General features: G+C 66.9%; 82 protein-coding genes and 5 pseudogenes (1 of these 87 running past the window's edge). 36 read left to right on the top strand and 51 right to left on the bottom strand.

Going from position 1 to position 115,343, the window contains the following annotated elements; all coding sequences use genetic code 11:
- From AB0H84_RS15985 to AB0H84_RS15970, 4 genes are all read right to left on the bottom strand, one after another.
- Positions 1–407: the start of an HAD-IC family P-type ATPase gene (locus tag AB0H84_RS15985; protein WP_357603891.1), read on the bottom strand. Its footprint begins 3,886 nt before the window's first position; only the first 407 of its 4,293 coding nucleotides appear in the window; its start codon is at positions 405–407; the stop codon falls past the left edge of the window.
- Positions 408–435: 28 nt separating this feature from the next.
- Positions 436–1,029 (bottom strand): hypothetical protein, encoded by a 594-nt coding sequence (locus AB0H84_RS15980; protein ID WP_357603889.1) that lies wholly within the window; start codon positions 1,027–1,029, stop codon positions 436–438.
- A gap of 127 nt (positions 1,030–1,156) precedes the next feature.
- Positions 1,157–2,017 (bottom strand): alpha/beta hydrolase, encoded by an 861-nt coding sequence (locus AB0H84_RS15975; protein WP_357603887.1) that lies wholly within the window; start codon positions 2,015–2,017, stop codon positions 1,157–1,159.
- A 60-nt stretch (positions 2,018–2,077) separates the two neighbouring features.
- Positions 2,078–2,548: a PPOX class F420-dependent oxidoreductase gene (locus AB0H84_RS15970; RefSeq protein WP_357603885.1), complete on the bottom strand. Its 471-nt coding sequence runs from the start codon at positions 2,546–2,548 to the stop codon at positions 2,078–2,080.
- 71 nt (positions 2,549–2,619) lie between these two features.
- Here AB0H84_RS15970 and AB0H84_RS15965 point away from each other — a divergent pair, with 71 nt between their 5' ends.
- Positions 2,620–3,252 carry a nucleoside/nucleotide kinase family protein gene (locus AB0H84_RS15965; RefSeq protein WP_357603884.1) on the top strand — a complete coding sequence of 211 codons (633 nt, stop codon included), beginning with the start codon at positions 2,620–2,622 and terminating at the stop codon, positions 3,250–3,252.
- Between the two features lie 10 nt (positions 3,253–3,262).
- On the opposite strand, the gene AB0H84_RS15960 is transcribed toward AB0H84_RS15965, so the two are convergent.
- Positions 3,263–3,610, bottom strand: coding sequence for a luciferase family protein (locus tag AB0H84_RS15960; RefSeq protein ID WP_357603882.1), 348 nt, complete (start codon positions 3,608–3,610; stop codon positions 3,263–3,265).
- Positions 3,611–3,805: 195 nt separating this feature from the next.
- On the opposite strand from AB0H84_RS15960, the gene asnB reads away from it, so the two are divergent.
- From asnB to AB0H84_RS15940, 4 genes are all read left to right on the top strand, one after another.
- Positions 3,806–5,647, top strand: coding sequence for an asparagine synthase (glutamine-hydrolyzing) (asnB, locus tag AB0H84_RS15955; protein ID WP_357603880.1), 1,842 nt, complete (start codon positions 3,806–3,808; stop codon positions 5,645–5,647).
- A gap of 183 nt (positions 5,648–5,830) precedes the next feature.
- A complete protein-coding gene (locus AB0H84_RS15950; protein ID WP_357603878.1) occupies positions 5,831–6,661 on the top strand; it encodes a glycerophosphodiester phosphodiesterase family protein in 831 nt (276 codons plus the stop codon).
- A gap of 92 nt (positions 6,662–6,753) precedes the next feature.
- On the top strand, positions 6,754–7,458 hold the full coding sequence (locus AB0H84_RS15945; RefSeq protein ID WP_357603876.1) for a ThuA domain-containing protein: 705 nt from the start codon (positions 6,754–6,756) through the stop codon (positions 7,456–7,458).
- Entirely contained in the window at positions 7,443–8,543 is a 1,101-nt protein-coding gene (locus AB0H84_RS15940; protein ID WP_357603874.1) for a Gfo/Idh/MocA family oxidoreductase, read from the top strand. Before AB0H84_RS15945 ends, AB0H84_RS15940 begins: the two co-directional genes overlap by 16 nt.
- A gap of 60 nt (positions 8,544–8,603) precedes the next feature.
- Here AB0H84_RS15940 and AB0H84_RS15935 read toward each other — a convergent pair whose 3' ends face one another.
- The 4 genes from AB0H84_RS15935 to AB0H84_RS15920 form a co-directional block, all read right to left on the bottom strand.
- A complete protein-coding gene (locus AB0H84_RS15935; RefSeq protein WP_357603872.1) occupies positions 8,604–9,713 on the bottom strand; it encodes a virginiamycin B lyase in 1,110 nt (369 codons plus the stop codon).
- Between the two features lie 287 nt (positions 9,714–10,000).
- Entirely contained in the window at positions 10,001–10,732 is a 732-nt protein-coding gene (locus AB0H84_RS15930) for a class I SAM-dependent methyltransferase (protein ID WP_357603870.1), read from the bottom strand.
- Between the two features lie 54 nt (positions 10,733–10,786).
- Positions 10,787–11,287, bottom strand: coding sequence for a MarR family transcriptional regulator (locus AB0H84_RS15925; RefSeq protein WP_357603869.1), 501 nt, complete (start codon positions 11,285–11,287; stop codon positions 10,787–10,789).
- 33 nt (positions 11,288–11,320) lie between these two features.
- Entirely contained in the window at positions 11,321–12,619 is a 1,299-nt protein-coding gene (locus tag AB0H84_RS15920) for a hypothetical protein (RefSeq protein ID WP_357603868.1), read from the bottom strand.
- Positions 12,620–12,722: 103 nt separating this feature from the next.
- Here AB0H84_RS15920 and AB0H84_RS15915 point away from each other — a divergent pair, with 103 nt between their 5' ends.
- A complete protein-coding gene (locus tag AB0H84_RS15915; RefSeq protein WP_357603866.1) occupies positions 12,723–12,869 on the top strand; it encodes a hypothetical protein in 147 nt (48 codons plus the stop codon).
- A gap of 9 nt (positions 12,870–12,878) precedes the next feature.
- On the opposite strand, the gene AB0H84_RS15910 is transcribed toward AB0H84_RS15915, so the two are convergent.
- Positions 12,879–13,439, bottom strand: a complete 561-nt coding sequence (locus AB0H84_RS15910; RefSeq protein ID WP_357603864.1) for a hypothetical protein — start codon at positions 13,437–13,439, stop codon at positions 12,879–12,881.
- A 130-nt stretch (positions 13,440–13,569) separates the two neighbouring features.
- Here AB0H84_RS15910 and AB0H84_RS15905 point away from each other — a divergent pair, with 130 nt between their 5' ends.
- Positions 13,570–14,244 (top strand): alpha/beta hydrolase, encoded by a 675-nt coding sequence (locus tag AB0H84_RS15905; RefSeq protein WP_357603862.1) that lies wholly within the window; start codon positions 13,570–13,572, stop codon positions 14,242–14,244.
- On the opposite strand, the gene AB0H84_RS15900 is transcribed toward AB0H84_RS15905, so the two are convergent.
- Positions 14,238–15,125 (bottom strand): LysR family transcriptional regulator, encoded by an 888-nt coding sequence (locus AB0H84_RS15900; protein WP_357603861.1) that lies wholly within the window; start codon positions 15,123–15,125, stop codon positions 14,238–14,240. The genes AB0H84_RS15905 and AB0H84_RS15900 overlap by 7 nt on opposite strands.
- Positions 15,126–15,207: 82 nt before the next feature.
- On the opposite strand from AB0H84_RS15900, the gene AB0H84_RS15895 reads away from it, so the two are divergent.
- Both AB0H84_RS15895 and AB0H84_RS15890 read left to right on the top strand, forming a co-directional pair.
- Positions 15,208–16,164, top strand: coding sequence for a Gfo/Idh/MocA family oxidoreductase (locus tag AB0H84_RS15895; protein ID WP_357603860.1), 957 nt, complete (start codon positions 15,208–15,210; stop codon positions 16,162–16,164).
- Positions 16,165–16,209: 45 nt separating this feature from the next.
- Complete coding sequence (locus AB0H84_RS15890; RefSeq protein ID WP_357604279.1) at positions 16,210–16,782, top strand: GNAT family protein; 573 nt, start codon at positions 16,210–16,212, stop codon at positions 16,780–16,782.
- A gap of 40 nt (positions 16,783–16,822) precedes the next feature.
- On the opposite strand, the gene AB0H84_RS15885 is transcribed toward AB0H84_RS15890, so the two are convergent.
- Complete coding sequence (locus AB0H84_RS15885; protein ID WP_357603858.1) at positions 16,823–18,163, bottom strand: MFS transporter; 1,341 nt, start codon at positions 18,161–18,163, stop codon at positions 16,823–16,825.
- A 112-nt stretch (positions 18,164–18,275) separates the two neighbouring features.
- Between AB0H84_RS15885 and AB0H84_RS15880 the strand changes: the two genes are divergently transcribed.
- The gene (locus tag AB0H84_RS15880; RefSeq protein WP_357603857.1) at positions 18,276–19,181 is read left to right on the top strand and encodes a LysR family transcriptional regulator; all 906 of its coding nucleotides are present in this window, start codon (positions 18,276–18,278) and stop codon (positions 19,179–19,181) included.
- Positions 19,182–19,188: 7 nt separating this feature from the next.
- Here AB0H84_RS15880 and AB0H84_RS15875 read toward each other — a convergent pair whose 3' ends face one another.
- From AB0H84_RS15875 to AB0H84_RS15860, 4 genes are all read right to left on the bottom strand, one after another.
- Entirely contained in the window at positions 19,189–19,758 is a 570-nt protein-coding gene (locus AB0H84_RS15875; RefSeq protein ID WP_357603855.1) for a TIGR03086 family metal-binding protein, read from the bottom strand.
- A 28-nt stretch (positions 19,759–19,786) separates the two neighbouring features.
- The gene (locus tag AB0H84_RS15870; protein WP_357603853.1) at positions 19,787–21,007 is read right to left on the bottom strand and encodes an alpha/beta fold hydrolase; all 1,221 of its coding nucleotides are present in this window, start codon (positions 21,005–21,007) and stop codon (positions 19,787–19,789) included.
- A 126-nt stretch (positions 21,008–21,133) separates the two neighbouring features.
- Complete coding sequence (locus AB0H84_RS15865; RefSeq protein ID WP_357603850.1) at positions 21,134–22,186, bottom strand: helix-turn-helix transcriptional regulator; 1,053 nt, start codon at positions 22,184–22,186, stop codon at positions 21,134–21,136.
- Between the two features lie 229 nt (positions 22,187–22,415).
- Positions 22,416–22,799: a DoxX family protein gene (locus AB0H84_RS15860; protein ID WP_357603849.1), complete on the bottom strand. Its 384-nt coding sequence runs from the start codon at positions 22,797–22,799 to the stop codon at positions 22,416–22,418.
- A 189-nt stretch (positions 22,800–22,988) separates the two neighbouring features.
- Between AB0H84_RS15860 and AB0H84_RS15855 the strand changes: the two genes are divergently transcribed.
- Both AB0H84_RS15855 and AB0H84_RS15850 read left to right on the top strand, forming a co-directional pair.
- The gene (locus AB0H84_RS15855) at positions 22,989–24,149 is read left to right on the top strand and encodes a serine hydrolase domain-containing protein (RefSeq protein ID WP_357603847.1); all 1,161 of its coding nucleotides are present in this window, start codon (positions 22,989–22,991) and stop codon (positions 24,147–24,149) included.
- Positions 24,150–24,252: 103 nt separating this feature from the next.
- Positions 24,253–25,353, top strand: coding sequence for a methyltransferase (locus AB0H84_RS15850; RefSeq protein WP_357603845.1), 1,101 nt, complete (start codon positions 24,253–24,255; stop codon positions 25,351–25,353).
- Here the strand turns inward: AB0H84_RS15850 and AB0H84_RS15845 are convergent.
- From AB0H84_RS15845 to AB0H84_RS15820, 6 genes are all read right to left on the bottom strand, one after another.
- Entirely contained in the window at positions 25,299–25,556 is a 258-nt protein-coding gene (locus tag AB0H84_RS15845) for a hypothetical protein (protein WP_357603844.1), read from the bottom strand. The genes AB0H84_RS15850 and AB0H84_RS15845 overlap by 55 nt on opposite strands.
- On the bottom strand, positions 25,553–26,599 hold the full coding sequence (locus tag AB0H84_RS15840) for an ABC transporter ATP-binding protein (RefSeq protein ID WP_357603842.1): 1,047 nt from the start codon (positions 26,597–26,599) through the stop codon (positions 25,553–25,555). Before AB0H84_RS15840 ends, AB0H84_RS15845 begins: the two co-directional genes overlap by 4 nt.
- Complete coding sequence (locus AB0H84_RS15835) at positions 26,581–27,402, bottom strand: ABC transporter permease (protein ID WP_357603840.1); 822 nt, start codon at positions 27,400–27,402, stop codon at positions 26,581–26,583. The genes AB0H84_RS15840 and AB0H84_RS15835 overlap by 19 nt, the downstream gene beginning before the upstream one ends.
- A gap of 5 nt (positions 27,403–27,407) precedes the next feature.
- The gene (gene modA, locus AB0H84_RS15830; protein WP_357603838.1) at positions 27,408–28,199 is read right to left on the bottom strand and encodes a molybdate ABC transporter substrate-binding protein; all 792 of its coding nucleotides are present in this window, start codon (positions 28,197–28,199) and stop codon (positions 27,408–27,410) included.
- 11 nt (positions 28,200–28,210) lie between these two features.
- Complete coding sequence (locus AB0H84_RS15825; protein ID WP_357603836.1) at positions 28,211–28,621, bottom strand: helix-turn-helix transcriptional regulator; 411 nt, start codon at positions 28,619–28,621, stop codon at positions 28,211–28,213.
- 108 nt (positions 28,622–28,729) lie between these two features.
- Positions 28,730–29,332 carry a hypothetical protein gene (locus AB0H84_RS15820; protein ID WP_357603834.1) on the bottom strand — a complete coding sequence of 201 codons (603 nt, stop codon included), beginning with the start codon at positions 29,330–29,332 and terminating at the stop codon, positions 28,730–28,732.
- A gap of 327 nt (positions 29,333–29,659) precedes the next feature.
- Between AB0H84_RS15820 and AB0H84_RS15815 the strand changes: the two genes are divergently transcribed.
- Both AB0H84_RS15815 and AB0H84_RS15810 read left to right on the top strand, forming a co-directional pair.
- Positions 29,660–30,970, top strand: a complete 1,311-nt coding sequence (locus AB0H84_RS15815; RefSeq protein WP_357603832.1) for an ornithine decarboxylase — start codon at positions 29,660–29,662, stop codon at positions 30,968–30,970.
- Between the two features lie 45 nt (positions 30,971–31,015).
- Positions 31,016–31,213, top strand: a pseudogene (locus AB0H84_RS15810) (FRG domain-containing protein); the annotation flags it as partial.
- Between the two features lie 347 nt (positions 31,214–31,560).
- Here AB0H84_RS15810 and AB0H84_RS15805 read toward each other — a convergent pair.
- On the bottom strand, positions 31,561–32,145 hold the full coding sequence (locus tag AB0H84_RS15805; protein WP_357603830.1) for a hemerythrin domain-containing protein: 585 nt from the start codon (positions 32,143–32,145) through the stop codon (positions 31,561–31,563).
- 814 nt (positions 32,146–32,959) lie between these two features.
- Between AB0H84_RS15805 and AB0H84_RS15800 the strand changes: the two genes are divergently transcribed.
- The 4 genes from AB0H84_RS15800 to AB0H84_RS15785 all read left to right on the top strand — a co-directional run bounded on the left by AB0H84_RS15800 (position 32,960) and on the right by AB0H84_RS15785 (position 35,229).
- Positions 32,960–33,478, top strand: a complete 519-nt coding sequence (locus tag AB0H84_RS15800; protein WP_357603828.1) for a DUF4142 domain-containing protein — start codon at positions 32,960–32,962, stop codon at positions 33,476–33,478.
- A 59-nt stretch (positions 33,479–33,537) separates the two neighbouring features.
- Positions 33,538–34,401: an SDR family oxidoreductase gene (locus AB0H84_RS15795; protein ID WP_357603826.1), complete on the top strand. Its 864-nt coding sequence runs from the start codon at positions 33,538–33,540 to the stop codon at positions 34,399–34,401.
- Positions 34,402–34,498: 97 nt separating this feature from the next.
- The gene (locus tag AB0H84_RS15790) at positions 34,499–34,840 is read left to right on the top strand and encodes a hypothetical protein (protein WP_357603824.1); all 342 of its coding nucleotides are present in this window, start codon (positions 34,499–34,501) and stop codon (positions 34,838–34,840) included.
- Entirely contained in the window at positions 34,837–35,229 is a 393-nt protein-coding gene (locus AB0H84_RS15785; protein WP_357603822.1) for a DUF3147 family protein, read from the top strand. The genes AB0H84_RS15790 and AB0H84_RS15785 overlap by 4 nt, the downstream gene beginning before the upstream one ends.
- A 148-nt stretch (positions 35,230–35,377) precedes the next feature.
- Here the strand turns inward: AB0H84_RS15785 and AB0H84_RS15780 are convergent, their stop codons facing one another.
- Together AB0H84_RS15780 and AB0H84_RS15775 are read right to left on the bottom strand one after the other, a co-directional pair.
- A complete protein-coding gene (locus AB0H84_RS15780) occupies positions 35,378–35,941 on the bottom strand; it encodes a hemerythrin domain-containing protein (RefSeq protein ID WP_357603820.1) in 564 nt (187 codons plus the stop codon).
- Positions 35,942–36,103: 162 nt separating this feature from the next.
- Positions 36,104–37,078 (bottom strand): helix-turn-helix transcriptional regulator, encoded by a 975-nt coding sequence (locus tag AB0H84_RS15775; protein WP_357603818.1) that lies wholly within the window; start codon positions 37,076–37,078, stop codon positions 36,104–36,106.
- 1 nt (position 37,079) lies between these two features.
- Between AB0H84_RS15775 and AB0H84_RS15770 the strand changes: the two genes are divergently transcribed.
- Together AB0H84_RS15770 and AB0H84_RS15765 are read left to right on the top strand one after the other, a co-directional pair.
- Positions 37,080–38,075 (top strand): aldo/keto reductase, encoded by a 996-nt coding sequence (locus AB0H84_RS15770; protein WP_357603816.1) that lies wholly within the window; start codon positions 37,080–37,082, stop codon positions 38,073–38,075.
- A gap of 212 nt (positions 38,076–38,287) precedes the next feature.
- Positions 38,288–39,517 (top strand): serine hydrolase domain-containing protein, encoded by a 1,230-nt coding sequence (locus AB0H84_RS15765; RefSeq protein ID WP_357604277.1) that lies wholly within the window; start codon positions 38,288–38,290, stop codon positions 39,515–39,517.
- A 110-nt stretch (positions 39,518–39,627) separates the two neighbouring features.
- Here AB0H84_RS15765 and AB0H84_RS15760 read toward each other — a convergent pair whose 3' ends face one another.
- Entirely contained in the window at positions 39,628–40,170 is a 543-nt protein-coding gene (locus tag AB0H84_RS15760) for an XRE family transcriptional regulator (protein ID WP_357603814.1), read from the bottom strand.
- 90 nt (positions 40,171–40,260) lie between these two features.
- Between AB0H84_RS15760 and AB0H84_RS15755 the strand changes: the two genes are divergently transcribed.
- The 3 genes from AB0H84_RS15755 (at position 40,261) to AB0H84_RS15745 (ending at position 45,518) form a co-directional block, all read left to right on the top strand.
- Positions 40,261–41,475: a benzoate/H(+) symporter BenE family transporter gene (locus AB0H84_RS15755; RefSeq protein ID WP_357603812.1), complete on the top strand. Its 1,215-nt coding sequence runs from the start codon at positions 40,261–40,263 to the stop codon at positions 41,473–41,475.
- A gap of 89 nt (positions 41,476–41,564) precedes the next feature.
- Positions 41,565–42,401, top strand: coding sequence for an aminoglycoside phosphotransferase family protein (locus tag AB0H84_RS15750; RefSeq protein WP_357603811.1), 837 nt, complete (start codon positions 41,565–41,567; stop codon positions 42,399–42,401).
- 36 nt (positions 42,402–42,437) lie between these two features.
- A complete protein-coding gene (locus tag AB0H84_RS15745) occupies positions 42,438–45,518 on the top strand; it encodes a DUF3427 domain-containing protein (RefSeq protein ID WP_357603809.1) in 3,081 nt (1,026 codons plus the stop codon).
- A gap of 157 nt (positions 45,519–45,675) precedes the next feature.
- Here AB0H84_RS15745 and prfH read toward each other — a convergent pair whose 3' ends face one another.
- The 6 genes and pseudogenes from prfH to AB0H84_RS15715 form a co-directional block, all read right to left on the bottom strand.
- Positions 45,676–46,302 carry a peptide chain release factor H gene (prfH, locus tag AB0H84_RS15740; RefSeq protein WP_357603807.1) on the bottom strand — a complete coding sequence of 209 codons (627 nt, stop codon included), beginning with the start codon at positions 46,300–46,302 and terminating at the stop codon, positions 45,676–45,678.
- A complete protein-coding gene (locus tag AB0H84_RS15735; protein ID WP_357603806.1) occupies positions 46,299–47,471 on the bottom strand; it encodes an RNA ligase RtcB family protein in 1,173 nt (390 codons plus the stop codon). The genes prfH and AB0H84_RS15735 overlap by 4 nt, the downstream gene beginning before the upstream one ends.
- Positions 47,472–47,934: 463 nt before the next feature.
- Positions 47,935–48,540: a DUF6461 domain-containing protein gene (locus AB0H84_RS15730; RefSeq protein WP_357603804.1), complete on the bottom strand. Its 606-nt coding sequence runs from the start codon at positions 48,538–48,540 to the stop codon at positions 47,935–47,937.
- A gap of 467 nt (positions 48,541–49,007) precedes the next feature.
- Positions 49,008–50,357, bottom strand: a pseudogene (locus AB0H84_RS15725) (DUF6596 domain-containing protein).
- A 46-nt stretch (positions 50,358–50,403) separates the two neighbouring features.
- Positions 50,404–50,774: pseudogene (locus AB0H84_RS15720) on the bottom strand (YciI family protein).
- Positions 50,775–51,432: 658 nt separating this feature from the next.
- Positions 51,433–51,690 carry a hypothetical protein gene (locus AB0H84_RS15715; protein WP_357603802.1) on the bottom strand — a complete coding sequence of 86 codons (258 nt, stop codon included), beginning with the start codon at positions 51,688–51,690 and terminating at the stop codon, positions 51,433–51,435.
- A gap of 830 nt (positions 51,691–52,520) precedes the next feature.
- Here AB0H84_RS15715 and AB0H84_RS15710 point away from each other — a divergent pair.
- From AB0H84_RS15710 to AB0H84_RS15700, 3 genes are all read left to right on the top strand, one after another.
- The gene (locus tag AB0H84_RS15710) at positions 52,521–56,327 is read left to right on the top strand and encodes a hypothetical protein (protein WP_357603800.1); all 3,807 of its coding nucleotides are present in this window, start codon (positions 52,521–52,523) and stop codon (positions 56,325–56,327) included.
- A gap of 773 nt (positions 56,328–57,100) precedes the next feature.
- Positions 57,101–59,287, top strand: a complete 2,187-nt coding sequence (locus AB0H84_RS15705) for an AAA family ATPase (protein WP_357603798.1) — start codon at positions 57,101–57,103, stop codon at positions 59,285–59,287.
- Positions 59,284–60,522: a hypothetical protein gene (locus AB0H84_RS15700; protein WP_357603796.1), complete on the top strand. Its 1,239-nt coding sequence runs from the start codon at positions 59,284–59,286 to the stop codon at positions 60,520–60,522. The genes AB0H84_RS15705 and AB0H84_RS15700 overlap by 4 nt, the downstream gene beginning before the upstream one ends.
- Positions 60,523–60,837: 315 nt before the next feature.
- Here AB0H84_RS15700 and AB0H84_RS15695 read toward each other — a convergent pair whose 3' ends face one another.
- Positions 60,838–66,237, bottom strand: a complete 5,400-nt coding sequence (locus AB0H84_RS15695; protein WP_357603794.1) for a DUF3883 domain-containing protein — start codon at positions 66,235–66,237, stop codon at positions 60,838–60,840.
- Between the two features lie 467 nt (positions 66,238–66,704).
- Here AB0H84_RS15695 and AB0H84_RS15690 point away from each other — a divergent pair, with 467 nt between their 5' ends.
- The gene (locus tag AB0H84_RS15690) at positions 66,705–68,621 is read left to right on the top strand and encodes an MGMT family protein (RefSeq protein ID WP_357603792.1); all 1,917 of its coding nucleotides are present in this window, start codon (positions 66,705–66,707) and stop codon (positions 68,619–68,621) included.
- 154 nt (positions 68,622–68,775) lie between these two features.
- Positions 68,776–69,144 (top strand): transposase, encoded by a 369-nt coding sequence (locus tag AB0H84_RS15685; RefSeq protein ID WP_357603790.1) that lies wholly within the window; start codon positions 68,776–68,778, stop codon positions 69,142–69,144.
- Here the strand turns inward: AB0H84_RS15685 and AB0H84_RS15680 are convergent.
- From AB0H84_RS15680 to AB0H84_RS15645, 8 genes are all read right to left on the bottom strand, one after another.
- Complete coding sequence (locus AB0H84_RS15680; protein ID WP_357603789.1) at positions 69,048–70,523, bottom strand: hypothetical protein; 1,476 nt, start codon at positions 70,521–70,523, stop codon at positions 69,048–69,050. The genes AB0H84_RS15685 and AB0H84_RS15680 overlap by 97 nt on opposite strands.
- Positions 70,524–71,114: 591 nt before the next feature.
- The gene (locus tag AB0H84_RS15675) at positions 71,115–72,056 is read right to left on the bottom strand and encodes a hypothetical protein (protein ID WP_357603788.1); all 942 of its coding nucleotides are present in this window, start codon (positions 72,054–72,056) and stop codon (positions 71,115–71,117) included.
- A 77-nt stretch (positions 72,057–72,133) separates the two neighbouring features.
- Positions 72,134–72,454 (bottom strand): hypothetical protein, encoded by a 321-nt coding sequence (locus AB0H84_RS15670; protein WP_357603786.1) that lies wholly within the window; start codon positions 72,452–72,454, stop codon positions 72,134–72,136.
- Between the two features lie 658 nt (positions 72,455–73,112).
- Positions 73,113–74,441, bottom strand: coding sequence for a DUF4407 domain-containing protein (locus tag AB0H84_RS15665; RefSeq protein ID WP_357603784.1), 1,329 nt, complete (start codon positions 74,439–74,441; stop codon positions 73,113–73,115).
- Positions 74,434–75,558, bottom strand: coding sequence for a hypothetical protein (locus tag AB0H84_RS15660; protein WP_357603782.1), 1,125 nt, complete (start codon positions 75,556–75,558; stop codon positions 74,434–74,436). Before AB0H84_RS15660 ends, AB0H84_RS15665 begins: the two co-directional genes overlap by 8 nt.
- Positions 75,555–77,588 carry a hypothetical protein gene (locus AB0H84_RS15655; RefSeq protein ID WP_357603780.1) on the bottom strand — a complete coding sequence of 678 codons (2,034 nt, stop codon included), beginning with the start codon at positions 77,586–77,588 and terminating at the stop codon, positions 75,555–75,557. Before AB0H84_RS15655 ends, AB0H84_RS15660 begins: the two co-directional genes overlap by 4 nt.
- On the bottom strand, positions 77,572–78,498 hold the full coding sequence (locus AB0H84_RS15650; RefSeq protein ID WP_357603778.1) for a hypothetical protein: 927 nt from the start codon (positions 78,496–78,498) through the stop codon (positions 77,572–77,574). The genes AB0H84_RS15655 and AB0H84_RS15650 overlap by 17 nt, the downstream gene beginning before the upstream one ends.
- 103 nt (positions 78,499–78,601) lie before the next feature.
- Positions 78,602–79,270 (bottom strand): Crp/Fnr family transcriptional regulator, encoded by a 669-nt coding sequence (locus AB0H84_RS15645; RefSeq protein WP_357603777.1) that lies wholly within the window; start codon positions 79,268–79,270, stop codon positions 78,602–78,604.
- A 1,247-nt stretch (positions 79,271–80,517) separates the two neighbouring features.
- Here AB0H84_RS15645 and AB0H84_RS15640 point away from each other — a divergent pair.
- The 7 genes from AB0H84_RS15640 to AB0H84_RS15610 are packed head-to-tail and all read left to right on the top strand — an operon-like array spanning position 80,518 to position 101,022.
- On the top strand, positions 80,518–81,537 hold the full coding sequence (locus AB0H84_RS15640) for a serine/threonine-protein kinase (protein ID WP_357603776.1): 1,020 nt from the start codon (positions 80,518–80,520) through the stop codon (positions 81,535–81,537).
- 8 nt (positions 81,538–81,545) lie between these two features.
- Complete coding sequence (locus AB0H84_RS15635) at positions 81,546–84,419, top strand: DEAD/DEAH box helicase (protein ID WP_357603775.1); 2,874 nt, start codon at positions 81,546–81,548, stop codon at positions 84,417–84,419.
- Entirely contained in the window at positions 84,416–89,590 is a 5,175-nt protein-coding gene (locus tag AB0H84_RS15630) for a class I SAM-dependent DNA methyltransferase (RefSeq protein ID WP_357603774.1), read from the top strand. Before AB0H84_RS15635 ends, AB0H84_RS15630 begins: the two co-directional genes overlap by 4 nt.
- Positions 89,587–96,051 carry a DEAD/DEAH box helicase gene (locus AB0H84_RS15625; protein ID WP_357603772.1) on the top strand — a complete coding sequence of 2,155 codons (6,465 nt, stop codon included), beginning with the start codon at positions 89,587–89,589 and terminating at the stop codon, positions 96,049–96,051. Before AB0H84_RS15630 ends, AB0H84_RS15625 begins: the two co-directional genes overlap by 4 nt.
- A gap of 2 nt (positions 96,052–96,053) precedes the next feature.
- On the top strand, positions 96,054–98,201 hold the full coding sequence (locus AB0H84_RS15620) for a UvrD-helicase domain-containing protein (protein WP_357603770.1): 2,148 nt from the start codon (positions 96,054–96,056) through the stop codon (positions 98,199–98,201).
- On the top strand, positions 98,198–99,103 hold the full coding sequence (locus AB0H84_RS15615; RefSeq protein WP_357603768.1) for a serine/threonine-protein kinase: 906 nt from the start codon (positions 98,198–98,200) through the stop codon (positions 99,101–99,103). The genes AB0H84_RS15620 and AB0H84_RS15615 overlap by 4 nt, the downstream gene beginning before the upstream one ends.
- 14 nt (positions 99,104–99,117) lie before the next feature.
- Complete coding sequence (locus AB0H84_RS15610; protein ID WP_357603766.1) at positions 99,118–101,022, top strand: N-6 DNA methylase; 1,905 nt, start codon at positions 99,118–99,120, stop codon at positions 101,020–101,022.
- A gap of 493 nt (positions 101,023–101,515) precedes the next feature.
- On the opposite strand, the gene AB0H84_RS15605 is transcribed toward AB0H84_RS15610, so the two are convergent.
- The 6 genes and pseudogenes from AB0H84_RS15605 to AB0H84_RS15580 all read right to left on the bottom strand — a co-directional run bounded on the left by AB0H84_RS15605 (position 101,516) and on the right by AB0H84_RS15580 (position 108,772).
- Positions 101,516–101,908 carry an NUDIX domain-containing protein gene (locus AB0H84_RS15605; RefSeq protein ID WP_357604275.1) on the bottom strand — a complete coding sequence of 131 codons (393 nt, stop codon included), beginning with the start codon at positions 101,906–101,908 and terminating at the stop codon, positions 101,516–101,518.
- 36 nt (positions 101,909–101,944) lie between these two features.
- Complete coding sequence (istB, locus tag AB0H84_RS15600; RefSeq protein ID WP_357603764.1) at positions 101,945–102,715, bottom strand: IS21-like element helper ATPase IstB; 771 nt, start codon at positions 102,713–102,715, stop codon at positions 101,945–101,947.
- Positions 102,712–104,079, bottom strand: a complete 1,368-nt coding sequence (istA, locus tag AB0H84_RS15595) for an IS21 family transposase (protein ID WP_357603762.1) — start codon at positions 104,077–104,079, stop codon at positions 102,712–102,714. Before istA ends, istB begins: the two co-directional genes overlap by 4 nt.
- 189 nt (positions 104,080–104,268) lie before the next feature.
- Positions 104,269–104,373, bottom strand: a pseudogene (locus tag AB0H84_RS15590) (NUDIX hydrolase); the annotation flags it as partial.
- Between the two features lie 1,512 nt (positions 104,374–105,885).
- A complete protein-coding gene (locus tag AB0H84_RS15585) occupies positions 105,886–107,748 on the bottom strand; it encodes a S9 family peptidase (RefSeq protein WP_357603761.1) in 1,863 nt (620 codons plus the stop codon).
- Positions 107,749–107,764: 16 nt separating this feature from the next.
- Entirely contained in the window at positions 107,765–108,772 is a 1,008-nt protein-coding gene (locus AB0H84_RS15580; RefSeq protein WP_357603759.1) for a LuxR C-terminal-related transcriptional regulator, read from the bottom strand.
- A gap of 1,142 nt (positions 108,773–109,914) precedes the next feature.
- Here AB0H84_RS15580 and AB0H84_RS15575 point away from each other — a divergent pair.
- Positions 109,915–110,778, top strand: a complete 864-nt coding sequence (locus tag AB0H84_RS15575; protein ID WP_357603757.1) for a bacterial transcriptional activator domain-containing protein — start codon at positions 109,915–109,917, stop codon at positions 110,776–110,778.
- A 373-nt stretch (positions 110,779–111,151) separates the two neighbouring features.
- On the opposite strand, the gene AB0H84_RS15570 is transcribed toward AB0H84_RS15575, so the two are convergent.
- From AB0H84_RS15570 to AB0H84_RS15555, 4 genes and pseudogenes are all read right to left on the bottom strand, one after another.
- A complete protein-coding gene (locus AB0H84_RS15570) occupies positions 111,152–111,754 on the bottom strand; it encodes a YdcF family protein (RefSeq protein ID WP_357603755.1) in 603 nt (200 codons plus the stop codon).
- Positions 111,751–112,911 (bottom strand): hypothetical protein, encoded by a 1,161-nt coding sequence (locus AB0H84_RS15565; protein ID WP_357604291.1) that lies wholly within the window; start codon positions 112,909–112,911, stop codon positions 111,751–111,753. Before AB0H84_RS15565 ends, AB0H84_RS15570 begins: the two co-directional genes overlap by 4 nt.
- Positions 112,912–113,109 (bottom strand): annotated as a pseudogene (locus AB0H84_RS15560) (helix-turn-helix transcriptional regulator); the annotation flags it as partial. It abuts the gene before it with no gap.
- A gap of 731 nt (positions 113,110–113,840) precedes the next feature.
- On the bottom strand, positions 113,841–114,197 hold the full coding sequence (locus AB0H84_RS15555) for a hypothetical protein (RefSeq protein WP_357603753.1): 357 nt from the start codon (positions 114,195–114,197) through the stop codon (positions 113,841–113,843).
- Positions 114,198–115,343: the final 1,146 nt, after the last annotated feature.

Here is a 115,343-nt window from a genome sequence, read left to right as displayed (position 1 = left end):
GCCAGGGCCAGCCCGGTGCCGGCCAGGTGGAGGCCGAGACTGACGGCGGCGCGGGCCTGCTGCTCCGCGCCGCTCAGCACACGGGCAGGGGCGGGTTCCCCGTCGGGTTCGTCGAGCTCCTCCACGACGGTCACGAACTTGTCCACGTCGTCCGCCGCGGCGTCGCAGGCCACGAAGACGGAGCCGAGCGCCCCGTTCACCTCGGCGCGCGCCGCCCCCAGCGCGCGCAGCCGCCCCTCCAACAGGCGGGCGGGCCGCTCGCTCCCCGGTCCGCCGATGTTCCGCAACTCGATGCGGACCCCGCCAGGGCACGGCTGTACCCGGCGGGAGCGCGGGAGGATGCTCCTTATCGGCTGGGGGAGCAGGTCGAGCAGCGTGTCAGCACAGAGCAGGCCGAACAACGCCATGTGGCCTCCCGTCTACGGCGTCGCGGCTTCACTTGCTCGGCGAGGTGCTCTTTCGCCTGCTGGTCGACGTTGACGTGGTCTTACCGGCGGTGGTCTTGCCGGCGGCGGTCTTCCCGGCAGTCGTCTTTCCGGCGGTGGTCTTGCGCCCGCCGGCCCCGGCTGTGGCCGTGGCGGTCTTGCGCCGGGTGGTCGCGGCCCGGCCGCTCGACGGCGTGGGCTCCGGCTCCTTGGCCGCCGCGGCGGTCTCCTGCGGCCGGCTCGGCTGCCGGCCCGCCTGCCCGCCGAACATCGGTGCCTGCCGCGGCCGCCGCTGCGCGATGACCGTTCCGGCGCCGATGGCGGCCGCCACGGGCCACTCGAGCACGCCGAAGGCCGCGAGCGCGCCGAGCGCGCCGTAGTAGGCCATGCGCTCCGGCGCCGGGAGGAACGTCCGGGCGACGTCCATGTAGTGGCCGAGCTCCTGCCTGTTGATGCGTGGCATCTCCATGTGCGGCATCTCGATGTGCGGCAACCGGACGTCCGGCTGCCGGACCTGAATGCTCAGCATCGGCAGGTCCAGCGTGTACTGCCTTTTACCGTCGGACGTGGCAGCGGTGCGCCCTCGCGGCTGGGCAACAGCCATGACCCCTCCTCCAGGACGAGGAAACTCGTAGGTCTCCCTATCCACCCCCAGGCCCGCTATTCCGGGCAGGGGAGATTTGAAGGTTTTTGCCGACCTAAATTTGGGGCTATTGGGACGGACCCGCCGTTCAGCGCAGGAGCGTGCGGAGGATGTCCTCGGCATGCGTCCACAGGACCGCGCCCCCGATGCCGGGCACGAGGTGCCGGACGGCCCCGGGAATGCGCGCGGTCAGGCCGGCTCCCTGGTCGGGCGAGTGGCTCGCGTCCTCCTCCCCGTACCACACGTGCACAGGAACGGTGATCGACGGGAGATCGACGTCCCAGTGGCCCATGGCCAGCACGGTGTCCCGCGCGTAGCCCTCCGGCCCCTGCGCGAACGCCTCCGTCAGCGCCTGCCGGTAGGCGGCGGCGAACGAGGGCTCCTGGTAGACGGCCAGATCGCACTCCGGGCTGCCGGCCATCACCATGTCCCACATGGCCTGGGGCGTGAACCCGGCGAAGACCTTCTCCGCGCTGTCCGGGTCGGTCACGGCCAGGTCGACCAGCCGGCCCAGGTCGTCCGGCAGGACCCCGGCGAACCTCACGGCGGCGACCTCGTCGGCCCCCGACACCACGGCGAGCGCACGGGTCACACCACGGGCGGCGCAGGCCAGCGCGAACGGAGCGCCCTGCGAGTTACCCACCATCGCGGGCCGGTCCAGGCCGCGCCGCACGGCGAACGCGCGTACGTCGTCGGCGAAGTCGCCGAAGGTGCGGCGGGGCGCCGGTGTGGAGGCGCCGAGCCCTGGCCGGTCCACCGAGATCAGCCTGACCCGGAGCCCGTCGACCACGTCCGCGCCGAACCCGAGGCTCCGGCTCGTGGCGGCGCCGGGGGAGAGGAGCACCGGGGTGCCGTCGGCCGGCCCCCACTCGGCCCAGCCCATGAGCCTTCCGTCGGGGAGCCGTTCGGTGCCGGCGCGCGCCGGGGGAGAGATACGGGTGGTCGCCACGCTCCTATTGTGGCGACCGGAAACTCCCGGCGCCGCCCATTAAGCGCCGCTGGGGCGAGGTCAGTCCCCGGACACCAGGCGGGCGGGGAAGCCGCCGGTCGCGATGGGCCCCCAGCTGTCGATGTGGATGCGGATCAGCGACTTGTCCTGGCGGCGCATGGCGGCGCGGTACTCGTCCCAGTCGGGGTGCTCGCCGGCGATGCACCGGTAGTACTCGACCAGCCCTTCGAGGGCGTTGGGCATGTCGAGGACCTCCGCGCGGCCGTCGACCTGGACGTACGGGCCGTTCCAGTCGTCGGACACCACGCAGATCGACACGCGCTCGTCCCGGCGGGCGTTGCGCGCCTTGGCGCGGTCGGGGTACGTGGAGACCACGATCCGGCCGCCCTCGTCCACCCCGCAGGTCACGGGCGAGAGCTGCGGCCGCCCGTTCTTGCGGGTGGTGGAGAGCAGGCCGTGGTGCCTGGGGCGGAGGAACTCGAGCAGTTCGGGCAGGTCCACCTGGCGGGCGGTGGCGATGTTCGGAGCCATCTCATGTGCCTTTCGGGTCATACTCAGTGCTCCGATCCTTTCATCCCTCATCGGCCTCTATCCTTCGTGCGGTGAACGATGAGCAGCTCCTCCAGCGCGTCCACGGGCTGGCCGCGAGCGGTGAGCGGGTCGTGGTGGGCATCGCGGGATGCCCGGGAGCGGGCAAGTCGACGCTGGCGGGCCGGCTGGCCGAGCGCCTCACGGCGTCGGGGCTGCCGGCGGTGTGGGTGCCGATGGACGGCTTCCACCTGGCCGACGTCGAGCTCGAACGCCTGGGCCGGCTGCGGCGCAAGGGCGCCATGGACACCTTCGACGCCCACGGCTACCTGGCGCTGCTGCGCCGCGTCCGCGCCGAGACCGCCGCGGTCGTGTACGCGCCGTCGTTCGACCGCGAGATCGAGCAGCCGATCGCGGGCGCCATCCCGGTGCCGCCGGCCGCGCGGGTCGTGGTCAGCGAGGGCAACTACCTCCTGGCCGACGCCGACCCGTGGCGGCAGGTGCGGGCGGCCATGACCGAGGTCTGGTACGTCGAGATCGACGACCGCGTCCGCCTGGACCGCCTCACCCAGCGGCACATCAGGTTCGGCAAGTCCCCCGATCAGGCCGTCCGCTGGGTCGCCGAGGTGGACGAGCCCAACGCCGTCGCCATCCGCGCGACCCGCGAGAGCGCCGACCTGCTGGTGGACCTCGACGCGCTCTCCTGAACCGCGCCTGTCACGCGGCGTGCGCCTTGATCGCCACGCTGGTCAGGGCGAGGAGCAGGTCGAGGTCGGGCTCGGCTTCGACCTTCAGGGCCACCCACGCGTGGTCGGCGCAGAGCTGGACCTGGTCGCAGCCGCCCAGCTCGGGCTCCAGCCGTTCGATCGCGGGCGCCGTCAGATGCAGGCGCACCTCGTCCGTGCCGGTCAGGCGCAGAATCTCGACGCCCTGGACGGTGAATGCCACGCCGCGCCGGGTGTCGCGCACCTCCAGCGCCGGCCAGGACAGCAGCTGAACCACCGCTCGCGCCAGGTACGGCCCGCGGCGCAAGGTCGATCTCCGCCTGGCGGAAATGACTGCCACGTAACCATGCTGCTGCATACGGCCACCCTCCCGCTATCGCCCGTTCTTCAACTGTTATCGGCGGGAAAAGGCCGGCCGTGCGCCGGTGCACCGCGTACCAGCCGTTCTTGCTGGTCAAGAGGGGTTTGTCCGGGTGATATGCCGCCCAGGCAGGGCAGCTGACGGGTCCTGCGGAGAAATCGGGGGGAAAGCGATATGTGCGGCATCTGCGGATGGGTGGATTTCGAGCGGGACCTGCGGGAAGCCGGCGACGTCGCCCGGGCCATGACGGAGACGATGGCCTGCCGTGGCCCCGACGACGAGGGGCTCTGGACGGCGCCGCACGCCGCCATCGGCCATCGCAGGCTCGCCATCATCGACCTGCCGGGCGGCCGGCAGCCGATGGTCGCCGACGACGGCGGCCGGGCGCCGGCCGTGCTGACGTACAGCGGAGAGGTGTACAACTACCGCGAGCTGCGCGCGGAGCTGACCGCCCGCGGGCACGGCTTCCGCACCCAGAGCGACACCGAGGTCGTCCTGCGCGCCTACCTCGAGTGGGGCGAGGAGCTGCCCGGCCACCTGAACGGCATGTACGCCTTCGCGGTCTGGGACGCCGCCCGCGAGGAGCTGCTCCTCGTACGCGACCGCATGGGCATCAAACCGCTGTACTACTACCCGACGCCGCACGGCGTGCTGTTCGGGTCGGAGCCCAAGGCGATCCTGGCCAACCCGCTCGCGCAGCGGGTGCTGGACGCCGACGGGCTGCGCGAGCTGATGTCGTTCGTGAAGACGCCGGAGCACGCGATCTTCAAGGGCATGTACGAGGTGCGTCCGGGCCAGCTCGTCAAGGTGGGTCGCGAGGGGATCGGCAAGCGCCGCTACTGGCGGCTGGAGTCCCGCGAGCACCCGGACGACGTCGACTTCACGGTCAAGACGGTGCGCGGCCTGCTGGACGACATCGTCACCCGCCAGCTCATCAGCGACGTGCCGCTGTGCACGCTGCTGTCGGGCGGCCTCGACTCCAGCGCCATCACCGCGATCGCCGCCAAGGGCCTGCGGGACCAGGGGCTGGGTCCGGTCCGCTCGTTCGCCGTCGACTTCGCCGGCTACACCGAGCACTTCAAGCCCGATCTCACCCGCTCGACGCCTGACGCGCCGTACGTGCACGAGCTCGCCGAGCACGTCGGCGCCGAGCACACCGACATCGTGCTCGACTCGGCCGAGCTGATGAACCCGGCCGTGCGCGCCGCCGTGCTGCGCGCCCGCGACCTGCCGGTCGGCATCGGCGACATGGACAGCTCGCTGCACCTGCTGTTCAAGGCGATCAGGGGGCACTCCACGGTGGCGCTCTCCGGGGAGTCGGCCGACGAGATCTTCGGCGGCTACCGGTGGTTCCACGATCCCGAGGCGGTCGGGGCGGACACCTTCCCGTGGTTGGTCGGCGGGCTCTCCCCGCTGACCGGGTCGGACCACCTGCTCAGCGAGGACGTGCGGCGCCTCCTCGACCTCCCCGGCTACCAGGACGAGAGCTACCGGCGGGCGCTCGCCGAGGTGCCGGAGCTGCCCGGCGAGGCGGGGCACGAGCGGCGCATGCGGCAGATCAGCTACCTGCACCTGACCCGGTTCGTGCAGATCCTGCTCGACCGCAAGGACCGGATGAGCATGGCGGTCGGGCTGGAGGTGCGCGTGCCGTTCTGCGACCACCGGCTGGTGGAGTACGTCTTCAACGTCCCCTGGGCGCTGAAGACCTTCGACGGGCGCGAGAAGAGCCTGCTCCGTGCGGCCACCGCCGACCTGCTGCCCGACTCGATCCTCCAGCGCGTCAAGAGCCCGTACCCCGCCACCCAGGACCCGGGCTACGACCGGGCGCTGCGTGACGAGGCCCGCGCGCTGATCGAGCGCGGCGACCCGCCCTGCGGGCAGGTGATCGACCTGGACCGGGCGCGGGCGCTGATCGACAGGCCGGTCGGCGAGGACGCCGGCGACCGCGCCGCACTGGAGCGCATGCTGCAGCTCGACGCGTGGCTCAGGGAGTACGGGGTCCGGCTCGCCCTCTGATCGACGAATCCTTGGCCGGCGGCGCGCTCTCGCCAACCGCGCTTCCAGCCGGGCAAAGAGTTCGTGCCGATATGAGCGACACGCCGGGTAAACAGATCGCTGCTGGCATCTAGTGGGAACTTTCCTCGCATTCGACATAAGAGACGCTTTGTCGGGTTCGGGTTACTAGCCCGAGGAGGAAGTATGTATCGACCGCTTGGTGCCACCTTCGCTGCGGCCCTGGCCACCATGGTCTACCTGCCGGGTGCGGCCCACGCCTCGCCGTCGGTCGACAACATCGCGCATCGGGGCGGCGCCGCGTACGCGCCGGAGAACACCATCGCGGCCTGCACCATGGCGTGGATGCAGCGGGCCGACGCGTGCGAGTTCGACATCCAGCAGACCAAGGACCAGCAGCTCGTCCTGATCCACGACCAGACGCTGTCCCGCACCACCAACGTCGAGCAGGTCTTCCCCGACCGGTCCCCGTGGCGGGTCGCCGACTTCACGCTCGAGGAGATCCGGCGGCTGGACGCCGGTTCGTGGTTCTCCTCGGGGTTCCGCGGCGAGAAGGTGCCCACTCTCGGCGAGGCGCTTCAGGCCATGAGGCGGTACGGCATCGGGCTGCTGCTGGAGATCAAGCACTCGCCGGGCAATGGCGGGATCGACCAGCGGGTGGCCAACGTCCTGCGACAGAACCGTTCGTTGTGGAGCGGCCGTGGGCTGGTCGTGCAGGCGTTCGACTGGAACGCGATGCGCTCCTTCCACCGCATGGTCCCCGAGGTCCCCATCACCCTGCTCGGCAAGCCGGACCTGAGCAAGCTCTCCGACCTGGGCACCTTCGCCAAGGGGATCAGCGTGCCGCGCTCCAGCCTCACCCCGGAGCTCGTCAGGACGGTGCACGGCAAGGGCATGCGGGTCTACACCGGGCCGACAGACCGGCCTGTCGTCATGCGCCGCTTGGTCTCGTACGGCGTCGACGCCATCATGACGAACCGGCCTGGCCAGCTCGACAGCATCAAGCGGTACTGGTAAGTCGCCAAAAATGTCGGTACCAGCCCCTTCAGATAGTTAGTTCGTAAATGCGACGATTGGAGTCGTTTGTCCCCTGAGCGATAGGCGAATGAATGACAGACGAACACGGGCGAAGGGCTCTCGTGGTGAGGGGCGGCTGGGAAGGGCACGCCCCGGTCGCGGCCACCGAGTTCTTCGTCCCCTTCCTGGAGAAGCACGGGTTCGAGGTGCACCGGGCGGACTCTCCGGCCCCGTACGCGGATCCTGCGTTCATGTCCGGCGTCGATCTCATCGTGCAGTGCTACACGATGGGCACGATCGAGCCGGCCGAACTGCGGGGCCTGGAGGCCGCGATCCAGGCGGGCACCGGAATGGCGGGCTGGCACGGCGGCATCGCCGACTCCTTCCGCAACTCCTCCGACTACCTGCACCTCATCGGCGGGCAGTTCGCCTGCCATCCGGGCAAGGACCCGGCGGAGCGCGAGGGCTCGCAGGCCGACAACTTCGTGCCGTACACGGTGAACATGCTGCCCGAGGCGGCCACCCACCCCATCACCGAGGGCATCGCGGACTTCGACCTCGTCACCGAGCAGTACTGGGTCCTGACCGACGACTACATCGACGTGCTGGCGACGACGACGCAGAAGGTGCGCCCGTGGGACCCCTGGCATCGGGAGGTCACCTCGCCGGCGATCTGGACCCGGCAGTGGGGGAGCGGGCGGATCTTCGTCGCGACCCCCGGGCACAGCCTCGACGTCCTGGAGAACGAGAGCGTGCGCACCGTCATCGAGAGGGGCATGTTGTGGGCCAGCAGGTGAACGTCGGCGTGGTCGGATGCGGCGCCATCTCGGCCCAGTATTTCCAGACCCTCGACCGGCTGCCGGACGTGCGGCTGGTGGCCGTCGCCGACCTCGACCTCGACCGGGCGAGGGAGGCGGTGCGGCCCTACGCGGGGGTCGACGTGGTGAGCGTGGCGGAGCTGATGGCGGATCCGCGCGTGGACGTCGTGCTGAACCTCACCGTTCCGGCCGCGCACGCCGAGATCGCGCTGCAGGCCATAGCGGCGGGCAAGGACGTCTATTGCGAGAAGCCCCTTGCCGCGACCGTGGCGGATGCCGGGCGGATGCTGCGGGCGGCCGAGGCCGCCGGGGTGCGGGTGGGCTGCGCGCCCGACACGGTGTTAGGGACGGGTACGCAGACGGCCCGCAAGGCGATCGACGACGGACTGATCGGCAGGCCGATCGCGGCGACCGCGACGATGATGACGCCCGGCCACGAGCGCTGGCACCCCAACCCCGACTTCTACTACGTCCCCGGCGGCGGCCCCCTCCTCGACATGGGCCCCTACTACATCACCAGCCTGGTGACCCTGCTCGGGCCCGTGACGACGGTCATCGGCGCGGGCAGCCGTACGCGTGCCAAGCGCACGATCGGGTCAGGCCCCCGCCGCGGTGAGGAGATCCCTGTCACCGTCGACACCCACGTCACCGGGGTGCTCGTGCACGAGTCGGGCGTGCTGACCACGCTGGTGATGAGCTTCGACGGGGTGGCGACCAAGTCGCCCAACATAGAGGTGCACGGGGAGAAGGGCTCGCTCGTCGTGCCCGATCCCAACCGCTTCGACGGGTCCGTCCTGGTGTCGGGGATGGGCGAGGAGGGCTGGCGTGCCCTTCCCGAGGCGGCCGGATATGTCGAGGCGGGGCGCGGCGTGGGTCTGGCGGACTTCGCCTCGACCCCGGCGGGCGAGGTCCCTCGTGCGGGCGGAGCGCTGGCCTTCCACGTGCTCGACGTCATGGAGTCGCTGCTGGCCTCGGCCGACTCCGGCGCGGCGGTGACCATCACGAGCACCTGCGCACGGCCCCGTCCCGTGGGCCTGCTTCCGGCCGGGGGCACGCAGGGTTAGGCGACCGGCTCGGCCGGCGGCACGCTCCAGTCCTGCGGGGCGCGCCGCCGGCCGGTTCGGTCAAGGAGTGACGATCGCCAGCTGGTCGACGTAGTCCTCGGTGACCCAGAGGTTGCTGTCGGAACCCTCGGCGATGTCGAACGCCCCCGAGAAGGACGTGGGCAGCGCGTACTCGGTGATGTCCCCGGACGTGGTGATGGTGCCGACCTTGTCGCCGAGCTGCTCGGGGAACCAGAGGTTGTCGTCCGGTCCCGTGGTGATGCCCCACGGGAAGGCGTTGACGTCCTCCAGCTCGTACTCGGTGAAGGTGCCCGAGGTGGTGACGTTGCTCACCTTCGCGTTGGCGTCGGTGTACCAGAGGTTGCCGTCAGGGCCCGAGGTGATCCCGACAGGGAGGGCGCCGGACGACGGGATGCTGTACTCGGTGATCGTGCCGCTGGTGGTGATCTTTCCGATCTTGCCCGTCAGCGACTCCGTGAACCAGAGGTTGTCGTCCGGTCCCGCCGTGATGCGCATCGGGTAGGCGTCGCTGGTCGGCAGGCTGTACTCGGTGATGGTGCCGCTGGTGGTGATCTTTCCGATCTTGTTGCCCAGCTGCTCGACGAACCAGAGGTTGTCGTCCGGTCCCGCGGTGATGCCCCACGGGTAGGCGTCGCTGGTGGGCAGGGTGTACTCGGTGATGGTGCCGCTGGTGGTGATCCGGCCGATCTTGTTGCCGACCGCCTCCGTGAACCACACGGCGCCGTCCGAGCCGACGGCGAGGTGGGCGGGCTGGGAATCGGTGGTGGGAATGGAGTACTCGGTGAACGTTCCCCCGGTGGTGACCTTCCCGATCTTGTTCGCGGTGTTCTCGGTGAACCAGAGGTTGTCGTCCGGCCCGCTGATGATGCCGACGGCAGTGGCGGGGCCGGTCGGAATCTCGATCTCGTCGATCGAGGCCCGCTGGGCCTGCGCGGCGAGCCTGGCCGCCGAGTGGTGCCTGGGCGGAGGCGGGAACTTGCAGCGTATGTGCCGGTGCTCGGGCATCCGTTTGAGTTTGAGACAGAGCTTCACCCACGGGCGTGGCGGTGACGAGTCGGGATCCGCGGCGGCGGACGCGGTCGAGAGCGTGCCGGCCGCCAGGGCCATCGCCATGGCCACGAGCGGATACTTCAGACGTCGAGCGCGCATGACATCCTTTCCGGACGAAGAGCGAAAGGCCGCCGGACCCGCCTGGCGCATAGGAATCCTCGGCTGTCAGGCCGCCACCAGCCGAGCCCTGCGGCGCCGGTGCGACCCTTGAAGACCGATCTGACCGTGATCGCTCCGGCGCTCCCAATATCACTTACGGTCACCGCCCGCTCCGGGCCATCCGTGTTCGTGGCTGGTCATGGAAACGTCAACTCATCGGCGGCCTGTTCGCTGCTCGGCGCTTGCCACGGGACGTGTGGTTCTCCCGGGGCTGACAGCGCGCGCGGCTAGGCTCTGCGCGCGATCGTGACGATCGCGCGGGCGGCATCGGTGACAGGCCCGCGGTGCCAGTCGCCGTACTGCGCCTCGATCTCGAAGCCCGCCTCGCCGAGGAACGTCCCGAGTTCCGGCACGTCGAGGAAGCGCAGGCTCGCACGGTCGACGCGCAGGACGGCGCCGTCCTGGTCGGCGGTCGTCTCGGTGAACGTCACCACGTCGCGGACGACCGACTCGACATGGTGCGACACGCGGAGCCGACGGCCGTGCGCGTCCACGACGTCGGTGGCGTTCGACGGGTTCCACTCTTCCCACGCGCGCGCCCGGGGGTTGCGCGTCTCGAAGACGAACCGCCCGCCGTCACGTAGCGTCCTGCGGATGGCGGCCAGCGACTCCGACAGCTCTTCGTCGGTGACCAAGCACTGGAAGGCGTTGCCGGCCATGACCGCCAGGTCGAACTCGCGATCCCAGGCCGCGTCCGCCGCCACGCCGGCGACCCACTCGATGTCCGTGCGCCGCCGGGCCCGTTCGAGCGCGGCCAGGTCGGGGTCGAGCCCGACGAGCCGCCCGCGGTGACCGAGCTCGCGGGCTTGGTGGAGCATGCTTCCGGTGCCGCACCCCACGTCCAGCACGGCGTCCGCGGCCATCACGAACCCGTCGTAGAACGCGTCGCCGGGATGCCGGACGGGATCCCACGGGTTGAGCACGTCGTACAGGGCGGCGGCGTCGGCATCGGTGAACATCCCCCGAAGTATCACGACGCCGTCAGCTGCTGCCAACCGAATATCCAGGTCCACTCAGTCCCACGCGGGGTCCTGGGCCAGCTTCTCGGCGATCCGGTCGTGAAAGCTCTTGCGCTCGAGAGCCCGCTCGATGTCGGTGACGGCCCGGGAGAGCGGATAAGGGATCTCCGCCTCCAGGTCGGCGAGGGCGGCCTCCGTGGCCCGCCACTCCGCCGCCAGGCGACCGACGACGGCGCGGGCGTTCTCCGTGAGCGTCACCTTCTTGCTGCGCGCGTCGTCGCCCGTGACCGTCTCCACCCAACCGGCCGTACGCATCGCGGCCACCTTCTGGCTGAGCGCCGAATGCGTCCGGCCGACCGACTCGGCCAGCTCGGTGATGGTCATCGGCCCGCGGGCGTGCAGGCGGAGCAGCTCCATCACGAAGCTGGGCTTGAGTCCGTCGATCTGTCCCTCGGTGTAGAGCCGGGCGATGTCCGCGTCCATCGACTCCTGGAGCAGCCGCAGCGGCCGCCAGAGGCTCTGCCCGGTGGGATCGAGTGTCGGGTCTTCCGCCATGCCCGCACGGTAACAGGACTTGTATAAGTGCTGTCATGCAGGACCGGCGTCGGCGATTCTGACGGAGAAGACCACCCGTTCCTCCTCGCCCTCGGTTTGCCCCCACAGCTCGCCGGTGCCGTACCAGAGTGACAGGTCCTCCGGCCGGTAGGCCCAGCTGGTGTGGGCGTGGATCGTCCAGGTGGAGGCGGCGCCGCCGACGTTCACCGTGGCGAAGCGCCTGCTCGGGTTCGGGCCGGGGTGAGAGCCGGCCGACATGTTGAGGTAGAGCACGTCGCCGTCGGCCTGAACGCCCTGCACGTCGCTGATGGCGTCGGCCGGGTTCGCCGGAACGGTGGAGACCCAGGCCTGCACGGGGGAGGTGATGAGCCGGTAGTCGCCGTCGGGCGGCGGCTGGAAGCGGTAGCGGACCAGCTTGGTGCCTGCCAGGGAGGCGGAGGTGCCGCTGGAGCGCTTGTACATGCCCGCGACCAGGCTCGCGCCGCCGGAGCTGTTGCGGTCGAGGGACATGTAGTCGAGGAGGATCGGCGTGATGTAGTGGCGTACCTCCGGAATGACGTAACGGTAGTCACCGCCCCCGCCGTCCCTCTTGCGGTAGATCTTGCGGGTGTCGAACACCCGGATCGTGTGCTTGGTGGAGTCGGGGCCCGAGTAGCCGTTCCAGTTGGAGCTGGAGGTCATGAACAGGTAGGGGCCGTACCACGCCAGCCCGCCGCCGTGTCCGTAGACGCGGCGCAGCTTGCCCTGGCCGTCCACCCACACGGGCAGGACGTTGCGGTAGCGGCGATCGTCGAGGTCGACGACCTTGAGGATCACGGAGTTGGTGCGGTAGTCGGGGGCGTTCGGGTCGGGCGAGTTCAGCCAGGCCCAGCTGGTGATGAGCGCCCTGTGCTCACTGCCGACCGGGGTGCCGTCGAGCTGGGCCTCGCCGGAGGTGGCCAGCCCCTGCGGCACCCATGGAGAGTGCGGGAGGTCGTCCTTGTCGCCCTGGGCGGCGGCGTCCCAGCAGAACCAGGTGCTGACCGGCACCAGCGGCCGGTACGCCGCCCGAGCCGCGCAGCCGGCGTCCTCGCTGCCCGGTAAGGCCGTACGGTCGCTGCCGCTGAGCACCCCGCCCATGCCCACCTGCTCGTACTCCGCTGAGAGCGGCACCGTGTACGGGTCGGATCCGGCGCGCAGAGCGAGCCCCGTCAGGCTCAGCGGTTGGAGTGGCGCCGTGGTGGTCGTCAGGGCCGCCGCGCCGGTGGGTGACACCACGGGAGCGGCCAGGGCGCATGCGGCTGCCATCCGTACGAACCAGGTCAGAGCGGACGTCATCCACTGCTCGGCCACGAAGGTCTCCCTTGTTCACCCGTTAAGATCGACTCATACACCATGCAAGCGGACGCGGCCATAGGCCGGCTCCAGACCGCCCACAGAACACAGGTGATCGGCGATGCTCAACGTGGTGGCCTGGACCAGGATCGAGCCGTGGCGGGTCGCCCGCGCCCGCACCGACCGCGATGAGACGGTGATCGTCAAATGGCTGGACGCCGACGTGGACCTCGCCGCGCTCGCCCCGTACACGCCGCGCCGTCCTTGAACGGCACTGTCAGGGGAGGCGGCGGTCGTCTATCTCGACCGACAGCGCGTCCCACGTGGAGACCAAGCGTGCCAGATCCCCGTCCGCCGCGCCTGGGAGTCCGTCCGGGCGGAAGTGGACGACCGTGCCCGTCGTGCCGTCGTCGGCGATCGGCACCAGATCGGTCACGGGGACGCCGTGTTCGTAACGCTGCGTCCATGCCCCGCCCCGGCGGCGGTTGGTGTGGACGAGCCACTCGCTGAGCGCCGCGACGACGGACATGCCCTGGCGCGGATGGCCGTCGGGAAGCACCTGCGTGCCGGGGTGGTCGAAGAAGCGCAGGTCCTTGGAGGCCATGATCGGCTTCTTCACGGCGCGGCCGTGCTCGTCGAGGCGGGTGTCGGTGCCTCGCCCGCCATCCGCCACGGAGACCGAGCCGTCGGCATGGAGGGTGACGGTGCAGCGCCCGCCGCCGTCGCTCTCGGCCTCGTCGGCCGCGTACGCGACCACCTCGAGGACCAGGTGGCGAAGACCGCCAGGAGCGAACGCGAGCGGGTCCTGCCGGATATGGGCGAGGTGCTCGACATCCACGCCACTCGCCCAGTCATGTGTCGTGTTACGCCACGAAGCCCGTGATGTGCCCACCGGAGGAGCTTATGCCAGGTCCACAAGGTCGCCGCGGCTCCGATGAGTTTCCGCCGCGCCGCCGGTCAGCACAGTCATGACAACCTTCGCTCTGATCCACGGCGGCGGTGGCAGCGCCTTCGACTGGCACCTGGTCGAAGCCGAGGTACGTGCCCAGGGGCACGACACGGTCGCGGTGGACCTCCCGATGTCTGACCCGCAGGCGGAGCTCTGGGACTACGCGGACGCCGTCGTCCAGGCGGTCGGCGGGCGCCGGGACCTGGTCGTGGTGGCCCACTCCTGGGGCGGCTTCGTGGCCCCGCTGGTCTGCGCGCGCGCCAAGGCCGACGCGCTGGTGCTGGTCACCGCCATGATCCCAAGTCCGGGGGAGGCGCCGGACGACTGGTGGGAGCACAGCGGCCGGCCCTCGTCGGACATCAGGGACGAGTACCAGCTCTTCCTGCACGACGTCCCGCGCGAGCTGGGCGAGCGGGTGCTGGCCCACGATCGCGTGCTCGCCGAGAAGATCAGCATGGACCGGGCGCTTCACGAGCCCTGGCCGCTGGCGGTCTGGCCGGACGTGCCGACGAGGTACGTGCTCTGCCGCGACGACCGCTTCTTCACCCCGGACTTCGTCCGCCGCCATGTGAAGGAGCGCCTCGGCATCGTCCCGGACGAGCTGCCCGGCAGTCACATGGCGATGCTGTCGCACCCGCGCGAGCTGGCCGACTACCTGGTCGGCGTGGCCGGCGGGCCACGACAGGGTCAATGATGCGCGGCGGCGGCCTCGCGGAGCAGGTCCAGGAACGCCGACAGCGGCGGATGATCCGCGGTCGTCTCCTTCACGATGACGAAGATGGAGCGGACCGGCGCGGGCCGGGTGACCGGCACGCAGGTGAACGAGGTGGCCGGCATGGTGCTGAGCGCGAGCCGGGGGACCATGGTCACCCCCAGTCCGGTCGCGACGAAGGCGACGGCGGTGGCGTAGTCGTGGGCCTCCACCACGAAGTTGGGGCTGAAGCCGGCCGCGCCGCACGCGTCGAGCATGGTCTGCCGGCAGATGCTGGTGGGCCACTCGTTGTCGATCCACGGTTCGCCGCGTAGCCTGCCCAGCTCGATGACCTCTTCGGCGGCAAGCGGGTGCCCCGGCGGCAGGATCGCCAGGAAGGGGTCGTCGAGCAGGTGCACGGCCCGCAGCCCGGCCGGCACCTGAACGGTGTCGTCCAGCACCATGATCTCGGCGTCGGCGGCCTCGCCGGTCAGTCCCTTGCCGAGCCGCAGCTCCACCCTGATCTCCGGGAAGCGGCGGTTGAACTCCGCGATGACGGGCGGGATCAGGACGGCTCCGGCGGTGGCGAAGTAGCGGACGGTCAGCCGGCGCGTCCTGCCCGCGCGCAGGTCGGCGAGGGCGGTCTCGGCGCGGGCGATCTGGGTCTGGATCTGCCCGGCGTGGCTCGCCAGGAGCCGGCCCGCCTCGGTGGGCCGGATGCCGCGGCCGTTGCGCTCCATGAGCACCGTGCCCGTCTCCCGCTGCAGGGCGGCGACGTGCTGGCTGATCGCGGAGGGCGTGTAGCCCAGGTTGGCGGCGGCGGCCTGGATCGAGCCGGTCTCCACGACGGCCCGCAGCACGGCCAGGCGGTGAACGTCCAACATGGGCCGATCATACAGTCACACTTCACAATGATTAAGAAATCATCGCTTGTGCTGAAATTTCCTTATGGTCGAGGATTCGTACATGGAAATGGGGAGCAAGATCCGTCTCGGCGTCATCGGCCTGGGCGTGATGGGCGCTGAAATGCTCGACGTCGCGCAGCGGCACCCGGGGTTCGAGGTGGTCGTGGCCGCGGATCCCAGCCAGCAGGCGGTCGAACGGGCTCGGGCCGCCCACCCCGGGCCGGCCTATGTCCGGGACCCGGACGAACTGCTCGGCCGCCACGCGCTCGACGCCGTCTACATCGCCTCGCCGCCGGCCACGCACGCCGACTACGCGGTACGCGCCATGAAGGCGGGGCTGGCGGTCTTCGCCGAGAAGCCGCTCGCCGTGGACCTGGCCGAGGGCGAGGAGATGGCGACCGTGGCCGCGGCGACGGGCGCGGTGAACGCGCTGAACTTCGTCATGTCCGACCGCGGCGCCGCCCTGGCCGTCGCGGAGGCGCTGCGCACCGGCCAGGCCGGCACCGTGCGCGGGGTCGAGCTGCGGTTCACCTTCCCCGAGTGGCCCCGGGCGTTCCAGGAGAGCGCCGGGTGGGTGGCCGGGCGGGCGCAGGGCGGGTTCCTGCGCGAGGTGGCCTCGCACTACCTGTTCCTGACCGACCGGCTGCTGGGCCCGCTGTCACCGGTCCACACCCACGTCACCTACGGCGCGGCCGCCGAGTGCGCCGCCCACGGCCTGTTCCTGGCGGGCGACGTGCCCGTCAGCCTCTCCGGCCAGGTCGCCGCGGGTCCGGAGACGTACGAGTGGACCCTGTACGGATCCGACCGGTCGTACCGGATCACCGACTGGTCGCGCCTCTGGCGCGGCGACGGCCGGGACTGGACCACGGTCGACCTCGCTGAGCCGCGCGGCAGCGAGCACACCCGGCTCAGCGAGTTCGCCCGCGCCATGCGCGGCGAGGAGACCACCCTGGCCGACTTCGCCGCCGGCCTGCGAGTCCAGCGCCTCGTCGAGCACTTCCACCGGCAGGCCCTGTGAGAGGATCTGCTGGCGATATGGCCTGATTTGAGCGTTGGGGGCATGATGTACGCGATTTCCCTGGGCGAGGACGGTGCGGAGTTGCGCCCGCTGGAGCCGTGGCGGGCCGAGGAGTTCCTGGCTCACATGGAGCGGGGCCGGGAGTTCATCGGGCAGTACATCAAGGTGCCGGACGCCGTCACGGACGTGGAGTCGAGCCGGTCGTACCTCCAGTCGTACGCGGACAAGACCGCTGCGGACACCGGCCGGATCTACGGCATCTGGGCAGCGGACGGCACGCTGGTGGGCGGGGTGCTGTTCCGGACGATGGATGTCACGCTCGGCAACGCGGAAGTGGGCTGCTGGCTGGAGCCGACGGCGGTGGGCAAGGGGCTGGTGACCAGGGCCGCACGAGTGATCATCGACTGGGCCGTCGAGGAGCGGGGCATCCACCGCGTGGAGTGGCAGGTCGCGGCGGGGAACGCGGCCAGCGTCGCGGTGGCCCGGCGGCTCGGGCTGACGAAAGAGGGCGTGCTGCGGGAGAGCTACCCGTACCGGGGCAAGCGGCACGACATCGAGATCTGGTCGGTGCTCGCGCCGGAGTGGCGGTCGGCACGCGCCGGTGCCCAGCGCTCCTGACCGGGCTCAGGCCCGCCCGGCCGGTCCTGACAGCTCGGGCTCAGGCCCGCCTGCGCCACCATGTGACGAGCACCGCGCCGGCCAGGACTACGGCCGCCACGACGCGGTAGCCGGCGCTCATCCCGTACGTGGCCATCACCGTCCCCATGACGGCGACCCCGACCGCGCTGCCGAGCTCACGGGTGGCGCTGTTGAGCCCGGAGCCGAGCCCGGCCCGCTCGCGCGGGAGCGCGGCCATGATCTCGTGCGACAGCACCGGCAGGCACACCCCCATCGCCGCGCCTATGACCACCAGCCCGGCGGCGTACACCGGGTACGGCATGGCCGCGTCCGCGAAGGACAGCATCGCCAGCCCCGCCACGATCCCCGCCAGCCCGGCGGGGACGGCGGTGCGGGCGGGCAGGCGGCCCGAGAGGCGCGACAGGATGATCATCGGGATGGTGAGCGGCACGATCGCCAGGCCGGTCACCAGCGGCGAGAAGCCCTTGACCTCCTGCAGGTAGCGGGCGTTGACGAAGAACAGCGCGAACAGCCCGAAGAACGTCACCGCCACCCCCAGCGTCCCCGCCCGCAGGCGCGGCAGCGCGAACAACCGGGGGTCGAGCAGCGGCCGCCGCGCGCGGAGCTGGTGCCCGACGAAGACGCAGAACAGCACGACCGCCGCGCCGAACGCCGACAGCACGAGCCCGCTTCCCCACCCGGCCTCGGGCCCTTCGATGACTCCGGTGAGCAGCGCCACGGACGCGGCCGTGAGCAGCGCCGTCCCCGGCAGGTCGAGCGGCGCCGCCTCCAGGCGGGGCGCGCGCGGCACCACCACGGCGACCAGCACGGCCAGCACGCCGGCCAGCAGCACCGGCACGCCGAACAGCGCCCGCCACGGCAGGTACTCGATGATCACGCCGCCGCCCACGTTGCCGATGACCCCGGCGGCGCCGGTGGCGGCGGTCCATGCGGCGACGGCGTGCCCGCGCTCGGCGGCCGGGTAGGCGCCCACGGTCAGAGCCAGGGAGGCGGGCATGATCATGGCCGCTCCCGCGCCGCTCACCGCCCTGGCGGCGATCAGCGTGCCGACGTCCGGGGCGAGCGCGGCCACCAGGCAGCCGGCGGCGAACACCCCCATGCCGGCCAGCAGCACCCCCTTGCGGCCGAACCGGTCGCCGGCCGCCCCGGCGGGAATGAGCAGGCAGGCGAAGACGATGACGTACGCGTCGACGATCCAGAGGATCTGCGACGGCGACGGGCGCAGGTCGCTTGCGGCGATCGTGGGGATGGCGAGGTTGACGGCGGCGACCAAGGCCACCGCGAGGATCACGGAGGAGGCCATCACGGCCATGATCCGGGTCCGGGCCGGATGTCCGGTTTCCAGCATCGTTGCGGGCATGCGAAACTCCCGGTCGATGGAGAAGGATGAGGTGTCGAGCGGAGGCCTCCCGCGTGATTCACCGTAGACTCGGCGCCGGTCTTACCTCAAATGCATCTTTGGCAGGTGATACATGCGCCAGACGCAACCGAGCCTCGACCTGCTGATCGCGCTGGACGTGCTGCTGGAGGAGTGCAGCGTCTCGGCCGCCGCGCAGCGCCTGCACCTGTCGGAGCCGGCCATGAGCCGCACGCTCGGCCGCATCCGCAAGGCGATGGGGGACCCCGTGCTGGTGCGCTCGGGGCGGCAGATGGTGCCCACGCCGCGGGCGCTGGCCGTGCAGGCGGAGGTACGGGAGCTGGTGGAGGCGGCGAGGAAGGTGTTCACGCCCCCGGGCCGGCTGGATCCGGCCACGCTGGTGCGGCGGTTCGTCATCCTGGCCTCGGACGCGGTGATCACCGCCATCAGCGTGGCACTGCTGACGGAGGCGGCCAGGTCGGCTCCGGGGGTCCGCTTCCACTTCATCCCCGAGGGGTACGGCGACGCGCAGGCGCTGCGTGACGGGAGCGCGGACCTGGAGGTGACCGTGATCTCGGACCCGGCGCCGGAGACCCGCGTCGAGCCCATCATGGTGGATCGGGCGGTAGGCGTCGTACGTCCCGGGCACCCGCTGCTCGACGGCCCGGTCACGGCGGAGCGGCTGGCGGCGGCCGAGCACGTGATCGCCTCCCGGCGGGGCCGCGCGGCGGGCCCCGTGGACGAGACCCTGGCCGGCATGGGGCTGAGGCGCCGCATCGCGGGCTCGGTGCCGACGTTCGAGGCCGCGCTGGCGGTGGTGCGGCAGTCCGATCTGGTGGGGATGACGCCGGAGCGGCTGACCGGGCCGCTGGTGGATGCGCTGGGGCTGGTGCGGTTCCCGATCCCGTTCCCGTTGCCGGAGATGACGCTGTCGCAGGCGTGGCACCCCCGATACGACATGGACCCCGCGCACGTGTGGCTGCGGGACCTGGTGCGCGAGGTCCTCGGCGGCCACGGCTGAACGCATGTCAGCGTGGCATGACGGCGCGGCCGAGGAAGGCCAGCAGCCGGTGGTGGGCGAGGGCGCCCGCCGGAGCGGGGAGCGCGGGGCCGAACATGCCGGGCCGGCGGAAGGCGTCGAAGTCCATGCTCTGCATGATCGCCAGGAGGTCCGCGCAGGAGTCCTGGTCGACGAGGTGCTCCTGATCGGTGACGACGGCCAGGTCGACGCCGTGCACGAGGAGCTCGGTGAGGTGGATGAGCGCGGCCATCTGACCGGGGACCGCGCCGAAACCCAGGCGGACGGTCCCCTCCAGCGCGTCCGGGCGGCGCCAGGCCGCGCGGTCGAGGTCGGCCGCGGCGGCGAATGCGCCGTACGGGTCGGTGCCGAGCCAGTCGGAGTCGTGGTCGGCGCCGGCGTCGGTGCCGGTGAGCTCGGCGGCGAAGATGCGCATGCCGCCGACCAGGTGGTTGAGCTCGGTACGTACCTCCCAGCCGGGACAGAGCGAGGGAGCGGCGAGCCGGTCGTCGGTGATGCCCTTGACGATGGCGCCGGTCATGTCAAGGGCGCGGTCGATCTGGTCGGTCACGGTGGTCATGTCGTACTCCGGAAGAGGTGGGACGGGGTCAGGCGGCGTGGCCGAGGACGTCGTCGAGCCAGTCGTAGACGCGGGCGAAGGCCAGGCGCTGTGCGCCGGACTGGCAGTGGGCGTCGGCGCCCTGGTCGGCGGTGAACTCCAGCAGCGTCTTGGGGCAGGTCAGGTGCTCGTACAGCAGTTCGGGCTGGCCCAGGAAGAAACCGTCGTCGGCGCCGGCGCAGACCAGCGTGGGGCAGCTGATCTTCTCGGCCACGCCGTCGCGCAGGTGGTAGTCGAGATACGTGGCGCAGAACGCGCGCGGGGTGTCCACGCCCATGGCGTACATGCCGTGTTCGATCGCCCACCGCGTCATCGGACTGGCGGCCATGGCGGCCTCCAGCATGGCGTCGAGCTCGGGGTCGCGCTCGGCGCGCAGGCGGCGCTCGGCCTCGGCGCGCGGCAGGGGGATGGAAGCGGTGGCGATGTGGCCCAGGTCGTAGACGCCGTCCAGGGCGATGACCGCGGCGACGCGCTGGTCGAAGGCGGCCGCGCGCGGCATGAGCAGGCCGCCCATGCTCGCGCCGAACAAGGCGATCCGGGCCGGGTCCACCTCCGGGCGGGACAGGGCGTGGTCCAGGACGGGGCCGACCACGTTCTCCCAGTCGGGACGGAACATCAGGCCCTGGTGGTGGCGGGTGCCCGGCTGGCCGGGCCCGTCGAAGGCCAGCACGTTGTAGCCGCGCTCGACGGCCGCCGCGGCGCCGAAGAAGTGCATCTCCTCCACCGTGCCGTCGAACCCGTTGCACATCACCACGGTCGGCCTGGCCGCGCCGGAGTCGTCGACCCGGTACAGGTACCCGGGAAGGACGGTGTCCTCGTACGGGATCTGCACCGGCTCGACGACCGGCGTGAACAGCGTCGCGGCCTGCCGGAAGCAGGTCACCGAGGCGTCGTAGGCGTGCCGGATGCGTGGGTCGGTGGCGTTGCCGTGCAGGAAGAACTCGGCGGCGCGGTAGTAGTTCGAGGCGCGGAGCAGGGCGTCGCGGGCGCTGATCCGGTGTCCGTCGTCGAGCGACGTCCGCGCCTCGGCGGCCACCCTGTCGGCAGTGGCCAGCCACTGGTCGTACCAGCTGTCGTAGTCGCCCGGGGTGATCCGCTCGCAGGTGACCGCGACCTCGCCGAAGTCGGCGCCGCCGTAGGCGATGTGCCCGAAGGTGCGCAGGGTCTCGTACCAGAACTGGGGGTTGTCGGGGAAGAACAGAGGCTGCATGGCTGCTCCTAAAGCCGCTAGAGGCTGCGTTTAGAAGAACTGTAGGGCGCGGATCGACGCAAACGCAAGTCGCTACTGCGTTAAGGGGGGAGCTGGCTGGCGCGGGGAGGCCAGGGGCGACGCCGATCAGCCGGCGATCGCCGCGATGAGTTCGTCCCGGCTCTGCGCCCGGGTCTTCCGGTACACCGATTTCAAGTGGTCGTTGACGGTGTAGGTGGACAGGCCCAGGGCGCGGGCGATCTGTTTCGCCGCCGCCCCGGCGTACAGGTGCTCGATGACGCGGCGTTCGCCGGCGGTGATGCCGTACCAGTCGCAGAATGACGGCAGCAGCAGTTTTCCGCCGGCCGCCTGGATGAGAATGGCCACGTCGCTGTCGCCGTTCTCATCCAGGGGCTGGCCGTGGATCAGCACCCAGCGCCCGAAATTGGCCGACGGCGCGCAGATCAACGGCGTCCAGGCGTGCGGATCACGAGTATGTGTCCGTACATGCAAGGAGAGCCCCACCCAGAACGCGTCGGCGATCCAGTCCGGCACTCCGCTTCCGGCGGCCGGCCACATCTGCCGCGTCCACGCCCGCGCCTGGGGCGAGACCGACCGGACCCTGTGATCAGCGCCGATCGTGATGACCCCCGTCGGCAGTGCCGGAACGGTGGGCGCCAGCGGGCCGGCCGTCACATATCCGCGCAGCGCCGCCAGCAGCGCGGGGGCGAGCTGCTGGACCTGGCGGACGTCGCTCTCGCCGAAGGGCCTGCCCCCCTCGGCGCGGAGCAGGCCGAGCAGGCCCCACACGCCCTGGCGGTCACGTATCAGCAGGCGCAGTTCGCTGCCCGCCCCGTGGGAGGCCAGCACCTGCCGGATCTGCGCGTTGCGCCGCCCGTCGCCGGTGCCCGCTCCCGCCACGCACACCGGCACGCTCTGCTGGGCGAGGACCGGCAGCGGGCACGGGTCGCCGTGCAGATAGCGGTTGAGCACCAGGTCGCTGATGAGCGCAGGCTGGTATTCGTGCCAGAAGCTGAACGCTCCCAGCCCGATGCCGAGCGCCGGATTGAGGCCGACCAGCCGGAGCGCGTCGTGCGCCACCCGGCGTCCGACAATGTGCGAAATCGCCGCACCAACCTCGGCCGGGTTACCGGGCGGGCCGAGCGCCGAGCACAGCTCGCGGGCGATTCGCTCTTCCATCAGATATGAATTCTAGTTACCGCCCAAAAGAATAACCAGCCATTAGAATTCAGTAATTGTCGGCACTTTTTCTCTTGCCTGAACCGTATGTGTAGGCTTTTGTTGATGTGATTCATATATCCCTTATGGGAGTCTCTCTCGGGGGCTTTCCTCGCGTACTCCGTCCTGCTCGTGGTGGGGACTGTCGTGCGGGCCGTGCTGGTGATCTTCTGGCTCTGCACGCGCTGACTCAGCCGATGAACGAGTAAGGGCCGAAGCGGCCCCACGCCACGAAGAGGGCCAGGGCGAGATAGGCGAGGTTCACCACGATCACCCGGTTCTCGTGACGGCGCAGGTGCGTGATCATCGCGCCGACCATCAGCAACACCACACCGACGGCGGCCAGCGGCACCAGGACCGGCGCGATGCCGAGCACGGCGGGCAGGACCAGGCCCACCGCGGCCAGGGCCTCGACGGCGCCGATGGCCTTGATGGCGCCGGCGCCGAAGTCCTCGGTCCATCCCCCGCCGGGAGCGGCGGCCAGCTTCCCCTTGGACAGGGTCAGCTTGAGTACGCCGCCGGACAGCAAGGCCACGGCCATCAGTGCCGCAATGATCCATAGAGCGATGTTCATGAGGGTTCCTCCTCGCAGGTGATTGTTCGCCTCAGGAGTACGACGACGCAGCCCCTCGGAAGGTCAGGGAGGTAGGGCTGGCCGTACCTGAATGCTCCAGTGGGCGGGATCGATCAATGGCGTCCTCCGTCGACATGCTGGGTGATGTTCGAAGCGGACGACCCCCACCAAGACATCAGGAGCATTTCCATGTCGCGTATCTCTTCCGAGTCGCAGTCCTCCCGGCGCGCGCGGGTTCTGGCGGCGGCGCTGACCGGGCTGGCAGGGCTGGTCGTGGCGGGGACGCCGGCCGCCGCGGCCAGCGGCCTCGACCGCGGCGACCAGGTCGTGCAGAAGAAGCTGGACGGGCTGGTCGCGAAGGACAAGTTCCCGGCGGCGCTGGCCGCGGTGCAGGACGGCAAGGGGCGGACCCGCAACTACACCGCCGGGGTCGCGGATCTGACGACCAGGGCGAAGGTCCCGGTCGACGGTTGGGTGCGGATCGGCAGCAACACCAAGATGTTCACCGCGGTGGCGGTGCTGCAGCTCGTCGGCGAGGGCAAGGTCGGCCTGGACGAGCCGATCGAGACGTACCTGCCGAAGGTGGTCCGCGGCAAGGGCATCGACGGCAGGAAGATCACGGTACGGCAGCTGCTGCAGCACACCAGCGGCCTGCCGAACTACACCCGCTGGATACCCAGCGCGTTCGAGACACGTGATGTCTACCGCTCGCCCCAGGACCTGCTGAAGATGTCGTTCGCGCACAAGGCGTCGTTCGCGCCGGGCAAGAGCTGGGAGTACAGCAACACCGGATACGTCCTGCTCGGTCTGCTGATCGAGAAGGTCACCGGGCGGCCGCTGAGCGATGAGCTCAACGACCGGATCATCAAGCCGATCGGGCTGCGGCACACGTACTGGCCGGCCAAGCGGGACCAGACGATCCGCGGGCGTCACCCGAAGGGGTACGGATCGGAGAAGCCGGGCGGCAAGCTGGTGGACATCACGAACCTGGACCCGTCCTGGGGGTGGGCGGCCGGGCAGCTGATCGCCACCCCGAGCGACGTCAACCGGTTCATGAGCGCGCTGATGGACGGCGAGCTGCTCAAGCCGGAGCAACTCGCGGCCATGAAGGACACGGTGAAGGCGCCCGGTTTCCCGGCCGGCTGGGAGTACGGGCTCGGCCTGATCAAGATGCGACTGACCTGCGGCGACGTCGCCTGGGGGCACGGCGGCGACATCGACGGCTACGAGACCCGCAACGGGGTGACCGAGGACGGCCGGGCCGCCACCGTCGCCGTCACGGCGCTGCCCGGCTCCGAGAAGGCCATGCAGCACGTGATCGACGCGATGGACACCGCCCTCTGCCGGTGACCGCCTCCTGGCAGCCGGGCTCCCATTCGTCCAAGACCGGGCGGATCGATCGCGTGGTAGCTTCCGGGCAAAGCGAGCCCTGATCCCACGAGAGGAGCGGGTCGTGGCGGTGACCAGCACCGGGCACGAGCAAGGCCGGCCGTCGGCATGGGAAACGGCATGGGAAGTACTGGCACCCGTGATGGACCTGGTCACGCCGATGGCGGTACGGGTCGCGGCCACGCTGGGCCTGACCGATCTGATGGCCGACGAGGCGGTGCCCGTCGAGGAGCTGGCCCGCCGGTCCGACACCGACGCGGACGCGCTGGGCAGGCTGCTGCGTCACCTGGTCTGCCACGGTGTCTTCACCGAACGCGAGCCGGGCAGGTTCGCGGTCAACGAGCCCGCCGCGCTGCTGGCCTCCGACCACCCTTCCGGGATGCGGGCGCAGCTCGACCTGGCAGCCTTCGGCGGGCAGATGGACCTGGCGTTCACCGGTCTGCTGCACACGGTCCGCACGGGGCGACCGGCGTGGGAGACGGTCTTCGGCGCCCCGTTCTGGCACCATCTCGCCGCGAACCCACAGCTGAGCGTGTCCTTCGACGCGACGATGGCCGCCGGCGCTGACTACGTCGCCGACGCGGCCGGCGGATACGACTGGTCCGGCGTGCGGCACGTGGTCGACGTCGGCGGCGGCACCGGCGCCCTGCTCGCCGAGGTGCTGCGCGCGAACCCGGACATCCGGGCCACGCTCGTGGATCTGCCGGAGACGGTGGATCGAGGCCGGCAGTACCTGGCCGAACGCGGGCTGGACACGCGCTGCGCGTTCGCCGGCCAGAGTTTCTTCGATCCGCTGCCCGCCGGGGCCGATGTGTACGTCCTCAGGCGGGTGGTGCACGACTGGAGCGACGACGACGCCCTGCTGATCCTGCGCCGGTGCGCCGAAGCGGCCGGACAGCACGGACGGGTCGTGGTGATCGATTCATCCGGCGGTTCGGGTGCCGACCCGGCCATGTTCGCCGAGATGAACCTGCGCATGCTCGTGCTCAGCGGCGGCCGCGAGCGCACCGTCGAGGAGTACGTCGCCCTCGCCGCCGGGGCCGGGCTGGACCTCGCCGACGCCCACCGCACCCCGCTCGGACACGTCGTCCTCGACCTGCGGGCCGGAGGTCAGGCGCCGCAGGAGCAGGGCGGAGGCGGATCGGCCCAGCGCAGGGCGATGTAGGGCTCGACCTGGCCGCAGTAGCGGACCCGCTCGCGGGTGATGCGGTAGCGGGCGCACACCTCGGGTGCGTCGGGGGAGCGGCGCGGCACGGGGACGACGAGGACGCCGATGTCCTGGTCGATGTGCGTGAGCAGGCCGTGGCAGGGGCCGCCCAGGCAGATGGCGTTGCGGTCGTGGCCGTCGTCGCGCCGTTCGGTGCTCATGCCGGGTACGCGTGGGTCTCGGTGGCCTTGACCGAGGCCCAGATCGTCTGGCCGGGGGTCAGGTCGAGGTCCGCCAGGGCGGCGGGAGTGATGTCGGCGAAGGCGGTGATGGGGCCGTCGAGATGGACACGTACGTTGTCGCCGTGGCGTTCGACGCCCTCGACGCGAGCCTGCCAGACGTTGCGCGGGCTGCCGTCCGGGCGGGAGCGGTAGAGCGCCACGGCCGCCGGCGCGAACGCGACGAAGGCGGGCCCCTCCAGCGGGTCGGACGTGCTGATCAGCAGCTCGCCCACCTTGACCCGGCCCCCGTCGGCCACCCCTCGGTAGAGGTTGAGCCCGACCAGGCGGGCCACGTAGTCGGTACGCGGGCGGCGGGCGACCTCGGCCGGGGAGCCCTGCTGGACGACGGCGCCGTTCTCGATGACGATCAGCCGGTCGGCCAGCACCATCGCGTCCAGCGGATCGTGGGTGACCAGCACGGTCGCGCCGTCGAAGTCGGCCAGGTGGCGGCGGAGCTGGGAGCGGACCTCCAGCCGGGTGTGGGCGTCCAGCGCGGCCAGCGGCTCGTCCAGCAGCAGCAGGCGCGGCTCGACGGCCAGCGCCCGCGCCAGCGCGACCCGCTGCGCCTGGCCACCGGAGAGCTGCCGGGGCTTGGCCCCGGCGTGCTCGGCGAGGCCCACGCGCTCGAGGAGCGCGGCGGCGGTGCGCCGGGCCCCGGCCTTGGACAGGCCCTGGCAGCGCGGGCCGAAGGCGACGTTGTCCAGGGCGGACAGGTGCGGGAAGAGCAGGTAGTCCTGGAAGACCATGCCGATCGGGCGCTCTTCGGCGGCCAGGGTGTGCAGGGGCCGGCCGCCGAGGCTGATCTGCCCGCCGGTCATCGCCGTCAGCCCGGCCAGAGCGCGCAGCGCGGTGGTCTTGCCGGCGCCGTTGGGGCCGAGCAGCGCGACCACCTCGCCCGGGGCGACCTCCAGGGTGAGGTCCAGCGTGAACGCGGGCCGGGTGACGACCAGGTGGGCGTGGAGCGTCACGGCGTGCTCACCCACCGATCGCGCAGGCTGGCCAGGATGACGACCGAGACGGTCAGCAGGACGAGGCTGAGCACGATGGCCGCCTCCGGCTCGCTCTCCAGCGCCAGGTAGACCGCCAGCGGCATGGTGCGGGTGGTGCCCGGGAAGTTGCCCGCGAACGTGATCGTGGCGCCGAACTCGCCCAGCGCCCGCGCCCAGCACAGCACCGCCCCGGCCACGACACCCGGCATGATGAGCGGCAGGGTGACGCGGCGGAAGACGGTCCAGCGCGAGGCCCCGAGCGTCGCGGCGGCCTCCTCGAAGCGCCGGTCGGCGCCACGCAGCGCGCCCTCCACGCTGATGACCAGGAACGGCATCGCCACGAACGCCTCCGCCACGATCACGCCCGCGGTGGTGAACGGCAACGTCACCCCGAACGTGGCCGCCAGCCACTGCCCGATCAGCCCGCGCCGCCCCAGCACCAGCAGCAGCGCCACGCCGCCGACCACAGGGGGCAGCACCAGCGGCACGGTCACCAGGGCCCGCACCACCCGCACCCCGGGGAAGTCGACCCGGGCCAGCAGCCAGGCCAGCGGCACCCCGAACACCAGGCACAGCGCCGTCGCGATGGTCGCGCACACCAGCGACAGCCGCAGCGCCTCCAGCACCTGCGGCTCGGCGAGCCGCTCCAGCAGCGTGGGCCAGGGCGCGCGGACCAGCAGCCCGGCCAGCGGCAGCACCAGGAACGCCAGCCCGGCCACCGCGGGCAGCACCAGCATCCAGGGCAGGCGGCCGGAGGCCTGACCGGATGACGCCGAGCGGCGCTTGGAGGTGGCCATCCGGATCAGGGCGCCTCGAAACCGGCCTTGGTCAGCACGTCCTTGCCCTGCTGCGACAGCACCAGGTCCACGAACTGCCTGGCCGGCTCACCCGCAGGAGCCTTCGCGAGGGCGGCGATCGGGTAGTCGTTGATCGCCTGGTCCGCCTCCGGGAACTCGACGCCCTGCACCTTGCCCGCCGAGGCGATCACGTCCGTCCGGTAGACGAGTGCCGCGTCCACCTCACCCAGCTCCACCTTGGTCAGCGTGGCCTTGACGTCCTGCTCCAGGGTGACCGGCGTGACCTTGAGCCCGGCCGCGCCCAGCGCCTTGACCGCCGCCGCCCCGCACGGCACCTGCTCGGCGCAGAGCGCCACCTTCACCTTCGGGTCGGCCAGGTCCTTGAGCTCGTCCACCTTGGCCGGATTGTCCGCGGGCACGGCGATCTGCAGCTTGTTGCGGACGAAGGTCGTCGGCGCGCTCGCCAGGGAGGCGTCGGTGACCGTCTTCATCGTGGCCGGGCTGGCCGCGGCGAACACGTCGGCCGGCGCGCCCTGGACGATCTGCTGGGCCAGGGTCGCGCTGGAGCCGAAGTTGAACTTCACCGTCGTGCCCGGATGGGCGGCCTCGAAGGTCTTGCCGAGCACGGTGAACGTACCGGTCAGCGACGCCGCCGCGAACACCGTCACCGTCTTCGCCGCATTGCCGCCGCCGGCGGAGGCGGCCGGCTCGCTCTCGCCCGAGCCGCACCCCGACAACCCCAGTGCGAGCGCGACGGGCAGGGCGACGACCCACCCGGAGAACCGATTGAAGACCAAGGTGGGGCTCCTCACTGGCCGGTGGCCACGCGTTCGTGACTCGGGATCTCCACGACGACGTTGGTGGACTTGATCACGGCGACCGCCACCACCCCCGCCTCCAGGCCCAGCTCGTCGGCGGCCTGGCGGCTCATCAGCGACACCACCCGGAACGGCCCCGCGGCGATCTCCACCTGCGCCATCACCGCGTCCCGGATCACCTCGGTCACGATCCCGCGGAAGCGATTGCGTGCCGAGGAGCGCCCGCCGTCCACCGCCTCGACCTGGGCACGGGCGAAGGCGGCCAGCTCGGCGCCGTCCACCTGCCGGTGGCCGTGCTCGTCCCGCTCGGCAGTCAGCCGGCCCGCGTCCACCCAGCGGCGGACGGTGTCGGAGCTGACCCCGAGCAGCGCGGCGGCCTCGCTGATCCGGAACGTCGTCACAGCCCTCACGATACCTTTCGCAGATGCCAACCTGAATACCGGTGCCCTATCGCAACAGCGGCCCGATCCAGGCTCCTGTCCTGGCATTCGCAAGGAGATGGGGCGGGGTCAGCAGACGCCGGGCAACCTGCACACCTTGGCGGCCATCTTCCTGGCGGCCTTGGTCAGCCCGCCGGGCTCGTAGGATCCCTCGGAGGTCGTGTAGATCATCAGTGCGCTGCCCCGGCGCGCGGCCACGCCGGTGATCGTCTCGTTGACGTCGCCGTCCTGCCAGGTCCGGAAGCCCATGCCCGCGGCCTCGTCGCCCACCTTGACCTTGGTCGTACGCCACCGGATCTTGAGTTCGGGCGACGCCGGGTCGCCCTTGCGGGCGCACCGCTTGACCTCGGCGCGCAGGTGGGTGAGCGCGGCATGGGCGGCACGGGGACTCCGGTAGATGACGAGCTGTTCGGAGGAGCCGCTGGGGGCGCTGGACCAGTGCGTGATCGTACGGGCCGCCACCCTGTCGCGGTCGACGGCGCGCCGGTGCCAGCACGGGTTCAGCTCCAATGGCGCGGTGAGTTTGTCGCTGATCCTGTAGCCGTGTTCTGCCGCCTCCATGGGGTCGAGGCGCCTGCGCGCGTCGGGTTCGGTGAGCAGGAAATTCTTCGGGATCTCGGTCACGGTCGCCGGGGAGAAGGCCAGCAGTAAGGAGAGTGCCACGCTGATCATGAATCGTTGGACGCCGGCGGGAACGGCTTGGTTCGCGCATCCGTGCCTCGACGACCACAGTGGGTTCGGCGGAGCCGGACGCACGAGCCGGGCCGCAAAGCGACGCCGACCTGGGCCGATGGCGACGACGGCTGTTGTTTCCGAGGTGACGGCTGGGCAAGTGCGGCCCCATGAATCATTCACAGGCGCCGGTGCTGCAGGCGTTGCAGGCGTACCACGACAGCGGACAGTTGCCTTTCACCCCGCCCGGCCACAAGCAGGGCCGGGGCGTCGATCCGCGGGTCAGCGGTGCTCGGCGAGGCGGTCTTCCGTTCCGACGTTCTCGCGGTGGGCGGTCTCGATGATCGCAGGTCCTCCGGAAAGGTCCTGGAGCAGGCCGAGCAGTTGATGGCCGATGCGGTCGGCGCTAAACAGACGTTCTTCTCCACCTGCGGCAGCTCCCTGTCCGTCAAGGCGGCGATGTTGGCGGTGGCGGGACCGGGCGAGAAGCTGCTGATCGGCAGGGACGCCCACAAGTCCGTGGTGGCGGGCCTGGTGCTGGCCGGGATCCGCCCGGTATGGGTGGAGCCGCAATGGGACGAGGAGCTGCACCTGGCTCACCCGCCCTCGCCACAGGCGTTCGCCGAGGCGTTCGACGAGCATCCCGACGCGCGAGGCGCTCTGGTGGTGACCCCCACCCCGTACGGCACCTGCACCGATCTCGCCACGCTCGCGCGGATCTGCCACGAGCGCGGGAAACCGCTGATCGTGGACGAGGCATGGGGCGCTCACCTCCCGTTCCACCCCGATCTGCCGACCTGGGCCATGGACGCCGGTGCCGACGTGTGCGTCACCAGCATTCACAAGATGGGTTCCGGCCTGGAGCAGAGCTCGGTCTTCCACCTGCAGGGCGATCTGGTCCAGCCGGAGCTGCTCAAGGAGCGCGCGGACCTGTTCAGCACCACGAGCCCGTCAGTCCTGGTCTATGCCGCGCTGGACGGCTGGCGCCGCCAGATGGTCGAACACGGTCGCGCCATGTACGACCGCGTGCTGGAGCTGGCCGAGAAGGTGCGCTCGCGCATCGAGGCCGTCGAGGGGCTGCACGTGCATGGCCGCGACGACTTCTGCGGTCCCGGGCGGGCCTTCGACGCCGACCCGCTGCAGTTGGTCGTCGACGTGAGCGCCCTGGGGACGGGCGGCTACCAGATCGCCGACTGGCTGCGCGAACACCACGCGATCAACGTCGGCCTCGCCGACCACCGCCGGGTCGGCGTGCAGCTCACGCACGCCGACGACGGGCAGACGACGGAGGCGCTGCTCGCCGCGTTGCAGGATCTCAGCGGGCGCGCCACCGAGCTGCCGCCCCCGCCGCACGTGGAGCTCCCCTCGCCGGCCGAGCTGCGGCTGGAGCAGGCCATGGTGCCGCGCGAGGCGTTCTTCGCCCGGATCGACCACGTTCCGTGGCAGCAGGCCGCCGGTCGCGTCGTCGCCGAACTGCTCACCCCCTACCCGCCCGGCATTCCGGCCGCACTGCCGGGGGAGCGCCTGACCGAGAAGGTCCTGCGGTACCTGCACAGCGGCGTCGAGGGCGGCATGGTCGTACCGGACGCGGCCGACGCCTCCCTGAGCACCATCCGTGTGGTGGCCGGGGACCGTTGACGCGGGTGCGCGGCAGCGTTCGGCGTATGTGGGGGAGGGATTCGAGTGGATCTGGGCGCGGTGTCCTCCTGGAGGGAGCTGGATGACGCGATCAGCGAGGCCGGTCGCGGTGACGGGCCGCTGCACGCGCACCGGCAGGCGCCGGGGCCGACGATCTGGGACTGGCTGGCGCTGGGCCAGCACCACGGCCTGCCCACCCGGCTGCTGGACTGGACCTTCTCCCCGTTGGTGGCCCTGCACTTCGCGACCGCGTCGTGGCCCGACGAGGACGCGGTGCTGCTCGCGGTGGACTGCGCGTGCGCGCACCGGCTGCTGCCGGAGCCGCTGCGCCAGGCACTCGAGGAGGAAGGAGCACTCCTGTTCACCACGGAGATGCTCGCGAAAAGCGCTCCCAACCTCGCCTGCTTCGACCGGCTGGGCGAGGAGGAGCCGTTCCTGGCGTTCTTCGAGCCGCCGTCGCTGGACGAGCGCGTCGTCAACCAGTCGTCGGTGCTGTCGGCCTTCTCCGACCCGACGCTCCAGCTCGAGCAGTGGTTGGAGCGGCATCCAATCCGTTTCTCGACCGGCGTCGAGGCCATGGTGGCGCCGGGTCAGCCCTGCTTGCCCATGGCCTGCCTGATCACGTCGCGGACCCGGTCCATCATCGCGATGGGAGCGCCCATGAGCAGGTTCTTGGTCGCCGATTCCGTGCCGGGGTGCGGGTGGGTGGGAGCCATCGCCTCCGCGGCTTTCACACCGAGGGCCATGGCCCGGCGCTCCGCCTCGGTGGTGTGGCCGCGCAGTTGGGTGAACTCGTACCGCTCCTCGCTGCGGGCGTGAGCTTCGACGGCGGCACGTAGCACGGCGAGCTTCTCGGCGAAGTCGGGCGCGCCGGGGCCGGCCTTGTCCATCTGCTGGAGGAGCTGCTTGGCCTGGTTCTCCTCGGCCAGGCGGTCGTCGACGACGGCGTCGCCTCCGTCGATCTTGCCGCGGGCGTAGGGGTGCACGATCTCTTCCTCGGCCGTCTCGTGTACGGCCAGCAGCCGCACCAGCCGGGTGAAGGCCTCGCCCCGACGGTCCGGCGTGGCCTGCTCGACCTCGTCGAACAGGTCCCTGATCATCGCGTGCTGAGCCAGCAGCAGGTCGATGACGTCGCTCTCGCCCATCGTCTCCGGCATCGTCTTCTGGGTGGCCATGATCGATCTCCTCTCGGATACCGCCGGTGTCTACCCCTGGCCCGGCCCGCCACGCCCGGCCTTACCGACTCCGGAACGTTCGGCGAGGAGAGAATCGGAAGAATCGTGGCAGCTCATGCCGTGTGCCCGGTTTAGCCCGGATCGTGAGCGGTAGCGGGCAGAGGTACCCCAGCAGACGTGGGCGGCCGCCGGCCCAACCCCGATGTGGTGGCCGCCGCCCTTCACCGTGGAGGTGAAAGATCGTGGCGTTGCCGACCCGATGTCATCGTGCGGATCTGTGGAGCGGTGATGGGCGACGTAGGCTCGGAGCATGCCCGCGAGCCGGTACGCGCAGGCAATGACGGGGGAGGTGCAGACCCATTTTTGTATTGGCGTTGGCCGTCCCCGTGGTGGGATTGATCTGCCTGATGCTCATGCAAGTTCTGGAAGAGGCGCTGCTGCCCCAGCCTGCTACGCCCCCTCCCCCCGAACCTGAACGCCCTCCCCAGGAGCGCGCCGCCTCACCCGCACCCGCACCACCCGCCATGAGGCGTTCCCCTGCGGGCGGACGCCACTGCCGGCCCCAGCGGCGGCTCTCCTACCGGCCACACCGGCGGCCGGCATTGCGGGATGCGCGGTCCGCCGCCTCGGTGGCGATGGCGGCGCCCGAACGGCGAACCCGATCCGTCATCGAGGCCGGGCATGAGACGCTCCCTCCATGACTGATCTCCATGCCCGCGCCATCAACGCGTCGAGTTCGATTGCGTTCGAGTTCGTGCAGGTCAGCTGAGGGCAGCACCTCGACACCGGCAACCGACCGGTGGAGGGGGTATCCATGTCCAGGAGCACCATTCTCATCATGCTGGCCGTCTCCGCGTCCGCGATGTCTCCGGCGGCTGCCGGCGCGCTCGCACAACCGGAGCCGAACCAGCAGGACCGTACCTTCCTGCACCAGGCCCACCAGGCCAATCTGGCCGAGATCCAGGCAGGCGAGGCCGCTCAGGACAAGGCCGCCGGCGAAACGGTCCGCAAGCTGGGCGCCAAGCTCATCACGGATCACACCAGGATGGACCGCGACGTCCGTCGGGTGGCCGAGCAGGCAGGGGTGGATCTTCCCGCCAGACCGAGCCCTGAGCAGCGTCGCCGGCTCAAGCAGGTGGCTGCCCACAGCGGGGCGGCCTTCGACCGGGCATGGCTGGCCGCGCAGATCGCCGGGCACCGCCAGACTCTCGCCGACGGCGCCGCAGAGCTGCGGGAGGGTTCCTCGCCCGCAGTCAAGAAACTCGCCACCGAGGCCAAGCCCGACATCCAGATGCACCTGGACATGGCGGAGGAGGCCAACGACGGGAGGTAGGTACGCGGGCCCTTTCGCATCAGGCGTTAAACGTGGCCAGGCGCGGGCATGCGCCACCCATGCCAGAACAACCGGACAGTACGCCACCCGCCCAGAACCAGCCGTACCCCGGGCACACCGAACGCATGGAGCCCGAGCCGCGTGACGAGATGCGTCACTACACCGGCACCGGCCTGCTGGAAGGCAAGCGCGCTCTGATCACCGGGGGCGACTCGGGGATCGGCCGGGCGGTGGCCGTGGCCTTCGCCAAGGAGGGCGCCGACGTCGCGATCGCGTACCTGAGCGAGCACGAGGACGCCGGGCACACGCTGAAGCTGGTGGAGGCCACCGGCCGGCGATGTGTGCTGATCCCGGGCGACCTCGCTGATCGCGACCACTGCGCCTCCGTCGTCGAGCGCACCGTCGCCGAGCTGGGCGGGCTGGACATCGTGGTGAACAACGTCGCCTACCAGCAGCCCGTCCAGGCACTGGAGGAGCTCTCCGAGGAGCAGTGGCAGCACACCTTCGACGTCAACATCCACAGCTTCTTCCGTGTCACCAAGGCGGCGCTGCCGCACCTGCGCGAGGGCTCGGCGATCATCAACACCTCGTCGATCAACGGGCTACGCGGCAACAAATCGCTCATCGACTACGCCGCCACCAAGGGAGCGATCAACGCCTTCACCTATTCGATGGCGCAGAGCCTCGTGGAGCGCGGCATCCGGGTCAACGCGGTGGCCCCGGGGCCCGTCTGGACACCCCTGATCCCGGCGACCATGCCGGAGGAGAAGGTGGAGCAGTTCGGCAAGCAGGTTCCGATGAAGCGGGCCGCCGACCCCGACGAGATCGCTCCCTCGTACGTGTTCTTCGCGGCCGGACGCCTCTCGTCGTACTACACGGGCGAGATCCTGGCCCCGATCGGCGGAGAGACCCTGCCCGGTTGAGGCGCGTAGTGTCCGCCCGACAGCGGTACTGATGGTTCATGGGGGATGAGACTGCGGGCCGCCGAGGCGTCGCTGCCGTGCCGCTCGGGGGCCTTCGATGAGCCAGGTGTGGTGGATCGTGGGGCGCGGACTGCTCGGGGGCCTGCTCGTGATGGTCTTCGCCGTGATCGGCGAGATGGTGACGCCCAAGCGGTTCGCCGGCGTCTTCGCCGCCGCTCCCGCTGTGGCGATCGCCGGGATGACGGTGACGGTGCTGCATGAGGGGCGCCTTCCGCTTGCGGGGTCCGCGCTCGGCATGATCGCCGGGTCGGTGGCGCTGGTGTCGTACTGCGCGGTGGCCGTGCCGCTCGTGCGCCGCCTGGGGGCGTTCGCGGGTTCGCTGGCGGCGCTGGTGGTGTGGGGCGCCGTGGCGGGCGCGGGCTGGGCGCTGGTCGCATGAGCGCCGGCGGCGGGATCCGGTTCCAGCCGGCCAAGCTGCGGGAAACTCCGCTGCGCGGGCTGGTGGTGCGCTTTGCCTTCGGCGCGTTCGTCTCGGTGGTCGCCGGCGTGGTCGGAGAGCTCTGGGGCCCGGTCGCGGGCGGCGTGTTCCTGGCGTTTCCGGCCATCCTGGCCGCCACGCTGACCCTTCTCGAAGAGGAGGAGCACCGGCGCGACCCCGCCGTACAGGATGCCCGCGGCGCGGTGCTGGGCGCGACCGGCATGATCGCCTTCGCCGTCTGCGCGTGGGCCCTGGCCCTCCGGCTGCCCGCGCCGCTGGGGCTGGGGCTCGCGACCGTGGCGTGGGCGGCGATCGCCGGCGGCCTCTACCAGGCGTTCGGCACCCGCTGACCGACTCGCCGCCCGCAGGGTGCACCGGGCCGTAAGCCGGCGATCCCGCCCGCAGGGTGCACTGGGCCGTAAGCCGGCGATCTCGCCCGCAGGGTGTACTGGGCCGTAAGCCGGCGATCTCGCCTCCGTCCGCGTGTTCGCGTACCTGCTAGGAGCGTCCTCGGCCGGTAATGGCATCGCGGATGCGGTCCACCAGCCCGGCCCCCGGGGCCAGGAGCTTGTTGGCGGGCGGGGTGTCCGGCGCGGACGGGTGCGGCCGCGTGGGTGCCATCTTCTTGGCCAGCTCCACCTTGCCGCCCAGCTCGACCAGCTGATCGGCCGGGCACGCCTCACGGAGGCGCGGGAACAGGTCGTTCTCCTCCTCCCGGACGTGGGCCCGGATCTGGCCCATCAGGAGCTGGATGGTGGGCCAGAAGTCGGTCTCGCCCGGCTCCAGCGCCTCCAGCCGCTTCATCGTCTCCTCCGCGTCGGCGTGCTCGGCGATCTCCTGATCGGCCAGCTTGCCGCCGCCGGGCACGTGCTCGCGTACGGTCGGGTAGAGGTACTCCTCCTCGGCGACGGAGTGCCGTACCAGCTCGATGACGACCTTCTCGGCCAGCGTCTTGGCCTGCTCGCCGCCGTCCCCGCTCAGCTGCTCGAGCTGGGTGAACATCTGCTCGACCTCGCGGTGATCGGTGACCAGGACCTCGATCATGTCCTGCTGCGCGCCCATGACCGCCTCCCTCGGTATCGGTGTTCGGCTTGTCATGGGGCCCCCGCCGCCGCGCCGCGGGTGATCGTGTCAGCGACGCCGACGGGCGCCTCACTGCCCCCGTTCCCGTTGACAGCGGCTGAAACCTGCGCGGCGCCGGGTTGGGAGAACAAGGGGGTCGCATTAACCGGGGAGAAACCGAAACTCCTCGGTGCCGAGCACCCGCAGCAACTCCAGCCGCTCGCGGGTCTCGGCGTCCGCCGGGGTGAGCACCACCAGCTGCTGACCCTCGTCGGGAGTGACCAGGGTCTCGCAGTCCATCAGCAGGCGGCCGACCCGCGGGTGCAGCAGGGTCTTGCGGTCGGCACGCCGGACCGCCACCTCGTGCTCGGCCCAGAGCTGCCGGAAGTCGGCGCTGGCGGCCTGCAGACGGACGACGAGCCCGGCGATCGCGGGGTCGCCGGACCGGCGGCCCGTGGCCGCGCGCAGGTCGGCCACGAGCTGACGGGCGTGATGATCGTGCTCCTCAGGCGGGCGGACGGCGCGTGCGGCGGGCTCGGTGAACCAGCGGTATATGGCGTAGCGCCGGTCGCCGGAGAAGCCGGTCTGATCGCCTGACAGCAGGACGGCCGCCCGGTTCTGGGCCAGGACCTCGCCCAGGTCGGACAGCACCAGGGCCGGGGTGTCGCCGAGCAGGTCGAGCATGCGCATCAGCCCGGCGCGAGCCAGGCGGGCCACCCCGTCGGCGGGCGGTGGCCGGTGGCCGGCCAGGCGGAACAGGTGGCCGCGCTCGTCGTCGGACAGGCGCAACGCCCGGGCCAGCGCGCCGAGCAGCTGTGTCGAGGGCTGGCTGCTGCGGCCCTGCTCGAGGCGTACGACATAGTCCACCGACATGCCGGCGAGCATCGCCACCTCTTCCCGGCGCAGGCCGGTGGTGCGGCGGTGGGGGCCGTCGGCGAGCCCCACCTCCGCCGGCCGGATCGCCTCGCGGCGGCGGCGCAGGAAGTCGGCGAGCTGCTCACGTTGCATGCCTTCATAGTGCCTGGCGGCCGGCGAGCCGAGCCAGGGAGCGGCGGTCCCATGATGAACGCTCCGCTCCCGCCCGTCCCGGCCCCCGCCCAGGATGGGCGAGACGACAACGACAACGAGGGAGAACATGATGCGGACACGAACCCTGGGCCGGACCGGACCGGCCGTTTCCGCCCTGGGCCTGGGTGCGATGGGCATGTCGGGCGCGTACGGCGCGGCCGACCGCGCGGAGAGCATCGCCACCGTGCACGCCGCGCTGGAGGCCGGCGTCACACTGATCGACACCGGTGACTTCTACGCCATGGGCCACAACGAGTTGCTCCTGGCCGAGGCGCTGCGCGGCAGGGATCGCGACAGCTACCAGCTGAGCGTCAAGTTCGGCATGCTGCGCGGGCCGGGCCCCGGGTTCGGCGGGCATGACTGCCGTCCCGAGGCGGTGAAGAACTTCCTGGCCTACTCGCTGACCCGGCTGGGCACCGACCACATCGACATCTACCGTCCCGCCCGGCTGGACCCGGCGGTTCCGATCGAGGAGACGGTGGGCGCGATCAAGGAGATGGTCGACGCCGGGTACGTGCGGCACATCGGGCTCTCGGAGGTCGATGCGGCGACGATCCGCCGGGCGCACGCCGTGCACCCGATCGCCGACCTGCAGATCGAGTACTCGCTGATCTCCCGCGCCGTGGAGGCGGACGTCCTGCCCACGCTGCGGGAGCTCGGCATCGGCCTGACCGCGTACGGCGTCCTCAGCCGCGGCCTCATCTCCGGGCACTGGACCGCCGGCCACACCGCCGGCACCGGCGACAGCCGTGCCTTCAGTCCCCGGTTCACCAGCGGGAACGTGGAGCACAACCTCGCCCTCGTGGACGCTCTGCGCCGGGTCGCCGAGGCGAAGGGCTGCACTGTCGCCCAGCTGGCCATCGCCTGGGTGGCCGCGCAGGGCGAGGACATCGTGCCGCTGGCCGGCGCCCGCACCCGCGAGCGGCTCGCCGAGGCGCTGCCCGCGATCGACCTGAACCTCACCGCTGACGACCTCGCCGAAATCGAGAAGGCAGTGCCGCCGGGCGCGGCGCGCGGCGACCGCTATCCGTCCGCGTTGATGTCCAACCTCGGCGTGGGCAACTGAGCCCGGCGCCACCTGTACAAGGCCTGTCCCAGCTCGGAGTCTCCTCCCGCCACGAACCCGCCCGCTGATGCGGTGCCGTGTCAGCGGCCGCGTCAGTACGGCGACAGCCCGATATCAGCACGGTCGGCGATCGTGAATGCCATGAACGGATCAGCGATCGCGGCCTCGGGGCCGCTTGCGCAGATCGAGGACTTCCGGCAAGGGGATTCATGATGGGACAGAGCAACAGCGGCTTCTCCGAGGCGGGGCTGCGCAGGCTGCGCGAGGTGCTGGCGCGGCATGTCGATTCCGGGAAGATTCCCGGCGTTGTCGCCCTGGTCAGCCGGGGCGGCCAGACGCACGTCGAGGCGATCGGCACGATGCAGCATGACGGTGGCGCGCCGATGCGGCGGGACACGATCTTCCGGATGGCCTCGACGTCCAAGCCGCTGTCGATGGCGGCGGCGATGGTGCTGCTGGATGAGTGCCGGCTGCGGCTGGATGACGTGGTGGACCCGTGGCTGCCCGAACTCGCCAACCGTCAGGTGCTGACGCGGCCCGACGGCCCGCTGGACGACACCGTGCCGGCACGCCGGCCGATCACCGTGCGCGATGTGCTGACCTCCACGTTCGGGCTCGGCCTGGACTTCACGTCGCTGGGCGCTCCGATCATGAATGCGATCTTCGAGCAGGGGCTGACGCCCAACCTGCCGGTGGAGGTGCCCGAGCCGGATGAGTGGATGCGCCGCCTGGGCGAGCTGCCGCTGCAGTACCAGCCCGGCGAGCGCTGGCAGTACCACATCAGCAACGACCTGGTAGGTGTGCTCGTCTCCCGGGTCACCGGCAAGTCGTTCGAGGAGTTCCTGCGTGAGCGCATCTTCGAGCCGCTGGGCATGGAGGACACCGGCTTCCACGTGCCCGCCGACAAGATCGACAGGCTGCCGACCCTGTACGCGCCCGACCCGCAGACCGGCGAGTTCCTCGCATGGGACGAGGCCAAGGGGGGACGCTGGAGCCGGCCTCCGGCGTTCCAGGGCGGCGGCGGCGGGCTGGTCTCCACCGCCGACGACTACCACGCCTACTTCCGGATGCTGCTCAACGGCGGCATGCACAACGGCAGGCGCATCCTGTCGCGGCCCGCCGTCGAGCTGATGACCACCAACCGCCTCACGCCCGAGCAGAACGCCCCCCGCACCGAGCTGGCCCGCAACAACGTCCACATCTCCTTCGGTCAAGGGCAGCAGGGCGGCTGGGGCTTCGGGATGGCGGTGCGCACCTACCGCAGCGACTACGCGCCCATCGGCCAGTTCGGCTGGGACGGCGGCAGCGGCACCTCGGCCTACGCCGACCCGGCCAACCAGCTCACCGGAATCCTGCTCTGCCAGCTCGGCTACTCCGTCCCGAGTCCGGCGCACCTGATGAACGACTTCTGGACCACCCTCTACCAGGCGCTCGACGACTGACACCGACTCCGCGCCCGGCAGGAAGGCCGGCAGATTCCCGCGAGATCACCGCAGTCCTCGACGCCGCTCGATGGATGCCGACCCGCGCACCCATCACGGCATTCGGTGGCTCAGGTCTGCCGGGGCGAGCGGATCAGCAGGGTGGCCAGTGCTTCGTCCGGGCCGACGGTGCTGTAGACGTGCGGGACGTCGGCCTGCCACGAGATGTGCTCGCCTGGCGCGGCCAGCAGAGGGGCGTCGGCCGGGCCGGCGCGCAGCACACCCGCGTAGACCGTGACGTGTTCGGTCACGCCGGGCGCATGGGGTGGCGAGTGCTGCACGATGCCGGGGCGGACGCGCATGCGCAGCAACTCGAAGGTCGCGGTCGGCTCCTCGAAGACCTCCAGCAGCGTGGCCGTCACGGCGGCGCCCGGCACGTCGACGGCCTCCGCGGGCGGTGCGCCGGGCTCCAGAACGAGAGCCGTCAACGGCACGCCCAGAGCTCCCGCCACCGCATAGAGCGTCTCCAGCGTCGGGTTGCGGGTGCCCAGCTCAAGGCCGGACAGCGTGGCCTTGCCGATGCCGGCGCTGCGGGCCAGCGCCGACAGGGAGATGCCGCGGGCCTCCCGCAATCGCCGCAGCTGACTCCCGATATCCGTCTCACGGCCGTCCACCCGGCAATCCTTGCATTCCGCGGCCGGGCTTGTCCCGCGGTGGCCACGTGGCTATGGTTCGTTCCGTAAACGGAACGAATGGGAGTGGGTGTGCGGGTTCAGGCCGTCATGGCGGGGCTGGTCAGCGCGGTGGTCGGCTACGCCAGTTCGTTCACCGTCGTGCTCGCGGGGCTGCGTGCCGTCGGGGCGACGCCGGGGCAGGCCGCGTCCGGGCTGCTCGCCCTCTGCTGCGGCGTCGGGGCGGTGGCGATCTTCCTGGGGCTGCGCTACCGCATGCCGATCAGCATCGCCTGGTCCACCCCAGGCGCGGCGCTGCTGGTGGCGACCGGTCCCGTCCCCGGCGGCTTCCCGGCCGCGGTCGGCGCGTTCATCGTCTGCGCCGGACTCATCGTCCTCGCGGGCCTGTCGCCCTGGCCGGCCCGGCTGATCGCCGCCATCCCCCGTCCGATCGCCGGTGCCATGCTGGCGGGCGTCATCCTCAGCCTGTGCACCGCCCCGGTCCGCGCCATCGTCGACATCCCGCTGCTGGCCGTACCCGTCGTCCTCACCTGGGCGGTGCTGCAGCGGTACCTGCGGCAGTGGGCCGTCCCGGGCGCGCTCGTCGTGGCGATCATCGCCATCGCGGTGCACGGGCCCGGCGACGGCCTGTCCGGCGCGGCGCTGCGGCCCGCGATCGAGCTGACCACCCCGACGCTGAACCCGTCCGTGGTGGTGAGCGTCGCCATCCCGCTGTTCTTCGTCACCATGGCCGCGCAGAACGTCCCCGGCATGGCCGTCATGGCGACATACGGGTACGAGCCGCCCCTGCGCCCGGTCCTCGTCGCGACCGGCCTGGCGAGCGCGGCGGCGGCGCCGTTCGGCGGGCACGCCGTCAACCTGGCCGCGATCACCGCAGCGCTGACCGCCGGCCCGGACACCCACCCTGACCCCGGCCGCCGGTGGATCGCGACGGTGGCCCTCGGCGCCGGCCAGCTGACACTCGGCCTCGGCGCCGGCCTGGCCATGGCTCTGGTGCTGCTCTCCCCACCCGTGCTCGTCATCGCGGTGGCCGGCCTCGCGCTGCTGTCGGCGCTCGGCTCGTCGCTGGCCGGCGCGGTGACCGAGCCGGAGGGACGGGAGGCCGCGGTGGTCACGTTCGTGGTCACCGCGTCGGGGATGACGATATTGAGCATCGGCGCGGCGTTCTGGGGCCTGGTCGCGGGCGGCCTGACCGCGCTCCTGCTGCGCAGGCGGCCACCGGTGGAACAGCAACCGTCACCCGCCGCGGAACGTCCCGCGGACCGGGTGGCTGGAAAGCGGTCCTGAAGGCTCCGTGCCCTGCTGGTACGGTGGCCCAGGTCGCACCGCTTGGAGAGCACGTACGGCAGCCCGCAAGGGAGAGGGGCCAGGCAACGATGCAGACGTCAGAGCGCTCGCGTGCGGTGGCCGCGGCCATGTCGATCGCCTCATCACTTGGCCTCACCGCCGACGACGCGATCATCCTTCAGGACTCGAACAAGCTCACTCTGCGACTCCTGCCCTGCGACGTCCTGGCTCGGGTGGCACCTGTGGCGCATCAGGTCGCACAGTTCGAACTCGAGCTGGCTCAGCGGCTCGCCGAAACCGGGTGCCCGGTGGCTGCTCTCGACCCTCGAGTGGAGCCACGCGTCTATGAGCACGATGGCTTCGAGGTCACGCTGTGGACCTACTACGAACCCGTGACGCCTCCAGAGGTCTCACCAGCCGACTACGCCCATGCGCTCGAGCGGCTGCATGCCGGCATGCGCAAGCTCGATGTCCCGACGCAGCACATCACGGATCGAGTCGATCAGGCGCAACAGCTCGTGGCGGACCGCGACCGTACTCCGGCGCTCGCCGACGCGGATCGCGAGCTGCTCGCCGACACGTTACGAACCCTGAAGCGGGCGATCGGCGAGCGCGGCGCCGCCGAGCAGCTGCTGCACGGCGAGCCGCACCCGGGCAACCTGCTCCCCACCAAGGACGGGCTGCTGTTCATAGATCTCGAGACGTGCTGCCGTGGGCCTGTCGAATTCGACCTCGCCCATGCGCCCGAGGAAGTCAGCGAGCACTATCCGGGTGTCAACCAGGACCTGCTGCGCGAGTGCCGCATCCTCATGCTGGCGATGATCACAACGTGGCGCTGGGATCGAGACGACCAGCTCCCGGACGGGCGCCGGCTGGGCACGGAGTGGCTCAGCCAGATCCGAGCAGCGCTGAACATCCATGACTGATCGCGGCCGGTCGGCGGCTGTCCCTGAGGGCATGACATGACCGACGCTCCGATCCCGGGCCTCTACGACTCCCTGCTCACCGGCACGCTCGACGCGAAGATCAACGCCTGGCAGCAAGCCGGCCACCTGGTCGAGGTGTCGAGGATCGACGGCGAGGAGGTCGCCCATCTGCTGGGCCGCTTCGTCGGCGAAACGGCAGCGCGGGCCTTGGCCGAGCTGAAGGGACACCCTGACCAGCAGGTGGCACTGGCCAACCGGCTGCTGGCGCAGCTCACCGAACCGGAGACGATCGCGGACGGGCCGAACCAGCTCCTGTCGATCGTGAAGGACGCCCTGGGAGCAACCCCTCCGCGTCGGCCACTGACGTCGCTGTCGGAAGCGGCCCTCCTGACCAACGCCCGCGAGGATCCGAACCTGGCGCACGAACTGGCGGCCGAGCTGGCGAGCGCCGACCGGGTGGACCTGCTGTGCGCGTTCGTGAAGTGGTCGGGATTACGCATTCTGGAGAAGCCGCTGGCCGAGCTGCGGCGCCGGGGCGTACCGCTGCGGGTGATCACGACGACCTACCTGGGCGCGACCGAACGGCGGGCGCTGGACCGCCTGGTCAACGACTTCGGCGCCCAGGTGAAGATCAGTTACGAGCGCAACTCCACCCGGCTGCACGCCAAGGCATGGCTGCTGCGCCGCCACACCGGCTTCGACACCGCCTATGTCGGCAGCTCCAACCTTTCCCGCGCGGCACTGCTGGACGGGCTGGAGTGGAACGTCCGGCTGTCGTCGGTGACCACCGCGCGGCTGCTGGACAAGTTCGAGGCGACCTTCGACTCGTACTGGAACCGCTCCCAGTTCGAGCCGTACGACCCGGCGACCGATGCCGATCGCCTGGATGAGGCGCTGGCCCGCTCCCAGGCGGGCCAGCAGTTGTTCGACATCCCCGAGCTGGTCCCGCATCCCTTCGACCACCAGCGCGAGATGCTGTCCGACCTCGACCGGGAGCGCACCGTCCACGACCGGCACCGCAACCTGCTGGTCGCGGCGACCGGCACGGGCAAGACCGTGGTGGCCGCGTTCGACTACCGCAACCTGCAGCAGCGGCTGGGCCGCCAGCCGTCGCTGCTGTTCGTGGCGCATCGGCGGGAGATCCTGGCTCAGGCGATGCGTACGTACCGGCAGGTGCTGGCCGTACCGGACTTCGGTGAGCTGCATGTGGGGGAGGACAAGTCGCGGCACTGGCGACACGTCTTCGCCGGCGTGCAGTCGCTCACCCGCCGGATCCTGGAGTTCGAGCCCGAGCACTTCGACGTCGTGGTGATCGACGAGTTCCACCACGCCGCCGCGCCGACCTACCGGCAGATCATCAACCATCTCCAGCCGAAAGAGCTGCTCGGCCTGACCGCGACGCCGGAGCGGTCCGACGGCACGTGGGTGCAGGATGAGTTCTTCGACCGGCGGATCGCCTCCGAGCTGCGGCTGTGGGATGCGCTGGATGCCGATCTGCTCTGCCCGTTCCACTACTTCGGGATCAACGACGGGACCGACCTTTCCGGGGTGAGGTGGACGCGCGGCTCGTACGACGTCTCCGCTCTCGACAACGTCTTCACCGGCGACGACGCCCGTGCCCGGCTGGTGTTCAACGCGGTGCGCGACAAGGTGAGCAACCTGGAGACCGTACGCGGGCTGGGCTTCTGCGTTTCGGTACGGCATGCGCACTACATGGCCGACTTCTTCACCCGGCACGGGCTGCCCTCGCTGGCGGTGGACGGTTCGACGGAGGACGGCACTCGGAAGGCGGCGCTTCGGGCGCTCGCGGATGGGAAGATCAGGTTCCTGTTCGCGGTGGACCTGTTCAACGAGGGTCTGGACGTGCCCGACGTCGACACCCTGCTCATGCTGCGGCCCACCGAGAGCGCCACGATCTTCCTGCAGCAGTTAGGGCGCGGGCTCCGCCGTACGCCGGAGAAGGACGTGCTGACCGTGCTCGACTTTGTCGGGCAGCACCGTAAGGAGTACCGGTTCGCCAACCGGTTCCAGGCGCTGACCGGGTTCTCCAGAGGGCGGCTGGACAAGCAGGTCAAGGAGGACTTCCCGCTGCTGCCGTCGGGGAGCCAGATCGTGCTGGATCGGGTGACCAAGGAGCGGCTGCTGGCCGATCTCAAGGTGCAGCTCGGGGCGACGGTGCACACGCTGTCACAGGAGATCCGCTCCCTCGCGGAGCTGTCGCTCATCAGATATCTGGAGGAGAGCGGGCGCGACATCAGCGACCTGTACCGCAATCGTCGCTACTGGACCTCGCTGCTGCGCCGTACCGGACTGTTGCCAGGGGAGGGCTCGGCGCTGGAGGAGGAACTGGGGCGACGCGTCCGCGCGCTGCTGCACGTGGACGACCGCACCCGCGGCGAAGCCTACGCCCGGCTGCTGCAGGCGGACAGCCCCAGCTACGCGTCGCTGTCCCCAGCTGATCAGGCCTTCGCTCGGATGCTCTTCTTCTCGTTCTGGCGCGACGGGGGCGGATTCGCCACATACGACGAGGCGCTGGACCACCTGCGCCGCGAGACGGCGCTGTGCGACGAGATCAGGCAGGTGCTCGCCTACGGCGTCGACCGGCCGCGGTATGTGGCCAAACCGGTGGGGCTGGACGGCGTGCCGCTGGCGGTCAACGCCCGCTACTCCACCGACGAGGTGCTCGCCGCGATCGGCTGGGCCTCGGTGGGCGGCCTGGTGCCCTCCACCATGCGCGAAGGGGTCGCCTGGAGCCCCGCGACCCAGTGCGACGCGCTCTTCGTCACCTTGCAGAAGAACGAGAAGGAGTTCTCGCCGCAGACGATGTACCGCGACTACGCCCTGACCTCACGCCTGTTCCACTGGGAATCCCAGAACCGGACCAGCGCCACCTCGGTCACCGGCCGCCGCTACCGGAACCACGTGGCGGAGGGCAGCCACGTGCTGCTGTTCACCCGCGAGCGTAAGGAGAACGAACTCGGCCACCCCGAGGCCTTCGTCTTCCACGGCATGGTCCGCTACGTGGAGCACCGCGGCGAGCGGCCGATGGGCATCACCTGGCGGCTCGACGAGGATATGCCCGCAGATTTGTTCCGTCGCGCGGCGATCGCCGGATGAGCGGCGGGCGCGGAGAAGGTCAGGGTCGGCTCGCTCGTACGTGATCCGTTTGATCTCTCCTTTCCACGAACCCGGAGCCACCGGGGAGGGGTGAGCCCGGCCTTGACCGCCGCCGCCCAGTCCCGGCGGCGGCCAGTGATGACGCTCGTCGAAATGCTCAGCTCTGCCTGGACGCTTCAGGACGTTCGACACGGGTGGGGTTACCGCGTACGAGGTCATCGTGGATGCGCCAGCGGGCAGTGGTGACGGCGCGCCCGGCCGCCTCGTCGCCCTGCTCGATGCGCTGTCGCAGCAGCCGCATGGCGATGCGGCGGTTGAGGCTGAACTGCCGCTCGGTGTCGACCACGACGACGATGCCCGTGGGCCGGTGGGTCGCCCGTACGGCCGTGCTGGCCTTGTTGCGATGTTGACCACCTGGGCCGCCGGTGCGGCAGGCGACGATGTCGACGTCTGCTTCCTCGAACGTCGTATGCGGGGTGTCGACCTGGCAGGGCTGGGCGATGACGTACCAGTTCTTCCGGCCGGTGCCGGCCCGGTACGGGCTGGGGGCCTGCCAGCACAGAGTTCCGGTCCACGAGGCGGCGAACGCCTCGGCGCCGTCACCTGAGATCCGGATGAGGACCGATAGGTAGGTGCCGGGCCGGTCACCGGGGACGGTCTGGGCCCGATGGATCTCCAGACCCTGCCGGGTGGCCTCGCCTTCCAGGCGGTGCAGCAGATGGGCCAGCGCCCAGGCACACTCCTGCGGGCCGCGCCCGGCCGACAGCAGCAGATGGACGCTCACGAACGCCCCCGCTTGCGGCGGTGGTCCCTTTGGGGCGTGGACCCGAGGTCGGGCGTCTTGTAGGTGACCAGAGGGATCGTGGTGGCCACCGGCGTGGCAAGGCGGTGGTCGACGAGGTCGGCGATCACTTGCTCGATCCGCTTGTACGCCGTGGGTGCCTCCTCGAAGAGGAGTTGGCGGTCGCCGCACACCACCAGCGATCCCATCGGCGTACGGCGCAGCTCTTCGACCGTGTGCTTGGCCCGGCCCCGGCGCAGGGCGTCCGCACGGGACATCTTGCGGCCCGCGCCGTGCGCCACGGAATGGCCGGCGTCCGGCCCGGCGTGGGCGGCCACGAGGTAGGAAGGGGTGCCTCGCGTACCGGCGATGAGCACGTCGCGGCCGTCACCCGGCGCCGCCCCCTTGCGGTGCAGGTAGCTCCCGTCGCGGAGCTCGACCAGGTTGTGGCACTGGTCCACGATCGGCTCGGCGGGCTCGAACCCCAGCGCATGAGCGACCCGGGCGGCCAGCAGCCGCCGGTTCAGTGATCCCCAGCGTACGGCGTCGTCATGCATCGCCAGGTAGGCACCGGGATCAGGGGCGGGGCCCGCGCCGTGGACCTCGGTGTGCGCCCGCAGGATCCGTTCGCCCAGACCGCGGGAGCCGCTGTGGACGATGAGGACCAGGTCGCCGGCGGCGAGTCCGAGCCGGCTCGCGTGGTCCGGCTCGAAGACGGTCCCGATCCGCGCCAGCTCGACGAAGTGGTTGCCCCGGCCGACCGTCCCGAGGCCCTCGATGTGACCGGCGGGAATGTCGCCCTTCACCACCGCCCAGGCCGGGTCGTCGGCATCCTGCTCAGGGTCGAGCGCACGATCGAGATCGGGGAACCGGGCGGCGAGCTTCTCGGGCACGGCGCGCTTGAGCTTGACGGGGAACACGGCGATGCCGCAACCGATGTCGGAGCCCACCAGGAACGGGTACAGGATCGTCGACGCCATGGCGGCGCCGATGGGGGCGCCCTTACCGGGGTGCAGGTCCGGCATGGCGGCGACGTGCATCATGCCGTCGAGGGCGGCCACCTGGTGGCACTGCGCGACGGCATCGGACTCGATCCAGCTCGTGGGCGAGGCGAACACGGTGACCGTGGCCGCGGCCATGGTGGAAGGCGGCAGGGAGGGTTGCTGAGACAAAGACGCTCTCTTCGCTGAACGGGGGTATGGGCGGGCGGCATCACGGCGCGGGTCGGCGCCGTGGCATCTCGGGGTGGCAGAGTGCTGTCCGTCAGAGCCTCATGGACACCACATTCCCTTGCGTCCGCCAGGCGAGGCAAACGGTTTTCGGCCGTACGGGCCTGTATGGCTGCACGCAATCTCACGCGACGACGTGCGGATGCGCTGCGGCCGACGAGTGCACTCTCATGCCGCGAGTCGCGCCACTCTCATCCAGGCGCCATCGTGGGCGTGACCGGGGATTTCCGTCAGGACATATCGCATCGTGCATGTTCATCGGTAATGACATTCCACGGTCACGGCCAATGGCACACGAGTGCCGCTGCCGGCTGCGTCGCTCGGCGATGGATGGCCGGTAGTAGTGGGTGACCTCGCCAGGCCGGACGGCCTCTGGCGACGTCGGATATTCTGACGCCTTTTGCGGTCAGTTGGGCTTGAGCGAGTAACTGCTGTGCACGGCGCCCAACCATTTCGCATCGATCTCGCGCCCGGTGATCCGGCCTGCCCGTCGTAGCGCAGAAGTGACGCTGACCTCGATGGTCACGGGATCCTGGATGCTGTAATCATCAGGGTTGTCCAGTTGGAAGGCCAACCCCTCCATGAGCGGGTCGAGGGCGTGCGGATCGAAACCTCCCCGCTCGGTCGGCCAGTCGATAGCAAAGCAGGTGACCAGGACCCCGTCGACTGCCCAATCGAGGCGATAGGTGGAGTGGCCGCATTGGATGCTGAGCGCTCGCGTGCCGCGCGACACCTGTTGGAGAAAGGACATCGGCGACGTGTAAAGCTGGAAGACCAGGGCCTGTGCCCAGCCGTAGGCCGTGCCGGCCCACATTTTGGGACCCGGCTCAGCCTCTGGCCGCGCCAGGTTGTCGATGTCGCACCGGAAAGGTCTGGCCGGGTCTCCGCCCAGACGACGGCACAGCTCATTGCCGCCCATTCTCTCCGCCCACAACAGGTGGAAGCCCGGGTATTCCTCGCTGTCGAGATCGAAGGAGACCATCAGATCGTACAGATCGGTCGGATGAGGCATGAGACCCTCCAATAAGACGACGCCACAGGGGCCTGACCATACGATCGGGCACCTGATTCGTGAGCGGCTACTTGACGCTGCCTCAAGACCGCCAAGAATGGCTTTGCGCGTGAGAACGGGAGCCAGATGCTGGCCACTTTCGGCGCCACTTCGCTGGCCTGCCGCGTGCGAGTGTTCTTGAGAAAGAGCGCCACGATGTGAAATTCAGCCTCACTGGGTGGAGCACGAGTGAGGCATGGGTCGTCGACGACCTCGGGATCTGATCGAACCCGTTGCCGCCACCCTGGCCTGACAAAGCTCCTGGGCCAGGGTCGGTCCCAGACGAGGTCCACGCCGCGCCGACCGTGGGCGAGTTGCTCCCCGGGTTCGCCGCGCTCAGCCGTCCGCATCCGAGGATTCGGGCGCCGGGACTGATGCGATCGACGACATCCGGGCCGCATGAGTCCCGGCCGGCCGAGCTGGAGAAGTCAGCTCAGCGTGGCCGCCTTGCTGCGCTGCAGCACGGAGTGTTCGCGCTGACTGGCGCAGAGCCGCGTAGCCAACTCCAGTTCGGCACGCGCTTCCGATCGCCGTCCGAGCCGGACCAGCGAGCTCACCGCGTACGGGGTCGGGATCAAATGCGAACCGGCAAGCCGGTCCGAGGCGATCAGCTCGTCCACGATGGCCAGGGCTTGCGCCGGGCCCGAGGCCATGGCAAGGGCGACGGCCCGGTTGAGCTCGACCACCGGCGAGGGTGAGACTCGGCCGAGTGCCTCGTAGAGCAGCACGATCCGGTCCCAGTCGGTCGCCTCGACCGAGGGCGCCGACGCGTGGGGGGCGGCGATCGCGGCCTGCAGGCCGTAGGGGCCGAGGCCGCGAGTCGATGCCTTGGCCAGCGCGGCCATGCCACGGCGGATTGCCGAGAAGTCCCACCGCCGCCGGTCCTGCTCGTCGAGCAGGACCGGCGAACCGTCCGGGCCGGGCCGGGCCGGGCCGGGCCGGGAAACGCGCGGCCGTCAGCTCGCACAACGCCAGCAGGCCGTGCACCTCCGGCTCGTCCGGCTCGTGGGGCTCGGGCGGCTCGTCCGGCTCGTCCGGCTCGTGGGGCTCGTGCGGCTCGTCCGGCTCGTGCGGCTCGTCCGGCTCCAGCGTGGCCAGCGTGCGAACCAGCCGGATCGCCTCGTACGCGACGTCGGGGCGCGGCAGCCGGTCTCCCGACGTGGCCGCCGACCCCTCGGTGAAGATCACTTAGAGGACGCTGAGCACGCCACCCAGCCGCTCCCGGCGCTCGGCGGCCGGCGGTAGCTCGAACGGCACCCTGGCCGCCGCGATCGTCTTCTTGCCCCGGGTGATGCGGGCCTGCACGGTGGGCACGGGCCCGAGTAACGCGCGGGCGATCTCCTCACTGGACAGGCCGCCGACCACGCGCAGGGTCAGCGCCACCCGGGCCCCGGGGGAGAGCACCGGATGGCAGCTGACGAACATCAGCGCCAACACGTCATCATCGATTTTGTCGGGGTCGATCTCTTCGTCGACCGCCGAGTCGACCGCCGAGTCGACCGCCGAGTCGACCGCCGAGTCGGCCGCCAGCAGGGCGTATCGGTCCTGGAGGGCGGCCCGGCGGTGGATCGCGTCGATCGCCGCCGCCGGGCCGTGGCCATCAGCCAGCCAGCCGGATTCGCCGGAGAGGCGACCGGTCACGACACCAGCGCCTCGGCCACCGCCGCCTCCTGGGCCGCGTCCTCAGCCAGCCCGAAATCGCCGGTGAACCTGGTCAGCGCGGCGACGATCCGCGCCGACTCGATCCGCCAGACGGCCTCGACATCAGCCGTACCCATCAGACCTGACCCCTGCTCTCGCACCCGGCGGCCCAACCCTTGGTGATCACTCGTCGACCTGCGGGACCTCGTCGCTCACGGGCGCCCGCCGAACTTCGATCTTGGACCCGCGGGCCGCCGGGACCCGTTTGGCCCACTCGACCGCCTCCTGTTTCGAGGCGACGTCGAGCAGAAGGAAGCCCCCGAACAGTTCCTTGGTCTCGCCGTACGGCCCGTCCGTGACCACCGGTGCCTCGCCGCTGAAGTCGACCACGACGCCCTGCCGGGGATCGCCCAGCCCTCCGCCGCGAGGAGAACGCCGGCCTTGGTCATCTCCTCGATGAACTGGCGGGTCGTGGCCATCATCTCGTCGATGTCGGCCATCATGGCCGCGTTCGACTCGTCGGTGCCCCACATGATCAGCAGGTACTTCGGCATCACGTTCTCCTCGCCCGGCGGGGCCGCCTCTCGACCCTCACACCCACACGTCGAACGAGCGCCCCGCGGATCAACACAGCCCCGGAAAATCTTTCGCCGCGACGCAGCCGATCCCTCGACCCGCGTTTTGCCCGTCAGAGCGGCCCCTGAGCGATGGCTGACGCGGACGCCCTGCTGATCAGAAAGCCTAACGTCGCATCTTTGCAAGGCGGCGACGCTCACACAGATCTGGGAAAAGCATTCGGGACGCGCTCAGTGACTTCTTTCCGCTACCGGGCTGAAGAGAGGGCGACGGGAATCTTCCGTGGCGTTTCGCCCGCGGCGCCCCCTCATGCCGCAGACAACGATCCACCCGCCCCGTCACCGGCAAGGTGCCGGCGAGGTCTCCCTACCTGATGATCTTCTTGGTCGTTGACTCATCTACCGGAGACCTCTTGCTTTGTCGATCCTCGACGCCTCTGCTCTTGCAGGGCGCGTCGCTCTGACCCCTTTTTCGCTGGCACGGGCCATTCGTCCTGCATCCCGGAGCTCGATCCTGCCTCGCAGGAGAAAGAACATAGGCGCCGGGATGAAGGGAGTTCACCCTGGTCAGGAGGGGTGCTCGTCACGGGAGCCGACTGTCTGTCACTGTGCTCGCGGCAGGGGAACCACCGGTGGATCACAACCCTCCGGAGGATCCCTTCCTCATTCCGCAAAGGGGTAAGAATTCGTGGATGTAGAAGCACACCTCCTCGATCTGATGTCGCGGGTGCGGGCACTCGAGACAGGCGAGCGCATCAACGACGGCATCATGGTGTCGATAGTCGGCATCACCCAGGTGATGGCCGACATAGCCGAGTTCCGGACGGAGATCAGACAGGATCTCGCAGCCCTCGGCGATGAGGTGGCGGAGCTCCGGCGGCACCTCAACCAACACCTCAGCCCACCCGGTCCGAGGCCCTGCACCAGCCCGGCTTCCTCGAGCCCAAGCTGATCGATCGCTGGACAGCGAAGGGCTCAGCTGAAGCCGCCGATATGCCCACGACGGCTCAGGCTGAGCCCAGCGCTCCTCAAAACGGCCGAGTGGGCGAACGAGGTAATGATCAAGGTAGGTTGGTGGACAGGTCGGCAAGAGCGTTGCATGCCGACAGCCGTAAGCACGTATTTGGCCCGATCACCCGTAAACAATCAGCTACGGCTGTACATCACCGAACATGTTAAAAGCCTCGGACCGGCGTTTCCGCTGGTCGGAGGCGCTTTACCGTTGGTCGGACCTGGCGCCCCCGGCAGGATTCGAACCTGCGGCACCCGCTTTAGGAGAGTGGAGCTTCCTTTGCCTGTTCCGACCGCTTGAGCTGGGCTAATAGCCTACTTGGCGTTTAGGCTTTTCAAGATCATCCCGCACATGTCCCGCGCTGTGGCGGTAGCAGCCATGCCCTCTGGTGGCCGCCGGGGTACAGGGTTGCGAGGTCTTGCATTGGAAGCGCAGCGGAGGAACGGACTTCCCCCGTCATGGAAAGCTGCGGGAAGTCAAGTTGCCAGCGTTCTCGACGGCATGCTCATGGTTGGACATCGCTTCAGAGAACCGGAGGGAGGAGATGCGGAAATGACACTATATCTGTGATTTGTCCGATAACTGCAGTTATCGTCGAATACCTCAGCTGGCAGCCGTGTGCTCGAAGAGTGCTCGATATCTTCGCAATCGGCATCTCCATGACGGCTGCTTCCTCGTAGGCTTGCCCCAGGCCCGATCTCTCTGGGAGTGGTATGGCACAGTCAACTTTCCGACGGTCTGGGAATTTGCGCGCTGAGGTCACCAGTTTCGTCGGTCGTGCCCGTTTGCTTGACGCTCTAAAGCGACATCTCGCTGACTCGCGCCTGGTTACCATCACCGGCATCGGAGGAGTGGGCAAGTCACGCACGGCGTTGCGGTTGGCGCATCAGGTCTGGTCGCAGTACCCCGACGGTGTCTGGCTCGCTGATTTGGCGTCGGTGCAGGACGCTGGGGTGGTCAAGCATACGATCGCCTCTGCGCTCGGCATTGCCGATCGGTCCTCGCGGGCGGAGTCCGAGTTGCTGTCGGAGTGGGTGGGCGAGAGGGACATGCTGCTCATCATCGACACGTGCGAGCACGTCGTACAGGGATGCGCGGAGCTGGTGCACGAGCTGCTGGAGGCGGCGCCCAACCTGAAGGTGCTGGCCACCAGCCGCCAGTCGCTGAACCTGCCGTTCGAGCGCGTGGTCCCGGTGCCACCGCTGCAGGTCCCAGATGACGACCCGGCGGAAGACCCTTTCACCAACGAGTCCGTGCAGTTGTTGGCAGACCGGGCCAACTTGGTGGCCCCCGGCTTCCAGTTAGACGAATACAACATCGCCTCGGTGGCCGAACTGTGTCGGCGATTGGACGGCATCCCGCTGGCGATCGAGCTGGCTGCGGTGCGGCTGCGCGCGCTGTCGGTGAAGCAGATCCTGGCTTTGCTCACCGACCGGTTCAGCCTCCTGACCGGCGCCAGCCGCACGGCGCTGCCCCGGCACCAGACGCTGCGCGCCGCCATCGGCTGGAGTCACGAGCTGTGCGAGCCGGCCGAGCGGCTGCTGTGGGCGCGGCTGTCGGTGTTCGCGGGCGACTTCGAGCTCGATGCGGCCCGCTTCGTGTGCGCCGACGATCGGCTGCCCGCCGACCAGATCACCGATTTGCTGACCGGCCTGGTGGAGAAGTCGATCCTGCTGATCAGGAGCACCCACGCGGGTGTGCGCTACAAGCTGATCGACACGCTGGCCGAATACGGCGAGGAGTGGCTGGACAAGCTCGGCCAGTGGGAGCGGATGCGTCACCGCCATCTCGAGTACTACCTGAGCCTGGCCCAGCGTAGCGAGGATGCCTGGTCGGGACCGCGGCAGATCCACTGGTTCGCCCTGATGCGCCAGGAGCACGACAACGTGCGGGTGGCGCTGGAGCACGCGCTGCGCACGCCGGGTAAGCAAGTGCTGGCGCTCACGCTGCTGTCGTCGTTGTGGTTCATGTGGGTGTGCTGCGGGTTCGTCCGCGAGGGCCGCCTCTACCTCGAGCGGGCGTTGGAGGCCAACCCTGAGGTCAGCAAGGAACGATGCAAGGCGCTCTGGGTGCTGTCGTACGTACGCAGTGCCCAGGGCGACAGCGCGGGAGCTCAGGCGGCGGCCGAGACGTGCAGCACCGAGGCGGCCAGGGTTGGCGACTCCAACGCGACGGTTCTGGCCTCCAAGATGGAGGGCACCGTCGCCCTTCTGCAGGGTGACCTGCAGAAGGCCAGCGCGCTGCTGAGGGCAGCGGTCGCGTTCGACACCGAGAACATGATGCCCATCTCCGGGCTGCTGCCCGCCATTGTCGAGCTGTCGATCGTGCTCATTTCGCAGGGCGAAGTAGATGAGGCCGAGTCATTGCTGGCCGACTGCCTGCACATTTGCAGAGAGCGCGGTGACCTATGGATGAGCTCGAGCGCGCTCTGGGTACTTGCCCAGCTCAGATTGGCCACTGGGAGGACACGCGAGGCACTGGACGGCGTGCTGGAGAGCTTGCGTATCAAGAGCAAGTTCCACGACACGCTGGGCATGCTCATCGCCCTGGAGAGCACTGCCCGGATCTATAAGGCGCTCGAACAGCCGGTACTGGCGGCGCGGCTGCTTGGTGCTCTCCAGGAGAACTGGAGGACGGCAGGCCTACGGACGAGTGGCGCACCATGGCTCGCCCCTGAACACAACAGGTGCGTAAGACGCTGCCGGGCAGCTCTAGGCATGGAGAGGTACGAGCGGGAGTTCACGGAGGGCTCTACGCTGGATCTGGACGCCGCTTTGGCGCTTGCATTCGGCGAATACGAGGTTCCAGAGCCGCCTGAACCCGAGATCAGGGCCGCGGACGCCGACGATGACGCGTTAATTAAGATCGCCGATGCTGTCGTACAGTTTGCTGCCGCCTTCGGATTCGAAGCTCTAGGTGCGGATAGGGTCCACAGTGATCGCTACGTTAGGAATTTTCGAACGGATGATCCCAGCGTGACGGCCGATGAGCATCTTGAGGAGAGAGATCGAGCGCTGCATGACGAGACACCGCAAATCGACGAGGCCCAGACCGATGTTGTGGACGCCCTTATCGCTAGCTTGGAGGATGCTGGCCGCACGGTCGTGATGGAAAAGCAAACGCTCCTTATCAAAGCGAACGACAAGATCATAGTCAGACGGCTGTCGGCAGCCGAGCAGGCAAATCTGGACAATAATCGCCACCTATTCACCGATCCCATTGCCCTCCTACGCGAACTCGACCGGCTATCCTCGGAAGCCGCATTGGACCATTCCAGCCATGTAAATCGCGATCATCGCGAAATCATCGTTGAGTACCTAGGTGAAGCTGCCACGCAGGCGCTGGAATCTTGGGCCGCTACTGGAAACTATCAAATATCGGTGAATATGCCCCTCTGGGCCAAGAATGGCTATACAGAGAGCCGGCTGCTCGGTTTGGTTATTAAAGCGCCAGCGGGCGCTGATGAGCGCACCAGCAAGGTTGTGGCAAAAGTTTGTCCGCCGGGCCCCTTGTCACGTGAAGCTGTGCAGCACCGCCTCGCATGGGACGCTAGCCCCAAGGATTTCCGCAGAAGCCACTTGGTCAAGCTCAAGCCGCATTCGCCGAGGCTCAGCGACGATGGGGGTTATGTGCTCCTGCAGGAAGTCGCCGGAGGTAGTTTTACTAGTATGTGCCAGATGGCAGAACTGACTTCCCCTAGCGAGATTATAGCCTCGTTCGACGAAGTCTTGAAGGGATTGCTCCGCGAGTGGAACGGGCATGGCCCCGATCCCTATTGGGACATCGATTCGGGCGAATATCTGCGGAGCGAGCTTCGTAGTAGATTTGCGGCGAATGGGAAACTGCGCATCTGGGCGAAAGGGAGAGGCCTATTGCGGCCGGAGGTCCGCTGGATCGTATTTGAGGGCGAGAGAACCCCTTCGCTGTTGCCGAATCCGCTGGCTATGGTAGCCGGGGACATCGTTGGCCAGCACAACATCCAGCACCTGCGAGGATACACACACGGCGACCTGCACATGGGCAACATACTTATCCCGCGCACGCGTGAAGGGGACCTGCTCCCTAATCAGTTCAGACTGGTTGATCTGACTACCTTCGATAACAGTGCGCCGCTCGCTAGGGATCCTGCCATGCTGTTGCTTTCCATTGCCGCAAGGCGTATCCCGAAGGACCCACATGCCCAGGAAGAGCTGTTCGATCAGATCGTTTGCGGCAAAGGTCAGCATGAGCTCTTCGCGCCGCTGACGCGTAAATTGTATGATGTCGACGGCGGCGCTCTGATCGCTGATGATTTCCGTGATGACTGGTTAAATCAGATGCCTTTGTCGCTGATGGCGGCGGCATTGTTTCACTGTACATTCGGAAATCTGGACGATCGAATCCGTTGGTGGTTCTTTCGCTTGGCTGCGCGGTGCGGAGCGGAATATCTGCGGTTGTCCGATTCCTGGCAATCATCGGGTGAACGATCACATACCCTCAAGCTTGAGGATATGGGCAGCTTCCTCATGCCATCGGATTGATGCTTATGTACGCGGTCGAGTTGGAGAGGTGTGCTGTCGGCGGTCGATCGCATTGCCGTTGCTAACGCGGAATGGCGACACGCTATCGACCCCATGTTCATCCTTTGCGACCGAGCGTTCTCACGGCTGGTATCGAGCACCTGAGGACGACCGAAGCGAGGATCGCCGCAGCGTTTGAGGGACGACGGCTTGACGGGGCAGGTAAGTCTCGTGCTTTGAGTCGAGCTATGCGGGAGGATCTGTGGGCTGATCGGCAGTCCCGGATCCAGGAAAGGCCCGTCCTGTAGCGTGTTTCGGCAGCTGGGCTATTCGACTGCTCGGGTGCGGGGGTAGGCGGCTGACGTGCGCTGCTATCACCTAGGCCATGGTCACCCGGTGCTGGCCCAAACGTAGAAGGGCGTCGGCGTCGATCACGACATTCGCAGTAGAAGAGCGATGGCAGTATTGGTTCATGGCCAGGGATGACCTGCAAAAACACCGTCAGCGGTACTCGCCATCCGCGTGATCAGTCCGCACGTGCCCGTGCTGCTGCGGGTCCCGTGAGCCGTTGATCGGGCAGTGATGTCTGATGGCATATGAGACTTGAGTTATGGATGCGGATAGTTTGGCCGCCGCGCTCATCCCGCCCACGGCGAACCCTGGACGCGGTGGACACCTCCAAACACGCTCTGGCCTGCCAGATCTTCGAAGACCAGAAATGTCTTGGGAGCAATCCTGCGTAACGTCATACAGGATGCTTGAGGATGTGTAGGAGACCTAGCCGGAAGGGACTCATGGTGGATTGGGAACAGGGTGTGATCGTATGTCGTGCGGCGCACCAGGTAGTCGAAAATGGGGTTCTGACCGGGAAATCCTCGTTTGCTCCCGGCCTGCGCGCCTGGACAGCGGATGCCGCGGACGAGCTGTTCCGCCGGTTCGTGGAGAACTTCGACGAGTCCGCTGACGAGTTCCTGGTCAAGCTCAAACGGCAGATCTCCGAGGGTAGCGACGAGGCGATCGTGCTTGCCGCTGAACTGCTCTATCTCAACGTCATGCCGTTGAGCCCGGCCACAATCGGCGTCAATCGCAAATTCGAGATCCTCGGCAGCGTGCTGTCGTGGGCATCCTTCGAGGTAGAGGTGCCCGACGAGTTGGCTGCCGCGGCCTCACCGGGCTATATGAAGGGTGGCCAAGCTTTCCTTAACTACCGCTGGGCCCAGTTCGCGTTCCTCATCCGGCTCACGCAGCTGTTGGTGAAGCTACCGCTCGGCGAACGGGAATCGGCTCTGCGGGATCCGTGGCGGTTTCGGGACCTGGCCGAATCGGTGCTCCCCGACTACGATGGCAAGTCACGGGCCCGCGCCCAGTTTCATGTGCTGCTGTTTTTACTGTTCCCCGACGTGTTCGCCCCGGTTTCGGTCGAGCGCAACAAGCAGCTTATCCGGGATGCCTTTGTCGACCGGCTGGCTGAGCCGAGCGGGGATCTCGATCGTGATATATACACCATTCGCCAGCAGATAGAAGCCGAACACGGTGGACGGTTCAGCTTCTATGACGAGCCCTGGCGGTCTCGCTGGGAGCCGCCTCCACCACCACGGTCGCAGAAGGGCTGGCTGGTGCGCGGGGCCAACGTCGACGGCGTCAATGCGATTCCGCTGTGGCTAGCCGATGGCTTCTGCTCAGTCAGCTTTTCGGACATAGAACAACTACCGGCCGGCGCGTCCCGACAGCAGGTCAAGGACGCTGTCGCTGCCGGGCTTCCCGACGCCAAACAAGGCAGGAAGGATGTCGCGGCTGGGCAGCTATGGCGTTTCCTCAGCGGCTTCCAACCCGGTGATCTCATCGCGACTGTCGACGGCGATGCTGTCTACGTCGGCACCATCACCGGTGACGCGTATTACGACGATTCCGCGGGCCGTGGCCTGGCTCGCCGCCGCTCGGTCGAGTGGAATCCCACTGCTATGAGCCGCCAGACCCTTCCCGAGGAAGCTCAGGCCAAGCTCAAGACCACAATGACGATCGGTGAGCTGACCAGTGTGATCGCGGCGCTGGCCACCGGCGCCGGACTGGAGGAACAGCTCACTGACGAGTTGTTGGCCCAGGACGAGACCCGCGACCTGATCATCCCAGCACTCACCCAGGCGTTCGCCGACGACCTGCTCATGCCGCTCGGTTGGCTGCAGGAAACCGCCGACCTGCTGACCGCCAAACGGCAGATGATCCTGTACGGCCCGCCTGGCACCGGTAAGACTTACCTGGCCACCAAGCTCGGTGAGGCGCTGGCCGGTCCCGATCGCACCAGCCTGGTGCAGTTTCACCCCTCCTACGGGTACGAGGACTTCATCGAAGGCTTCCGCCCCCGGCTCGGCGAAAATGGCATGATCGGCTTCGACCTGGTGCCCGGCCCGTTCAAGAATGCCGTGGAGGCCGCCGAGAAGGAGCCGGACCGGCCATATGTCCTGGTCATCGACGAGATCAACCGCGCCAATCTGGCCAAGGTGTTCGGCGAGTTGTACTTCTTGCTGGAGTACCGCAACCACGAGATCACTCTGCAGTACTCGCCGGACGAGCCGTTCAAACTGCCCAAGAACGTTTTCGTCATCGGCACGATGAACACCATCGACCGCTCGGTGGCATTGATCGACGCGGCCATGCGCCGCCGGTTCGTCTTCCGTGCCCTGGCCCCGGACCGGCTCCCTGTCGAGGGACTGCTACGCCGCTGGCTGGAGCACAAGCAACTCCCTGTTCTACCCGCGCTCCTGCTGGAGGAGGTCAACCGCCGCCTGAATGACCCGGACCGCGCCGTCGGCCCCTCCTACATGATGACGCCCAACGTGGCCACCCGGCGCGGACTGGAACTCATCTGGGCGGCCGAGATCCTGCCCCTGCTGGAAGACCAGCTCAACGGCAAAGTCGACGACATCGAGGCCGAGTACGGCCTGCCGGTCCTGCTCGCCGCGCTCGGCCACACTCAGCCGTGACCCTGCATCTCCACCTCGCCGAGGCCACCGCCAGCCCGCCCCAGCCCCTGACTCCGGCGCAGGTTGCCACGCTGGCCACCGTCCCCGAGCTGGTCACCATTACCCCGACCGTCGGCGGACGGTGGCGGCTCGCAGGACGCCAGCGCGTTGGGACCGTACGGCTTGGCCACAACGACGGCGCCATCGAGCTATACATCCAGCCGAAACTGCCCGTCCGGCGGCTCCTCGGCCTGCTCGGTGACTACGACGACATCTGGCAACACCGCCAGATCACCGCCGCCACCGACGACCTGATCGCGCCCGCCCTGGCCACTGTGTTCGCCCGCGCGGCAGAGCGTGTGCTTCGCGGCGGGGTCCTGCACGGTTATGTCTACCGCGAGGACGCTCTCGCCGTTGTGCGGGGCCGAATCCGGACCAGCGCCCAACTGAGCCGCCGGATGGGGCTGCCCACCGCGATCGAGGTCGCCTACGACGACTACCTGGCCGACATTCCCGAGAACCAGATACTGCTCGGCGCGATCGAGCTCGCCCAGACCCTGCCTGGCGTCGCGAACACCACGATCGCGCTGCTGCGCCACCTAGCCGGGTGGCTCGTCGGCGTTGTCCCCGCCCGACCAGTGGCACTGCTGCCGCCGTGGCGGCCGACCCGGCTCAACGAGCGCTATGTCCCCGCGCTCCAGTTGGCCGAACTGATCCTCTCGGGGGCCTCACTACAACAGGAGGGATCGCAGGCGATGCAGATCGACGGCTTCATCCTGAACATGGCCCAGATCTTCGAACGCTTCCTCACCCGGCAACTAGCCACTGGGCTTTTGCCGTACAGCTTGCGCTGCGCCGCCCAGCAGGGGCACCGGCTCGATCAGCAGAGGCGGGTGCTCTTCCAGCCCGACATCCTTATCTATCGCGATGGGCGGCCCACCGCGGTCGTGGATGCGAAGTATCGGACTCTGGACAGTGCTCCGCCAACGGGGCATCTGTTTCAGCTGATCTCCTACTGCACCGCTCTCGGCCTCACCGAGGGGCACCTCGTCTATGCCTCCGGGATGCCATCGGCGGAGCCGTACCGGATCAAGAACTCGGATATCAGGGTGCACGTGCATGTTCTGGATCTCAGCCAAGGGCCCACTGACCTTGCAATTGCCGTAGCCACGTTGGTCGACCGCCTCACAGCACGTTCCGAAGGGCCAGAGACGGCGACCTCCTTCAGCCAGGCACCCGACGAGATTGCCCCTTAACTCTGGGTCTATAAACGGAGACATGACAGCGGATGCCTTCACGGATTCGACGAGCTTCCTCACGTCTTACGACGCGGCCTTAGGAGAGCGCGGGCGAGATTGGGCCCACATTAGGGATGACCTGCGCGAACACCCTCAGCTGCGGTCGCTGCCCTCAAGATCATCCCGTGAATGTCCCGCGTTGACCGCGTCGCTGCTGGTCACGTGGCCGCGCCGGTCGGGGCGGCGGTGTTCGCCTGCCATGCGAGTCCGCCACGAGTGATTAAAATGCCATGCCAGTCTTTGATGGCGGGGCATCTCTAAGGAGAGGAAGGTTCACGTGTCCAGGCGATAGGAGAAGCGTACGGAACCGCCTTCCGCACGGTAGAGGTTCCGGCCTTCAGCACTGAAAGGGTTGGGGAGTCTGTGCGCTGTTGTCTGTTCCGGTGTGAGTACCCAGGTCACGACCAGGAGACTCCAGCGGTTACTGCCTGCGAACCGCTGGGCAGCACGCATCTCGCTCTCCCCAAGCTCTATCTGCCCGCCGCCTTCCTGGGTGGCTTTCACCTCAAACATAAGGGCCCTCTTGTCGGTACCAATTTTGAAATCGTAGCCGAGACTATCGTCTCCGGAAGAGCCTGGAAATGCCTTTCGGCGGTTTGTGGACACCCAGCTTTCCTCGTTCGTGGCAGGATAGTGCGCGCGGAGCCACTCGTACGCAATTTGCTCGCCGATGAATCCGATCGCCGACCGCTGCTCCAGAGAAAGTTCCCGACGCTCGCCGGAGCACCAGCCGCTTCGGCTGCCGCCCGTGCCGGTGCTGCCACGCTGATTGAATGCCTTCAGGGAAGCGAAACGTGTGCTTCCTGTGATGATCTGTGGATTCTGGGTTAGGATGCGCCGCACCTCCGCGACGACTTGTGTGAAGTCGCCAGAGGCGACATCGAGCTCCCGGTCGCCGAGGGTAACGACTCGTCTCTTTCGCAGCCTCTCATCGCGGGCCTGCTCGATGGAGGATCGTGCGCTCTGGAAAGATGCTTGGGTTACCCCGTGAGCATCTGGTGACATAGTTTGTTCCATGTCCGGCGGCCAATGTCCCAGCGTGGCCAGCCAAGCTACAACATCGTCCTTGGTGAGGCGTCGGAAATCCAGCGCACCACATTCGTCCAAAAAGTTCGCGGCGTCTCCCCAGAGCGCTTCGGAGACATGGCGCCCTGCGGCTTGAATGAGCGTCCTGATCTCAGGGAGAGAGCTGCGGACCAGGGCGATGTTGCTCTCGCGTAGAGTCCTCCAGCTGGACAGGCTTACGGTCGCTGCAGGTTCAGGGAGCTCACGGAGGCGGGCATCCAGGGACGCGTTGATGTGGGAGTCCAGCAGGTCGACAGTTGCGCTGTCCACTGTGAGAGCCCACGCCCTAGGAGCGATGATCCATTCGAGGGACCGTAGCGCGATCCAGCCGGGGATTGGCGTGTGGGCATCGAAATGGCTCAGGTAAGCGGCGCGAAGGCGATCGATGAGCTCGGATCGCCGCGCGTCCACCCGCTTGCTCAGGGCCTCTTCATGTGCCTCGGCGTGGCTAATCGGCTGATAGCGAGGGATGAGCGCAAGGAGTGACTCGTTGAACTCTGCGAAACCGATCCCGGTAATCTCGCGCAGCTCCCCTACGTCGTGAGCTGATCGTGCAGCGTTGATGAGTCGCTCGGCGGGGAGCGGCAAATCGGAGTCATGCGGAGAGAGCAGCGCCTGTAGTTGCCGGATGTCGGATGGACGCGGCTCGATGAGGTCCCGTGTGCGTTCGATACCTAGAGCATGCACGAGCAGCGGATATAGGCGGTCGAGAATTCCCGCAAGCGATCCGTCGATGCGACTAACGGTTTCCGCGTACTGCCATGGCTTTACTTCCAACGCCCTGGCGAGGTCTTCCACGTTCGGTTGGACGATATCAGCGAACGAGTCGCGCAAGCTGTGTGCCGCGAGCCTCAGATGAGGGGCCAGATCAGGTTTGCCGAGCACATGGGCTATGGCGTAGGCAAGGCCGTCAAGCGCATTCCAGTCGAGGTTGTCCAGGATGACCCGCGGGGCGGCGATAACAGGGGAATGCTCGTCTGGCAGAGGGAGGACGCCGGCCAGTCGGTCCGGCAATTGGACGGGCTCGCCATCGAGGGTGACGGTCAGCGAGGTATAGCCGTACAGGTGGATACGCCGAACAGCGGCCACCAGGTTCGCGATCTCGCTCTCAGGGGGTGTAACGGCTTGGCGGCGGTCAGCCAGGATGCCGATGGCATAAGCGAGCCATGGAATCCGGTTGTGGAGAAGGTCTCCCAGCTCACAGGAAAATGGTGCCTGACCGTCGAGCGCGACTGCCATATCTGCGGCGTTGACCAGCTTAACCTTGCCGGGACACAGTCCGTCTAGCAGTGCGAAGGCTCTGTCGGCGGCACCCGGAACGAAGAGCAGTGCCTTGTCCGACTCCTTGATGAACTGCACTGTGAGGTTGTCACGTTCGGCACTGACATACAGGAAGCCGCTCTTTTCCTGGAAATCGGTAAGGCGTATCACGCTGATCGAATCTCCAGTCTCTACAAGAATCGGTGACTTCCGTAGCGGCTCGAGTTCGGTCTCGTTGAACGTGTAGGATGAAGAGCGCTGGGTTAACAGTTTCCACGCATTCTGATTGGCGCGCTCGATGAACTTCCGGATATGAGGCTCAACGGTGTGGGAGGCCACCAGTTCCCCTAGGGCGGCGATCATTTTTCCGCTGTCCTCGGGCACGTCCCAAGTCGGCATGCCGAGATTGCGAAGCCGCGATTGCGCAGTTCGACTCTTCAGGAAATCGAGTACTCTTGGATGCGCTGTCTGAACCGGGATAGGTTCTCCTGAGCCATGCTCAGGGATCTGCCAAGCGTCCTGCGGGCGCACGAACTCTACCAGGCGATCGCTGTTTCGAACGGGAAGCCAGGGCTGGGTGCGTACGAAGACGTCCAACGGGGTGGGAAACTTCAGCACCTCAACATCTCTGATGTTGTTGCTAGTCCATGTGTAATCGAATAGCTCATCTGACCATCGGGATAGGCCGGCGAGTACAAGATGGGCGTAGGCAAGGCGTCCTTGCTGGCTAAACTCGGCGACAATTTCTTGTCCGGGTAGACGGTAGGCCGGTGTTCCGCGATAGCTACTGCGGGGACGCCCAGCCCAGGTCCGTCGCTTGCGGATCTCGATTTCCCACAAGCTGGCAATCTTGGGGAGTGTTTTGGCAGCCGATACAAGGGCGGGCGCGCTGAAACTGGAGCCGTGGACCCAGCGGTCCGCGTCCTCCGTGAAGACAGGATCTAGCCCGTCTATCACTCCGATTGAGGAAAGGAAGACACGCCACTCCTCTTGGGTTCCACCGTGCTTTGTCAATTCTTGGGGAGATGCGACGAAGCATGACTCTAGTTTCTTTAGATCAGCTGAGGCGTGCCGCCCCTCTGCCACGACGGTCCAGAGATCATCACCACGTGTGTTGCTCCAGCCCGCACCGAAGACCGTCTCTGCGGCGGGCAGGAACGTTTGCGTGCTCGTGGGCACGTATAGCCCAAGGTCTTTGAACGCGATGGCGGAGCCCTGACGGTTGCGGTGCAGTTGGAAAACGAATTTCATAGCCTGGAGGCGGAGATTAGGTGAGGCGCTCTGACGAAGCTCGTCTTGAACGTGGTTGAGAAGCCCTTGTATATTGAACTGGCGGACAAGTGCGCCGTTGATGAGGAACTGCTGCGCAGCCTGACGGTGGGGTTGATCAGCTTCGTTCGTCCACCGCAGGTCGGGGTGGACATAGAAGAGACGTTTCCGCAGGGTCCGGGGGACGGTGATGCCGTTCATGACAGCAGTCTCGGTTGTTGTGGGATAGAAGAACGCCTCGTGCCGACGCGCTGTGCTCTCGTTCTCTCCGAGACCTTTTCCGTTGAAGTGGCGCAGCTTTCCGTCGTCGGCGAGTAGAAGCCTCCTACCCCGGAGAACCGTTGCGTTCCGTTCGAACAGCCGGAAGAGATCGACGTAGAGGTCGTTCCAATCCCCGAGAGCATCTTCATCGCGCGGAAGGCGAAAAGCGGAGACGATTCGCTCTACGTGATCGGCAAGTTGCTCTTCGTCGGGTGTAAGGGGAGCATCGAGCTGTCTGCAAAGCGCGTCTAGCCGGTTGAGCCGCTCGGCGCCTACTGCGGGGTCCGCTACGGGGATACCTGTAGACTGCGCTGCCTCAGGGGTTAACACCTTGCTTTCCCGACGAGGCCACAGCACTGTATTGGCAGGGGTGTCCCATGAGAGACTTGGCGATCTACCGTCGAGCACGGGTACCAGGGAAACCTCAAATAGTTCGCGGCCGTGGACGTGAAGAGCTGCTTTTGACAACCGCTGTGCTGAACTCTCCGGCCGGTCCCAGGCGATGAGGTCGATGGCCGCCCGGCGGAGTTCTGGGCTGCCAGACTTCCGAAGTGCCGCAGCGGCGATGAGGCAGGTTTCTGCAATGGCGTCGAGGAGCATGGCGTTAAGTCGATGCTGGCGATTAATCCCAGTGCGGTCCACCTTGGTAAAGAACGGCGCATTGATGTGCCCACGAAGCGGAGCCGTGGCATCGCTGCCAAGCGGGAGGAAGGTGTAGATCCGGTTATCTGCCCTGCCTTGTCTACGTCCCTTCTCTCCGCGAGATAGTGCAACCTCCACCACCGCGGGCTCCGCCCAATCGCGCCAGGACTCATCCAAATCACCGTGCACGACCGCTTGGTCGACCGTGTCACGAAGCCTTGCGACGGGCACACGTCCCCGTATCACCAGGAACTCCCCGAGTTCGCCGAGGTCCACCTCGGCGAATGTAGTGGTGGGAAGTTCAGGATGATCCTCGCCCTGCCCGAGAAGCTCCACCGAGTGCTCTTGCCGCAAGAGGACAAGGCGCTCTACATCAGCTCCGACGACACGGCGTTCCAAGACCAAGTGCTCCAAGCGGTTGAGGAACAGCAGCACAGGGACTTCAGCCGTTGCCAGTTGGCTCCAGAGCTGGGTCGCATCCTCAAGAGCGCTCTGACTCTTCAGAGGAAGCCGGATCACGGTCACGTTTCCGTCGGCACCCAGCTCGGCGCAGGTCTCAGGTAGATCCGCGATCGGGAACGGCACCTGGAAGGGCGGCATCTCCTCTGCGGCCCTGGCGGCTAGCTCTTCATCGCCGAGCAGGTCGAGATAGTCGGCGGAGGTGGTAGCGAAGCGAAACCGGTAGCCGTTCAGAAGCGGGCCACCCGATTCCTGACAAGAGGCGCTGAAGATCTCGGGCGTGGTCGTGAGCTCCACCACACTTCGGAAGCCGACTCCTTTGTTGCCGATCCCGTCGCCTACCCTTTTCGCGCTCCTGGCCAGCTTGCAGATAGCCATGACGCGCTCCCAGGTGAATGGCGTGCCGGCGTTGGCCACATAGAGCGTGCCGTGCTCGCCTTCTGTCTCATCAATCAAGATGTGGACACGCCCGTCATTCCGGTCGCCGGGATGGGCATCGTGCGCGTTTTGCAGAAGCTCCAGGAGTGAACGTCCTCTGTAGTCACGGGCGTTTGCCAAGCTGGCAGCTTTCAGTTGCTCGGCCGCTTCCCAATCACGGGAAGCCTGCCACCCGGAGAGCACCTTCTGTGCGTAGTCGCGGAGCTGGTCAGCGTGCTCATCCATTAGCTCACTGGTGCCGAGATGGTATCTGGAGGTGCTGATCTCTGCTTCGATCACTTGTTCCCCGCCTCGCCCGCTGTAAGGGTCGGCGGAAACTGTAACGTACGCCTCCGACGTTCCAGCCGATGATGCAGATCTGATGCTATGCCTCGAACGCTCGTGGTGGAGGGCGCTCCTGCCGAGCTGGCCCTGTCCGAAGCGAATCAGCATGTTCTGGCCCAGGCACCCATTCCGTGAGTGGGCTATCAGTCCGCCAGCAACGCGCTTGCGGAGCATGTCATGCTGGCCACGGTCGTACATCTACCTCTTGATCGTTTTGATGTGGTTGACGTGTCCTGCGACAGCGCCGGAGCTATACGGGAGGTGCATCGAGTAACTGACCCCAATCACCGGAGGCGATCTCAAGGCGATCTTGCCCAGTTGGATGCAACCGCGGACGCACTCAGCCAAGACGAGACGTAGGAGAGGGCCGCTGCTTAAAATGTTGATCTTATCTCCTACAACTGAAGATCAAGGAAATTCCCATGTCCTTCACCGAGCACATCGCGCCCATCTTCCGTGCAGCCTTGGAGATCCTTCGGGATGCGGGCCGTCCGATGCGGCCTGCCGAAGTGCGAGAAGCGGTGGCCAAGCGGGTCTCGATCGATCCTGGTCAAGAGGTGCTGAACGCGCACGGTCAGGTGAGGTGGCACGCCCAGTTGGGGTTCCGCACCGGCGAGGCCGCATCGCTGGGCTGGATGACCAAGCGAAATGGCTGGGCGATCACTCCGGCCGGTGTTCAGGCGCTGGAGGACTTTCCGGGAATTGAGCTCTATCGGGAGCTAGTGCGTCAGTATCGTGCTCGTCGTCAGTCTGCCCAGACGCGGACGTACGTCGATCCGCGCTGGAAGGTGGTGCTGGAAGCGCTCGCTGGGCTGGCCCCCGGTTCCTGGACGACTTACGGGGACATCGCCGAAGTGGTCGGCATGTCAGCTCAGTCGGTGGGTGGGTTCATGGCCGAGGCTGGCGAGGCGGCGGGTGCGCACCGTGTCCTGCAGTCCAGCGGCAAGATCTCGCCAGGGTTCCGGTGGCTCGACCCAGAGCGGACCGATGATCCACGCGAGGTGCTGGAGCAAGAGGGCGTGACATTCGATCAATACGGTCGAGCGGCTTCCAGCCAACGAGTGACCGCGGACAAGCTCCGGGCGACGCTTTCCAAGGCTGGCGCGCTACCAGTGCCTGAACCCGAGGAGGATCCCGGATGGGACGTTCCGGCGCCGTTCGAGCAGTTCCAGCAGAACCTTGGCTACGCGCGGCAACTCCTCGATGGTGGCCGGAACCTGGAACGGCTCGGCGTTGGTGCATTCGATGTCACCGACCTCTACCGTGCCGCCTGGACTCAGTCCGTTGCAGCGCTCGATCACTGGATCACGAGGGAGATCATCGACCGGGGGGTCGCGCTCGCCCTGCAGCCGGGCGCTCCTCGACCGGCCAAGTTCGACAAGCTGACCCTGCCGGTCGCGCTGTTTGAGAAGATCCACCATCACGACGCTCCGCTCGCCGAGGTGTTTCGTGCGCACCTTGAGCAGGAGTTCGAGTACAAGACGTTCCAGAACCCCGAGAAGATTCAAGAGGGGTTCGCGCACGTCAGCTCGGTCAAGCTGTGGGTGAAGGTGGCGGAGATCCTTACTGAGCAGGATCCGACGTCACCGGTGACCTCTGACGGCGTGCGGGCCAAGATGCGCGAGATCGCTCGACGTCGCAACAACATTGCCCACACGGCCGACCACGACCCCGACAACCCTGGACAGAAGCTCGCTATCACGGCGCAAGCGGCCGAGGAGACTATCGACTGGCTCGAATCGATAGCGATCGCGATCCAGCTGGCCCTCGGCGATCCGTTGCCAACAGCGGATTACGATGCCGCCCCTGTGGAGGCGGGCGGCCTGGGGGCTGTGCCGATGTCTGCCGGCGAGGGCTGGGCAGCGACCTCTCGTGCCCGACGCAAGTGGGATGAGGAGAGCCTTCTCCAGGCCATCCAACAGTACTGTCCCGATGACGTGACGCGGACGCTTATGGAGGTGTATCGGCACGCCGAGCGTCACCCGGCGTTCCGGGGCTACTACTACGGTGAGGGCGAATACCCCTCTGCCACGGCACGGTTCAGTGTCGGTACGGACGAAGCCGCTGTCTGGAGTATCTACACCGGGGCAAGCGAGTCTGTGCTCTCGATCAACTTCGAGTGGATGCGTAACCGTGGAGTTGCCCTTGAGGTCCTATCAGAACTGGCAGGGACCTTGTCGGCGTTGCCTGGCTGGGCCGGTGTGCCCAGGCAACTTGTCGTGGCAAACTATGCCAAGCGTCCGTCCCTCACACCAAACGCGTTGGCTCGGCCTGACGCGGCCGACATCATCACCAGCTCCATTGGCGCGCTGCTGGCCGCAGGTGGCGAAGGGGCATGACCTTGCAGGTCTCCAGACGACCTTGTCCGCAATCGCAGCGGGCGGACACCGCGAAGGCTGGATGAGCTGATAAGAACATCGACACCTGAAGTATGTCAGGTGGATTCCGGACACCCGGCTACAAAAGCTGACAGAAGTCTGGAGAGGTGGGTACGTGACGAGGCGTCGCAGGCAGTTCTCGCCGGAGTTCAAGGAAGAAGCCGTCCGGATGGTGCTGGAGGGCGAGCGGACGGTCACGTCGGTGGTGCGGGAGTTCGGGATCAACGCCAGCACCCAGGGCAGCTGGGTGAACCGGCATAGGATCGCTAGCGCGCAGGAGGAACGGCAGGCGGTCTCCGAGCCGGAGCGGGCTGGCCAGTCCTACGCGTTGCCCAGCACATCTCGCTCCTGTAGATCATCTCGCTGGCCTGTGGCAAGTGCAGTCGGTCACTGCGTAGACAGTCTGCTTACAAGCCGTTTCAGCGCATTTACGTGGGGGGACATGGCGTCGAGCGCTTCGCTGGCTTCTGCCAGGCGTCGATAACAGTTGGTTCGGTTGGTGGTCTTGCTGGCCGCTTGGGCAGTTTTGAAGAGCTGAAGCTGTTCAATAAGAGGCGGAACGTCGCGGTGCAGGGCGGTCATCACCTGCTGCGCCTCGGAGGCGGAGCGGAGGGCGGCGCGGGCGGCCTGCTCGATGGGTGAAGTGTCCGATGCCTCGTTTGCTTCCTCTGCTTCCTCGAATGCAATCTTGATAAGAAGATCGCCTTGACCCAGGTAGCAGGTGACCGATGGCGAAAGTTCTGCTAGGAGTTCGGCGAGAGGGCCCGCGCTGGTTTCGAAGCCCTTCTTAAGACCGTGAATGAGGACAAGCATTCCCTCTTCGGAGTTTCCGAGGTCGATGGTGGTGGAGGAGGTGACCCATCTCGATGTCATGTTGATAAGCATTGCGACGGCCGCGGCCTGGATGGGGCTTATGCGTACGGTGTCCGCCTCGAATCCGTCCTCGATATTGAGCGAGATGGAATTGTTCTCCGCGCCCGTCGCTACAACAGTGAAGAGGTCCTCTGGGTTGTCTGGGATGGGGTAATAGCAGAATTCTGTAAGAAGTGTTAGAGTCGCGGACTCGCTGGCTTCGGCCTCTGGATCTAGAGACTCAAGCCATGAAGCAAAGGAGGCTATCTGGGATATGGTGATGGGAATGGAGCCACGACGGGTTTGCGAGCTACAACGTTCGTAGAACCGCTGAAGGTTGGTTCTCTCACTTTGAGAGATAGTGCCGACGATGGTGCTTGTTACCTTAGCCCACTGCCGGAAAGTGCTCATGTCGCCGCTGGCAAGCATTGCAAGACCGAGGTGGCCTTGCAGAATGCATCTTTGAAGATGGCGATCATCCACTTCGGAGATGTTCTTTATTTGTCTCCCTACGTAGTGTGAGACGAAGTCCTTCTCGCTATTGCTGAGGTCGCCGGGATACTCGTGGTAGTTATGCAAGAGGGCGATTGCAGCAGAGGCGGATCGAGTTTTTGCTCCAGTCTTGCTTGTTCGATAGTAGTCGCATTCGAGAGTGAACGATTGTCCATGTGACGTAAATACAAGATCTACAGCGTGGTAGCGGTCGTGGTCGGAACCGGATTTGTATGGGATCGACTCGATTTCGATATCGAATGGAGCGCTCATGCTAACGAGCTTTGTAAAGCCATCATGGATAGGAGCGAAGCTGTCAAGCAAATCATGTAGTTCCTTCGGGCGCCGGTCTAGAAGCTTTGTTCGCCTATGACGCCACGCGACAGCCAACACCGCTTGAGCCGCGTCGGCTTTTGCGATATCAGGATTTTCGGCTTGCCCCTTCCCGAGAAGAACAGCGCCATCGAGGGCGAGGTCGTCGAATAGCTGATCACAGAAGTACGCGTCAGGTGTCCCCATGCGCGCTTCGTCTTCGTTCGGCCGTCGGTTCGAAGACGCAAGTCTCAGAACAAGCTCATGGGTGCAGAGCGTATCCATAACAAAAGAGCCCTGGTGTGCCAATAGCCCATTATCCCGCTGCCGAGACTGAGCGGCGAGTGGCCTATTCTCGTATATCCAGGAGCTGTGTGTCATTGCTTGGCTGAGCCATGGTCCACTCTCCTTTGGAAGATCAAAAAGGCGCCGTAGGTCGCACACCGCCTGCCAGTGCTGTGCTGGAGGATCTCGGTACAGAAGAGGCGTCTGTGCGGGTACGGCTTGCGTTTCGGATACGACTTGTCTAACAATCGTAGGAAGATATCTGCGTAGGAATTTCTCGGCAGCGTTTCGTGCGGCATCCTTTTTTCCGCGCCCGCTACCTTCGGCGTGTCGCCCGTGCCTATCGTGAATGAAGGCCCTGAACGTCTTGTTGTGGTCCGGTCCTTCATCTTCGAATCGCCAGACGAGTTCCTCGTCACGAACTTGCTCCTGCAGAAGGGTTCGCCAGTCTCGCTTTTCGGACTGGGTGGATCGGATCTCTGTATAGCTAGATTGACAAAGGCGATAGATAGCCTAGACTCCGTCCATCAAAGCGATAATGCCGATGATTTGGCGGACTACCATCGACTTCGATCTACTAGATTGTGCTTCGCTAATAGCGGATTCGCCTTTGCCGAGGAGTGTTGCCTTCAATGGCAAAAAGAGACCGTCTATAATCTTGTCTGCTGCTGGTTTTAGGCTGTTCAGGGCGGCGCTCTGCTCACCTCGTGTCTGTGGCTGCCGGTCGGCCAGATAGCAATCGAGGAGAGCCACGTTGAGCCAGCGTTTCCCGACTTCTTCGAATGCTTTAAGAAGTCTGGCGTTAATGCCAATAGAAAGAGAGTGCTCTTGTTCGTATATGTAGCTTACATGCATACACGAAATGCGTAGCCATCGCAATCGGAGTGGATCGATACGTGCGTCCCACCCAAATCGGTCCAGGAAATCCACAAGAGTTTCATTCAACGGAATGGCATCGGCCCAGTGGCCTGGATCTCCCAGCCGAGGGCGGTCGGAATTGTCTACGATGAGGACATCTCGTGCAGGCGGCGGCACCTGTCGAGGCGTTACGATCGCTCGAGATCGTTCTGGGCGCTCCCGGTTCGTGGTATGAGTATGGTGGCCCGCTGGCGTCGGTATTGCGGATTTTCCCCTGGCCCGAAGAACGGGGCGTGACTTGTTGGCTCGACTGTCGTTGAGAAAGCCATCAACGTCGCGCAGGACCCAACTCGGGATGTCTCCTTGCTCGGTTCCCTGACGGTTCACGGTATTCGCCAGGCTGAAGTAGTAGGCCGCTCGTCCGATGTTGTTCGCAAGCGCGTAACGTTCGGCCAGCTGCTGAAGGGCCCGGCAGAACCGTCGCTTAGAGATCGCCATACGGGACGAGATACTGATCCGCTCAATCCGCTTGATTGCTCGACGGAAGGCCGCCATTTTGTGGAGAGGAGTGGGAACAGGCGGCTCAGCCAGGGCCACGACACCGACCCACCGATTCCCTCCGCTAAATGCTGTCACTGCTGCTCCTGAGTGGGGGTTAACGAGCATGCCGGTGGTCAAGCACAACTAGCGCCCGTGCGGGCGATCTCCAGCGCATCACCGTGGCGGCGTAGCGGCTGGCCGCCGTCGCCGTCCTTGCCGACGAGAAAAATGCGTTCTCCTTCAGGAGACAGGAGGCGGTGCTTTATCCGCCCGGGGCTGGATCCTCCGGACGTGAAGCTTGGGTCCAGCAAGAGGTAGGGCTCTGGCCACTGTTCCTCAGGCCTCCGCCGGTGCTTCATGTGATCCTTGATCAGCGAGCTCTGGATCTCTGCGGAACCTGAGGTGAACGCCGTACAGTAAGCGATCAGCTCATCGTGAATCTTGACGACGTCCATCCCGCCCGTATCTCGCGACCTTGAAATCCTGTGAAGGCACGGCACCGGTCTCATGTGACAAGTGAACGCCTGTGAAACCTATGCCCCCCGTTGCTCATCATGAGGTCGCTATGAATCGTTACACCGGAGGTGGATCACGCCAGGTCATTGGAGGTCCTGTTACGCGATTGTGCCAAGCTCTTCGCATCTCTCCTGAGGGTTGATCCGGTTTGACGAAAGTCCGAGATCATGGGCTCGTCCCCGGAAGGTGTCCATGATGGAGAGCATGGGGAAGAAGAAGCCGCGTCCTCGCCGCTCTTCACCCCGGAGTTCAAGACCCAGATCGTCGAGTTGTGCCGGCGTGGTGACCGCTCGGTCGGGCCGGGCTCGACGATTCGCAGGCTGGGCCGCCGCCGTCGTCCTCGGCGCTGGCCCAGGCGCGCCGCCAGGTCAGCGTGGCGCCGTTGAAAGCGCTGTTCGAGCTGCTGGCCGACCCGCCGGCGGGGCTGTGCGATGGCGGGGCCTGCTGGTCTGCGCGGTGGATGGCTCCACGATGGCGGTACCCGACAGCCCGGCGAACCTGGCCCGGTACTGACGAATCGAAGGACACGTCGCCCCAGGAAGTGATCCGTGGTGTATACAGAAGGGCTCGCGGTCGAGGGTATAGAGTTTTCGGTCCTTATCGTTGCGTAGGCATCGAGCTCATGAAAGTACGGGCGAGGCGGTCGATCTCGTCGTCCCTAGATGCCTCGTCCACGCGCTGATCTCGGTCGATTCGGCCGCGTTCGGCTTTCAGCTGGCGCTCCTTCTCGCGTAGCTTGATCTCGTAATCGCCGGTTGTCTGCCGGGTGGTGAAGTTCAGTTCGGCCTCGTGGCAGGCTGCGCCCGCGCGCAACTCCTGAGTGAGAAGGCGGTCGTACTCGGTCCTGCCGTTCAGCATCTTCGAGATGATCGGCATGCAGTCGAGCAGGACGAAGATGATGCGCAACAACCAGTGGGCGAAGTTGACCATGCCACTCTGGCCTGCGACCGTGCCCAGAGCCTCCCATCGATCCAATAGGCCGATGTCGGTGTAGGCCCGCTTCTTCTCCTCAACATGCTCGGCGATCTTCTTGCTGAGAGCCGCCGCGCGTTCCTCTTCAACACCTGCGCGGTCGGCCGCGAGCGAGCCGATCTGCGCCCTCAGCTTCGCCACGTCCGCCTGCTGCTGGGAGATGTCATGGTTAGCGAGGAAGGTGTTGAGCGCGTTCTTCCGAATTTTGCACTCGGGACCGTCGCCCGGTATGCCCGTGGTCTGGTCCGTGTCCTTGCCATAACATTCCTGGTCTCGGAGTCTCTCCAGCCTCCCATGTTCTGCTATGTCCGCCGCCAGCTGATCTTCCGCGGCCTTGAGGGTGCTCTGCCTCTGCGTCATGTTGCCTTCGACGGCGAGTGCTTGGTCGCCGCCGTCGAGGAGATAGCCGTTGCAGTTGACACCCGAAGGCGATGGCCCTTTGAGGGGGTTGCATTGCTTGTACCGGCTCTCCGTCAGGCTGATCGCCTGGTCGCGTTCTACCATGATCTGCCGGTCGAGCCGCTCCTGAAAGATCTTTAGGGTCAGCGGCTCGGCGATGAAAACGCCGATAACGATGGCGAGGGCCAGCCGAATCAGTACGTTGCCCCAGCGGGACCAGCCGTCATTGTCGCCGTGGAGGCTGGTGATCAGGAATCGATCGACGTTGGCGATGATCAGACCCCACAGCACCGCCACCGGCACAAGATACAGGGGGGACGCGTGCGAGAGCAGTGTCAGCGCGCCCAGCATGGAGGCGCCCGCTATAAGCGCGGTGCTGACCACGACTCCGCCGAGACTGGTGTAGCGGGAACGTTCCTGAGGAACACTTGCGAGGATCTTCTCGTCGACTCCGGTGAACCGACGCAGGAATGCCCCGAGAGTGAGCCGTTCCCGGCGCCGGGGGTGCCGTCCGTGCTGTTCGGCCGTCTTGGATCCGTGGAGGATGTCAACCACGGACGTCCTCCTCCATGAAGAAATCGTCGTCGGTATCGCCCGCCGTCACCTCGGCACGAGGCTCGTAAGCTCGGCCTTCGAGGTCCTTCGCCTCCGCTTCCGGCTCGACATCCTCGAACGCGGCAAGCAGTTCCTTGCCGGTGTTCTCGTTGAACAGGCCCTGGGCAATCGCCGCCCGGACAACCTCGGCCCGGCCGCGAGCCTGAACGACTTCCAACTCGTGCTCGCGCTGCATCCTGTGCTGGATAGCGCTGTATTCCCGGTCTCCCAGGGCGGCGTAACGGTCGGCGACCTGCTGGTCGTTGAGACCGCGAGCGGTGAAGTACAGGCCATCGGCGGCACTAGGACCACTGTTCAGGAAGTCCCTGACCTTCGTGGCCTCGGTGATCTGCTGATTCCGGTCGAGGGCCGCCTCCTGCCGAGTGAAGTCGTTGGCGCTGCGGCCCTTGGCGTGCAGGTAATCCTGCTCATCAAGTTCGTAGTCACGGTCGAGCTTGCGTTTGGCGTCGCGGAGGCCGTGTTCGCCCTGGATGTTGTGCAGGCTGGTCTCGTAGTGCCGCCGCCCCTGAGCGATCTCGTCGGGGGCGTACACGTCGAGGCCGGCGAACTCGGCCGTCATACCGGGCAGCACACACGGCACTAGGGTCGTGTAAGCCTTCACCTGGGCATGCACGAGTGTCCACAACTCGGGAACCGCGTGCAATCCGTAGCTGCGGCCGAGTTCGAAGAGCTTGTGGTAGGCCCGGATATAGGTGACCAGGTGCTCGGCGACATCGGTCAGACCGGCACGCACCACCTCGATCGGTTCGTCGACCGTGCAGCGGAACTGCACCGCAACCGTGAAGTCGTGGGCGCCAGAGGAGTTGATCGGTACGTGGATCGTGGCCGGGTGGTCCTTGGACACGTCCACGACGCTGACGCTGTCGCCGTGCAGCACGTGCGGTTCGTCCCCGCGCAGCCGCCGGTCGCCCAGCACGAACGTACCGTCGTACTCGAAGACGAGCCGCTGGTGCGGAAGCTGGCGGGGCAGGCTAGAGATTGGGCGGCGGGGTTTGCTCAGGAAGCCTTGTTTGGCGACAGGATCAAGGGGAATCTGGCTGATCACTGGGTAGCTCATGGACGTTTTCCAATGGTGTCGAGGGAAAGTGCAGCCGGGCTGAGGAAGATCTGGAGTAGCGACAGGAGAAGCTCCATCCGGTTCTCGTCGGTGTTGCGGGAGATGGCGTAACGCCGCAGGTCATGGGCCAGCAGCGGCCGTTCCTTCGCAGGGAGCGCCTCCACGAGCGCTGCGAACAGGGCACGGACACGGTCACGGTCATCGTCGTCGCGCTCGTCGAACGCGCAGACGGCGTCATACAGGGCGGCCAGTGCATCCCTGCGGTGAGGGCGCTTGATCAGAACCGCAGACCAGAGTTTGGCGAGCGGGGCAGCCGATTCAGGGCGACTGCGCAGGTGAGCGGTGACTGTGGGGATCCCGACGCCTTCCGCGCGAGCCGACAGGACGCTCAAGATCGCCCGAATTAGCGGGTCGACCGCACGGCCGATCCGCCTGTCGTTGCTGATCTGACGCGCAAACCAGTCGAGTATCGGGAGGGCGTTGCCGGTGGCCTCGGTCAGTGCTGCGAACAGACGGGCCAATGCAATTTCCGCATGCCGGACAGGCTTCTCACTGTCTCTGATCTGTAGCCAAAGCATCCGGGCCGCCTCCAGAGGGAACCGGATGCCTAGCTCACCGGACCAGGCAAGGGTGGCGGTGAATTTGGGCCTGGCCGCGGATGCCTTTGTCCACGAGGTGACTGTACGCAGGACCTCCGGACGGGTCGTCTCGTCCAGGCACAACCATGAGATGGCCATCGCGGCGGTGGCCTGGCTGCGCATGACACCCCTTCCTCGGGCCCATGGGGTGAGAAAAGTGCTTTCGACGTACGAGTAGTCCGCGACGGAGGCCAGAACCGCCACGCCCCTGGCGATCTCCGCCTGTACGCTCGGGTCGCGTAGAGCGGCGCACTCATGTAGCCATTCGGTGACCGGGTCCCACAACCGCATGCCGTGTCGCTGGTACAGCTCCCGCATTACATGTGTTCGGTGGCCATCGACCTTGAACTCCAGCCTGCGCCCCGGCGAAAGACTGAAGAGCGAGCCCTCTGCCACCCGGAGCAGGCGACGGCTCGGCATTGGATCATCCGCCGAGATGGCATCCGCTTTTTCCCCGCCGATGCCGGCGATGGACTCCAGCCGGGCGAGCAGTGACTCGAAGCCGCTTTCCGGGAGGCCGGCGGTGAAGGCCATGGCGGCCATCTCGAGGAGCTCACCTCGAGTACGCGGGGTATCGAACCAGGCGACCACGTCGCGCCGCCCGGCGGACTCCAGCTTGCCGAGCGCTTTGTCCAACGGAACGCCTGAGGCCAGCTCGCGCGCCAGTGTCACCACGTCGGTCATGGCATGGTCGGCGGTGATCTGGGCGGCCGCCTCATCAGCGACCTTGGGTGCTACCTGGTGAGCCCGCAGGACGTCGCGGGCCGGAGGCGGTAGCCAGGCTATTTGGTCTCCCTCGGGTAGCGAAGTAGCCGTCCCCGTGACCACCAGGTAAGCCCCGGCATCGCGCACGCGGCGCCTGATCTCCCGTACGTGGAAGTCGGCGATGCTCCCGTCAACGTCGTCCTTGGGCCAGTCGCACAGCAAATAGCCGTGAGCCTTCCGGTATTCGCGGGCGGCCAGCTTCTCCAGCGTGTAGGCCGGGCTGAGCTCCACCACCACCTCGCGCCGCCCCCCGACGAAGTCATGAAGCAGATTAAGCGCTGCCGTCCGGCGGCCCGTGCTGGCGTTGCCGATCAAGGCCACCATGTTGCCGCTCTCCAGCTGTTCGGCGGCGGCCTTGTAGCTGGCGTGGCGCACGTAGCAGGTGCGGGCCTCTGCCATCTCGTGCTGGGATACGGGGCCGGACGTGCGGCGAGACTTGGGGCGGGAACCCGAGATGCCGAAAGAGGCTCCCCCGATGTTGCCGTGGATGTGGTTGATGACGGTCTGGACCTGGGAGACCTGCGCGAAAATTTCGTCCGTCGCCTCGGCCTGATCAGTCAGATCGACCGGCGTAGCTTCCTCGCCGATCAGTACCCCCTCAGCCGGCGAGTCAGTTTCGGATGCCAAAATTGATCTCCTCACCGGTAATGGGGGCGGTGATCAGGTTGACGGTCATCTGCTCGGCGTTGAACTGCTGCGCGAACTGCTTCGCGGCGGCGTCGACACGCACCAGCTTTTCCAGGGACTCCAGCAGGTCGTCGCGCGACTCCGGGTCGGCCGGTTGGCCCTGTTCGGACCGGAACTTCTTGATCTTCGCGAGCAGTTTCCGGGCGCCACCGAGACCGGTCTCGGTGCCGTAGGCTCCCAGACGTTCGAGGGCGCCACCAGCGATCAGTGCCCACAGGGTGTCGGCGACCTCCGGCAAGTTGTCCATGTTGAGAGTTCCTTTCTGATCCAGGTCTTCTGAGGGGATCCACATCCAGGCGATCTCTGTGCGTTCCTTGGTCGGCACTTCCAGCCGGGTGAAGGACTCTGGTCGGTAAGAGGTGTGGAGCTGTCGGACGACGTCCTCGTAGAGCCGATCGGTGAGGATCAGCACCAGGTCGGCGCGCGGGTTCACCTTCAGGGCGGTGCGGGCGGCCTTCGCGTCGAGCAGCCGGCAGGTGGTCACGACGACCTGGCCGACGAAGCCCATCGCGCCACGTTTCACGACCCCGTGGCCGATAGAGATGCGAATCCGCAGGCGGGCATCGTCTCGACGTTCGCGATTGTGGTCGTGGAGCGCCTTGCGCACGCGGCGCACCAGGTCGTCGATGACCCGGAGCTCGGGCTCCCCTTCGGGGAGGACGATGACCTCACCGTCGCCGGCTTCCTGGCGGGTCCAGGTCTCGCGGCGCAGGCCGGCCTCTCGTGCGCCGCGGTCCATGACCTGGGCCAGACCGGACTGGATCGAGTCGTGCCGTAGGTCGTCGCCGCGGCCGTATCCCTCCGCATCGACCGCCACGACCAAGCGGCGGCTGAAATCAGAATCAAGCATCACGTCACCTTGTGGTTGCGAAAGATCGACCAGAGTGGTCGGGGAGATCGACGGGGATAGAGTCTGGCGAAGATCGCATCGCCTCAAGACGTACCAGTACGCTTCACCGGAAATTAGCCAGACCGATCGGGTCGATGACGACCTTCCGGCGATGACCGGGGTCGATCAGTTCAAGGTCTTTGAAACGTCGGATGGCTTTGAAGACGGCGTCTTTTCTGGCCCCGACAAGATTGGCGATCTCCTCATGGGTAAGATCGACTCCGAGGTCCCGCTTACCATCGACCCTGTCGACTCCGTGTCGGCCGGAGATTTCCACGAGCACGTTCGCGACCCGCACAGGCACGCTGAACTGAGCGAAGTCAGTTCTTCTACGGTTGGCCCAGTCGAGCCGGTCGGCGATCATCCTGGCGAGTGCATTCCATGCCGCCGGATGGCGATCGAGGAAGTCGGTGAACGCCTGTGCGCGGATGACGTGCACCAACATCGGACTGCATGTCGTCACCATGGCCGATCTCGGCTGTCTGCGCAGAGCTGCCAGTTCGCCGACCACATCGCCGCTGACGCGGATGCCCAGCATGGCCGCCCCGCCCGATTCCAGGTAGGCCGTCACCTTCACGCATGCCGTGGGCCGCTGACCTGGGATGGACCTCAGTAGAAAGACCTCGGACCTCTCTCGATCTCCTTGGTATATGAGTGGTTCGCCAGCCTGCCGCGGGGAGGGTGGCGCGAGAGCCAGAAGCTCCGCCCGCTCCTCTGGGCTGAGTCTGTCCATGAGGGTGCCTATGGGCCACCTGGCGGGGATTTGATCATTTATCACGGATTAAACGCCTTGGGTCATCGATGTGAAGCTGTTAGAAGCTACACCCTGGAATATCTGGGAGCCACGTTTAGATAGTTATCAGGATGTAGGTATGTGGCATCTTGTCCGGCTTATCCCGAAAAATGGGTCGAAATTTCTGAGAGAGCAGAACAATGTTCCTGTGATTGGCGTGACCCAGTGGAACATTGGCACCGGTATGCGACTTACGTCCTTGTAAGGTTGTTCATTGGAGTTTTGCGATATCTGTACTTATCCAGTAGCAGCTTCAGGTAGGCACTGCTGTCGGCGTTGGAGCCCGCCGCGATGTATGCACCGGACATCACCGCCTGGGCCGGGCGGCGTGTTCGCGCCGCGCTGGTGTTGGGCCTGTGCAGGATGGGCGAGGCCATCAGGATGCTTTCGTGCAGGTGAGCACGATGGTGGTGCTGACTTGGACTTGCTGCCGGCCTTGACGGTGACTAGGCGGGTTTTCGGCGGACAGCGGCGCCTTGCTCTGGTAGGCGCCGATCTCGTTGAACAGTAGATCGCCGTAGGTGCGACGCGGGGGTAGCTGTGCACAGTGAAGGTGGCCCCGCCGGAGTGGACGGCGCGGACAGTGCGAAGGTCGCGAGGGGGGCTTGAGCACCTGGTCGCTGACGCTGCGGATGGAAGCCGCGCCGCCCCAGTAGCGGGCCGCATTGGCCGGCTTGGAGGTTGGGCCCAGGCGTCGTCGGCCTTGATCTCCAGCGCGGCGATGCCCTTGCTGGTCCCGTTGCCGTTGTAGCGCAGGTTGTCCTCGTGTGGGCCGATCTCGTTGGCCAGCAGGTCTTCCCTCCTCCCAGCCGGATTGCCGGCGGTGGCGATGAAGTTGGCCTCGCCGCCGTAGGTGAACTCCAGTAGGCCGGGGGTTTTGGTCGTGCGGATGTGGACGACTTGGTCGCCTTTTGCGTACGGGAAGCTGTTGGCAAGTCGGGGTCCTCGTGAAGGCTCGGCTGGTGATCGTGATGGGAGGCCACGCGAGATGCGCCCGTAGGGCGGGGTCGTCGCGGGGTCCCTGTCGGGGGTGAGCGTGCACCATAAATAAAGCGCACCGTGAACTCAGTGCACAATAGAGATTGTCGTGTCGACTGATCCCTGATGTGTCCGTTAGGATGTGACGCACGATCTCCCGATGTCCGCAGGGAGAGGTCGAGCTTGGCGTTGCCGGTGAGGCGGTGAGCATGGATCCACTGAAGCCCTCCGACCCTCGACAGATCGGAGACATCGTGCTGCACGGTCGGCTCGGTAGCGGGGGTATGGGCCAGGTGTTCTACGGCGTGACGCCTGACTCTGAGCCGGTGGCGTTGAAGGTCATCCGGGAGGAGTTCTTCGACAAGGTCGAGGTGCGTGAGCGGTTCACTCGGGAGATCGACGCGTTACGAACAGTCCAGAGCCCTTACGTCGCGGCCCTAGTGGACGCCGCCGAGGAGGACGCCGACAAGCCCTGGCTTGCGGTCGACTACGTTCGCGGCCTGAACCTGCGCGAGTTCGTCGATTCGCAGCAGTCGCTCGGCTCGGTAGACGCTGCGGCCCTGGGAGTGGTGCTCGCCGACGCCCTCACCGCCCTTCATCAGGCGGGTCTCATTCACCGCGACCTCAAGCCAGCAAACATCCTGATGAGTGTTGATGGCCCCAAGGTCATCGACCTGGGCCTGGTCGCCTTCACTGAAGGCCCTACCGATCTCACGACCGACACGTCGATGCTCGGTACCCCAGTCTGCATGGCGCCCGAACAGGTCACAGCGCCCACGCAGGTCACCGTGGCCGCGGACATACACGCCCTGGGGGCGACACTCCTGTTCGCCTTGACCAAGCACTATCCCTACGACGGTCGCCCGAACAGGGACAAGATGCTCATTGACCTGACAAACCCGGAGGTTGCCCCGGACCTGAGCGGCCTGCCGGACGGCTTCGAGTCGATCATCGCCGCGATGCTCGCCCACGATCCGGCGGCACGCCCCGATATCCCGCGGGTCAGAGCATGGTTGAGCGACCTGGCGACCGCTGATGGGATCACCCTCGCAGTCGCAGTCCGCCATCTGGCCGTCACAACCTACATCGTGCGCGACACCGACCCTCCCGAGGTCGATCCGCCTCTACCGAAGCGACGTGACCTCACGGAGGTGGTCGTCCCGGGCTCCGTCGTGGCCCTGCTCGCGGAGCGACTGCGCGGCACCTACGCCTGCAACGCCCCTTTCTGAGGAGATCAGTGTCCGAGACCCCGTACCCGCCCGGCGCCCGGATCCTCGTCCGGGACGCAGAGTGGATCGTCCGTACCTGCGCGCCCCTGACCTACACCCAGGGGTTCAAGGTAACGGCCATCGGATCGTCGGAGTTCGTCCGTGACGAGGACGGCGTCTTCTTCACCGACATCGAAGACATCGAACTGATGCGTCCCGAGGACACCATCCTGGAGCAGGACAGGACGGATCACTTCGCGGCCGGCCGGTTGTTCCTAGAGGCGGTTCTGCGCAGGACTCCTCTCCCGCAGACCGAGAAGGGGCTGGCTCTGTCCGACAGGTTCCTTCTGGACTCGTTGCCCTACCAGCTGCGCCCGGCGGAGCTGGCGCTGAGGGGATTGCGTCCACGTATCCTGCTCGCCGACGTCGTCGGACTGGGCAAGACCCTTGAGATCGGTCTCATCCTCGCCGAACTGATCAGGCGAGGGCGGGGTGAGCGCATCCTGGTCGTCACCCCGCAGCAGGTTTTGGAACAGTTCCAGCACGAACTGTGGACCCGCTTCTCCATCCCGCTGGTCCGTCTCGACTCGATCGGCGTCGAACGGATCCAGCGTGAGATCCCCGCGGGCCGCAATCCGTTCACCTACTACAAACGGGTCATCGTCTCCGTCGACACCCTGAAGAATGAGGGCAAGTACGGCCAGCACCTGGAGAAGCTGCACTGGGACGCGGTTGTCATCGACGAGTCGCACAACCTGATGGGCGAGACCACCGCGCGCAACAGGCTCGCCAGGCTGCTGTCCCGGCGGACCGACGCCCTTCTGCTGGCCAGCGCCACCCCGCACAACGGCGACAGTAAGTCCTTCGCCGAGTTGATCCGCATGCTCGACCCGGCGGCCATCGCCAACGACGAGCGTTACTCGGCGGAGGACATCGAACATCTCTACATCCGGCGCACCAAGGTCAGTCCCGAGGTTCGCGACCGGATGGGCAGCAGGTGGCCCGAGCGTGGTCCGTCGATCCCCGTCAGATGTGCGGCGAGCCCCACCGAGGAGCGGATCTTCGATGAGTTTCGCGAAGTTTGGCTGGCCGGAGATCAGCGCGAAGGCGGCTCTGTCGTCGATCAGAAGCACAGGCTCTTCCCTTACACCCTGCTCAAGTCGTTCCTCTCCTCCCATGTGGCTCTCGCTGCGACGGTCGTCAACCGAGTGCGATCGATCGATGCGGAAGACAAGAAGGCGGCCAAGGAGAAGGCCGCGCTTCGCGTTAAGCGGGACCAGAACCCCCTGGTGGAGCTGGGCAAACTGGTCAACGAACCGTCCGTTGCGCGCGGCCGGGAGCGTGATGCGCTGCTGAGTCTCGGTCGGCTGGTCTTGGAGATGACCGACGACGACTCAGCCAAGTTGACCGCGCTGACCAGGCAGCTCACGGACATCGGCGTAGCCCCCGGCAGCGCCACCCGAGTCGTGGTCTTCTCCGAGAGCGTCCCCACGTTGGAATGGCTCAAGCGGGTACTACCCGAAAGGCTCGGCCTGGCCGAGCCAGGTGCCATCGAGATCATGCATGGCGGATTCTCCGACACCCACCAGCAGGAGATCGTCGAACGCTTCTCGCTGAGTGATAGCAAGGTCCGTGTGCTACTCACCGGCGACGTCGCCTCCGAGGGCGTCAACCTCCACAAGCAGTGCCATCACCTGATCCACTACGACGTGCCGTGGAGCCTCATCCGCATCGAGCAGCGCAACGGCCGTATCGACCGCTACCGCCAGAAGCACAACCCCCAGTTCAAGGCACTGATCTTGACGTCCAGACTGGAGGATCCCCGGGAGGCGAAGGACGACCGCCTCGTCGCGGAGAAACTGCTCGCGAAGGAAGAGTCCGCGCATCACAGCCTGGGCACGGCCGAGGCGGTCACCGGCGAATACCGGGCCGAGCGCGAAGAACGGCGACTCATTCAGGACCTGCTCGCGGGCAAGACAGTCGAGGAATCGATTGAGGCACACCCCGCGGGTGATTTCCTGGCCGGGCTGCTCGCGGGTGTGGGCGACGAGCCCGCCAACCCCGACCCGCTGCTCGCCACGACACCGAAGCTGTTCGACAGCACCGAGGAGTTCGTCAAGGAGTCCATCAAGGAGTTGAAGCTGCTCGGCGATCTCGAAGACGACGGTGAGATGCTCGCCTTCACACCGCCGAAGGACCTGATCCACCGGCTGTCTGCACTGCCCGCCTCCTACCTGCGAACGCATGACATCAAGGAACGGATGAAGGTCACATTCAACCGTGGCCTTGCGGAACGCAAGCTCGATGAGGCCCGCAACAGCAAGACCATGTGGCCGGACATCGCCTACCTGTCCGACCTGCATCCCCTGGTCGACTGGCTCACCGACAAGGTCCTGGTCCAACTCGGCCGCCAAAAGGCCCCCGTCATGATGGCCGACGTCACCGAGCCGACCTTCCTCATCCAGGGCATCTACTCCAACAAGCTGGGCCAGCCCACGGTCGTCGAGTGGATGGCCGTCACCGGCTCCGCTGTCCAGGACGCTGACATGGTCGAGGTTCTGAGGCGCGCCGGAGTCGGACCACGGATGATCAATCCGGATCGTCCAGTGGACCTCGCCCCGCTGCAGGAACTGGTCAAGCCCGCCGTCGACATCGCGCGCGTTCATCTGGAAAAGCGGCGCGCACATTACGACGCGGAGGTTGTTCGTCCGCTGGAGCTCTACCGCGAACGGCTCACCGACTGGGAGCAGCTCACCCTGGACGGAGCGCGCACCAAAGCCCAGGCCGATCGCGCCCGTCGTACCGCTGACGAGCAGCGACGTCTCCTCGATTCCATGCAGACCACTGGTGAGCCGCTGCTGCGGATCCTCGCCGTACTGATTCCCGGGGGTGGGCACCAGTGAGCTTCGACTCGATCGTCAACCGCGGCGACTACTTCTCGGCCCACTACCTGGCCGAGATTCTGCCTAAGGACCTGAAGAAGAAGGACGGCCTGCTCACCCGGTGGGCTGAGGAGGAGAAGGCCGGCCGTACCACTCCGCGCAGGGGGCTGCGCGCGCTGAGCAAGCCCTACTTCGCCGACCGCCCGTTCTTCTCGGAATTCGACGTACGGCTCCGCCAAGGCGAACCCGTCAACCCGGATGACATGGTCGAGTGGCGCAAAGAACTGAACGAACTGCACGGCGACATCCTCCGCGCGCTCGGCTACGAGGCGCAGCCCCGCGAGCTGACGGTCGAACGGGCGGGCCGGGAGCACATCGTCCACGTTGCCCACGTCGAACGGCACCTTGCCGCCATCGAATGCGGCTGGGCCTCCACTGCGGAGGCCGCCATCGCCGGCGAACTCCTCGTCCCCGTCCAGCTCGACAACCGTGAACAGATCACCGCCGCGACGAAGCTCGCCTCGTGGCTGCTCAATAGTGACATCGGGCTGCGCTACGTGCTCATCCTCGCTGGGGGAGTGGTCACCCTGGCCGACCGGGCGACCTGGGGTGACGGCCGTTACCTGGCCGTCAACCTCGACGTGGTGCTGAGCCGGAACAACCAGGCCGAGCTGGATCTGATCGCGGCGCTCTTCGGCGCGGACTCGCTGCTGCCTCCGGAGGAGGGCGGCTCCGACCGGCTCACCGAGCTGCTGTCCAATTCCCGCCAGCACGCAGTCGGCGTGGACAGGGAACTACGCAGAGGCATTCAGACGTCCGTCGAGCTGATCGCCAATGAGGTGCTCAACCGGATTCGCCAGGCGAGGCGGCCCTCCGAGAACGGCATGGTCCCGGTCCAGCCCGAGGACATCATGGAGCCTGGAGCCCTGGCTAAGGAGCTGGGCCGCGAGGCGCTGCGCTACCTCTACCGGATTTTGTTCCTTCTCTACGCCGAGGCTCGGCCGGAGCTGGGCATTCTCCCCACCGACGACGAGGACTACGGCAAGGGCTACAGCCTGGCCCGGCTCGGCGACCTCGTGGTGCGTGACCTGGTGGGGGAGGAGGCCAAGCAGTCCTTCCACCTGTACGAGTCGCTGGACCTGCTCTTCCGCATGGTCAACAAAGGTCACCGGGAACGGGCCGGAACCGTCGAGGAGACCTCAGAAGGGGAGGGGCTGCGCTTTGAGCCGCTCCGCTCCGACCTGTTCGAGCCATCGAAGACCAAGCTGATCGGCCGGGACGCGATCCTGGTCCCCGGCTACAGCAAGTACGACCCGGACGCGCCGAGGATCGACACCCGGCTGCGCAACGAAGTCCTCTACCGGGTCCTGCGCAACCTCATGCTGACCAAGGGCAAGAAGAACGAGCGCGGCGGCTTCATTTCCTACGCCCAGCTCGGCATCAACCAGCTTGGTGCGGTGTACGAGGGACTGATGTCCTACACCGGGTTCATCTCCGCCGAGGAGCTCTACGAGGTCGCGAAGAAGGGCGATGACCAGGGCGGCACGTGGACAATCCCGGCGTCGAAGGTCGACGACTACCCAGACGACGTCAAGGTCTACGACGCCGACACCGGCGGGCTCAAGCATCATGCGAAGGGCGCGTTCGTCTACCGCCTCGCCGGCCGCGACCGGCAGACCAGCGCCTCTTACTACACCCCCGAATCGCTGACCCAAGTCACGGTGGAGTTGGCCCTTAAGCATCGCCTGGATCAGGACGGCGCGACCACCACGGCCCAGGAGATTCTCGGCTGGAAGATCTGCGAGCCCGCCCTCGGATCGGGCGCCTTCCTCAACGAGGCGATCAACCAGGTAGCCACCGAGTACCTGAAGCGGCGCCAGCGCGAACGCGGCGTCGACATCGACCCGGAACGGTACGAGGAGGAGTGGCAGAAGGCCAAGGCGTACATCGCCCTGCACAACTCCTACGGCGTCGACCTCAACGAGACCGCGATCGAGCTAGCCGAGGTCTCCCTCTGGCTCAACGTCATGTACCCCGGGCTCCAGGCACCCTGGTTCGGGCTGCACCTGCGGCGGGGCAACTCGCTCATCGGCGCGGGGCGCCGCGTGTACGGCCCGGCGGCGCTGACCAAGGGGGACTGGCTCAAGACAGCCCCTGAGGATTTGCCGTTCTCCGCCGGAGAGCTTCCGGAGGGGAAGGTTCACCACTTCCTGCTGCCAGCCGCGGGATGGGGGGCCGTCGCGGGGGCCAAGGAGGCGAAGGAGCTCGCTTCCGACCAGGCCAAGCAGCTCGCAGCCTGGGGGAAGAAGATCAGGGGCAAGGTCTCCGAGAAGCGGCGGCAGGGGCAAAAGCTCACGCAGTTGCAGCGGCTTCAGGCGCTGTCCGGGCGGGCCGAATACCTGTGGGGCCTGGTCGTCCAACGCTTGAGCATCTCGGAGCGGGAGATCAGCCGCAAGATCGATGTCTGGGGCGCGGACTGGATTGAGCAACCCGCCGACGCGGTGGCCAAGGAGAAGGTCTACGGCGATCTAGTCGCTCCCGGCACTCCGTACTGGCGGCTGAAGACCATCATGGACGCCTGGTGCGCTCTGTGGTTCTGGCCACTGGACCGTGTCGGGCTGCTCGACGGTTCCGACGACGTCTATGTACGGCTGGCGCCCGCGATCCCTGCTGCGGTCGAGAACCTTCCCAAGTCCGTTGCCGTGCGGCTTCCGGAGATTGAGGAGTCGATCGGGTTCCGGGTCCAAGCCCAAGAGCCACTGTTCCCGGTGGGGGACGAGCAACTCGGCTTGGACGGGCTCGCCCAGGAGATCAAGGATTCCCGGACGAACCGTCCGAAACCCGCTCGCAAGCGTACGGCCCTTGAACCACTCCGGCCGGTCATCCCGCTCGCCGACCTCGACGACTGGCTGAACTTCGCTGAGGCGGTGCTCGGCCGGGTGGACATCGACTACGGCGAGACGGGAGCCCAGCAGGGTTTCGCGACGACGTTCACGACGCTCGACGAGATGGAGCACCACGAGGACGACATCGTTGGCTGGATGAGAATGGAGTCCCCGGACAAGATCGCCGCGAGATTCCCATGGCTGCATACCGTCGAGATGATCGCGAAGGAACAGGGGTTCTTCCACTGGGAGCTCCACTTCGCACAGATAGCGAGTGCCGGAGGGTTCGACCTTCAAGTCGGCAACCCTCCGTGGGTTCGCCCGCAATGGGATGAGCTGGGTGTGCTGGCCGAGTTCGAACCCTGGTTCAAGCTTGCCGAGAAGGCATCGGTGGCGGAGAAGGCCGCGCGCCGGGGCTTGGCGCTTGAGTCGTTCGCTGTTCGCGGGGCATTTCTTCGTGAGCGGGCACAGACGAGTGGGACAGTTGCTTTCTTCAAGTCGTCCCAGACGTATCCACTGCTCGTCGGTACCCAGCCGGATCTCTATCGGGCTTTCATGAGCCGGACCTGGGCCAATGCCGCTCCGGCGGGGACCATCGGGCTCATTCATCCCGACACTCACTTCACTGGTGAGCGGGAGGCGGCCCTTCGAGAGGCGGCGTACCGGCGGCTGCTGGTGCACGGTGACTTCGTGAACCCAGGCCATCGGTTTTTCCCTGAGCCCGTGGGAGAGTCCACGCATTTCGGAGTACATATCTATGGAGTCGCAGGAGAGATCGGCTTCGACCATCTGTCATGGCTCTTCTCCGTTGAGGCGTTGCGCGGGTCCGCCGCGCATAGTGGGGCGGGCGACCCGCCCGGCGTCCGTTACAAGGGTGAATTGGATGAACGCCCGCATCGTTCCAGGATTGTCCGAGTAGACCGTGATGTTCTGGCTCAGTGGCAGCGTCTGACCGGAGAGACGGACCTGGCGGTCGAGCAGACTCGGCTACTTTCGCCGGTGAGCACGGCGGAAGCCGCCGCCATCCGGGGATTGGCTGACTACCCTGTCCGACTGGGATCGTTCGAACCTCAGGTTTCACCGGGGTATCACGAAAGCGGGGCCAAGGACGCTGGACTAATCACCTATGACCTCTCCAAGCCCGGCGACTGGGCTGAGGTAATCCTCAAGGGGGTACAGCTCGGGCTGGCGACACCACTGTTCAAATCCCCCACGGCGGGCAGCAACGACGTTCTCGGACTGAACCTGATGACGTTGGATCCGGATGAAGTCCCCGAGACGGAGTATCGGAGGGTTCCCGACCGCCAGACGTACGAAAGTGCCCAGGATCTCTGGACCGATTTCCAACTTCTGGAACGGTGGAGTCACGACCCCGCCGAGATTGCAGCGGCTCGCACGGCTGTCGCTGAGGCCAAGAACAAGGGGGAGGGGGCGGTTAGCGATCAAGAGATTCGGGCTCATCTGATCAGCCGGTGCCAGCGACGCTATACAGAGTTCTATCGGATGGCGTGGCGGCGGCAGATCGCCCCGGATACAGAACGAAGCGTCTATGCCTCGTTGGTACCTCCCGGGGCTGCGCATGTCGATCTGGTGCACAGCCTGGCACTGTCTGACCGTCGTCTGACCGCCCTTGCATCAGGTTTCTGGGCCGCGCTCCCCGCGGATTACTTCGTGCGGATCACAGGAAAGGGCGACCTGCGAATAAGCAGCGCGAAGACGATGCCGTTCGGCAACCCCGATCATCCCCTCGCCTCACCTCTTCTCCTCCGGACCCTTCGCCTGAATTGCCTCACCACGGCCTACAGCGACCTTTGGGAGGAGCTCTACGACGACGCCTGGAAGGAGGAGACCTGGGCTTGTACCTGGGATGGTTTGTTCGCCCTCGGTGGCGTCGGCCCCGCATGGGACTACGCGACACCGCTACGTAGCGAGCGGTCCCGCCGGGCGGCACTTGTCGAACTAGACGCTCTCGTCGCTGTTTGGATGGGCATCAATGTGGACGCGCTCATTGCCATGTACCGGGCCCGTTTCCCAGTGATGAACCGGTTCGAGGAAGGGCTCTACTTCGACGCCGAAGGTTGGAAGCTCGCGGCCAACCACCGCACCATCGGCCAGATCCAGCGCAAGGAGCATTACGAGCAGCTCATGGCCCACCTGGATCCCGAGATCAAGGGTCCGGTGCCGGACGGCTACACCGCACCCTTCTACAAGGCCGACCGGGAAGCCGAATACCGCCAAGCCCACGCGGTCTTCTCCGAGCGGCTCCGCCGGGCGCAAGCCGTACAGGAAAAGGACGGTGAGGTGTGAAGCCGACGCTCGCCGCTGACGAGCTCCAGCGGAACCTGACCCAGTACCTCACCACGACCTTCGCCCTCGCCGAGAAGCCAGTCAGGGAGGCTCTGGAGCGGTTCCTCAACCACCCCGAGCAGGGCATCTTCCGCGGGCCGTATCTGCGGATCCGCACCCCCTTCCAAACCGCTGAGGCCGGTTGGGACGAATGCCTGGAGTGGAAGCCGCCGGGGGAGTGGACCCCGTACCGGCACCAGGCGAAAGCGTTCCGGAGGCTCAGCACGCTCCTCAAGGCCGCCGAGCCGACACTGATCACGACCGGCACCGGCTCGGGCAAGACAGAGTCGTTCCTCGTCCCGATCCTCGATCACTGCCGCAGGGAAAAGCGCCGGGAGCGGTACGGCGTGAAGGCGGTGCTGCTCTACCCCATGAACGCCCTGGCCACCGACCAGGCCCATCGGCTCAACGACTACCTCGGCCAGCCCAACCTGCAGGACGTCACTGCCGCCCTCTACATCGGCGACACCCCGGAGGTCGGCTACAAGCACGTGATGACCCGGCGCGACGAAATCCGCCGCAACCCACCGGACATCCTCATCACCAACTACAAGATGCTCGACCTGCTCCTCCAGCGAGTCGACGACCTTACGCTGTGGAACGACGTCGACCTGGCGTACGTGGTGGTCGACGAGTTCCACACCTACGACGGTGCGCAGGGCACCGACGTGGCCATGCTGCTGCGCCGCCTCGCAGCGGCCACCGGTCACTCCCGGCCGGGGAAACCCCTCGGCGACATCTGCCCGGTCGCCACCTCCGCCACCCTGGGTGAAAGCAGTGGTGACGGCCTCATCCGTCAAGCCGCCGAGCAGGTTTTTGGCACGCCGTTCTCCAAGGACGCCGTGATCGGCGAGGACCGTCTCACCGCTGAGGAATTCATCGGTGAGATCGATGTGACGCTGCCGCTGCCCGACCCGCAGGACCTGGCATTGCTCGGCGACCCGCTGCGTGACCCCGGCGCGATGGATCAGATCGCCGCCGCCGTCACCGGCAGAAATGGCCTCAGCCCGCAGGAGCTGGGCAGGATCCTCAAGACGCACATCCTCACGCAGGCCGTGCTCGACCTGCTCAGCGGCGGCCCGGCGACGCTGGAGGAGATGCTCGAACTTTTGCCGCGCCGAGGCGCCTACAACTGGGGCCAGGCCATCCGCAAGTCTCCCGCCCAGGCCGCGACCGCGCTGGCCCGTTTCATCGCGCTGCTGTCGGCGGCGAAGAACCCCGACGACCCTCAGCGGTCGCTCCTGCACATTGAGACGCACATCTGGGTGCGCGCGGTATCGCGACTGCTGCGCCTGGTCGACCACCGCCCGGCCTTTGCGTGGGTGGGCGAGTTGCCGGTCTTGGACACGGACTCGACGTTCAATGTGCTCGGCAAGAGCCTCCTGCCGTCGGTCTACTGCCGCCACTGTGGCCGCTCGGGCTGGGCCGCGTTCTCTCCTGAAAGGGACCCCGCCGAGCTGATCATCAGCCCGGACAAGATCTACCAGGCCGCCGTGGGGTCGGAGAAGAAACGCGTCCGTCCGCTGCTGGTCGCCACCCGGAGCGAGGTCGACGGCAGGACACCGGGTGTGATGGTGTTCACCGGCGACCGGGTACGCCCCGTCGATCCCGCCAAGGACACCTTCGGCCAAGGCGACGACGTCTTCGTCCTAGCCGACCTGCGCACTCAAACCGAGGCCAACCGCGCCGCCGAAGCCGACCGCTGCCCGGCCTGCAACATGGACCAGGGTATCCGCTTCCTCGGCGCGGGCCTGGCGTCGCTCGCCTCGGTGACCATCACCCAGCTGTTCGCCGGCAACCAGCTCGACCAGAAGCAGCGCAAAACCCTGCTGTTCAACGACTCCGTCCAGGACGCGGCCCACCGCGCGGGATTCGTCGCGAACCGCTCCTACGCCTTCTCGCTGCGCCGTCTGCTCGCCTCACGACTCGACCCTGAGGTGCCGACACTGCTCAACGACCTGGTCGCTGACCTGATCGCCGCGGCCAGCGACCGCGAGGTGCTCCCGTCCGTGGTCCCTCCCGACCTGCACGACCGCGACGAGATCGACGCCATCCTGTCCGGCGAGACTAGTGGTTCCGCGCAGGCGTGGGACCTCATTGGGGAGCGCTTGGCGTTTGCCGCCGTCATGGAAATGGGACTGCGCTCACGGCAGGGCCGTACCCTCGAACTCACCCACACCGCCGCCGTCGACGTCGTGTTGCCCGACCCCGAGAGGGTCACCGCGCTCGCCCGCGACAAGCACCTGGAGGTGCAGGGGCTGGTCGAGCTCGCCGCTGACGACCGCTACCTGGCCTACCTCAGGGGACTGCTGGAACGGCTCCGCACCCGTGGCGCGATCAAGCACGTCTGGCTGGACCGGTGGATCGGCGTGGCCGGCACCAAACGCTACACGGCGATCTGGGGGAAGCGCCCAGAAGGTATGCCTGCCTTCCCCCGCGGCCTGTCAGCCCCTATGTTCCTGCTCGACCGGAAGAAGACCGGTTCGGAGTTCGACCGCATCGACGCTGAGCAGGGTTGGTACCAGGACTGGACGAAGCGCTGCCTCGGTCTCGGCAAGGGCACGGCGGGTGACTACCTGGCCCGGATCCTGCCCGTGTTGGCCGCCGAAGGCGTCGTGTCAGCGCGGACCGCCGACGATGGCTCCACCCGCGTTTACGGCCTGCAGCCCGGCCACATTCAGGTGCGACTGCTGGACAACGCGCAGGCCGACCAGGCGAGTGTCGCTTGTGACACCTGTGCCTGGGAGCAGACTGTCCATCCCGACCTCATCGACGGCTGGCACGGTCACCCCTGCCCCCGCTACCGCTGCACCGGCAGTCTCACCCAGCGGACCGACACCGACTACCGGCGCGACTACTATCGGCAGCTCTACCTCGGCCGCGAAGGCGCCTTCCGCGTCGTCACCGCCGAGCACACCGGGGCACTCAGCCGTAAGCAACGAGAACAGGTCGAGCAACGCTTCCGTGACGGCGAGCGCTACAACGACCCCAACGTGTTGGCCTGCACCCCGACCCTGGAGCTGGGCATCGACATCGGCGACCTGTCCGCCGTCGTCCTCGCCTCGCTCCCGCCCGGCCCCGCCAACTACGTGCAGCGGGTCGGCCGGGCAGGCCGCCGCACCGGCAACGCGTTCCTGGTCACCCTGGTCGGCCGCGCTCCCCGTGACCTGTACTTCCTCGGCGAACCCCGCGACATGATAGCGGGTGAGATCATCCCGCCTGGCAGCTACCTCAAGGCGGTGGAGATCCTCCGCCGGCAGTACGTCGCCCACCTTGTAGACCTGTGCGCCCGCGGACGTCTCCAGGGCGCGGCACCGCTGCCCCAGCGAGCCTCCGCCCTGTTCGGCGACACCGGCTGGCTGGAGGCGTTCTCGGCGGCCGCCCTGCGTGACGGGTCCACCCTCGTGGCAGAATTCCTCACCCTGTTCGACGCGACGGTCTCCGAGAGTGCCGCTGCCGCAGAGCTCCGCGAGTTCGCCATCAGAGGTCTTGCCCAGGACATCAAGGAAGCGGCGCTGACCTGGGACGAGCGACTGGCCGATCTCCGTGACCGGCTGGCGGCCATCGACGCGGCAATCGAACCCCTCGTGGAGTCCGACCCCATCCAGCGGGCTCAGAAACGTGCGCTGGGGGCTGAACGCCGAGGCATCGCCAAACGTATCAGCGAGATCGGCAGAGAGAATGCCCAAGGCGCCCTTGTCGAGCTCGGGCTGTTGCCCAACTACTCGCTGATCGACTCCACGACCAGTCTGGAGGCCACCCTCACGTGGGAGGACGAATCACCGAATGCCGCCGCTCGCTACCACAGCGAGGTGCGTGAATACCCACGTCCGGCCCGGCTCGCGCTCACCGAACTCGCCCCAGGCAACTCCTTCTACATGCAGGGCTACCAGCACCAGGTCACCGGCCTGGACATAGGGACCCCAGCCCGTCCCGCTTGGCAACACTGGCGGGTCTGTCCTGACTGCGGCTACGTGCGCACCACGCTGGCGGCCGAGGACACCAGCCCGTGCCCACGTTGCGGCAACCAGGCGATCGGTGACCGCGAATGCCTGTACGGCGTGCTCCGCCCGACCCGCGTAACCTCCTATGACCGCAGGGACGACGCGCAGATCCGCGACGACCACGACGACCGGCAGCGCCGGTATTACGAACAGGCAGTCGCGGTCGACATCGAATCCGCCGACATCGAGGATGGCTCCTGGCGTCACGCCAGGACCACCTTCGGCGTCGACTTCACCCGCAAGGCGATCATCCGCCGGTTCAACCTGGGCACCACCCGCCACGACCGGCCCGCCACCGGCAGGTTCGCAGGGGAGGACGTCCGGCTCAACCCCTTCTACACCTGCCCGGCCTGCGGCGGCACGAGCTGGGACGGGCCTCCGGCCATGGTCGCCACTGTCGGGCCGGTAGCCTCCTCGTTCGCCGACCCCTCCCGCAAGCACCACCGGCAATGGTGCCCCTACCGGCGGGCCTCGGAAGACGTCGAGCACGTCAAGCTGATCCTCGCTCACGAGCTGGAGACCGAGGCGCTGCGCATCCTGCTGCCCGTTGCCACGCTGCTGATCGAGGAGCGGATGGTCTCGTTCGAGGCCGCCCTGATGGCAGGCGTCGCAGCGTGCTACGGCGGTGACCCCTCCCATCTCGCCATCGTCACGGCCACCATGCCCGACCCGGATACCGGACGGCAGCGACGTTTCCTCGTTTTGCACGACACTCTTCCGCGAGGCACCGGCTACCTCCAACGCTTGTCCGATCGTAAGGAGTTCCACCAGGTGCTGAAGGCGGCGTTCGACATCGTCGCCACCTGCGTCTGCGCCACCGACCCGAACAAGGCGGCCTGCCACAGGTGCCTGCTCTCGCACGTGCCCGGCAGCAAGTACGACAAGGTCAGTAGGGCCGAGGCGTTGGCCATGCTGAAGGATCTGCTGGAGGACTGGCGGACCAAGGCCGTCGCCACCACTGACGCGATCTCGTTGTGGGATCAAGTGGAAAGCGAGCTGGAAGCCCGCTTCCTGGGAGGTCTGGAAGCGTGGGCACGCCAGGCGGACACTCCCGGCACGCTCGCTCGCGCCGGCCACATCAACCGCAAAAGGGTCGCCGACCTGCGCATCGAGGGCCCCGACGGGGCGATCGTGCACTGGCAGATGATCCTACAGAACACCATCAGGGAAACCCGCCCCGATGTGCTGTTCCGCCGCCTCGACGACGCTCCTCTGGAGGTCGCGGTCTACCTCGACGGCTACAGCTACCACGCCGCACCGGACAAGAACCGCCTAGCGGGCGATGCCGCGAAGCGGGCCATGCTGCGCGCGCACGGGCGCGTCGTCTTCCAGCTGACGTGGGACGACATCGACGAATGGGAACGGCGTGGCTTCGGACCCGTCCCGGCGGGCGAACCGCTCCGAGCCCCCTACCAGGGGAACGCCCGGACTGCCGCACGGCAGACCTACCGGCAGTTCAGCCCCGGACGCGACCCCGACGAACTGGTCCGCACCATGTGGACCAACCCCGTCGACACATTGCTGGCGTTCCTTGGTAACCCGGATTTGGAGCTGTGGCTCAGACGCGCCGAAGCCGTGACAGCCGGTCTCCTGCGCCTGGCACAGGCGCCATCGGTCAGCGGGACCGATGGCGTCCCCGAACGGCTGATCGCCGCGCTGCGTGGTGAGCCGCTGCCTGCTTCGCTCCCCGGCAAGCTGGCCATCATGAGGGCTTCGGACAGCGATGGCTGCCTTGTCGCGGTGGTGGTCGATCAGCGATCCGGATACGCCTGGACGGCGTTCGCGGTCATCGACGACACCAAGGCGACGATCGTCGCGGATGAGTCGGCGCATAGGAAACGCTGGGCTGCCTGGCTGTATTGGGGCAACATCCTGCAGTTCCTTGACGCGGGAGCCGGGGACGGGGGCCAACTCGCGCTCACGGGACTGGACGCGTTCGATCCCTCTCTGCTCGCGGCGGCGGGTGGTGCGGGCCTCCTGTCTGCGTTGAGCCTGCTGCCGCTGGACGAGGACCTCCAGGATGACGACGGCACCCAGGAGAGCACGTCCGGCACTCGAACCGTGCCAGTGCAGCGGAAACCCGAGGCTGCGCCTGCTGTACCGATGGAGAGCGACACGGGCTGGGAACAGGTTTACGACCTGCTCGACCCGGAGGAGCCTGGCCTGGCTGAGTTCGTGCGTCTCCTTGCAGATCTCGGGGTACCCGCTCCTGCCGTCGATGATGTCGGATTCGAACTGGGTGACCAGGCGTGGCAGGCCGAAATCGCCTGGCCAGGCGTGAAGGTGGGCATCGTGCTCGCCGGAGACGACGATGAGGCGCGCAAGCGGAACGCGGCATACACGGATGCCGGATGGGACGTACGCAACGTGCAGGGCTGGACTCCGCAGGAGCTGGCGGACCGGATCGGAGGACGGTGACCATGCAGGGCGACGCCACACTGCGATTGCTCGACAAGACTGACCAGGAGATCCGCAAACTACCCCGGACCATCCGCGGGGCAATCTACGACTTTCAGCACAGGTTCCGCCGGAACCCGGCCGACCCGGAACTCCAGCTCACCCCGCTCACCGGCAGCCCGCGACTGCTCACCGCGCAGGTCGACGACGACTACGGGGCGATACTTCTCCACGCGGGGGAAACCGACTACATCCTGGTAGCGGTTAAGCCCCACCGAGACCTAAGCGAGAATCTCGATCGTTTCGCCTATCAGATCAACCCGGTCACCGGCGGCATCGAATTCGCCGACCTGGGCGAGATTGAACAGCGGATCGGCGAGGCCCCCACCGGATTGTTCCGGGCCTTCACCCCGCAGCAACTCCTGCGGCTAGGCGTGGCAGAGCCGCTGCTCGACCTGATCGCGAAGATCTCGAGCGAGGACGAACTCAGCAGCCTGGTCGAATGCGCCCCGCAGCTCACCGGGGAGGTCCTGCGAGCGCTGCACGAGGGCAGAAGTTTCGAAGAGGTCCTCGACCAGGTCACCACGCCAGTCTCTGTCGAAGAGCCCGTCGACGCCGACGACTACCAGACCGCCCTGACCCGTCCCGCCACCCAGGTCACCACCAGCGACACCGAACTCCAGGAGGTCCTGGAGGGCGACTTCGAACGGTGGCGAGTCTTCCTGCACCCCACACAGCGCAAGGTCGTGGAACGGGATTACAGCGGTCCCGCCCGGGTCAGCGGAGGCCCCGGCACCGGCAAGACCATCGTCGCTCTGCACCGGGTCCGGCACCTAGTCGAACGGCTCGGCCCTGGCGACCGCAAGGACGTCCTGCTCACCACATTCAACAAGAACCTCGCGGCCGACCTGCGCCAGCGCCTGCTGGAACTGGCCGGACCCGAGATGGTTAAACGAGTCGAGATCGTCAACATAGACAAACTGGCCACCCAGATCGTCGCCGAAGCTGAACCGGGTGGGCGACGGCGCTGGATCGACGACACCAAAGCGCTGCAGGAATGGCAGGACCTGCTCACCGAGGTGGGCGAGACACGCTGGGACGCCGAGTTCATGCACGCCGAGTGGTCCCACGTGATCCTCGGACAGGCCATCGTCTCCCGGGCCGACTACTTCCGGGCCCGCCGCGCCGGCCGAGGACGGACCATCAGTAGGGAAGCCCGCGCCGCCATCTGGCAACTGGTCGAACGCTACGTCAAACGGCTCGACGACAAGGACGTGTGGACCTATAGGCAGGTCGCCGAGCGGGCCGCCCGCCTGGAGATCGAGCGCGCCGCCAGGAACGCCTCCTACGAAGCCGACCAGGCCAGCTCGATCAAGCTGCAGCGGGAGTCCGGCATCTGGCATCGCCCGCGCTACCGGCACATCGTCGTCGACGAGGCACAGGACCTCAGCGCGGCCCACTGGAAGATGCTGCGGGCGATGGTGCCCGAAGGCAGAAACGATCTGTTCATCGCGGGCGACACCCACCAGCGCATCTACGGCAACTACGTGTCCCTGGGCAGCCTCGGCATCAACATCCGCGGGCGCTCGTCGAAACTGACGCTCAGCTATCGGGTCACCGCCGAGATCTTGCACGCTGCGATCGCCCTGCTGGGCCAGGAGGAATGGGACGACCTCGACGACGGCCAGGAAGACCTGCGCGGATACCGATCTGTGCTGCACGGGCTGAACCCCGAACTCCGGCGCGCCACCACCTGGGATGCTGAGCTGGATGGGCTGGTCGACCGAGTCCGTGAATGGAACGACGTGTCGCCTTCGTCGATCGCGATCTGCGTCCCGGAACGGGACATGGTGGCTGATGTCGAGCAACGCCTTGGCAAGGCAGGCATCATCGCGGCGGCGATCGGACCCGACGGACCCAAGATGCACGACGCGGTCCACGTCGGGACCATGCATCGGTTCAAAGGGCTCGAATACCAACGGATGATCATCGCCGGTGTGTCCGAAGGACTGGTGCCCTCGCGATGGGTGGCCCAGTACGAGGACAGCGACCCCCTGCGCTACCGGCGCGAACTACAACGCGCCCGGTCCTTGCTGTTCGTCGCCGCCACCCGGGCCCGCGATACCTTGGTGATCTCCTGGCACGGGCGGAAGAGCAGATTCCTGCCATGAAAACCATCGCCGACCGCTACATGCTGACCACCCCCGTGGCCCGGGGAGGGATGGGTGCCGTTTGGCAGGCGACAGATCTGCGTCTCAACCGCCAGGTGGCGGTCAAACTCATTGACGAGAACGACCTCGCCGACCGGAACGACGCCACCCGTCGCTTCTACCGCGAAGCCCGGATCACCGCGCGGCTACGACACCCCGGTGTTCCGGTGGTTCACGACTTCGGTAGCGACGGCGGCGAACTCTTCATGGTCATGGAGTATGTCGAAGGCCACATGGTCGCCGATTTGGTCGCCGAACACCATCCACTACCAGTCCCGTGGACGGCTCTGATCGCGGCTCAGGTCTGCGCCGTGCTCACCGCCGCGCACGAGGCCGAACTGATTCACCGGGACATCAAGCCAGACAACCTGGTGATGTGCCCCAACGCCACGGTGAAGGTCATCGACTTCGGCGTGGCCACATCCCTCGGGGCTGGGGAGTTCTCCCAGATCACCCAGGCGGGTCAGATACCCGGCTCGGCCCACTACATGGCGCCCGAGCTTTTCGACGGAGCACGGGCCAGCCGTTCCACCGATCTCTACACGATCGGGTGCCTGCTCTACGAACTGCTCGCCGGGGCCCGGCCGTACGCGTCGATAGACCTGATGACCGAGATAAACCGAAGCAGGCTCGAGGACCCACCCGCCATCGGACGGGCCGATGTACCACGGGACTTGGAAAGGCTGACGTTGCGGCTGCTCGACAAGTCCTCTGACAGGCGCCCCTCCAGCGCGATCGAGGTCTTCGATGTCCTGAAAACGTTCGTCAGACAGCCTCCTCCTATACCCGGATTGGTCGATAGCGACCTCTCCAACGACCCGGTCCACATGTATGCCGCGGTCATCCAGCACGTCAGCAAGTGAACTTGGGGACATCCATGCAAGACAGCGCCACGGTCGCAGCGGCCGACATCGCAAGGCTGGCGGGGGTCGGGCGCGCCGCCGTCAGCAACTGGCGCCGGCGGTTCGACGACTTCCCGGCACCGGTCGGCGGAACATCGAGCAGCCCGCTGTTCTCACTCGGAGAGGTCGAAGAGTGGCTCCGCCGGCAGGGCAAGCTCTCAGTAGTTCCCGCGGATGAACGAGCCTGGCAGCAGCTGAGGGCGACGGTCGACGACCTTTACCTGGGGCAGGCGCTGGGAGAGATCGGTGAGTTCCTCGTCTTCGTGGGCACATCGGGGACGAAGTGGAGGCGCCTAACCAAGAAGACCGACCTGGAGGTCATCGGAGGTATCTTCCCCGGCGTATCAACCGTGCGAGTGGCAGCCTCCATCCTGAGGGCCATCGCCGACCTCGCAGAGGAACAGGGTACGCAGTCCATTTTCGAATTCCTTTACCAGCGTTATCTGGAAGCACACTCTCGAAGGATCGACGTCGTCGCCCCCGAGGTTGCTGAACTCATGGTCGCGCTGTCGTCAGCGGGTGGCGGCACAGTATTCGATCCCACATGCGGCCTCGGAACACTGCTCCTGACCGCCGCCGGATCTGGCGCCACTCGCCTGCTCGGCCAAGAACAGGACGAAGCGGCAGCACGGGTGGCCGCCGCACGCCTACGCCTTCACGGGCACGACGCCACGATCCAGACAGGGGACGCTCTTCGCGACGATCGCTTTGGCTCTGCCCAGGCCGACGCGGTCGTCTGCATCCCGCCCTTCGGAGAGCGCAGCTGGGGCTACGAAGAGCTGGCCAGTGACGTCCGCTGGCAGTACGGCCTGCCGCCGCGTGGCGAGCCGGAGCTCCCATGGGTGCAACACGGACTGTTCCACCTCAGGCCGGGCGGATACATGGCCGTCCTGATGCCCCAGGCCGCGGCCGACCGTCGCTCGGGCCGGAGGATTCGCGGTCAGCTGATCCGCACGGGTGCTATCCGATCCGTGATCACTCTGCCTGCCGGAACCGCTCCCGGCTCCCTAGCAGCACCACATCTTTGGATCCTGCGGCGACCCGAACCTGGAGATCCCACGCCCACGCACGTGCTCATGGTGGATGCTTCCCACGTTCCCCTCGTCGAACTGCCAGCGATGATCCTTGAGCGATGGGACGCCTTTCAACGGGAATCCGTGGCTGGAGCCGTACCGCTCATCGAACTGCTCGACGAGGATGTCGACCTGACCCCGGCTCGTTACGTCGCCGAGCGCCGTGACGAGGCAGAAGCGTTCCCGATGGTGCTGGAGAGGCTGAATGCTTCCCTGGCCGAACTCCTCCGAGCGGTGGAAAGCCTGCGTGAGCTCTCCCCGCTGCAGAGGGACCTGCCCATGACCACGATCGCGGAGCAGGTCAGGGCAGGGGCGATCACTGTCGTACAGGCACCGAAGACGCAGCAGCAGTCGGGGAAACTACCGGTTCTTACATTGGAGGACGTTGTCCGAGGCGCTGACCCGACTGGGCGAACGGCTGCGACCTCCGACATGATCACGGTCGAGTCTGGCGACGTGGTGGTTCCCTCCGGCGGCCGGGCGATGATCGCCCGGGTGGCGGAGACGGGTGGCATGGCGCTGGGGCCTGGACTTCAGCTCTTCCGCGTGGATCGCGAGCGGATAGATCCGGCGTGCCTGGCGGGTTTCCTGAAGCTCTCGGGAGCGCAGACGCGGGGGCAGTCGGGAACGTCTCGTTCGGACATTCGCCGAGTGGAGATTCCGCGGGTGCCTTTGAAGGAGCAACAACGCTTTGGTGAGGCCTTTCGAAGGCTCGAAACCCTGGAGAAGCAGCTAGAAATGGTATCAAAGCAGGGCGAATCTCTTATCAGTCTAAGTCGGAAGAAACTTTTTGAATTCACAGAATGAGTTCTGTTAGTCGGGTTCACTTGATGCCTCGGTGACAGCGACGCTGGCGGTCTGTTCACCGCCCGTCCCACTTGGAAACATAATTTCGTAATGTGAACTAAGTTTTACTGCGCGATCAGGGTGGTGGCTGCACCAGCGAGAGGCGCTGTTCTCGCTTGTCTGCCGGTTGGTGAGGGGCTGGTTCGACCTGCTGACAGTGCTGGTCCGCTCTGATCTGTCCAGGACGTTGAGCTGCTGGTGCTCCGCCATGAGAACCAGATGCTGCGCCGTCAGCTCAGTGGCCAGCCGCGGTGGGGCCTTGGGACCGGCTCTGGCCGGCAGCGTTGTCACGGCTGACTTACCGCCGCCGGTGGGCAGAGCTGTTCCCGGTCACCGCAGCGCGTTCAACGGGCATCTATTCACCGGTGCAGGTCATGGCCCGACTTGCCCAGAGTGCCGCCGACATGGACGCGTGACGCCCTGGGGAAAGGCTCGCACTATTGCCATCGCTGGTTCAGCCGATGTGCAGGCTGCCTCCTTGGAGGTAGTGGCTGATCCTCAGGCGCATAGAGGAGTGCATGCCGTAGTTGTCGAGCTCTTGCAGGGATACCCAGCGGACTTCCTGGGATTCCGTGCTCGGCGTCGGACGGCCGCTGACTGCCCGGGCCATGAGGACGAGGGAGAACTCCTGCCGGACCTCGTTGTTGCTGGTGTAGTGGATGACGTGGCGGGGGTCGCTGTAGGTGCCAACCAGACCCGTGATCTCGCAGGTGATGCCGGTCTCTTCGAGAGTCTCACGTATGGCTGCCTGAGGGATGGACTCGCCGAGGTCGATGGCGCCGCCGGGGAGGGCCCAGTTGTCGTTGTCGGAGCGGCGGATCAGCAGCAGCTGTCGGCGTACTCCTATGGGTGCTCCACCTAGTACGGAGTTATGTGCACCAGATCAGGCGACGTTGGTGTCTCGCTCGATGTTCTTGAGGCGGTTCTTGAGTCGGTAGCTGGGGCCGTTGATGGAGATCACGTCGCAGTGGTGCAGGAGCCGGTCGAGGATGGCGGTGGCCAGGACCTCGTCGGCGAAGACTTGGCCCCATTCGCCGAAGCTCTTGTTCGAGGTCAGGATGATCGAGCCTTTCTCGTAGCGCTTGGAGATCACCTGGAAGACCAGGTTGGCCTCGCCGCGTTCGAGGATCTCGTAGCCCACTTCGTCGATCACCAGGACGCTTGGCCGCAGGTAGGTGCCGAGTTTGCGGTTCAGGCTGCCGGAGGCCTCGGCGGTCTTCAGGTTGGCGACCATGTCATCGAGGCTGGTGAAGTAGACCGAGTAGCCGGCCCGGCAGGCGGCGACGGCCAGGGCGACGGCGATGTGGGCCTTGCCGACTCCGGGCGGCCCGAGCAGCGCAGCGTTGGCCTTGGCTTCGACGAAGGCGAGGGTGGCCAGGTCTTTGACCTTGCGGGGGTCCAGGTCGGGCTGGAAGGAGAAGTCGTAGTCGTCCAGGGTCTTGTGGTGGGGCAGTTTGGAGATGCGCAGACCGGTGCGGAAGCGGCGGTCCTCGCGGACGGCGAGTTCCTCGGACAGGACCAGGTCGAGGAAGTCCAGGTAGCCCATCTTGGCCTCGTCGGCTCGCTGCGTGTAGTGGGTCAAGGCGTCGGCCAGGTGGGGCAGGCCGAGCTTGGCGGCGGTGGTGCGGATGCGGGTGGAGACCAGCTCGCTCAACGGGCTTCCTTCGTCGGGTTGTCGGTGGTGAAGGGGCGGGTGCCGGTCAGTTCGTCATAGACCGACAGCGGTCGGCGGCTGACCTCGACCTGGGCGGCCGCGGCCCGGTTGAGCAAGGCTTGCAGGGATCCCACCGCGGGCTCGTGACCATCGTTGCCGCGGCTTTGGCGCCTGGCGGCGGGCGGGTCGTCGTGGCTGGTGGTGACGCGGCGTCCGGCTCCGGTGGGCAGGCCGTCCCAGTGCCGTTCGTTCACGACGCGGCATCCGCGGCCCACCGCCCGAGGGTGGGTGGCCAGCAGGGTCTCGCCTCGGTGATCGGGTGTGGTGGCGTGCAGACTGATCTGGGCTTTGGTCGCTCGGACCTCGATCAGCTGACGTGGCTGGACGCGGCTGGCCGGCACCGAGTAGAGGTTGGCGTCGAAGGCGACCAGGCAGTCTTTGCCGACGTAGCGCAGGTGCCGTTGCGCCACCACATAGGGTGCGGCTGGCAGTGGCCGCAGCGCAGTGTGGTCACGGACTGCCCGCACTCCGATGATCTCGCCGTGGGTGCTGTGGACTTTGGCCCGCCGCAGGGGAACCCAGGCAGCGAAGGCGGCGTCCATCTCCTCGATCGAGGAGAACGCCCGCCCGGCCAGGACATGGTCACGGACGATGGCGACCTGCCGCTCCACACGGCCTTTGCCGGTGGGCCGGTAGGCGGCCAGCACGTCGGGGTCGAAGTCGTAGTGGCCCGCGAACGCGACCGCCTCGGGATGCAGCGGGACCGCCTTGCCCGGGGCCACGTGCCGGCGCACCACGGTCTTGGTGCGGTCGTAGACGATCGACATCGGCACGCCGCCGAAGTGCTCGAACGGCCGGCGGTGGCAGTCGAAGAAGGTTGCCAGGTCCTGGCTGGTGGTGAAGCAGCAGAACGGGTCCCGCGAGTACGACAGCGTCATGTGGAAGGAGTAGACCTTGCCGATGCCGACATGGGCCAAGATCTTGCCTTCATCGCCCCAGTCGACCTGGGCTTGAGCGTCTGGGACCACTTCGAAGCGGCGGTGCAGTCCCGCCAGTTCGTGCGGGCTGATGCCCAGCTCGGCCGCGATCCGCGGCCGGGCCTCCTGCAGATAGATCTTCACCCGTTGGTAGGCGCCGGTAAAGGCGTAGTCGGCGACCAGCCGTTCGTGGATGACCGCGCCTTTGAGTAGGATCTCGGCCCGCAGCATCGCGTCGATCAGCGGTGCGACCTGGTCGATGACTCGCGGCCGTGGCCGGCTGCTCGGGGAGCGCTTCGGCGGAACCATCGCCACCTCGCCGGTCAGGTACTTGGCTACCGTCCGCCGGTTCAAGCCGGTCGCGGCCGCGATCTCCCGCAGGCTCATCGCACCGGACTCATACAGAGCGCGAAACCGCCTCAGCTCCAACCAGCGATGCGGATCCAAGACCACCGTCAGCCGCCCTCCTCCAACCCTGAACAGAGCACGGCAAGACTCTCAGTAATCATCCAGTCACCGCATGCGAATGGCGCATTCTCATCTGTACGCGATGGCGCACACCGAGCTGTACGCCGACAGTAGCTCGCCGGCTTTGTTGGTGACCACGACATTCACGGAAGGAACGAGGCTGTTGGGGGCGAGGGCGTTCGGGTCGTTGTAGTAGTCGATCCGCTGGCTCACGTTCCGTGAGCGTACTCCGTTGGGGCTCTCCTTTCACGGCGTTCCACAGCCGCGTGAGTCCCGCGAAGCGGAGCACCGGCGGCGCGACGTGGCTCGATGCGGCCGAACCGGCCGGCGATCTGAGCATCAGCTCGTTGAAGGTGACTATCCAGCCGTCAGGGGTCTCGCTGTGGCTCGCGGCCACCGCACGATCTTTTGTTGTCCTCACAAACTGCGGATGATCACGCGGTGGCCGTTGCCATGTGCCCCAACGCCTCAAGATCGCGAAATGTCACTGGATCGCTAAACCGCATCGACGGAAGTTGGCACTGCCACGGGGTTGGACTGGGACATTAAGTACGTTGGGTTAGCCGATGACACGATGGCATGCGATGTTCCGCAGCCGGAACTCCCGTTTGTGGGGTGGGAACAACTCGTCACACTTCATGGCGATCAGTGATGGGCTCCTACCGTGTCCGGAGGTGTGCGGCGAGGCTGGGCGCGAATCTCTTGGTGCGCGCTTTGCTCGGGGGCTCCACCGTGGAGTGTGGCCGTCGGCTGTGGGATCGGCCAGCGGCCGTGGGTGTAGGAGCTCGTGGCGGCCGTGCGACTCATTGATGTGTGTACGGTTTCTGGCCGTGCCCACGTGCTTGGTACCGCCTCTGCCGTCGTCTTGTTCTCCGATCCTGTAGGACAGGGCCAGTGATACCGGTGCTGGGAAGGTGTATGAGCTGCTCAACTTGTGCCACGACAGGGAGGACGTAGCGACACCGTGGCCGGTGAGGGCTCGCAGAGTGTCTACGCCTTGAGGTGAAGAGTGCTGCTGGCCGCCGGGCCTGACGGTCCCAGCGCCGCCCAGCGCTATTGCGGCGGCTACGACAGCGGTGGCTCCGCCCGCCAGCAGCAGAGCCCTGGCACACACTCGCCCACGCGGTCGTGGACCATTGTCCGGAACTCTCTGCTCCCCGATGCTCTTGATTGTCACGGCGCGTAGCGTAGCGGCGGCACTTCGGGCATTCTGCGGGCTTTGATTTTCCTTGAAGATTCATGACGTTGGCACCCCGCGGCTGCCCGAGACGTCCTCGGGCACCACGGGACGCGCGCCTTCATGACCCTCCAGCAGGAATAGAAATTCGCCGATGTGCTCGCCGCCTCTGGGTTCGGCGCCGGAAGCCTCCCAGCAACCCATCTGGACGCCCTCACCGCCGCAGTCCATCAAAGTGAGGACAGCCCGCGCGCCTTGCCCGGCAAGGCCACGCTCCAGGGTGACCCTGAGTGACCCCGCACCGCGCTCCGGGCATCTCAGTTGGGGGAATCACCCCGGCCTGCCTGAAGCTGTTCGGCGCCCCTTAGCCCGGTCGCCATCGCGGAAAAGTGCGCTCACCCTGGACACCCTTACGAGGGTCGTCAGCGGCCACGTTGCAACGTAGGAGCTACCACGGCCGTGGCTGTACCCTGCGCTCGTACGGCAGCCGCCCCGGCTCGGACCCGCTACATCGCGTGGGATGGGCTCTCGGCAGTGCCCATCAGGTCTTACGGGTAGCACTGTTCCATTTGAAACTGCCAGCCCACGTGGAGCGGTGCGGAGCGGTCGGCGGTTGTGGCAAGCAGGTGGGTGTGAAGGAAAGTGCTGATGGCCTCGTACGCGGTTAGTTCGTTGGCGCGGTTGGTGAAGCCGTGGCCTTCGTCGGGATAGATGTCGTAGCGGACTTCGACGCCGCGTTCGCGTAGCCGGGTGACGATCTGGTCGGATTCGGCCTGGGGGACGCGTGGGTCATGGGCTCCCTGGATGACGAACAGGGGAGCAATGATGCCGTCGGCGTAGGTGACGGGGCTGCGCTCCAGGAGGTGTTCGGCGCAGGTGTCGGGATCGCCGAGGACGGTGGCGACGAACGTCTTCCATGTGGGGGGTGACGCCTTCGCCAAGGTGAGGAGGTTACTGGGGCCGCAGATGGAGACGCCTGCTGCCCACGGGTAGGGAAGGCGGGCCAAGCAGGACAGAGCAGCGAAGCCGCCGTAGGAAGCGCCCATGACGGCGAGGCGGTTCGGGTCGATCCAGTCGAGGGCGCGCACGTACTGGATGGCGTGGTCCAGGTCGTCGAGGTCGATGCCTCCCCAGTCGCGGTAAATGAGTTTCTGGTGGGCGGTGCCGTAGCCGGTCGATCCGGCGAAGTTGGGGGCGAGGATAGCGATTCCCTGGTGGAGGAGGTGCTGGTAGAGGCCGGAGCGAGCGTAGATGGGTCGTTCTTGAGATTCTGGGCCGCCGTGCACGGAAAGCAGGACCGGATGAGGTCCAGGGCCGTCCGGGCGGTAGAGCAGGGCGTGGACGTCGCGTCCGTCGCGTGCCGGATATGTGATCAGTTCGGGGGCGATGGGGTTGATGACATGCAAGGCTGGGGGGCGGGTGTCGGTGAGGTAGCGAAACTCATGGCGAGCCAGGTCCAAGACCGCTAGTTCTGCCGGCCTTGCCGCGGAGTTGATGAGGACGACTGCCAGGGAGGCGTCTGGCGCCAGGGACAGGGCGGAGATGACGCCTGGCGGGGTATCGGGGAGCGGGAGTGGGGAACCGTCGCGGTCGGCATGCAGACAGGAGCGGCCAGCCTCGTTGATGGACCAGATGCGGACTCCTGCGGCGGCGTCGAGGACCTCGACATCCCAGTTCGGGCGGGCGATCGGTTGAATGGTCTCGGTCGCGAGGTCATAGAAGGCCGCGGCGGTGAACTCGCTCCAATAGTCGGTGAGCAAGTAGAAGCCGCTGGAATCTGCTGCCCAGGCGCATGGGTCGAAGACGCCCTCACCGAGGGATGATGTCACGCAGACTGGCTCAGCGCCAGGGTTGCTCAGGTCGGTGAGATAGGCAGATACGTCGGTGTTGGAGCGGAAGCCGCTCGACAACAACCAACGGCCGTCGGGGGAGAGGCCGACGGCCTCGAACGCGACGCCCTCAGGTGGCATGAAGCGGCGAAGCTTGTCGGCTACCAGGTCGTGGACGATCAAGTCTTGGGCGGCGGCGTCGCGGTCGTTGGCGGTGTAGGCCAGGAAGCGGCCGGTCGGGTCGAACGGAGATCCTGCCAGGACGCGCTGGCAGTCCGCCCCAGGGCCGATCTCGGTCAGGCCGCTGCCATTCAGGGCGACGAGGTAGAGGCGGAACTGCTCATCCCCGTTTTCGTCGGCCGTGAAGACCAGCTCGGTGCCGGAAGGTGTCCAGGCGATCTGCCGGACTGTGCGGTCATCAAAGCCAGCGACGCAGCGCGGCTTGCCCCCGGCGACGGGAACCACCCACAGGTCATAGTGCCCCGAGACGTGGCTGGAGTAGGCGACCAGTTGGCCGTCTGGGGACAGCGCGAGGGTGGGCTGGAAGCGCTGCTGGGGGACAAAGTCCAGGTATCCGGGCATTACAGACCTCTCGAGTTCAGTCGATCCAGCCGCGGCGTACTGCTGCGGCTCCGGCGGCGAAGCGGGTCTCCACGCCCAGCTCATCGCGGATGGCGGTCCAGTGTCTGCGCATGGTGTTGACGCTGATGTCCATCCGCCGGGCGATCGCCTCGTCGGGTAGTCCTTGGTTGAGCAGCTGTAGCACCTGCAACTGGGCGGGCGTGAGCGGCGCGGCGGCCTTGGCGCTACCGAACGGGATCGCCTTCTCCCATAGCAGCTCGAAGTACTCCCGCAGCGCGCCAACGATGACGGGCGAGCGCACGAGCAGTGCCCCTCCCATCCCCGTCGGTGTCAACGGAAGAAGCGCGACTGCCTCGTCTGCGAGCTTCATCTTCATCCCGATGCGAGGCAGCAGCCGCGCCTGTTCCCCGGCTTCCACCGCAGCCTCGATCGTCTTCGCACCGATCGGATGCTCTGCGCAGCGGGTCTCATAGATCGCCCGGCATTGCACCTGGCCCTCGAAGACTGGCAGCGGTGCGTACCCAGTGGAGTCTTCGACGGGCGCCTCCAGGACATAGTTGTCCAACGTGAGCCAGTCGTGCCGTGCGGCGTTGATGAGTGCGTAGGACAGGGAACTGATCTCGTCCCGGTCGGTGACGATCTGCACGAGCCGGTCCATCGCGGAGTTCGAGGACGCTGCGGCCGGCGTCTGGTGGAACTCCCTCAGCCGCTTGTGTCCAGTCAGCAACCGCTCCTGATCGCTGATGAGACGGCGTGAAAGATCCGTCAAGACGCCCTGCAGCGCGAGCTCGGGGGGAGCGGGCACGAGACGCGGCGGCATCGAGGGGCCGTCCGGCCGGCGATGCGCCATCCCGCGGGCGGTAAGTTCCGCGACCTGCTCACTGCTTCCAAGCAGGGACGCGGCGTCGTCCTCAGGGCAGCCGCCCTCCGTGAGCAGCATGGAGTACGACACGAAGATCTCTTCTGGGACAACGCCCTCCAATAGGCGCTGCGCTTTGAGCTGATCCTGTCCGTCCACCGTCACCTCCGATCAGAGAGTAGTGGCCCTAACACGCGTTGTGATGGCCCTTTCTGTCGTGTCGGGCGATGAGTGGTTCCGAGCGATGGTGAGTTCTCACCATCGAGCGCTGTGCCCCAGAGGCCCGCTGTCATAGGCGTTCTCGTTGCCCCGGACACCGCGCCCCCGCCAGTAGCTACCGTGGAGAGTTTCACCACCCCTGTTGCGGTGCCGCGCACGGTCTGATCAGTGCGAAGGCTCAGAAGTGGCAGGGAGGCAGTATGCGGCGGCAGCTCGTCGTAGACGTAGCGAGGAAGCTGAGTGCAGCGGTTGCGGCGTCAATTCTGTTTGGCGTCAGTTCGCCAGCCAGTGCGTTGGCTAACGCAGAGCCCTACTGTCCGGAGGTGGGCCGAGCGCCACGTCAGGTGTACGACATCGAGAAGTTCTGTGCGTTGGTGTATGGCGACCTGATGGAAGGCCGGGCGCTGGATCTCCTCGAGTTGCTGGAACGGTCGCAGCGCAATTCGGTGCGTGCCTCGCTCTCTCCAAAGCCGCAGAAGGTGTCGAAGCCACGTGATGTGGCTGTTTCAACTGTGAAACAGCCTGAAGTTGAGCCAGCTAGATTTCGTAGGAGGAGTGCCGAACCGCGCATGCCGCGTGAAAGCGGCTGGGGAGCTGGTCCGGCTCCGGATCGAGTTCTGAACCGAGATCGTCAGGCAAGGGCCGACCGTCAGCAGCGCCCGCGGAGGGACGGTAGGGAGCCATCGTCCACGATGGTTCTCACACCACCGGCTCCATCGGAAACGCCGTCGGCATCGGCCTCCACGTCTTCCCCTGTGCCCGTACTGGGCGATGCGGTGAGGCCGAGGACAGAGTCTGAGGCGAGGGGCCCACTGGGCGCTGCACTGGCGTTCGGGCTCATGCTCATGGTCCTGAGCGCTGCGCTTATCGGTCGTCTACGGTCCTGGCCGGTGCAGGCGAGCGCGGGCTCGTCTGGCGTGGGCCTGTCTGGCGGTGCCGCCTGTCCAGGCGGTATCGATGGTCGCGATGGTGAGGACACTGAAGTACCCCCGGCGGTTGTCCAGGCATCCGCTGGGGCGCAGGCGCCTGAGCTTGACTGCGTAACGGCGGAGTCGGTTGCCGTCTTTGAGGACAGTGAACCTCGGGCGATGACTACGTCTGAGATTGACCACCCCAGCTCCCGCCCGGCGGTTGCAGAGGCAGGTGCGGAAGCGGAGGCGGAGGCGGAGGCGCCCTTCGTACCAGGCGCTTCAGCCGGGCTGGGGTCGGGATTCGTAGCGGCGGCGGGGAAGGCGAAGGTCGAGGTGCTAGGGGTACCGCGGCTGTCGTTTGGCAGATCGGAGATCTCCTTCGGCCGTGCCGAGGCGCGGGAGTTGTTTGCGTTGCTTTCGGTGTCGCGGGACGGAGTTTCGGCGGAGGGGATCGCCGAGACGCTGTGGCCGGGGGAGGCTGGCGGGCGCCGGTTGGAGTCGGCGGTACGGGAGATCAACCGGGCTATGCGGCAGGCGGTGGGGTGTGCGGCCGGGGTACGGTTCGTGCTGAAGTCCGGGGAGCGGCGACTGCTGCCGGCGGCATCGTTCGATGCGGACTTTTGGCGGTTCGAGGACGCGTGCAAGCTGGCCTCGATCGCGGCCGAGGACGCTATGCGGGTGGCGGCGTTGCATGAGGTGCTGGCCTTGTACCGGGGGGCGCTGCTGGCTGGGCGCGATGATCTGTGGGTGCTCCCGTTGCGGCAGGCCGCTCAGCGGCAGGCGGCGGATGCCGCTGAGCGGCTGGCCGAGCTGGTGCGAGCCGATGATCCAGGCCGGGCGGTGGACGTGCTGCGGTTGGCGGTCGAGCGCATCGATCCGTACAGCGAGACGTTGTGGTGCCTGCTGATGTCGGTTCAAGGCGAACTGGGGCGCCTGCCCGCTGTACGGCGTTCGTTCGAGTTGTTGAGGGAGCGGCTGGCGGAGATCGACGCGGTGCCGAGTGCGCAGGCGCGGCAGGTGTACGAGCGGTTCATTCGTTAGCCAGGCCCGTCGAAGAGCGGCGGATAGTGGAGACCTGGCGGTGCCCCGGCGGGTGCTTACCCTTCTTCGTGAAGAATGCGCTGGTCGTGCCTTGCGTAGGTGGCCAGCATGTCGGCCGTGAGCAGATGGGCGGGGGCGGGTGCTGTAGATGCGGGCCAGCAGGCGGAGCGTGGAGACGGAGGGAGCGTGGTGGCGGGTTGGGGAATTCGGGCGGCGTGGTGAGTGATCGTGCTGGCCGCTCCCCGGATGGGCCCGGGGGCGTGACCGAAGGGACACCCGCATGGACACACGCACACAGCAGGCCAGTTCGGCCGAGCCGAACCCTCTCCTCGTTTCGTCGACGCGCCAGCGGGGCTCAAATGGGCTATTGGCTTCAGCGCCAGGCCTCGTTGACAAGACTTGCGTCCTTGAAGCTGCCGCCGGTGACGCGACGTGGTACCTCCTCCCATTCGCGGATCACCCGACGCCTGCCTTCCGAGATCAGCGGCCACGTGTCGCGGGTGACGGGCTGGCCGGCGTAAACGGGGTCCCAGGTGATGACGTGAAAGGCGTCTATGTCGGGCACGAGGGTCTTCAAGACATGAACGGCGCGGCGGTGGTACCACTTGCAGACCGCCGTGATGGTCAGACCTAGGTTCAACGCCTCATGGAGGAACGGCAGCGAGAGCTCGACGTTCTGCCAGGTGTTCGCGGATCGACCCTCGCAGCGGATCGCTTCGTGGGGGACTCCACGTTCGACGAGGAGGCGATGGAACTCGCCCGCCTCGACGATCCCGTTGTGCCGGTTGACCCCGCCTGTCGCGATGATCAGCGGTGCGAGCCCTTGGTGGTATCGCGCAGCTGCGATCTCGGCGGGCTGGCTCTGGTTGGTGCCGAAGAGGATGTGCGCGGTCGGTAGCCCTTCCGGCGGAGGGGCTTGGATGTCCACGAATGCCGTGATGGTGGCGATCTGCTCAGAGCTGATGTCCTCGGTCATCCAAGATCCTCTATGCGGCTGGGGTGTTGTGGCCGATTTTCTGCCGAGGCGCCGATGGTTGCCTGGTAGCGCGCGTGATACTCCGTTGTCTGCCGGGTGTCGGCGAAGTCTTTGGTGAGGACCTTGTCGAGCTTGCCTGCGAGGACCATGGTCGGCCACGCTGGACGGTTGCCCGATAGAGCGGCGTGACCAGCTGCCACTGACTCGTCCAGTTGCCCCAGCGCGGCTTGGGCTAGTGCCAGGATCAGCAGAGACCGTGCGTATCCGGAAGGGTGCTCGCCGCGCTGGCGCGCCTCTGGTTGGTAGACGGTCTGGATGACCTGATTGGTCGCGGTAACGGCTTCTTGATAGCGGCCCACGAACAGTAGGGACGTCGCGGTGTAGGGCGGATCTTCCGCTAGCGCGATGGAGAAGGCACCTGTGGATGGGGCGCCAGAGGGGAGTGCGGCTATGGCCTGGCGTGCACTGTGTCTGGCGCGTGTCATACGGTCAACGTCGCCGGCCATTGCGGCTGCGCGCATTTCTTGCGAAGCGAGTTTGGCATAGACGACCGTCCCCGGGGTGACGGTCTGCCGCCCCTGAGCAGACAGCATCGCCGACTGGCGGGGCTGTCCTTGGTACCAGGCAATCATGGCTTTCGTGAGGGAGGACCATGCCGCCAGCTCAGGGTGTCCCACTTCTCGGCTACGGCGCTCGGCGTCGGCACACCAGACACGAGCGGCTGCGTGTTCACCCATGTCGGACGCGGCGACGGCGAGCAGGTGAGATATCCAGCCGGTTGCGAGAATGAGCTCCTTGCGCCACGGGACGCGGCCAGTGCGGTCGAGAATTCCGCTGGCGTATGACCTGACCATGAGAAGTTCGTCGTACATGTCCGCAGGGGGAAGGGCGCAAATCGTCAGGGCGTAATGGTCGATGAGCTCGCCGAGGCTGTCCACGATGCAGGTGAGGCGATCACTGGCTATGGCGTCGAGGGCTTGGATGATCCGATGATTCTCGTGTGCCTGCAGGACGGGCATGGCGGCGGCTGTGATCCCGTGCTTGAGGAACGTGCGACGTAGCACCTCGCCTACCTGCCCCATCTCGACGTTTGGGACATTGTACGGAGCGGCCGAGGATTTCCTGTCTGGCGCCTTCTCCAAGATCTCTAGATCCACGTTGAGAACGCTTGCCAAAGCGGGGAGCCAAGAAGTCGGTCGGACGCGGCCTTGCTCCCATCTACCGACTTCGTGTCGAGTGACCGTGAATGTGCCGGTGACATCGCACAGATTGTCCGCGACTTGCTGTTGGGTCATTTTTGCGGCGTTGCGTAGGTGTTTGAGAAGGTCCGGAAGTGGCAGGTCTGGCGCTTCCACCTTGCAGTCCTTTTCGGTCGGCGTGTGGGCACGATGTGGGCACGGATGCGGTGCCCCTCCATCGTGCCCTCAACGGGCGGATGCTGCATATGCATCGCCGTAGCGATAGTGCAGCGCAGGGCCACGGCGTTAGAGATCCCGCACTCAGTAGAGGTATCACTGATGACAGCCGCACCAGCTTCCGCCGCAGTACTGGCTGGCTCGCACAATGCTTTCTTCTCTCGGGTCTCCGGGATTGGCGAGCAGGAAAGACGCTCGGATTTACTGAGGGATCGACGGAAGTCGTCACGAAGGTGCCCGGGATGCCCGACGTCATATGGAACAACATGCACTTCCAGGACGCGCCGGAGTGCTGTAAAAGCTGACACGAGCGGGGCTGGTGCTGTGCCGACGGCAGCGGCCGTCTGGCTGGCGGGTCGCGTTGGTCCCGCGGCCTCACTGTCAGCGTTATTAGTGCTTTTCAGCTTCTTTCACTCTGATCGGCGAAGCGCCACGAGGCTGCCGGCCGTTTGAACCGACGTGGCCTAACTCGGCTGACCGGGTCCGGCTGAAAAGTTCTTGGTGATCGTGGTGTGGCAGTCGCTAGGACGCGGAACTGCGCAGCCGCCGCGTTCCGTTGCCACACCGCATGCGGGCGGCCCGGTGTCGTTGTCCCCGCCGCACCGCATCTCTGGCGCAGGCCGGGGTTCGTTCCCTATTGGCCGCCGACCTCGACCTGCGCCCCCAACGTGTCACTGCCGGAGAATCCGATGGTCTTGGTCAATCAGCGCGATGCCGCCGCTGACATGGCGGGTAGGCGGTACGTCGAGAGCCTCCAACGCCGCCTTCCCGACTGGTGGCTGATGTACTCCCCATACGGCCGATCCCTCGTCGCCTTTTACAAGGGCCCCTGCGCTGAAGGTGGCATCAAGGTCGAGGCCGAGCATCCGGAGGAGTTGCTGCGTCTCATGGGCGACGCCGTACGAGCGCAGTGGAAGGCCCAGTCCTCCGCTGTTGGCCACGGTGCGGTAGCCACTCCGCACCAGGAAGGTCTCCCGGCCATCGATGGTGGGCGGCCGGATGATCAGGCCGGACGTGGTTGAGCACATCGCCGTACCAGAGGTAGGCGAGGGGCCTCGTCTCGTACTTGGGCGCAGGAAGATCATGCACCATCTCACTCAACGGCCCGTCGCTGGCCACGTGCGCATCGCACGGTGACAAGACCCTCAGCCGAGGGCCGCGAGATTCCCGCCGGTTCCCTCCCACTGGGCGAGCTTGACCAGGTCGCCCAAGTCGGACAAGAGGGGCACCGCGTCCATGTGTCCTCTGCCTTCCTCTCCATATCCAGCAGGGCAAACGATGCCGTACTCACTCAAGGATCAGCGATGGATGCCGGTGTCGTACTCGCCCTGCGGCACCAGACAGCACGACGTGCGTGGAGAAAGCACATGCAGACCGAAAACCGACCGCAACAGGCTGAACCGGCAATCGCCGACCTGGAGTGGGAGCCGTACAACTCCGCCAGAGGCGGCACCCTCCGCATCGCCGCCACATCGTGCTGCGGCGCCGTCGAGTTGGCGTCCCGAGCCGGCCGATACTTCGTCCTACGTCCCGACGGCAAAGGCTCCTACGAAGAGAGCCGCCATGCTACGCGGCACAAAGCTGCCGCCACCTACATTGCTCTTGTGCGTGAGCATCGCCGAACTCACGTGGACCAGGGGGAGAGGCCGGAGTACGACCCGCTCGTGGATGGCCTGGGCATGAGGTGATGAGATGCGCGACCGAGCCCGCAATCTTGATTATGTTCGCGACAACGGACCGCGTTTGCTCGCCAGTTTCGACCGCGATCTTGGGCCTGGAGTCAGGTCCGTTGTTCGTGAGAGCTGACCGCACTCACCGGCCCGCGGTTATTCGCACCGAGGAGGGGCGGGGCGGCGGCGCAGTGTCGGCGGCCATCCGGATCTGGCCGCTGGCGGCAAGAAAGAAGGCGCAATGGCCATCACAGCGTGTGACCAGATTCGCTAGCCGACGCGCTGCCACCCTGCCCCGATCGCCGAATCCGGCGTCGGTTGAGGCGCAGACCCCTGATGTTGTCCCGAGCGCGGATCGGCAGTTATGGGCGGCGGGCGGCGCTGACGATCAGCTTTGGGTAGTGCGGGTATACCGCCGGACGGGGATCTCAGTCGATCGGCTCGCGATGCACCCACTCGACGAGATCGTCGGACGCGAGCGCCCGCACGCGCGCGGCGTACCGG

This window comes from Nonomuraea sp. NPDC050786, assembly GCF_040654115.1.
Lineage (GTDB): Bacteria > Actinomycetota > Actinomycetes > Streptosporangiales > Streptosporangiaceae > Nonomuraea.
The sequence above is the reverse complement of the archived record's forward strand: the minus strand, read 5'-3'. Positions and strand labels throughout refer to the sequence as shown.

Bases quoted from the DNA above. Each gene is read 5' to 3' on its own strand.
- AB0H84_RS15970 (WP_357603885.1), bottom strand. From the start codon at position 2,548: ATGGCTCCGAACATCGCCACCGCCCGCCAGGTGGACCTGCCCGAACTG.
- AB0H84_RS15765 (WP_357604277.1), top strand. From the start codon at position 38,288: ATGGGACAGAGCAACAGCGGCTTCTCCGAGGCGGGGCTGCGCAGGCTG.
- AB0H84_RS15905 (WP_357603862.1), top strand. From the start codon at position 13,570: ATGACAACCTTCGCTCTGATCCACGGCGGCGGTGGCAGCGCCTTCGAC.
- AB0H84_RS15875 (WP_357603855.1), bottom strand. From the start codon at position 19,758: ATGACCACCGTGACCGACCAGATCGACCGCGCCCTTGACATGACCGGC.
- AB0H84_RS15945 (WP_357603876.1), top strand. From the start codon at position 6,754: ATGACAGACGAACACGGGCGAAGGGCTCTCGTGGTGAGGGGCGGCTGG.
- AB0H84_RS15730 (WP_357603804.1), bottom strand. From the start codon at position 48,540: ATGCCTCATCCGACCGATCTGTACGATCTGATGGTCTCCTTCGATCTC.
- AB0H84_RS15860 (WP_357603849.1), bottom strand. From the start codon at position 22,799: ATGAACATCGCTCTATGGATCATTGCGGCACTGATGGCCGTGGCCTTG.
- AB0H84_RS15795 (WP_357603826.1), top strand. From the start codon at position 33,538: ATGCCAGAACAACCGGACAGTACGCCACCCGCCCAGAACCAGCCGTAC.
- AB0H84_RS15570 (WP_357603755.1), bottom strand. From the start codon at position 111,754: ATGACCGAGGACATCAGCTCTGAGCAGATCGCCACCATCACGGCATTC.
- AB0H84_RS15680 (WP_357603789.1), bottom strand. From the start codon at position 70,523: ATGGGGACACCTGACGCGTACTTCTGTGATCAGCTATTCGACGACCTC.
- AB0H84_RS15585 (WP_357603761.1), bottom strand. From the start codon at position 107,748: ATGCCCGGATACCTGGACTTTGTCCCCCAGCAGCGCTTCCAGCCCACC.
- AB0H84_RS15855 (WP_357603847.1), top strand. From the start codon at position 22,989: ATGTCGCGTATCTCTTCCGAGTCGCAGTCCTCCCGGCGCGCGCGGGTT.
- AB0H84_RS15900 (WP_357603861.1), bottom strand. From the start codon at position 15,125: ATGTTGGACGTTCACCGCCTGGCCGTGCTGCGGGCCGTCGTGGAGACC.
- AB0H84_RS15925 (WP_357603869.1), bottom strand. From the start codon at position 11,287: ATGGCGGAAGACCCGACACTCGATCCCACCGGGCAGAGCCTCTGGCGG.
- AB0H84_RS15935 (WP_357603872.1), bottom strand. From the start codon at position 9,713: ATGCGCGCTCGACGTCTGAAGTATCCGCTCGTGGCCATGGCGATGGCC.
- AB0H84_RS15770 (WP_357603816.1), top strand. From the start codon at position 37,080: ATGCGGACACGAACCCTGGGCCGGACCGGACCGGCCGTTTCCGCCCTG.
- AB0H84_RS15745 (WP_357603809.1), top strand. From the start codon at position 42,438: ATGACCGACGCTCCGATCCCGGGCCTCTACGACTCCCTGCTCACCGGC.
- AB0H84_RS15980 (WP_357603889.1), bottom strand. From the start codon at position 1,029: ATGGCTGTTGCCCAGCCGCGAGGGCGCACCGCTGCCACGTCCGACGGT.
- AB0H84_RS15645 (WP_357603777.1), bottom strand. From the start codon at position 79,270: ATGGACAGACTCAGCCCAGAGGAGCGGGCGGAGCTTCTGGCTCTCGCG.
- AB0H84_RS15890 (WP_357604279.1), top strand. From the start codon at position 16,210: ATGTACGCGATTTCCCTGGGCGAGGACGGTGCGGAGTTGCGCCCGCTG.
- AB0H84_RS15710 (WP_357603800.1), top strand. From the start codon at position 52,521: ATGGCACAGTCAACTTTCCGACGGTCTGGGAATTTGCGCGCTGAGGTC.
- AB0H84_RS15865 (WP_357603850.1), bottom strand. From the start codon at position 22,186: ATGGAAGAGCGAATCGCCCGCGAGCTGTGCTCGGCGCTCGGCCCGCCC.
- AB0H84_RS15705 (WP_357603798.1), top strand. From the start codon at position 57,101: ATGGTGGATTGGGAACAGGGTGTGATCGTATGTCGTGCGGCGCACCAG.
- AB0H84_RS15780 (WP_357603820.1), bottom strand. From the start codon at position 35,941: ATGGGCGCGCAGCAGGACATGATCGAGGTCCTGGTCACCGATCACCGC.
- AB0H84_RS15555 (WP_357603753.1), bottom strand. From the start codon at position 114,197: ATGTGCTCAACCACGTCCGGCCTGATCATCCGGCCGCCCACCATCGAT.
- AB0H84_RS15610 (WP_357603766.1), top strand. From the start codon at position 99,118: ATGCAAGACAGCGCCACGGTCGCAGCGGCCGACATCGCAAGGCTGGCG.
- AB0H84_RS15930 (WP_357603870.1), bottom strand. From the start codon at position 10,732: ATGTTCACCGATGCCGACGCCGCCGCCCTGTACGACGTGCTCAACCCG.
- AB0H84_RS15895 (WP_357603860.1), top strand. From the start codon at position 15,208: ATGGAAATGGGGAGCAAGATCCGTCTCGGCGTCATCGGCCTGGGCGTG.
- AB0H84_RS15835 (WP_357603840.1), bottom strand. From the start codon at position 27,402: ATGGCCACCTCCAAGCGCCGCTCGGCGTCATCCGGTCAGGCCTCCGGC.
- AB0H84_RS15790 (WP_357603824.1), top strand. From the start codon at position 34,499: ATGAGCCAGGTGTGGTGGATCGTGGGGCGCGGACTGCTCGGGGGCCTG.
- AB0H84_RS15750 (WP_357603811.1), top strand. From the start codon at position 41,565: ATGCAGACGTCAGAGCGCTCGCGTGCGGTGGCCGCGGCCATGTCGATC.
- AB0H84_RS15785 (WP_357603822.1), top strand. From the start codon at position 34,837: ATGAGCGCCGGCGGCGGGATCCGGTTCCAGCCGGCCAAGCTGCGGGAA.
- AB0H84_RS15820 (WP_357603834.1), bottom strand. From the start codon at position 29,332: ATGATCAGCGTGGCACTCTCCTTACTGCTGGCCTTCTCCCCGGCGACC.
- AB0H84_RS15845 (WP_357603844.1), bottom strand. From the start codon at position 25,556: ATGAGCACCGAACGGCGCGACGACGGCCACGACCGCAACGCCATCTGC.
- AB0H84_RS15880 (WP_357603857.1), top strand. From the start codon at position 18,276: ATGCGCCAGACGCAACCGAGCCTCGACCTGCTGATCGCGCTGGACGTG.
- AB0H84_RS15800 (WP_357603828.1), top strand. From the start codon at position 32,960: ATGTCCAGGAGCACCATTCTCATCATGCTGGCCGTCTCCGCGTCCGCG.
- asnB (WP_357603880.1), top strand. From the start codon at position 3,806: ATGTGCGGCATCTGCGGATGGGTGGATTTCGAGCGGGACCTGCGGGAA.
- AB0H84_RS15775 (WP_357603818.1), bottom strand. From the start codon at position 37,078: ATGTTCTCCCTCGTTGTCGTTGTCGTCTCGCCCATCCTGGGCGGGGGC.
- AB0H84_RS15660 (WP_357603782.1), bottom strand. From the start codon at position 75,558: ATGAGCTACCCAGTGATCAGCCAGATTCCCCTTGATCCTGTCGCCAAA.
- AB0H84_RS15620 (WP_357603770.1), top strand. From the start codon at position 96,054: ATGCAGGGCGACGCCACACTGCGATTGCTCGACAAGACTGACCAGGAG.
- AB0H84_RS15640 (WP_357603776.1), top strand. From the start codon at position 80,518: ATGGATCCACTGAAGCCCTCCGACCCTCGACAGATCGGAGACATCGTG.
- AB0H84_RS15575 (WP_357603757.1), top strand. From the start codon at position 109,915: ATGACTACGTCTGAGATTGACCACCCCAGCTCCCGCCCGGCGGTTGCA.
- AB0H84_RS15690 (WP_357603792.1), top strand. From the start codon at position 66,705: ATGTCCTTCACCGAGCACATCGCGCCCATCTTCCGTGCAGCCTTGGAG.
- istA (WP_357603762.1), bottom strand. From the start codon at position 104,079: ATGAGCCTGCGGGAGATCGCGGCCGCGACCGGCTTGAACCGGCGGACG.
- AB0H84_RS15870 (WP_357603853.1), bottom strand. From the start codon at position 21,007: ATGCAGCCTCTGTTCTTCCCCGACAACCCCCAGTTCTGGTACGAGACC.
- AB0H84_RS15915 (WP_357603866.1), top strand. From the start codon at position 12,723: ATGCTCAACGTGGTGGCCTGGACCAGGATCGAGCCGTGGCGGGTCGCC.
- AB0H84_RS15670 (WP_357603786.1), bottom strand. From the start codon at position 72,454: ATGGACGTCGTCAAGATTCACGATGAGCTGATCGCTTACTGTACGGCG.
- AB0H84_RS15950 (WP_357603878.1), top strand. From the start codon at position 5,831: ATGTATCGACCGCTTGGTGCCACCTTCGCTGCGGCCCTGGCCACCATG.
- AB0H84_RS15650 (WP_357603778.1), bottom strand. From the start codon at position 78,498: ATGCTTGATTCTGATTTCAGCCGCCGCTTGGTCGTGGCGGTCGATGCG.
- AB0H84_RS15615 (WP_357603768.1), top strand. From the start codon at position 98,198: ATGAAAACCATCGCCGACCGCTACATGCTGACCACCCCCGTGGCCCGG.
- AB0H84_RS15885 (WP_357603858.1), bottom strand. From the start codon at position 18,163: ATGCCCGCAACGATGCTGGAAACCGGACATCCGGCCCGGACCCGGATC.
- AB0H84_RS15805 (WP_357603830.1), bottom strand. From the start codon at position 32,145: ATGGCCACCCAGAAGACGATGCCGGAGACGATGGGCGAGAGCGACGTC.